Consider the following 113503-nt stretch of genomic DNA (forward strand, 5'->3'; position numbering starts at 1 on the left):
ATAGATGTACTACGCTGTCTCAGGGTGGGTCAGATTTAGATGAAATCGGTGGGTTAAGACTCGGTGGAAATCAACAGTTTCACGAGCCGGGTAGCGAGTCAGCAGCACGCTACCAGCGTTCTTGAAATTGACATGTACCACTGCACTTTGCCGAAGTGACGGAAAGTCAGGTTCCTGGGCGGGCGCTACGCTCGCAGTCATATCTTGCTGATTGCGCAGGTGCTTGAGCGTACTGTCGACGGAGTCGATAAACTCGATTGGAATCGCCCTCATATCGGGCTCCATGATGCGCAAGACATCATCCGCCCCAGACTCGAGCATCGTGACCATCCAGCCGATTTGTAAAGTCTCGCCGGCGCGGAATCGTTCGCCTCCCGCAACACTTTGCTCGAGGAATCGCAGCAGCCAGCCGATGTCCACTGCGGGAATCGTTCGATCGGAAACCCGAATCTGAAACTCTGGATGATCGAACCGTTTGCAATGGATGGTTCTATGCACCGGATCGTTTGACTGCTCCGTTGCTTGCATCGAACTCGGCGATCGAAATAATGAGCGAAATATCATGGTTCGCACTATTTTAATGAGAGGCGATCGGCGACGGTCCATCCGGCTATGTCGAATGCCCGCTCCTGACCGTCGCTAGTTCCGGTTGTCCATGCGCGGTCTCCCGATCATGAAGCGTAGCCTCACCGGGGAGTCTCTTTCTGTTTGGACCTGTGGGCTTAGAAAGTCAGCGGAGAAGCTATCCGAAAACCCGAGCCCACACCGCCCGAATGCGTCGCGCGCGATCCTCGAAGAGATATGACGCCGCAAGCGTAAAGACACCTGAAATTGCACCCGTCACGATGTGCTCGACATAGGGGACACGGTAGTGACTCGCGTGCGAGTAGGCGTCGCCCAACGTTGTCAGGACACCAACGACCAGCGCATTGCCGTATCGATGCGCGTAGAGTTTTGCCACAGGCGTGAAAGTCAAAAGTACAGCCAGGAGTCCAGTAAGCAGACCCGTATGAAATGCGATAGTCCAGTGGGCAAGGCTCATGATATTTCCCCAGCTCCCCGGCATGCATGTCATGCACGCACTGGTCGGCTGCCAGAAACGCTGGACAAACAGTCTGACGCGGTGATTCCATTCGGTTGACATGATGCATTCCCATCAATGCCGTCGCCACGGCCGGCGCCGCTACACGTATCGTTGAAACAGTTTCCGAACGCTTTAACGAGCGCGCCGCCGTCGTCACGGATGGGTCGACGGTGCGCCGTAGAGGCTTGGCAATAGCCTGGACATGGGGGAATACTACTCCACGATCAGACGGCCGCTGTTTCGACCGAGACCGAAATTCAACTCTTATGTCTATCGGTGCAGCCCCGTCCGTGACGCGCATCGGACGAGGCGCTTGCGCGCGAAGTCGACGACCGGCATCGACCCGAAGCGGACAACCAGCGTTCCGCAAAAGCCGACGCTCAGTGGTTACTCGGGCGACAACCTAATGTCGGCATCGGCGTATCCGCCGCTTCGTTCGTCCCGAAGCACGCGTCGAGCGCACTCGAGCCATTCTGGAAAGACTGCGGCGTCCATAGGTGCACCCTGCCCATTCGGTTCACCCCAGAGAGCAAGGTTACCGAGAAGTGCTCCCAAGACGTCGGGCCTATCGAGACGCTCCCACTCCCGCTCGAGAAACTCAAACATCGTAAGATAGGCTTGGCGTAGCGTAACTGCACTTTCCAGTGACGGTCTTTCCATATCTCTTGAGGCTTAGGTCAAAAATTGAAGTTTAGCTTGACTAACTGCTCCTGGCCGAACGTGGTCGGTAGGCAACCTGTGATTCGCTACCGGCGCAGATCGACCCGTTGCTGCCGGTCAAGGGCTTGATTCGAAATGGCCGGTATCACTTGTCAAGCGGCCGCTCGGAAAGTCCAAGCACTTGTTCAGAACGGCAAATCGTCGTCGCCGCTGGCTTTCTGGCAAGGTGCATCCCGGCGATATTGGCGTCGATTCGCCAACAAGGATTCCTAACTAGAACGGCAGTCCGAGTCGACACAATCGGGACAGATGAAGCTTCAGCGGTTGTCTAACCTCAATGAATAACGCTTCCATTCATCCCGGCTTACTGCAACGCCCCAGATTGACCGCAGCCGCCTGATCGACATACGCGTTATAGAGTGAGTCCCTGATGTCCGGAACATTGCTATAGCTTGTATCTTCTACGTTGTCGAAGCCGACCCTTCTGCCAGAGGACGGAGGGCTGTCCCTGCCGCTGGGGTCCGGACTATCTATACCTGTGTACTTTAGAACCGCCGCGTCCTTCGTATCTTTTGTCACCGTTGCCCACATGTTCCAGCTGTCCTCAGCAGATGAATCCAACCTAACGTCGGCATCAGACGAAAGGCCCAGATGCTTCTTCCAAAGCGCAACTCTCAATGACTGCGCGAATGAGGGTTTGCCGGCAGGAGACGGAGCCTTATCGAATATCGCCGCGATTACTTCGCTATCGAAAGACAATCCTCTTTCGTTGATATTGGCTGAGCCAATCACCGCCAACTCGTCGTCAAACACCCACGTTTTTGCATGCACATAGCTACCCACTGTCGGCACCTTCATTACGGGATCGACTCTGTAGAATATCCCAACTTTTTCCTCGTATAATTTTTTATCCTTCTGCAAAATTCGAACGAATCCGGAACGAGCTGCGCGAATATTCGGAAGGTCCGAGAGGTTAGAATGCGGAATCAGGATGAGAAGGTGATCAATCTCTGCTAACCGCTTTTGCAGGAGATCCGCAATCCGCAAACTTACCAGGTATTGGTCTTCGATATAAATAAACTTAGAACTGGTCGCAATCGCATTTTTCAATGTATCGAAGACGCTGCGGTCGCTGGCACATCCTTTACCGTCGACGCGACGGTTGAACGTTCGCCCGATGGCAACAAGCTGCGATGCTCCCGTCGCTTCTTCATTCGAGCCATTTACGTCGTTGAGACCTAACAGAGCCCCCTTCCCTCCTTGCGTAAAGGGCTTATCCCATTTTGAATGGTCAGGATGCTGCGTCCAACGCTGAACGAATACATCGAGGAGGCCCCGAGCACCATCTCCTTGTATTCGACAATGTACGTCATGGTAGGGAGATCCTTTATGTTTATCGACGGCTGTTAGACGATCCTGACTGATGTCGACGCCCCCACAAAAGCCGATAATTCCCTGCGATCCCTTTACCACAATAATCTTTTGATGGTGACTTCCGAAGATGCTTAAAGGATGCACGTCAAGTAGCCCGACACCTGACGTCAACTTTTTTACATTACTCGCTGCATGGCTGTTAAAGGCACCGACGATAGTTGGAGCAAGCCTCTGAAAAAGATTGTCCCAAAGAATCACACGTATCTGTACATTACAGGCCGCCGCCTTGATTAGTAGCTGATGCAGCGTAGATCGAGGATCACCGGCTTTCAACCGAAGCGTGTCGTCAAGCCACCATCCCAATATGTAGATATAAAATCCATTTTCCTTAACATCGGTGAATGTAGTGCCGATCGCATCGTACATAGACACGTAAGTGTCTTTGCCATCAATGAGATACTCGACACGATTACCCTCCGTGACTGGCGTGGAAAGGGCGCGCTTCCATTTATCTATAACACGCTGGTCGTCGTCACTCATATAGACCACTCCCAATTTAGCCGAATTGCTTCTAGTGAGCGCCGCGGAAATTATAAACCGACGTTGTTCTAGGCAGGATCGGCCTTCGTCGTCAGCGCGGAGTTGATGACAACATCCAGAGCGCTGGTAGGTGTGTATTCGTACCAGGTCGACACAATCGATCCTTCGGCCCAACTCGTTATGTCGGCGTCCAGATCGTCGCCGCCAGGTTTCCCATCCTTACCGAAGCTTACAAGATCATAGTCTCCATGCAACCCGGGCATCGTATAAACGTAATTGTTATTCCATGGATCTTTCAAAGGCAAAGGTCCAGCGACCGTTGCCGATAGGATGGCTAGGTTGGGTGGGTAGAGTTTGACGTCTGCATCGATAACGCACGTAGTACCCGCTACATGAGAACTCGCAAATACAGCGGAGAACGTTGTTTTTGTGACGGCTGTAACCGACACTGTCTCCTGATTGGCATCCGTGTCGACGGTTAATTGAACGCCGTAATCTATTCCATTCATGGAGGAGGGAGTGACCGTCTGCGAACCGCCAGCAGCAACAGCCGTGGTGAGGGTGATATTATGCTGTTGATTATTATAATCTTCGATGAGTAGGATCAGCTTTTGCATGTCCGACCATGCCTTGCGCTGTTCAGGGTACAACAATGGTCGCACATTCTTATCTGGGTTAGCAGGTGGAATCGCTTCATAATTGGTCATGGCAAAATTCCGTATCTCGGTACCGATCGATACGTAGGGGTGGTTGATCGCCAGGGCGTCAATGAGTGAATAATTCTCCATGAACTGCGCAAAGCTTTGTTCGAATCCGGGTCGTATCGTCAGCACGACGCGCGCGCAGCCCGCCCGCAAGAATGTGCGATGTTCCGGGTCCGGGTGCAGGAGGAACAGCTTGAATGGCCAGCGGCTGGTCGCATCCCAAAAGTAGGGGTATGGAAAGAATAAAACGTTCTCCCATTCGATGGCATTGTGGATGAATTTAATGTATTCCCCGTACTGCATGATTGTCTGCCAGGCGCTGGTATCGCCGGTCTTGAATATTGCCTGCGGGTCGTTGAGGATGACATCTAGCGAACCAGGTTGTAATTGAAAGGTGGGACCGAACAGCCATTGCAGGACGCTTTTCATAATCTCTTCCCTTTCCATACGGCGGAGGGTCAACGCATCGAAGAGATTCAATTCATTTTGCAGTGTAGCTTTTCGGTCATTGAGTAGTCGCAAATTCGCGTCAAAGGCAGCCTGGTCCGCTTCGCGAAGCTGACCCCATACCTTCGCCTGCCAGGCAGAGATTTCTTCAGCAGTGGGTGAAGCTTGTATTTTGAGGACATAAGCCCCGCTTTCCACGTTGTAGTAGTCGTACATCAGCGAGACATGGCCGGTGCGTCCAACGATGGTACTTGGCGTCAGGTCGACCTCCAGCACGCCGTCCTTTGCGGTGAACTCACCGCCGGCATTCCTCGCCGAGGTACCAGGGCCAGGGTTCTCCCCGGTCAGGTTGATCTGCGCGCGATGACCGCTGTTGAAGTCCCCGTCACCCAGATGAACCTGCGCGTGAAAATGACCACCGGTGACTACATATCCATCGGGTATGTCGATATCAACGGGCTCGAAATTGAACTTGTCTATAGAGGTCTGCAGCGATCCTCCCTCCATGGTCTGGAAAGGATCGGTTGGCGGCGGGTCGATGGTCACACCATATGCTTGTTCATAATCGGCCCAGTTGCTGGTGTTGATATCGGATAAATGGACGGCGAACGAATATCCTTGCGCGATCTGCTGGTTCAACACATACAATTCGGTGACCTTGGCCGCGAGGCTGCTGCCGGGATTCGGCACTACAATGTCATAGGTCATCCGCAGGCCGTAGCGGATAAGGTCTACCTTCCACTTGCGCATAAGTTGATAATAATCGACGCGAATGGCGCTGCTGGTGGGATTGGTGAGCACCTGTACGGCCAGGTTCTCCGCTCCCGCGACCGACGACACCTGGAAACTCGTGCGATGATCCTTTCGTGTCCGCGACGACGCTGCACGGGTTACCGCGACGGAATGGGCCAAACTGTCCTTTACCGATTTAAAGTCGTCCGATTTGGTGTTGTAGTCGACGCCGGTACTGGCAGTCACGGAGAACCCGCCCCCGGAGTAGCTAGCGGACACATTGCCATTTACGTCCATGCTGGACTGTTGGCGCGATTCATTAGTGGTGGCCTGTGAGATATCCGTTTTATCCACGACCCCGGTCTCGCTATACCCGGTTAGGGAATCTGAAACGATATTCTCAAAAGTCTGCGTCGTAGTGCTCCATTCCCGGTGCGTAATATTGACCGTCTCCTGCGGTGTCAGGGGAACGGAATGGACCAGTTCCCCGTGCTCAATGCCCACAGGCGTCATTTCGATCCGTTCAAGGTGAAGACGGCCGACTGGCTCCGCTTTAAAGCTATCCAGGAAGCCGTTCAAAATATTTAGCGTGTCGGAAGAGGATTGCGCGGCTTTGGCGACGTGAGTGACGATGGCAGTGCCAGTATCGGTCTTCCCGAGGTCGACACCCGTTGCCACCGTCTTGTCTATTGCCACGCGGAGAAGATGCAACGCGTTGCCATCCTTTTGCGCTAGGCCCCAGTTCAACGCGTCGGCCGGTCTACCATGGACGTTGGGTTTAGCCTTCTGAAAGGCAGCGACCACGCTCTGAACGTGAGCGTTCAGAGTTTTTGCACGCGCCCGCCGCGCGTCCGACACGGCTTGCGCCAGTTTTGCGAGGTCGCTCGGCGAAACCTCCGCCATCAAAGGTCCAAATTTGGACGTCACACCAGACGAGATTTGAGTCGTTAGGCTTTCTACTACCTTGAGCAGTGGCACGGCGCCTCCGCCTGCGCCATAGGGATTGGCCTTACCGGCCAAACCGATGGACATACCGTTTACATTCTGGTCTCCGGCCAAGTCTTTGAAGTCCTCTGCCTGCAGATTCAGCAGGCGCACCATCGCTACTTTTTCAACGGCTCGGCTGGTGGGAACCGGGTTACCTCCGGGCACGCTTGTGGGGACGTACGTCGCCTTTAATATCGAACGCTGCGAATTAGTCAAGTTAGCCATTGCAAGCCTCGAAGAGATCTGGACGTAGGAGAACGTTCACTGCACAGCTTGCTCCCGAGAGGCTCGCACGCCGACAACACCGCACCGGAGCTTCTAAAAGGATAGAAAAACGGGAAGAAATGTGAAATAGAACTATGAGGTGCCGTAAACGTATGGCTGGGTTGACCTTTCCCCTCTGACGTATTCAAGCTAAGTTATCAGTTCCTTCTCATCGTCGTCATCGGTGGCGTCGTATCGCTAGTGCTGAAGGCTTTTTTGGATAACGTCGCAGAAGCCAAGCGGGAGCGAGAGGACGCCGAAGCCGTCGTGAGAAATATATTGGCCGAGCTCAAAAGAGTTTATGACCGAGTGGCACGTGCGAGGGTCTTGATTCACGCCGCCAGTTGCGACACGCAGCGACGCCGTGCACGTCGGGGCTGACGAGCTGACGGCCGAACAGCAATACGTCCGGCAACTCTAGGCGGAGATCCAAAAACTGCGCGACGAGAACGCACTGCTGAAAAAAGACTCTGCCGGATGAGCTGTCAACCCGATGCCGAACCATCGACCGGTTGAATCCGCACCCCTTGTCTGCGGCTCCGGGCGCCGATAGCGTCCGGAGGGCGGTCCTTGGTAAGCCTCTTCACCTATCAATTAACTGGGGCGTGGGGCGCGCCAAATCCCTCACAACTCGGCACTACCGGCTTGCCAGAGGTCATCGAGAGATGATCTTCATGAAGTGAATGAGGTAGGGATTGCGTCGCCGGTTGAGTCTGCGGCAGCTTATGGCGCCGAGCAGACGTCAAGCAAATTTGGCAGCGAACGTCTCCAGTCGAGGATAGACCCGCCGTTCGAATGGCAGCGCTGCCGCACCGATCGATGGCTGTTAATGGCCGGTAACCGTCACTCGCCATCAGCGACAACTGGCCGGATGGCGAACATCGATCTGCCCCATTGGGCTGCTGACAAACTCGGGCTACATCTAGCCGATCCAAACTTCCGCACCGATCGGAACCTCTGCCTTGGATCGCACTTCAAGCGCGCACGACCCGCGTCGCTCCATGGATGGTGGAGACTGAAAATGGTAAGTCACGGTTAGCTGCACTTGACTCACCGAGCCGTCTGGCCGACGAAGCTCGACTTCCATGTTTCTTGGGCCCGAGAAATCCTCTTCAAGAGGGCCAGGCACCACAACTAGACCGCGTCCCAAGATGAAAAATGTGTCTGCGATGGTCAAGAGCCGCCCCACTGTCGCCCCTTTGGGTTCACGACGGTGATTGATTGTCGCGAATCCAAGGACGAAGCCGCCCCATAGAGTCATCGACTCCCGTCGGACAATACTGGTCTTCTCGCCGCTTTCCTCTACCTCGCCAAAGTGCCGCAGGCGGCTCCAGCCAAATTCAACGTATTCACGCGGCAGATCGAGCGCACGCTACTCGAACTGAACCGCGAGCCGCTGCCGGCGGAAGTCACGCCCGGCAAGGCCTATCGGCTCAGTTGACGCGCAGGCCGCCGCTCACGCGTCCCTCCCGCCGTCAATCCTGGCGATCGCGCAGGAAGCCGTCGTGCGCGCCCGCCGTCTCCGCGATCGTTCTCAGCAACACCGCACCGCGCAGCAGCGCGCGGCCGTCGTCGCTGTCGACCTCGGTCACGCGCCGCAGCAGCACGCGGGCCGCCGCGTTGCAGGCGCGCTCGAGCCGGACGAAATCCGCTTGCCCGACCCGCCCTCGCACCAACGCGACCGCACGCCGCGCCGCCGGCTCGCGCGTCGCCACTTCGGCCAGCGCAAGCAGGTTGTCGCCGATCGTCCAGGCCGCGAGCAGATCGCGCAGGTCGCGTTCGATGAGGCTGGGCGGTAGATGCCCCGCGAACCCGAGTTCACGCCCGAGACGGTCGGCCGTGCGGCTCAGCCACGCGCTCGCCCGCCACGCCCGCGGATTGCGCGCGATGCGCGCCAGGTCGTCGCGCACCGCGCGATGCAGGCGCCGCCGGCTCGTGCCGGGATCACCGGGAAACACGAGCGCGAACACCAGCGCCCCGAACGCAATGCCAAGCAGCGTGGCGAGCGCCGAATTGAGAAACGCGGCGTCGCCGATACGCGCCGTATTGTCCGGCGACGTGAAATTCCAGAAGAAGATCGAGAAGCCGCTGCCGATGCCGGCCGTACGCGGATTGCGCATTGCGATGCCCGTGCCGATCAAGAACACGCCGAGGATGTACGCGAGCATCTCGAAGCCCGACACCGCCGGCAGCAGCACGAAATTGCAGAGCGCGCCCGCGACCGCCGCGCAGGCCGCCCCTTTCAGGAAGCCGACGGTGGCGCCCACCGAGTTCGGGCGCGTCGAGAACAGCGCGCAGACCACGCCCGTGATCGCGACGAACCCGGCGCCCGACGGCCACGCGGTGACGATCCAGAGCGCCGAGGCGACCAGCACCGCGATAAATGCGCGAATCCCGTTGTGCCACGCGAGCACCGGATCGTGGTGAAACGCATAGCGCACGCGTGACGCCGGCGGATTCGGCCGGTCCAGCTGTGCCTTGCCCGCATAGGCGGCGTCGAACCCGGCCAGCAGCGCCGCCAGCCGGTCGAGCGTGAGCAGGCGCGACGGGTCCGAGCCGGTCGGGTCCGCGGCCTCGGCGCGCACTGCATCGTCCACGCGCGCCCGCAGTTCGGTCAACTCGGATCCCGCTTCGCCCGCCGCCGCCACGCCATCGAGCACCTGCGCGGCATCGGCGACCAGCGGATCCGGCGTGCCGCCGCTGCGCGCCGCGTGCTCGTGCAGCGCCTGCCCGGCAGCCTGCGCGGACAGCACGCCCAGCACCGCCGTACGCAGATGGCCGATCGCGTTGCGCACCGGCGGAGCGCCAGCGGCAGCATATTCGGCCGCCGTGTCGAGTTCGAGGGCGTCCGCGAACAGCCGGTGCACGGCCGCCCCGTTCGCCTCGCGGCGCAGCGCGCCCGCGCCGACGGCCACCGCGCGGTCGAGATAGCGCGCAAGCCGCGTGCGGACGTCAGCCAGCGGCGAACCCGGCGCGAACACCGTCTCGAACGCCGCGCCGCACAGGATGCCGACCACCACGTACAGGAATCGCGCGGTCGCGATGTCGAATGCGTGCAGCGGCGCGGAAACGGCATCCATCGCAATGATCGCCGCCGTATAACCCGCAAGCACGGCCGCATATGCGCGGAAATTGCGCAGGAAGGTCGCGACACCCGCGCACAGGCCGATCCACGCGGCGAGCGCCGGCAGGAACAGCTCGGGCGTCTGCGCGAACGCACCGGTCAGCATGAGCGCGACGGCCGCGCCGATCGCGGTGCCGAGAATCCGGTACTGGCTCTTCGACAAACCCATCCCGCGACTGCCCTGCGCGACGATCCATACGGTCGACGCGGCCCATTTCGGGTCGTCGAGATTCATCCGGAAGGCGATGTAGAGCGCGAGGAGCGACGCGGCCGTGTTGCGCAACGCGAAGCCGAGGGCGCCGGGCGGCAGCGTGGGCCGGGCGTCGCGCAGCGCGGTGCGCACGGCCGCGAGCGGCGGGAGATGGGGCAAGGCGAATTTCATGCGGCGAGCATACGGGGGCGCACGGCCGCCACTAAGAGGCGCGGACAGGATGCGTTATTGCGCCGGGCAGGATAATCGCCGCCGCACGAAGCGATTCGGCCGGCGCAGGTAAGATGCGCGCAGGTCGAACACTGAAGCACCCCGTATGGACTTCGAAAGCATCCGGATATTCCTGCGTGTAGTTGAACGCGGCAACTTCACCGCCGCCGCCACGCACCTCGACATGCCGCTCAGCCGCGTGAGCCGCAAGATCAAGCAGCTCGAGGACGATCTCGGCGTCCAGCTGCTGTACCGCACCACGCGCCGCGTTTCCGTCACCGAGGCCGGGCGCGACTACTACGAGCGCTGCCTGCGCGCCGAGGACATCCTGCTCGACGCGGACCGCCAGGCCCGCGCGCTGCGCACGGCGCCGGAGGGCATGCTGCGCGTGCTGGTGCCCTACTCGATCGGCCTGTTCGAGCTGGAGCCGGCGCTCGCCGAGTTTCGCCGGCGCTACCCGCTCGTCCAGCTCGTGCTGATCTACGACAACAACCCGCTCGACCTCGTCGAGCACGGCTTCGACGTGGCGCTGCGCGCGGGCGTGCTGACCGACTCCAGCTACATCGCGCGCTCGCTCGGCTGGTCGCAGGCGAAGCTCGCCGCGAGCCCCGCCTATCTCGACCGCGCCGGCCGGCCCGCCGCGCCGCAGGATCTCGCGCAGCACGACCTGCTGCTCGTCGGCCGTGACGCGCCCGGCCTGACGCTGCGGCTCACCAATGCGGCCGGTGAAGTGGCCGACGTACCGGTGCGGCCGGTGCTGATCACCAACGAATCGGTGACGGTGCTGCGCCAGGCCGCGAGCGGCGGCGGCATCGCACTGGTCTCGACGCACTACACGGCCCGCCGGCTCGAACGAAACGAGCTCGAAATCGTGCTGCCCGACTGGCACCGGACCGACGACGTCGAGCTGCACGTGCTGTATCCGCGGCGCGCGACCCTCGACAGCAAGGTGCGCGCGTTCGTCGAATTCCTCGCGGAAGTATTCGACGATTGGCGAACCGCACCATAACCGGCACGGTTCGCACACCGATTATTGCAGCAAGCGAAATCGATTAATGAGCCGGCCCGTGTTGATGGCGGCTCGCCACATCGTTAGCCTGTCGCGATGCAAAACCATTCCACACGCGACGGCAGCCGCCTGAGCGCTGCCCGCAGGCGCGTCACGCGCGTCCCGCCTTCCTGACCGGCCGCATCCCGCCTTGCGAAGCCCGCCACGGCTTCGTGCATCCGATCGAGCAGCACGTCGCACGCGTCGACCCCACGTAGCGGGCCGCGTCGCGCGCGCCGTGTGCCCCCTTCCATTCAGCAGCCGCGCCGTGCGTGCGTCGCGTTCGCGCGCGCGGCCGCGTGCGGCAGCGCGTGCCCGCCGCAACGGGCCGCATCCGTTCCGCACCTTTCGCCCCTTACGCAGGAAGCCCATGTCCTCTCCGTCATCTTCAGCCCCGCTATCGGGCGGCCGCCTCGCGATCGGCACGATCGCGGTATCGCTCGCGATGTTCATGAACGTGCTCGACTCGTCGATCGCGAACGTCGCCATTCCGACGATCTCGGGCGACCTCGGCGTGTCGGTCGACGAAGGCACGTGGGTCATCACGATCTTCGCGGCCGCGAACGCGGTATCGATTCCGTTGACCGGCTGGCTCACGCAACGCTTCGGTCAGGTGCGCCTGTTCGTCACGTCGATCCTGCTGTTCGTGTTCGCGTCGTGGCTGTGCGGGATCGCGCCGAACCTGCCGACGCTGCTCGCCGCGCGGATCCTGCAGGGCGCGGTCGCCGGGCCGCTCGCGCCGCTGTCGCAGGCGCTGCTGCTCGGTGCGTGGCCGCGGCAGAAATCGTCGAGCGCGCTGGCGCTGTGGTCGATGACGGCGCTCGTCGGCCCGATCGCGGGGCCGTCGCTCGGCGGCTGGATCACGTACGACTACAACTGGTCGTGGATCTTCTACATCAACATCCCGGTCGGCTTCTTCGCGGCCGCCGTCACGTGGATCGTGTTCCGCGACCGCGAATCAGCCACGAAACGCATGCCGATCGATACAGTCGGCTTGCTGCTGCTCGTGCTGTGGGTCGCATCGCTGCAAATCATGCTCGACAAGGGCAAGGATCTCGACTGGTTCAACTCCCCCGTGGTCGTCGCGCTCGGCATCGTCGCACTGATCGGCTTCGCGTTCTTTCTCGTGTGGGAGCTTTACGAAGCCAACCCGATCGTCGACCTGCGCCTGTTCACTCAGCGCAATTTCGCGGGCGGTACGATCGCGATCTCGGTCGCGTACGGGATGTTCTTCGGCACGCTGGTGCTGCTGCCGCAGTGGATGCAGGGCTATCTCGGCTACCGCGCGGTCGATTCGGGGCTCGCCACCGCGCCGCTCGGGCTGTTCGCGATCCTGCTTACGCCGGTCATGGGGCGCCTGCTGCCGCGCACAGACCCGCGCTACATCGCGACGCTCGCGTTCGTCGGCTTCGCGGTCGTGTTCATGATGCGCACGACCTTCTACACCGACGTGTCGCGCTGGGATCTCGTGCTGCCGACGCTGCTGCAGGGCATCCCGATGGCGATGTTCTTCGTGCCGCTGACGTCGATCATCCTGTCCGGGCTGCCGCCGGAAAAGATCCCCGCCGCCGCCGGCCTGTCGAATTTTGGCCGCACGTTCTGCGGCGCGGTGGGCACGTCGCTGATCAGCAACGCGTGGAACGACCGCACGATCCTGCATCACGCGCGGCTCACCGAACAGGCGAGCGTCACCAACCCGACTTTTGCGCAGCACGTCGACACGACGCGTTCGCTGCTGCACCTGGGCCCCGATTCGGCGCTCGCGTTCTTCAACGCATCGGTCGATTCGCAGGCAGCCGTGATGGGGTTGAACGACATCTTCTACGTGTCGGCGATCATCTTCATCGCGATCATTCCGCTGATCTGGATCACGAAACCGGCGCGCTCGGGCGGCGGCGATGCCGATGCGGCGGCGGCCGGCGCGCATTGATCCGCATGCGTGACGGCCGGGCCCCGTGCCGCACACGCCGGGGCCCGCGCCGCAACCCGCAGACGTAATAAAGACTTGCAATCGATACAGGCAGAAACGTCAACAGCTGGTGCCCCCTCCGCGTTTTTTGGACAAGCGCCCACGATCCGGGCGCGCAACGACAGGAGAAAACACCATGCGAGCCCTTACCCGCCATCTCGCGATTGCCGCCACCCTGATGTCGGTGCTGACCGGCACCGCGTTCGCCGAGACGCCGTGGCAACAAGCGCATCCGCGCCGCGAAGAGGTCAACCAGCGCCTCGCAAACCAGAATCGCCGGATCCATCACGAAGTGAAGGAAGGCGAGATGTCGCACGCCCAGGCCGCGCGCCTGCATCGTGACGACCGCAAGATCCGCCAGGAAGAGCGGGACATGGCTGCGCAGGATCACAGCCACATCACGAAGAGCGAAAAGCACGTGCTGAACCAGCAGGAAAACGCGGTCAGCCACCAGATCGGCCAATAAGATCGACAACACCGGCAAGTGCCCATTCGCCATTACCTGAAACGCCCGCTGCCGCCGCCCGGCAGCGGGTGCTTGTTGTGTATCGAATCGTTTCAACGCGCCAACGGCTTCAAATGCTGCGGGTATACTCCACCGTCAGCCGCCTGTCGCATCGTCGTCCGTCAAAAACGGCCCGATTCCGGGCGGTTTCGTCGCGAAGCTTCGCGATTCGCCTACCCCGCGCCCCAGCCTCGATACGAGACACCCGACGCCCCATCATGAAACGATTCCTGCTGCTCCTTCCCGCCGCCCTGCTCGCCGCCTGCGGTTCCGCTCCCTCGTCCGACTCGGCCAGTTCGTCCGGCGCAGCGCCGATGATCTACGTGTCGTCGCAACGTCCGGCCCATGCGATCGCCAACTGCCTCGACAGCCGCCTGTCGGGCACCGAGCAATCGCAGCACAACGGCGTGACCGACATCGCCGTCGGTTCGAACTCGTACTTCGTCACGCTGACGCCGTCGGGCAACGGTTCGGTCATCAAGGTCGTACGCGGCTCGGGCAACGAGCCGGCCGAGGAAGCGATGCGCTTCGCGATCGCGCGCTGCGCGATCTGATCCGAACCTGCCGATGCCGGGCGCCCGCCCGGCTCGCTCCCGCGCGCCGCCCCGCCGGCGCACGAGCCGAATATTTTCATCCGGATGGCCCTCGATGAGAGAATCGCACCCACGATTCCCTTTCAACGGAGCCCGCATGAAGCACCTGCTGTCCCGCCTGTTCGTCAGCGCCGCGCTCGTCGCGCTTGTTCCGGCGCTGCCGGCGCAGGCGGCCACGCCGCCCGGCATCTTCGTCGTCGCCACGCAGCTCGGCGAATTCACGACCCTCGACCCGAGCGGGATTTACGAGCTGGTGCCGTCCGAATACGTCGCGAACACCTACGAACGTCTGGTGCGCGTCGACCTGAAGGACCCGACGCGCTTCGACGGGCAGATCGCGCAATCGTGGACGGTCGGCGCCGACGGCGTGACCTACACGTTCAAGCTGCGCCCCGGCCTCACGTTCCATTCCGGAAACCCGGTGACCGCCGACGACGTCGCGTGGTCGCTGCAGCGCACCATCCTGCTCGACAAGGGGCCGGCCGGCGTGCTCGCCGATCTCGGCCTCACGAAGGCGAACGTGACGCAGAAGGTGCGCGTGGTCGATCCGCAGACCGTCGTACTCGAAACCGACCGCAAGTACGCGCCGAGCTTCGTGCTCAACGTGCTGAGCGCGTGCCCGGCATCGGTCTTCGACAAGAAGCTGCTGCTGTCGCACCAGCAGGGCAACGATTTCGGCAGCGGCTGGCTCCGCACCAACGATGCGGGCTCTGGCCCGTACCAGCTCGTCAAGTGGACGCCGAACGAGAACATCGTGCTGCAGCGTTTCGACAAGTACCGCACGCCGTACCCGATGAAGCGCATCGTGCTGCGTCACGTGCCCGAAGCGTCCGCGCAACGGCTGCTGCTGGAGAACGGCGACGCCGACGCCGCGCGCAACCTGAGCCCCGACAGCCTCGCCGCGCTGACGAAGGCCGGCAAGATCAAGGTCGCGTCGTGGCCGGTGTCCGCGCTGCTGTACCTGAGCCTGAACACGAAGAACCCGAATCTCGCGAAACCCGAGGTGCAGCAGGCGATGAAATGGCTCGTCGACTATGACGGCATCCAGCGCAACATCGTCAGCACGACCTACAAGGTGCATCAGACCTTCCTGCCCGAAGGCTTCCTCGGCACGTCGAACGCGCGGCCGTACAAGCAGGACGTCGCGAAGGCGAAGGCGCTGCTCGCCAAGGCCGGCTTCCCGAACGGCTTCGACGTGACGATGGACATGCCGAACGACTATCCGTACCTCGAGATCGCGCAGGCGCTGCAGGCAAACTTCGCGCAGGGCGGCATCCGCGTGAAGCTGATTCCGGGCGATGCGAAGCAGGCGATCGGCAAGTATCGCGCGCGCCAGCACGACATCTTCATCGGCGAATGGTCGCCCGACTACATGGACCCGAACAGCAATGCGCGCGGCTTCGCGTGGAATCCGGACAACTCCGACCAGTCGCCGACGAAGATGCTCGCGTGGCGCAACAGCTGGGACATTCCGCAACTGACGAAGGACACCGAGGCCGCGCTCGTCGAGCCGTCGCCCGCGAAGCGCGCGCAGCGTTACGAAGCGCTGCAGAAGGCCGTGCTCGCGAACTCGCCGTTCATCATCATGTTCGAGAAGGTCGTGCAGGTCGCGACGCGCCCCGGCGTGACCGGGCCGGAAATCGGGCCGATCAACGATCTCGTGTCATACCGCACGCTCGCGAAGTAATCGCGGCTGCCCGCGCGGCCGGCCATGCCGGCGCGCGGGTAATCGCCGCTACCGTTGCGCCGGCGCTGTGCCGTGCGGCGGCCGGCGATCTACAATGGCCGGCACCGCGAGGGCCGGCTGGTCCCGGCGACGGCACCCACCACCGAATTCGCTTCGAGAAGGAAAACAGGATGCGCACGCTCCAACAACTGAGAATGGAATTCCTGCAGTACAAGATCGAACCGATCGGCTGGCTCGGCGACAGCCCTTCCCGCTTCGACTTTTATACGGAAACGGCGATCGGCTGCGACTCCATCCTCGAGCTCGGCGTGTTTACCGGGCTGACCACGACGGCCTTCATGCTCGCGCAACCGAAGCGCCTCGTGTCGGTCGACATCTCCGACGAGCACTTCCACATCCGGCGCGAACTGGAGCAGGCCGCGAAAGACCTGTCGGTCGACTTCGAATTCAGGATCGCCGACGATCTTGCGATGGAGCCGCTGGCATCCGATCTGCTGTTCATCGACACCACGCATACGTACGATCAGACGCTCGCCGAACTGAACCGCTTCGGCCCGCTGGCACGCAAGAAGATCGTGCTGCACGACATGACCACGGCCGGCGTGTACCAGGCGGTGTTCCAATGGCTGTGGGACAACAAGCAGTTTCATATTACGTATCACGACAGCCGCGGCTGCGGCGCGGTCGTCTGCGAGCGCCACGTCGGCTACTGAGCCGGGCTCACACACCGGGGAAAGAACATGCATTCGAGCGAGCACGCAGTCTGCGTGGCGATCAACGACAACAACCGCGCCTGGTATGAAATGCTCGTGCCGTTCCTGTTGTCGCTGCGGCACACCGGCTACAACGGCCGGATCGCGGTGATCGGCTACGGGCTCTCCGAACGCAAGCGGCAGATCCTCGCGAGCCAGTCGGTCGACGTGATCGAAGCGTCGGGCGAGTATGCGCTGCCGGTCGGCCGCTTCATCGAGGCCGCCGAGTATTGCGCACGCAACCCGCAGATCCGCAAGCTCGCGCTGTACGACGCCGACATCTGGTTCTGCGCACCGGGGTTCGACCTGTTCTCGCAGATCACCGACGACCGGATCCACGCCTGCCCCGACCCGCTGTTCTGCACGTTCGTCGTCACGCCGCTGATCGGCGAACGGCGCGACCATCACTGGCGCCTCGTCGTCGACGAAGTCTCCGCACGCCACGGCGGCGCGTTGCAGGCCGGGCTCGTTGCCGGGACCACCGACGCGTGGGCACGCTACGCCGGCCACCTGCGCGACTGCATCGCCCGCATCGGCACCGATTTCCAGGAATGCTTCGGGATCGATACGACGTTCCTGCACCTGTGGAGCGCACAGGGCGAAACGGCGCTGCTCGATCCGGCCCAGAACTTCGTCAGCAAGTACGGCATTCACGAAGCGTTCGACGCGAGCAACGGCACGACGACGCTCCGGTATCACGACGAGCCGATCCGCGCGCTGCACATGACCGGCGATATCCGCTTCCTCGACCGGTGGCGCTACTACGCGAACCACGTCGACGCCGCGCTGCGCGACGGCGTGCCGTTCGCGCTGTCTGACGGCACGCCGTCCCGATCCGACGCAGTCGCCGCGCGCGTCGCGGCGACCGGCTACGTGCAATCGGCCGGGCTGACCGTTTCGTCCGCCGCGATCGAGGCGAACGCGGGCGCCTACCTGCAGGCGATCGACGAACCGGGCGGCACGATGCTCGTCGGCAGCGGCAACCACGAAGTCGTGTTCACCGCGACCCGCGACATCGCGCGGCTGAACGTCTATGTCACGCATCCCTCCGGCTCGCCGTCGCCGCTGCTGTGCGAAGTGCTGGTCGACGGGCAGGCGCAGCGCAAAGGCACCGAACTGATGGCGCATTTCTGGTATCAGGTCGCGGCCGGCGCCGTCATCACGCTGCGCTCGACGAGCCTCGGCGGCCAGCAGTGCAATGCGATCTGGCGGCTGCGCGAGGCGCCGGACATGCAGCAGTAGGCTGCCGGCCCGCTGCCGTTCAATTGAAGGCCGCCCACACCAGGTACGCATTCAACCCGACGATCACGACCGTCGCCGCCCCGGCGACGATCCGCAGCGGCAGCCGCATCGCATAGGCGCCCATCACGTCCGCGCGCGCCGACAGCATCAGCAGCGCGATCATCGGCAGCGGCAGCACGAAGCTCAGCACGACCTGGCTCGCGACCATCGCACGCGTGACGTCGCAGCCGAGCGCGACCACCGCGAACGCGGGCACGACCGTCACCGCACGCCGCACCCAGACCGGCATGCGGCGATGGATGAAGCCCTGCATCACGACCTGCCCGGCCATCGTGCCGACCACCGAACTCGACACGCCCGACGTCAGCAGCGCGACGAGAAACAGTGCGCCGGCCGCCGGCCCGAGCACGGGGATCAGCGTGTGATACGCGTCGCCGATGTCGGTCATGCCCGGCGCGCTCGCGTGAAACGCCGACGACGCCATCATCACCATCGCGAGATTCACGAACCCGGCCAGCCCGAGCGCGACGACGACCTCGCGGTTCGAGAAGCGCACGAGCCGCCGCCGCTGCGCGTCGTCATGCGGCGCGGTGCGATCCTGCGTGAGACCCGAATGCAGATACAGCGTGTGCGGCATGATCGTCGCACCGATGATCCCGACCGCGATCGTCAGCGCCGCGTGATCCGGAATCTGCGGGACGACCAGGTGGAACGCGGCCGCTTGCCAGTCCTGCGGCGCGATCAGCAGTTCGCCGAGATAGCACGCGCCGATCACGCCGACCAGCGCCGCGATCGCGGCTTCCAGCGGCCGGAAGCCGCGCTTTTCGAGCGCGAGGATCGCGCAGGTGGCGAACGCCGTTGCGATCATCCCCGCGAACAGCGACAGGTGGCACAACAGCCCGAATGCGAGCGCGCCGCCGAGGAATTCGGCGAGGTCGGTCGCCATCGCGGCAATCTCGGACGCGATCCACATGCCCCACACGACCGGCGCGGGGAAACGGTCGCGGCACAGCTCGGCAAGATTGCGGCCGGTCACGATGCCGAGCTTCGCGGACATCGCCTGGAACAGCATCGCGATCGCGTTCGCGGCCAGCACGACCCACAGCAGCCGGTAGCCGTACGCGGCGCCGGCCTGGATGTTGGTCGCGAAGTTGCCGGGATCCATATAGCCGATCGACGCGATCACGGCCGGGCCGACGAACGGCAGCATCGCGGCGACGCCGGTGCGGCGCCCTTCCAGCGCGGCGCGCGCCGCGCCGTCGGTGGACTCGGAGGACAGGCCCGGCAGCGCGAAGCCGCCGGCAGGTTTGCTCGTGACGGGAATCATGGTGAGGTTCCGTTCGAATGAGGAAGGCTTCCTGCAGTTCGGGCGCCGCGGCCGGCATGCCGCCTGCCGGCTGCTGCGACGGCGTTACAGCGGCACGACGTCGGGACGGTTGCGCGGAAACTGCGCGATCACGTCCGGCGCGACGTTCAGGTGTGCTTCGACGAGCTGCGGCGGCGTATGCGCGAGCCAGTCGGACAGCGACACTTCCGCATAGCGGTCGGTCTTGAAGATCTCGAGGAACACCAGATCGGTGCTGCCGGTGTTCTGCACGTAGTGACCGAGGCTCTTCTTTACGTACCCGACGTCGCCCGCGCGGAAGTCGGCCGTCTGCGCCTTCGGTCCCGTGTCGAACACCGTCATCCGTGCCTCGCCCTGCAGGTAGTACTGCCATTCGTCCGCGTTCGGGTGCCAGTGCAGCTCGCGCATGCCGCCCGGATGCACGGTGACGAGCGCCGCCGCGACGGTGGTCGACACGTTGAAGTTCGTGCTGTCCGCGATCCGCACTTCGCCGCCGCGGGTCTTCCTGACCGGCTTCATGTCACCGAGCGAAAAGATGAACGGATGCGGCGGCGCCCCGGCCGACGACTCCGACGCGCGCTGCGCCTCCGCGAGCGGGCCCGGTTCGTCGCCCTGGAAGATCCACAGGTTGTCGAGCGGAATGTTCTTGAACGTATCGGCCGGTACGCCGAAGTTGAGCGCGAGCACGTCGGGCGGCGTATGCGCGACCCAGTCTGTCAGCAGCAGCGTATTGAATTCGGAGGCGCGGCCGTTATCGAACGCGAGCAGGAATTCGGCGCCGTCGGTGCCGAGGCCCTGCAGCGAATGCGGCAGGCCGGGCGGGAAATACCAGAGATCGCCGGTTTTCACGTCCTGTACCGACGGCCGTCCCAGCTCGTCGAGCACCGTGATCCGGCAGCGGCCGTCGAGCATGATGGCCCACTCGGCCTGCTGGTGCCAGTGCATCTCGCGAATGCCGCCGCGCGTGAGGCGCATGTTGACGCCGGAAATGGTTTCGGAAATCGCAAAATCGTCCTGCGTGACTTCACGCGCCCATCCGCCATTTTGAATGCGTTTATGCGCATTATTGAATGACGCCCAGAATAACGGCATGCCGTTGATATCGGTGGCCGGCGGATCCTGAAAGGACGGGAATTGATTTGCGATGGCCGGATTTTTGGGCCCCGGGTCGGTCAGGCTCTGGCGGTTGTGCGCATTCACCGCGCCTTCCGGCGGGCGGTCCGGATTGCCGAACGAGGCAGCCTTGGCCGATACCGCGATACCCGCCGCAGCAATGGCGCCGGCCGTTCCCGCCAGCATCTTGCGTCGAGAAAGATTCGTCATGATGTCCTCTTCATGCCTGCAATTGAGCGAATTTTCATTACGGAACATTTATCGATTTCCTGATTATCGAAAATCGAACATCCCGTGACGCAAGTTAAATCCAATTTTCATTAAAACTTAAATGAATTATTGACCTGAATTAATGATTTAATCTGATTCGCTTTAATTTTGTAATGATTGAGGCGCTGTGGGGTGCAGGACGCAGGTGACCGATGCAGGTGAGTCGGTCGAGTCAAGTGAAGATGGAAATGCGATCGGGCGCGGTCGTCATGTCAACCATTCGATTTGGATAACTGATCGAATGGAGCAGAAACGGACTTGTGCCGAAACGTCGAACGTCATCCAACCGTGCCGGTCGGGTACAACTCGCTCCCGCAGCATTTCGTCGAACCGGCGTGAGGCGAACATTGAGTCGAAAGCCTCCTGAGGCAAGCGACACGCCCCCTCCCCGCCGCCACCCCCGCTTTCGACCCTATCACCTATCCTCACACCATAGTTTTTATCCGCTGGCGTGAATGATTTTGGCTTTGTTAGATGGATGACATTCGATCATCAGACGACAACGATCTAACAGCCGATGACCTGCGCGTTCGCCCGTACCGTCGAATCCCGCTATGCCGAGCTGACGCCGACGGCCAAGCGCATCGCGAGCTACATGCTCGCGAACCTCGACCGGCTCGGACTCGAGACCGCCGACCAGATCGCGCAGCAGGCCGGCACCAGCGGCATCTCGGTCGGGCGCTTCCTGCGCAGCGTCGGCTACCGCAACCTCGACGACCTGAAGCGCGAATTGCGCGGCGGCGCCGATCGCCCGTGGATGATCACCGACCGGCTCGACGAATACCGCCGCGTCGCGGGCACGCAACCGGCCGAACCCGACGGCAACGACAGCGACAGCCCGCTCGTGTCGTCGCTCGAGCGCGAGCTCGATGCGATCCGCCACGTGTACCGGCTCGCCGAAGGCCCGGTGTTCGCGCAGGTGGCCGACCGGATCGCCCATGCGGATGCGGTGTTCATCCTCGGCATCCAGTCGACGCGCGGGATCAGCAACGCATTCAGCAGCTACCTCGAATACCTGCGCCCGCGCGTGTTCTATTCGGACGGCCAGTCGGGCTCGTACGTCGACTCGCTGAACTCCGAATTCGAGCGGCCGTACTGCATCGTCACCGATACGCGCGCGTATTCGCGCGGCGCGCGTCGCTATTGCCAGGCGGCCGCCGAGCGCGGGCAGCCATTCGCGCTGGTCACCGACCTCTCGTGCCCGTGGGCGCGCGACTGGCCGGCCGACCTGCTGCAGGTGAAGACCGACGTCGGCCAGTTCTGGGATTCGCTCGCGCCGCTCACGTGCCTGTTCAACCTGCTGATCACGGCCGTGGTCGACCGCCTCGGCCCCGCGATCGACCGGCGCGTCGCGCGCAACCGCGAGCTGCAGCACACGTTCGATCAATTCGAATCCTGAATGCGAGTGCCTTCCGAACCACCGATGAACACTCACCGCCTCGTTGAAATCACGCCCGCCACGCATCGCGTCGACATCGATCTCGTCTACGCGACCGATCGCAACCTCACCGGCAAGCCGATCTACCGCCGCGCGCATTGCCTGCTGCTGGAGCCGGCCGAAGCGGCGCTGCGCCGCGCGGTGGACATCGCGGCCCAAGCCGGCTTCACGCTGCGCCTCTACGACGCGTACCGGCCGCCGCAAGCGCAGCAGGTGCTGTGGGATTTCCTGCCCGATCCGAACTTCATCGCCGACCTCGGCCGCGGCTCGAATCACAGCCGCGGCACCGCGCTCGACCTGACGCTCGTCGGCGCGGACGGCGAGCCGCTCGACATGGGCACCGGTTTCGACGAGATGGTCGCCGCGTCGGGCCACTTCCACGCTGGGCTGCCCGAAACCGTGCAGCGCAACCGCCTGCTGCTGCTTGGCGTGATGCATGCGGCCGGCTTCGCGCACATCGACAGCGAATGGTGGCACTACGAATTGCCGGGCTCGCGCGCGCTGCCGCAGATCGACAATGCCGACAGCGGCCCGTGGCACCTGATGTGATGGCCATACGCATTCTGTTCACCGTTCACGTTCGACGACTTCAACGATCCCAACGACAGATGGAGCGCACATGAAATTGCTGACATCCCGGCTCGTCGCGGCGCTGGCCGCCGCGTCCGTACTCGCCGCCGTTCCGCTTTCCGCCGCACGCGCGGAAACGCCTAAGGACCTGTTCGTGATGGCCACGCTGCTCGACGAATTCACGACGCTGGACCCGGGCGAGATCTACGAGCTGGTGCCGGAGGAATACGTCGCGAACACGTATGACCGGCTCGTGCGCGTCGACCTGCGCGATCCGTCGAAATTCAACGGCGACGTCGCGCAGTCGTGGACTGTGAGCACCGACGGGCTGACCTATACGTTCAAGCTGCGCCCCGGCCTCAAGTTCCACTCGGGCAACCCGCTGACGGCCGACGATGTCGCGTGGTCGATCCAGCGCGCGGTGCTGCTCGACAAGGGCCCGGCCGCCGTGCTGACCGGCATCGGGCTCACGAAGGCAAACGTCGTCGCCAACGTGAAGAAGCTCGACGACCTGACGGTGTCGGTCACGACCGACCAGAAGTACGCACCGACCTTCGTGCTGAACGTGCTCGGCTCGTGGCCGGCGTCGGTGGTCGACAAGAAGCTGCTGCTGTCGCACCAGCAGGGCAACGACTTCGGCAACGCATGGCTGAAGACCAACGAGGCCGGCTCCGGCGGCTACAAGCTCGTGAAATGGACCGCCGGCGACAGCGTCGTGCTGCAACGTTTCGACGGCTACCGGCTGCCGCTCGCGATGAAGCGCATCGTGCTGCGCCACGTGCCCGAAGCCGCGAGCCAGCGCCTGCTGCTGGAAAACGGCGATGTCGATGCGGCGCGCGACCTGAGCCCCGACGATCTGGCGTCGGTCGTGAAGTCCGGCAAGGCGAAGGTGTCGGCCTCGCCGCAGGCGACGCTGCTGTATCTCGGCCTGAACACGAAGAACCCGATGCTCGCGAAACCCGACGTGCAGGAAGCGCTGAAGTGGCTGGTCGACTATGCGGGCATCCAGGGCAACGTGGTGAAAACGACCTACAAGGTGCACCAGACCTTCCTGCCTGAAGGCTTCCTCGGCACGCTGAACACGAACCCGTACAAGCTCGACGTCGCGAAGGCGAAGGCGCTGCTCGCGAAGGCCGGTGTGCCGAACGGCTTCTCGGTGACGATGGACGTGCGCAACGACTATCCGTACACCGAAATCGCGCAGGCCGTGCAGGCAAACTTCGCGCAAGCGGGCATCAAGGTGCAGCTGATCCCCGGCGACAACAAGCAGACGCTCTCGAAATACCGCGCACGCCAGCACGACATCTACATCGGCGAATGGTCGGCCGACTACATCGATCCGCACAGCAACGCGCAGGGTTTTGCGTGGAATCCGGACAACTCCGACAAGTCGAGCTATAAAATGCTGGCCTGGCGCAACAGCTGGGACATCCCGCAACTGACGAAGGAAACCGACACCGCGCTCGCCGAACCGACCGCCGCGAAACGCGCGCAGCGGTACCAGGCGATGCAGAAGGAGATGCTCGCGCGCTCGCCGTTCGTGATCATGTTCGAGAAAGTCGCGCAGGTCGCGACGCGGCCCGGCGTGAGCGGGCTCGAAGTCGGGCCGATCAACGATCTCGTGTCGTACCGCAACCTGAAGAAGCAATAAGATTCGCCGCATGTCGACACCCGCCTCCTCCCTCGAAGCACTGCGCACGCTGCCCGCGCGGCGCCCGGCCGTACGCTGGGCACTGCGCGTGCTGCGCTGGGCGCTCACGCTCGCCGTCACGTTCGCGGGGCTGCTCGCGCTGACGTTCGTGATCGGCCGCAAGGTGCCGATCGATCCCGTGCTCGCGATCCTCGGCGATCGCGCGTCGGCCGAGGCCTACGCGGCCGAACGCATCGCGCTCGGGCTCGACAAGCCGCTCGTCACGCAATTCCTGATCTATGCGCGCGACGTGCTGCATGGCAATCTCGGCATGTCGCTGCTGACCGCGAACCCCGTGCTCGACGACATCAAGCGCGTCTTCCCGGCCACCCTCGAACTGGCGACGATCGCGACGCTGATCGGCATCGCGATCGGCGTGCCGCTCGGCGTCGCGGCCGCCGTGAAGCACAACCGGCCGATCGACCACATCGCGCGCTTCGTCGGGCTGATCGGTAATTCGGTGCCGGTGTTCTGGCTCGGGCTGATGGGGCTGCTGCTGTTCTACGCGCGGCTGCACTGGGTCGGCGGGCCCGGCCGACTCGATCCCGTGTACGACGGGATGGTCGATCCACGCACGGGCAGCCTGCTGATCGACGCGGCGCTCGCGGGCGAGTGGGACGTGTTCCGCAACGCGGTGTCGCACATCGCTCTGCCGGCCGCGATCCTCGGCTACTACTCCGTCGCGTACCTGAGCCGGATGACGCGCTCGTTCATGCTCGACCAGTTGAGCCAGGAATACATCGTCACCGCACGCGCGAAGGGGTTGTCGGAACGGCGCGTGATCTGGCGGCATGCGTTCGGCAACATCATGGTGCCGCTGCTCACCGTGATCGCACTCACGTACAGCAACCTGCTCGAAGGCTCGGTGCTGACCGAGATCGTGTTCGCGTGGCCAGGGCTCGGCTCGTACCTGACCGGCGCGCTGCTGAACGCCGACATGAACGCGGTGCTCGGCGCGACGCTCGTGCTCGGCGCGATGTTCATCACCGTCAACCTGCTGACCGACGCGCTGTACCGCGTGTTCGATCCGCGTGCACGCTGAGGGCCGCCACGACATGACCGCCTACACCCTGCTTCTTTCATCGCCCATGCCGAAGGTCCTCCGATCATGAACGCCGAGCGCCTCACGCTGCGCGCGTGGCTGCTGTCCGACGCGCCCGCGTCGCGCTCGCAGGCCGCATTCGGCCTCGCGTACCGACGCTGGCGTCGTTTCGCCACGAATCCACTCAACCTGTTCGGGCTCGCGATTCTCGTCGCGCTGATCGTCGTCGCGATCGTCGGCCCGCTGATCATGCCGCACGATCCGCTGCGCCAGGTGCTGTCCGACCGTCTGCTGCCGCCCGGCTCGCCGTCGCACTGGCTCGGCACCGACCAGCTCGGCCGCGACATCCTTTCGCGGCTGATCGCCGGTTCGCGCCTCACGCTCGGCATCGCCATCCTCGTTGTCGTGATCGTCGTACCGATCGGCCTGCTGATCGGCACGACGGCCGGCTACTGCGGCGGCTTCGTCGACAGCGTGCTGATGCGCATCACCGACATCGCGCTCGCGTTCCCGAAGATCGTGCTCGCGCTCGCGTTCGCCGCCGCGCTCGGGCCCGGCGTGATCAACGCGGTCGTCGCGATCTCGATCACCGCGTGGCCCGCATATGCGCGGCTCGCGCGCGCGGAGACGATCCGCATCGCGCAGGCCGACTTCATCCACGCCGCACGCCTGCAGGGCGCGTCGGGCCCGCGCATCCTGCTGCGCTACATCGTGCCGCTTTGCATGTCGTCGGTGATCGTGCGCGCGACGCTCGACATGGCCGGCATCATCCTGACCGTCGCGGGCCTCGGCTTCCTCGGCCTCGGCGCACAGCCGCCGAGCCCCGAATGGGGCTTCATGGTCGCGTCCGGCCGCAACGTACTGCTCGACGCATGGTGGGTCGCGACGCTGCCCGGCTGCGCGATCCTGCTCGTGAGCCTCGCGTTCAACCTGCTCGGCGACGGGCTGCGCGACGTCTTCGATCCCCGCCATGGAGCGTGACATGCCGATGAATCCCGCCCCCTCGCCCGCGCTGCTCTGCGAGATCGACGGCCTGAAGATCGGCTTTCGCGGCCATGACGGCACCGTCACCGACGCCGTGCGCGACCTGTCGCTGACGCTCGCCCCCGGCGAACGGCTCGGCATCGTCGGCGAATCGGGCTCCGGCAAATCGCTGACGGGCCGCGCGCTGCTCGGCCTGCTGCCCGACGCCGCGCGCTGGTCGGCACGCACGATGCGCTTCGCGGGCCACGACCTGCTCGCGATGCCGCCGGGCGAACGCCGGCGGCTGTGCGGCAGCCAGATGGGCATGATCCTGCAGGATCCGAAGTACTCGCTGAACCCGGTGATGACTGTCGCGAAGCAGATGGGCGAAGCGTTCCGGCTGCACGAGCCGGGCCTGCGCGGCCGCGCGCTGCGCGAGCGGATCGTCGACGCGCTCGCGGCCGTGCAGATCCGCGACCCGGCGCGCGTCGCCGATGCGTATCCGCACGAGCTGTCGGGCGGCATGGGCCAGCGCGTGATGATCGCGATGATGGTGTCGACCGGCCCGCGCCTGCTGATCGCCGACGAGCCGACCTCCGCTCTCGACGTCGCCGTGTCGATGCAGGTGCTCGCGGTGCTCGACGCGATGATCGCGCGGCACGACACGGGCCTGATGTTCATCAGCCACGACCTGCCGCTCGTGATGTCGTTCTGCGATCGCGTCGCGGTGATGTACGCGGGCCGCGTGGTCGAAACCTGCGCCGCGCGCGACCTGCGCGACGCATCCCATCCCTATACGCGCGGGCTGCTCGCGGCGAACCCGCCGCTCGCGAACCCGCCGGACGAACTGCCCGTGCTGCGGCGCGATCCGGCGTGGCTCGATCCCGCGTCGCACGCCGGTACGCCCGCCGATCGACAGGAGGCCGCACGATGATCGACGTCGATCACGCATCGATCCGTTTCCCGACCCGCACGGGTCACGTCGACGCCGTGCGCGACGCGAGCTTCGCGGTGCGCGACGGCGAGGTGTTCGGGCTCGTCGGCGAATCGGGATCCGGCAAGTCGACGCTGCTGCGTGCGCTGACGGGCCTCGTGCCGCTCGCGTCCGGCAGCCTGTCGATCGACGGCCGGCCGGTGGGCGGCACGCCCGATCGCGCCTTTCGCCGTCACGTGCAGATGGTGTTCCAGGATCCGTACGCGTCGCTGCATCCGCGCTTCACGGTCGACCAGACGCTGCGCGAGCCGCTGTCGATCCATGGCATCGGCGACACCGATGCGCGCATCGCCCGCGCGCTGTCCGAGGTCGGACTCGGCCCCGCGTTCCGGTTCCGCTATCCGCACCAGCTGTCGGGCGGCCAGCGGCAGCGCGTCGCGATCGCGCGCGCATTGATCGTCGAGCCGCGCGTGCTGCTGCTCGACGAACCGACATCCGCGCTCGACGTGTCGGTGCAGGCCGAGATCCTGAACCTGCTGCGCCGCCTGCATCGCGAACGCAAACTGACGATGATCCTCGTGAGCCATAACCTCGCAGTGGTCGGCTTCCTGTGCCAGCGCGTCGCGGTGATGCAGCAGGGCGAGATCGTCGAGCAACTGCGGATCGAGGACGTGCGCGCCGGGCAAGTGGCGCGCGATTACACCCGCACGTTGCTGAACGCGACCGAAGGCTACCGCCGCCTGGACCCGGCGATCGACGCGCCGGCGGCCTGACGCGCCGCACTCGGCGAAAGTACGCCCCTGCGCACGCGTCGCATGACATGACCCGAACGCGACGCGATATACCGGCCGGCGTCATGCTCCGTCGGCCGGTTATTCCAATTCCACTCCGCTTCGAATAGCGCGACCGCCAACATCGGCCGCTCGACCGATTTCCGGGATCGACATGCTCGCCCACGCGAGCCCCTCATGCCGCTCCCCACGCCCCTCCGCCCGACCGCCGACTTCGGCGAAAAATAAATTAGTACGTGTCCTAGAAAAAATCCCTATCCATTAGTACCAGTCAAATTACAAAATCCTTACATAGATCGCATAATTTCATCCGAAACGCGCCATTCTGAGATTTAAATTCAACTCGCGCTTTCGAAAACCGAAGTTTATTTGGAGATTTAAATATGCGACTCATCAAGCGCAGCGCAATCCCGGTCCTGCTCCTCGCCGCCGGCGCGGCCTTTTCGTCGGCGGCCCACGCCGCGGACGGCACCGTCACCTTCCGCGGCAACGTCATCGCATCGACGTGCAGCGTCGACGGCGGATCGGATCTCACCGTCCCGCTGCCGCCGGTCAGCACCAGTTCGCTCGCCGATGTCGGCTCCGTCGCCGGCCGCAGCGGGTTCTCGCTTGCGCTGACCGGCTGCACGGTCGGAGACAACAACCCGGTGAAGGTCGGCGTCGTGTTCGAGAACGGCTCGAACGTCGATCAATCGAGCGGCCGACTGACGATCGATTCGGGCGCCAAGGCCGCCGAGGGCGTCCAGATCAACGTGCTGGATTCGCAGCAGAACCACATCCCCATCGGCGCGCAAACCGGCGCAAGCACCCAGTTGGTCGATATCGATGCCGACGGCAAGGCGAAGCTGAACTACTTCGCCGAGTACTACGCGTCGGGTGCCGTGAAGGCCGGCGACGTCGCTTCGCGTGTCGAGTACTCGCTCATCTATCAGTAAGGACACGCGTGTGGAGATCGCCGTCCCGGCGATCTCTACCCGTCACGCCGCGCGACGCGGAACCCGCCGTTTCCGCCCGCTTCCCGTCCCATCGATCCGAGTCCACACGCCCATGAAACTGTTGAAGCTCTTCCGTACGCTGACTCTCGCCGTCGCCGCATTCGCGTCGCAGGCCGACGCGAGCGTCGTGATCGCCGGCACACGCGTGATCTTCCCGTCGAGCGAGCGCGAAGTCACGATCCAGCTCACGAACGACAGCAAGCGTCCGGCGCTGGTACAGGCGTGGCTCGACGATGGCGACAGCCGCGCGTTGCCGGAGAACATCGACGTGCCGTTCACGCTGACGCCGTCGATCTTCCGGATGGAAGCCGGCAATGGCCAGACGCTGCGCCTCGTTCACACCGGCGAACCGCTTCCCGCCGACCGGGAATCGCTGTTCTGGCTGAACGTGCTCGAAGTGCCGCCCAAGGCATCCGCGACCGAGAGCCGCAACCGCATTCAGCTGGCGTTCCGCTCACGCATCAAGATCATGTATCGCCCGGCCGGACTGGCCGGCAACGTGGACGACGCCCCCACGCAGCTCGGCTGGCGCGTGGTTCGCGCCGACGGCGGCTACGCGCTCGAGGCCACCAATCCGACGCCGTTCGTCGTCAATTTCGGCAATGTGCTGCTGAAGTCCGGCGGGCGCCAGCACGACGCCGGCATGGGCTACGTGCTGCCCCGAAGCACGCAACGATTCCCGATCAAGGATCTCGCCGGTGCGCCCGCCGCCGGTGCAACCGTCGAGTTCGGCAGCATCAACGACTGGGGCCGCGCAACCGACATCGAACGTCCAGTCAGCGTCGAACCGTAACGCGACCGAGGCCGGCACCGCATCGCAACGGTGCGCGCCGAGCGCGCTCCCTCTTTTCGTCCGACGTCGCTCCGGCCGTTCCGACCGACACGGAAACCCCTGATTTGCCATCCGCCGCCGCGCGGTGTGCACGCCTGCGCGCCTGCGCCGGCGAAACGCGCCCGCACGACCCGAACCTTTCTGGAGTATTGCGCATGACCCCGACCCGACTGCCGCGCCGCGGCGCGGCCGACGTGCCGCGCGTCAAGCCAATCCATCTGCTGGTGGCCGCCTGCGTCGCCTCGTGGTCCGTCGATGGCCGCGCGACGACGCAGGCCGCCGCCGAAAGCACGCTCGCGCACGTCGAGTTCGACGGTGCGTTCCTGCAGAATCGCCTGGGCAAGCCTGTCGACGTGTCGCGCTTCGCCCAACGCAACGTGACGGCTCCCGGTGTGTACACCACCGACATCCATGTCGGTCCCGACTGGATCGGCCGCTACGATGTGCGCTTCGTGGCCGCGCCGGATTCGGGCGACGCCCGGCCGTGCTTCGACCGCGCGCTGCTCGAGCGCGTCGGCGTCGATTTCGGCAAGCTCGCGCCGGACGCCGTCGCGCGGCTGGACGACGACGGCGCCTGCCTGCGACTCGCGCAAGTCGTGCCGGGCGCCAGCGCGGCATTCGACTTCGAGCGGCAGACACTGCGACTGTCGATCCCGCAGGCGTCGCTCGTGCGCAAGGCGCGCGGCTACGTGAGCCCCGATCAATGGACCTCCGGCGAAACCGTCGGCCTGCTCGGCTACAACTTCAATCTCTACACGTCGAAGGCCAGCGGCCACACCGCGCAGACGCAAGGCTATCTCGGCCTGAACGGCGGCGTGAACCTCGGCAAGTGGCGCTTTCGCCACGAAGGCTCCTATTCGTGGTCGTCGCGCGGCGAGCGCCGCTACCAGGACATCGCAACCTATCTCCAGCGCGACTTGCCGTCGCTGTCGTCGCAACTCGTCATCGGCGAAAGCTACACGTCGGGCGAACTGTTCGACTCGACGCAGTTCCGCGGCGTGCGCCTGTCGACCGATGACCGGATGCTGCCCGACTCGCTGCGCGGCTATGCGCCCGTGGTGCGCGGCATCGCGAACAGCAACGCGAAGGTGACGATCCGCCAGAACGACGTGACGATCTACGAGACGACGGTCGCGCCCGGCAATTTCGAAATCGACGACCTCTATCCGACCGGGTACGGTGGCGACCTGCAGGTGTCGATTGCCGAAGCCGACGGCTCCATGCATTCGTTCTCGGTGCCCTACGCCGCCGTGCCGATGTCGCTGCGGCCGGGCATCGGCCGCTACAGCTTCGTCGCCGGCACGCTGCGCAATCCCCACGGATCGAGCCAGCCGCTGTTCACGCAGGCCACGTACCAGCGCGGCCTGACCAACCTGCTGACGGCCTATGGCGGCGTCACGCTCGCCGGCGGTTATGCGTCGGCGATGCTGGGCGGCGCGTTCAACACGTCGTTCGGCGCGTTCGGCGCGGACGTCACGCATGCGCTGACCGCGATCCCCGGCGCGAAGCGCTACAGCGGTTCGAGCGTGCGCGTCAGCTATGCGAAGTCGGTCGACGCGACCGGCACCGATATCGCACTCGCCGCTTATCGCTATTCGACTGACGGCTATTTCGGCCTCAACGATGCGATGCAGGCGCACGACGCCGCACGCGACGGCCGCTCGGCCCAGTCGGTCTGGCGTCAGCGCCATCGCGCATCGCTGGCGCTCACGCAGCGCCTCGGCACGACCGGCGGGCGCATCAATGCGACGGCATCGGCCGTCAACTACTGGAATCGTCCGGGCTCGGACGTCAACTACTCGGTGGGCTACACGAACCAGTTCCGCAACCTGTCCTACAGCCTGACGGCCACGCGGCAGCGCAGTGCCGGTGGCGACATGGGCACGCTCTACTACGCCAGCGTCACGATCCCGTTCGGCCGCGAGCGCCCGATGACCGTCTCGGGCAACGTGTCGCGCGACACGCTCGGCCGCACCCGGTTGCAGTCGACGTTGTCCGGATCGCTCGGCGACGACCACGCGCTGTCGTACAGCGTCAGCGCGAACCACGCGTCCGGATCGAATTCGGCCACGGACGGCAGCGCCAACGTCACGTACCGCACGCGCCTGGCGGAAGTCAACGCCAGCGCGGGCGCGAGCACCAACTTCCAGCAGGGCTCGCTCGGCGTGCGCGGCGCGCTGGTCGCGCATCGCGGCGGCATCACGTTCTCGCAGCCGGTATCCGAGACGTTCGCGATCGTCGAGGCGCCCGGCGCGGCCGGCGCGCGCGTCACGAACGCGGCTGGCGTCAAGGTCGACGGCAACGGCTACGCGGTCGTGCCGTACCTGACGCCATACAGCCTCAACACGGTCGCACTCGATCCGAAGGGCATCCCGATGGACGTCGAGCTGAAGGAAACCAGCCGGCAGATCGCGCCGCGTGCCGGTGCGGTGCAGCTCATCCGGTTTGCGACCGACACCGGCCGCGCGGCGCTCGTTCAGGCGCGCCAGGCCGACGGCACGCCACTGCCGTTCGGCGCCGTCGTGCACGACGACACCGGCAAGGAAGTCGGCGTCGTCGGCCAGGCGAGCAAGATCTTCGCGCGCGGGCTCGCCGACAGCGGCTCGCTGACGGTTCAGTGGGGCGCCGATGCCCGCTCCGTCTGCCGGATCGCCTACACGCTGCCGGTTGCGGAGCGTCGCCGGCCGTTGCCCGGCATACAGACCGTCAAGAGCACTTGCCAGTCCGATTCGACGACCGCCGGCATTCAGTAAGGAATCCATATGTCTCACTTTCGCCAATCGTCCGCATTGACCCGAACCACGACTCCGGCCGCCGCGGTGCGCGTCGCTCGCCGCCCGTTCCGCATGCTCGCGGGCGCCTCCGCGCTTGTGCTCGCATCCGTCGCCTTCGCGACCGACGCGATCGCCGCCTCCCTCTATGCGTTCGGGCAGGCCACCGTTTCCAGCCCCGGAAACGCCACGCCGGGCATGGTCGTCGCGCGTCACTACTTCACGCCGCAGGACGTATGCGGCGCGAGCACCTGCCAGATCACGGGCATCAGGATGTACTCCAAGGGCGGGGTGTGGGTGTCCGACGGCCCCGATCTGGAAACCAATGTGTCCGGCCTGTCGACGCGCATGCTCGTCGACGGTAACGTGGCCGTCTCGTCGACGAAGGCAACGCTGCGCAATACGCTCGAAGTCACGCTGTTCCGCGATAGCCGGCAGCCGCAAGATGGATCGCTCAATTCGGGTGCGCTCAGCGCCTATTACTCGATCGAATACAAGTCCGGCATCTTCGGTACCTCGTCCCCGGTCTTCCTCGCCGCGAAGGTCAGCTTCATCAACGGAACGTGCTCGATTCCCGACCAGACCGTCACGCTGCCGCCCGTGCAGCACCATGTGTTCAAGGGCGTCGGTTCGACCGCCGGTGCGACGGACTTTCAGGTGCAATTGAATAATTGCCCGGCCGGCTACAACCGGATCGGCTATCAACTGGCGCCGCTGGACGACATGGTCACGGGGTCCCCCGGCGGGATGCAGTTGCGCCCGGATGCCACGGCCAGCGGCATCGGCATCCAGATCGCCGACGCCGCGACGGGCCAGCCGCTGCCGTTGAGGAAGTCGCACACCGTGACGAGCTACAACCCGGCCACCGGCGGATCGCCGTCGATTCGGCTCCGTGCGTCCTACCTGCAGACAGGCGCGAAGGTCGGTGGCGGTTCGGTTCATGCCGCGACGCAGGTTCTGCTCGACTATCAATGAATGACGCGCCGCCGGGCCGGCCCTGACATCCGCATGACGCGGCAGCGTGCGATACTCGGCCCGTCGCGAACCTGTTCGGCTCCACCGGGAACCCCGGTGCGCCGGACGAGTCCATCTCCTTTCGTCAACAGCTCAACCGCATTAGGGAGGCGTTCATGCTGCAATTCATCGAAACCCTGGTCGTCGGGCTCATCGTCGGCCTCCTCGCCCGCGCACTCAAGCCCGGCGACGACAAGATGGGGATCCTGATGACCACCGTGCTCGGCATCGTCGGCTCGCTGGTCGCCGGCTACGTCGGCCGCGCCGCCGGCTGGTACGCACCGGGTCAGGGCGCGGGCTGGATCGCGTCGATCATCGGCGCGATCGTGCTGCTCGTGGTCGTCGGCGCGGCACGCAAGCGCATGAACTGAACGGCGCAGCTCCGGCTCCAACGCAAAACGGCCGCTCGATACGAGCGGCCGTTTTGCTTTCCGGGCGGCGCAAGGCCGTTGCCCACACAACGGTCGCGACGACCGCTCGTCCTTCGATCTTATGCCACCCGGCATTTCCCTGACTTGCGGTTGCGCAAATCCGGCCTACATTGGTTTTAGCAATACGCAATCGTTTGCCGATTGCCATTATTTCGATTTTTTCATTCAAGAGGTCCGATGGTTTTGCCGTTTACGCATACAGCATCGCAGCGTTGACGGACTGCCACCCGAGCGGCCCGCTGCGACGCGCTTCCTCTCTGGAGCCTGTCATGAAGCATCGCCCTATCGCCGCCTCGTTCGTCCTGGCTGCCTCGCTTCTGGCCACTTCCTCGTCCTTTGCCGCCGGCGCGTCCGGCATCATCCACTTCTCCGGCATGATCGTCGAGCCGCCCTGCTCGTTCGCGCTCGATACGGCCGATCTCGCCCGTGGGCACGTGCGGCCCGACTGTCCGCGCCCGGCAAGCGGCCAGATTGCGTTCGTCGACGCCGCGAGCCAGCAGGCCATCAAGACCACGACCTTTACTCAGGCCTCGCGCGCAATCGTTTTACCGAACCGTCCAGGCAACAATCAGGCGCCGATGATCGCCGTCGTGACGTACCAGTAAAGCCGTTAGCCGGCCCGGCACCCGACGGGTTCCGCGCGCCGTTTCGGCGCACGTGCGCGCTTCGCCCGTCAATCGCGATGGTGCGCGATCCAGTCGCTGAACGCGCGGATCTTCTGCTGGTTGCCGATGTTCTCGGGATAGACGAAGAAGTAGCGCGCGCCCGTCTCGAGCACGATGTCGAACGGCCGTTCGAGCCGGCGTGCGCTGACGTCGTCGTCGACGAGCGTCACGTCGCCGATCGCGACGCCGAAGCCCTGCATCGCCGCGTTCGTCGCGAGATCGAGCGTGTCGAAGGTCGGCCCGCGCGCGGGATCGACGTTGCGCTCGCCCGCGTGATCGAGCCACGCGCGCCAGTCGCGATGGTCGCGCGTCGGATGCAGCAACGTATGACGCGCCAAATCGCCGACCGCGTCGAGCGGCGACGTTTGCCGCAATTCGGGCGCGCACACCGGCGTCAGCCGCTCGTCGAACAGCGGCAGCGCGAACACGCCCGCTCCCGGCGACGTGCCGTAGACGACCGCCGCGTCGAACGGCTCGGTCGAGAAATCGACGACGTGCTGCCACGCGGTCGTGATCTGCACATGGAGATCGGGATGCTCGCCCTGGAAGCGCATGATGCGCGGCAGCATCCAGCGCATCACGCAGGTCGGCACCTTCAACGCGAGATCGGTGCGCTGCCGCGTGAGCTTCATCGAAATATCTTCGATCCGCGCGAAGCTCTCGTTGACCACCGGCAGCAACTGCTCGCCCTCCGCCGTCAGCGTGAGGCCCTTTGCATGCCGCTTGAACAGCGGGAAACCGTAATGCGCCTCGAGCGTCTGGATCTGCCGGCTCACCGCGCCCTGCGTGATGCACAGCTGCTCGGCCGCGCGCGTGAAGCTGCGGTGGCGAGCCACCGTCGAGAAGATCTGCAGCGCGTGCAGGGGCGGAAGTCGGCGCATGAAGAAGGCAATCGGAAAAACGGCGCGAAAGGACCACGCGCCGATACCGGCGCGCGTTGTCCGACACGATAAGCCAAACGCCGGCTTTGCGCGAGGCGCGCGACGCTCAGGCCGTCGCGGTGAGCGCGCCCGCCACGATGCGCGCCGCCGACGCAACGACGTCCGCACGGGCCGCGGCGGCGGCCTGCGGCTGCGTGAACGACACGGCCATCACGATCGGCGCGCGCGACGGCGGCCACAGCACCGCGACATCGGTCGTCGTGCCGTAACCGCCCGTGCCGGCCTTGTCCGCGATGCGCCAGCCGGGCGGCACACCCGCCGCGATGCCGGTCGCACCGCGCGCGCCGCCGACCATCCACTCCGTCAGTTGCGCGCGCTGCGGTTCCTGCAGCGTGTTGCCGAGCAGCAGCCGCTGCAGCGTGTCGACCATCTCGACCGGCGTCGACGTGTCGCGTTCGTCACCGGGCGCCGCGTTGTTCAGTTCGGGTTCCCAGTGATCGAGTCGGAAGAACGTATCACCGCTCGCGCGTGCGAACGATGTGACGGCCTGCGGGCCGCCGAGCACGCCCATCAGCAGGTTGCCGGCGCCCTTGTCGCCCGACTGCAGCATCGCCACGCACAGCTGCTCGATCGTCATGCCCGTGTCGACGTGGCTTTCCGTGATCGGCGAGCCCGACACGATTTCATAGCGGCGGTACAGGATGCGGCGCGGCAGCAGCGACGCGTCGAGCGAGCCGCGCGCGAGCATCGCGGCGGCGGCAACCACCGCATACGTACCGCACAGCGGGAAGCGCTCGCGCGCATGGTGAGCGATGCGCACGCCGTTCGACGTATCGAGCGCGGCGATGCCGAGCCGGCCATTCGAGGCCTTCTCGAGCGCGGTCAATTCGGCCTGGGCGGCGTGGGCGCGCCCCTGGTCGGCGACCGGCGCGGATGTGCACGCGGCGACGAACGGCGCGGCAACGGCGGCAAGCAACAGCGAGCGGCGTGTCGGAGAGTGTTCCATGGATGAGGTGTGTTCTGTCGGAAACGGTGGCACGAAGCAGCGCGGGCACGCGTCGAAGCAGCGCGCCCGTTCACGCCGGCGGCCGGCCCGCGACGGCATTCGCCGCGCATCCCCGAAAGACGGCCGCCGGCCCCGCGAAGCGCGGGACTCGCATGAACAGACCCTAGCGTAGCAGCGACCGCCGCCACGTTCCAGCGAAACGGCCCTGCTTCACCCTTGCGACGACGGCAGATACGGCATCGGATTGACCGGCTTGCCATCGCGTCGCACTTCGAACAGCAGCGCGACACGCGAGTTGTCGAGGTCGCCCATCTCCGCGATCTCGTCGCCCTGGCGCACGATGTCACCCGTCTTCACGAGCAGCTTGCGGTTGTGCGCATACGCGGTCAGGAAATCCGCGTTGTGCTGGACGATGATCAGGCTGCCGTAATCGTTCAGGCCGGTGCCCGCATACATCACGCGGCCGTCGGCCGCCGCGCGGACCGGGTCGCCCGGCCGGCCGGCGATCTGGATGCCGCGGTTCTGCCCCGGCCGGAACCCGTCGACGATCTTGCCGTTCGCGGGCCACTTGAGCGCGACGCCACCCGCATGCCGCTTCATTTCCTTGACGACCTGACGGTCGCTCGCGCTCGACGCTGTGGTCTGCGCGGTTGACGGGTTGCCCGCTGCGCCATTGCTCGATGCCGACGATGCGGCCACCTGCGTGCCGGCCGCGCCCGGCACCGGCAACGGCTGCTGCTTGACGATGCGCAGCACCTGCCCCATGCGCAGCCGGCCGTTCGCGCCCAGCTTGTTCCAGGTGCGCAGGTCGGCAATGCTGCAGCCGTTCGCGGACGCGATGCCCGTCAACGAGTCGCCGCGCTTCACGACGTACTTCTGCGCGACGAAAATCGGCGCCGGCGGCGCGGTGGCGGCCGACGGCGCAGCGGCGGGCTGGCCCGACGGCGACGACTGTCCCGCCTGCGTATCGCTCGGCGGAACGGACTGCGTGCTTGCACAACCGGCCATGACGAGCACGGCGGCCAGGCCTGGCAGCCACGCCGCGTGACGGTGAATCTCGCGCGATTTCATGGACGATCCGACTCCGGTTTGACAATCTTTCAAGCATCTCAAAAACGGAACGGCCGACGTGTAACCGGATGCAAACAATGATGACAAACGATCACGAACCGGATGCCGGCCGGCATTCGCTACCGGTAATACGGTCCGATCCGGAAAAACTTGATGGTCTTTTTGCGCGAAAACGGAAGAATTTTCGTTTTAGAAAACTATGGTGAACTCGTTTCAATAGGCGCGAAGCGGCGGCCGCCGCCCGCTGCGGCGCACGGCAGCCGCGACGTTCAACGCAACCACGTGGCGAGTTCCGAACAGGCCCACGCGATGCCGATGCACAGGAACAGCACGTGCAGCGCGATCTTGAACGACACGCCCCACGACGGATCGATTCGCATGGCTGGCTCCCCGGTTGATGTGCGGCCATGATCCGCCATCGATCGCGCCCCGAAAATGCGGAACCGGCGAATCGGGCCTCAGGCTGAGCCTGAGACCGCGGCTGCGGTTCCCTGCTAACTTATCGGCCATTCCAACACGATCGCCCCCACCCACCATGCGCTTCGACCTGACCGACCTGCGGCTCTTCCTGAACATCTGCGAGGCCGGCACGATCACGAGCGGCGCCGAGCGGACCCACATTACGCTGCAGGCCGCGAGCGAGCGCATCCGCGGCATGGAAGACGAACTCGGCGTGCCGCTGCTGCACCGGACCAAGTCGGGCGCGCAGGCAACCGACGCGGGCCGCGCGCTCGAACACCATGCGCGCACCGTGCTGCAGCAGATCGACCACATGCGCGGCGAGCTGCAGCAATACGGCCAGGGGCTGCGCGGGCATATCCGGCTGCTGTGCAACACGGCGTCGCTGAGCGAATACCTGCCCGACGCGCTGGCCGACTACCTGCCGCATCATCCGAAGCTGTCGATCAGCGTCGAGGAGCGCTCTAGTCAGGAGATCGTGCATGCGATCCGCAACAAGACGGCCGAGGTCGGCATCGTCGCCGATTCGGTCGGGCTCGGCGGGCTCGAACAGAAACCGTTCCGCGAAGACTGGCTGATCGTCGTCGTGCCGGCCGCGCATCCGCTCGCGTCGCAAGACAAGGTCGCGTTCGACTCGATCGCCGATGCCGACTTCATCGGCCTCACCGACGGCAGCGCACTACAGGTGCATCTCGCCGACCAGGCGCGCGCGCTCGGCAAGCGGATCCGCTATCGCGTGCAACTGAAGAGCTTCGATGCGATCTGCCGCGTGATCGCCAGCGGCGTGGGCATCGGCATCGTGTCGCGCCATGCGGCCGAGCGCGCGATGCAGACGATGGACGTGCGGCTCGTCGAGCTGTCCGATCCGTGGAGCCACCGCCGGCTGAAGCTGTGCGCGCGGTCGTTCGATGCGCTGCCGAAGTACACGCGGGAGTTCGTTGCGTTCTTGTCGGGGGAAGCAGCGACGCGGTAACCTGCCGTACCGATGCATCCACCCGCTCCGACACGATGCCCGCCACCCGCGATTCTCCCGCCCTTCCTGCCCGCCGGCTGGTGATCGTCGAGGGCATGATGGGTTCCGGCAAGTCGACCGCAATGCGCTTCATCTCCCGGCACTTGCAGGCAGCCGGGCTCGACGCCGTGGCGATTCACGAACGGACCGAGCCTCATCCCGTGCGGGCCACCGACGAACTCGAACACTGGTTCGAGCCGTGGCGCGATGCGACGGCCACGCAACTTGCCGGGCGCGCGCTCGCGCGATGGGCTACGTTCGTCGCCGACGTGCAACGCGGCAACACGATCACCGTGCTGGACGGGCAACTCTTTCACGGCGACCTGACCCACCTGCTCCTGATGGAAGGCGAACCGGCACTGATCGAAACGTACGTGCGCGAACTCGCCCGCACGATCGCTCCGCTCGCGCCGCTCGTCATCTACTTCTGGCAACGCGACATCGACGCAGCCATCCGCACTGTCTGCGCCGAGCGCGGCGACGACTGGGTCGCCTATCAGATTCGCTGGAAACTGGCCGCGCCCTACTGCGTGCGGCGCGGATTCACCGGTCTCGACGGGCTGATCGCGCTATACCGCGACTACCGTCGACTGACCGACGCACTGTTCGATCAATTGCCGCTCGACAAGCTGTCGATCGAAAACGGCGACCGCGACTGGTCGACCGTCGAATCCCGGATACTCGACGCGCTGAAGCTGTCTCGCACGACTGACCGGGAAGACCGCCATGGGCAAACCCTCTAGAACATCGCTGTTCGCAGCGGCGCGCATATGGGACTGGCACGCCGTTGCGTCCCTGCTGGCCGATACGCCGGCACTCGTCGACGCCAGCGATCCGCAGGGACGCACGGCGCTGCACCTCGCCTGCGCCGTCAGACCCGGCAGCGCCGCCGGGCTCGGCGAACCAAGCGGCATCAAAACGGTATCCGTACTGCTCGACGCCGGCGCGCCGCTCGAACGCGCCGTGCCGATGGACGAGGACGAAGGAGACTTTCGCGCGACGCCGCTGTGGTATGCCGTCGCGCGCGGTGAAAACGTTCTGCTGGTCGAGCATCTGTTGCGGCGCGGCGCGAACGCCAGCCATCCGCTTTGGGCCACCGTGTGGCGCGACGACGCGCGCGTCTGCCGTGCGCTGCTCGCCACCCGCCCCGAACTGAATCTGCGCGCGCATGGCGAAACCCCAATGTTCTACGCGGCCAGGCTGAAGCGGCTCGACACGCTCGCGCTATTGATCGACGCCGGCGCCGATCCGTCCATTCCCGATCCGAAAGGCCGCGATTGCGTCGCGATCGCGCGGGAGCGCAGACTGCCGGCGGATATCATCGAGCGACTGGTGTCGCTGCAGCAGCGCATGCAACGCCGCGGCGCATAACGCGGCGGCGCGATACGTCGCACCGCCCGTCGAAACTTCGGGAGAAGCAACGATGACCGAAACCGATCTCGCGACTCGCTACCGCGCGTACGTCGACTGCCTGAACCAGCAAGACTGGCCGGCGCTCGGCGCATACGTCTCCGATAACGTGATCCACAATGACCGGCCGCTCGGCCTCGCCGGTTATCGTGCAATGCTGGAACAGGACTTCCGCGACATTCCCGATCTCCGTTTCGACATCCGGCTGCTCGTGTGCGAGCCGCCGCGCATCGCATGCCGGCTTCGCTTCGCATGCTCGCCGAAAGGCACGTTCATGGGGCTCGCCATCGACGGCCGGAAGGTCACGTTCTGCGAGAACGTGTTCTACGAATTTCATGGCGGCAAGATCCGCCAGGTCTGGTCGGTGATCGACAAGGCGACGATCGAGGCACAGCTCTAGTCTAGCCGGAGCGGCCTGGCTGCCCGTCCGCCTCGCACCCCGATGTCCGTCGAGTTCACTTCGATCCTTATGGATAACGTTTTCTCTTAAAGTCTCGCGAGCGTGCATCGTCGGAAATTCCGTCTGGCCGTCGCTTCCGAATCGGAGTCCTTCGCCGCATCCTGTCAAATCCAGAATAAATCCCGGTAAATCTCACAACATTCCGATCTCACGCCCCCCCCCGATTTCCTACTATCCGGGTTTCTCCGGGCGCGTCCGGCGTGAAAGTTCATTGACATCACGCCGATCGCCGCCTAAATTTGGAAAACGTTTTCCAATGTATCCGCGCGACGCCGGTCACGGCCCGCGCAGGGAGAACGCTTGCCCGCTCGATTGGTAGTTCAGGCCGTTTGCCTTCAGGGATCAGGGTTGCATGGCGGCGGCAGGTACGGGCATCGAGCGCGGCAACGGCCACACCCGCCCGTCCTTCATCACTATTCAAAACTGGAGACACAATGCATCCGCGCAGCAGATTCGCGCTCGGCGCCGCGCTCAGCGCCCTTTCCGTCCTGTTCGTCAGCGCATGCGGCGGCAACGACGTGACCGACACGCCGCCGTCCTCGCCGCCCCCGTCCACGACACCGTCGCTCGCGTCGAACTCGCTGCAGGCGCTCGTCTATGGCGCGCCCGACACCAGCGTGCCGGCCGGCACGAACGTTCCGGTCTCGATGATGGGCCAGATGCGCGCGCTGTTCGACCTGATCCGGAAATCGCCCGACTTCACGCAGGTCGTGATGGATCTCGGCGACGGCACGCCGGTCCACGTGCTCGACACGAACACCGGCGACAAATTCCTGCCGGGCAAGCTCGCGCTCGGCCTGTCGTACATCCTGATCGACATGAAGTCGAAGAACGATCCGCAGTACGCGAGCTACCTCGCGACGTACCAGACGATCACGACCGCGATGATGGCGCAGTCGGGCAGCAACTACACGTATGCGAATACGTCGTGGGGCGAGTACTACTACCTCGTCACGCTGAACAACCTGAAGGCGCGCGGGATGCTCAACGAAGTCTTCAGCGACGCGATGCTCGCGACGCTGCAGCAGCGCCTCACCTTCTGCGACATGTTCGGCCCCGATGCGAGCGGCAAGACCAATACGTGCCCCGCGGCCGGCACGCCGATCGACATCGCGTCGCTCAACACCGCGCAGAACTACTATGCGGTGTCCTACGGAATTGCCGGACTGCGCCAGAAGCTCGGCTGGAGCAGCCCGTCGTTTGCATCGAAGACCGATCCGTCGGTCGCGACGATGGGCGCGCGCGACGCGCTGCTGTACACGCTCACGAACCATATCCGCAACGACTCGTCGGGCGGGTTCTCGGACGAAGCGTCGAACACGCACACGACCTACTACGACCAGGCGCGCTTCGACCGCTACAGCACGCTGCTGATCGGCGAAGTGACCGAGCGTACGTTCGAGATGGGCAACGAGGCGAACCTCACGCCCGAGCTGAAGGGCTATCTGCGCAAGTCGGTCGACCTGATCCTGCCGCAACTGAACGCCAACGGCCAGGGCTTCAACTACGGCCGCTCGATCGGCCCGTACGGCGATTCCGCGTTCATGGAAGTGCTGACGGCCGCGGCCAACGCCGGCGTACTGACCGATCAGGAGAAGCAGATTGCCTATGCGTTCATCTACCAGGCCGCGCATCGGTTCGACACGTACTGGTACGACCCGTCGCTGCCGACACCGTCGGTGAACATGTGGGTCAAGGGCCGCGGCACGGACGCGTATCGCGGCAAGCCGCGCGTGATGGGCGAGAACTTCAGCCTGCTGCACCAGTACCTGTACGTGAACGCGTGGTGGAACAAGCTCGGCTTCGGCGGCAAGGCGCCGATGGCGGATGCGGACTACAACGCGTGGCTCGACGCGCTGCCGCGTTACACGCTCACCTGGTACAACCAGCCGGGCGACACCGCGCATCCGTACAGTGCGGCGCTCGTCACCGTGCGCGACGGCCGGCGCGTGATCAACCTGAACCTCAACCAGGCGCCCGACTACAACTCGTACACGCCGTACTACCCGGTGCCGTTCTCCGACAAGCTGATCTACGGCACGACGGATCTCGGCTACGCACTGCTGGTGCCGCAGGTGTCGTACAACGGGAAGACCTACATTCCCGTCACGTACTACAAGAACCTGAACGTCCAGCAAAGCAACGGGCAGGTGGTCGTGTCGTTCGATACCACGAAGTTCCGGCTCGCGTCGAAGAACGCGGCATACACGACGGATCTCGACCTGCAGGTGCATACGGTGCTGACGTTCGCGCACGGCTCGGTCGCACGCAGCGACACGCTGAGCACGGGCACGCTCACCGGCAACCTGTCGGTCGAAACGGACTTCACGTCGTTCGCGGATTTCGCGTCGACGCAGGCGAACGGCGACGGCGTGTCGGTGACCTACGCGAACAGTGCCGCGACCGGCTATGCGGCGTCCGGATTCGACAACTGCGCGCTGTCCGCCTTCGACACGGCGAACGGCACGACGAATCCGCTGTCGACGACGCCGATTGGCCAGTTGCATTCGAACTTCGCGTGCACGACGAAGCCGTTCGCACTCGGCACGGGCGCGACCCGCACCTTCGGGTGGACGCTGAAGTACGCCGACCCGGCCTGAGCGGTGTGACCCACGTCCGGTGAACGCTCCCGGAGCCGGTTGTCGTCGAAACCGGCTTCGGGAGCGTCACGTGCCGCGGAGGGCGGGCATCACGCTCGTCGGCGATACCCGCTCACAGCCACCCCGAAGCCGCCATATACGCGCCGAGCGCAATCAGCCCGACGAAGAAGCAGCGCTTGAACGCCTTCTCGCTCATCACACGCCGCGCATATTGCCCGCCGGCCATGCCCGCCAGCGCCGGCACGAGCGCGAGCGCCGACACGCCGAGATCGACTGTCTCCAGCGCACCCGTCACGCGCAACTGCAGGCCGAGCACGATCGTCGATGCGGTGAACGACAGCCCGAGCGCCTGGATCAGGTCGTCCTTCGACAGCCGCAGCGCCTGCAGGTACGGCACGGCCGGCACGACGAACACGCCGGTCGCGGCCGTCACGACACCCGTCAGGTAGCCGACCACCGCCGACAGCCATTTTTCATGGCGGCCCGGCGCGGGCAGCCGCGCGGCGGCCAGCCCCCACAGCCCGTAGAGAATCAGCACCACGCCGAGCGCCGCATGCGTCCAGGTGCTGCCGGCCGCGAGCGCGGGCAGCCCACCCGTCAGCGTGCCGATCGTCAGGCCGACGAGCAGCGGCCACAGCCGGCGCAGCAGCGGCCCGAACGACGGGCCGAGCCACAACTGCCACACGTTGGTGATGAATGACGGCACGAGCAGCAGGCTCGCGGCGGCCGACGGCGGCATCGCGAGCGTCAGCAGCCCCATCGCAATCGTCGGTAGCCCGAGCCCGATCATCCCCTTGACCGCGCCTGCCAACAGGAAAACCACCGCGATGATCGTCAGCGTATGAATGTGCATGAAAGGCATTCCGTCCGGTTGAGTACGGCGCCGATGGTGAACCCCGATCGCGCCGCCTACCATCTGGCTTTGCCTGAGGCTGGCTAGGGCTTGCCGGACGGAGCCGGCGGTGCCGTTGTGCCGTTGTGCCGCGAGCCGGCGAAACACGCGCCGCCGGCGTCAAGTCGGGCGGGGTCGGCCATGCACCGCCATCCGGGTTGCCGCACCCCACCCAGCTCCCCGGATTCGAGCCGAATAAGGGGGCTGTTCCGAAACCGATGCCGATCCGTGCCAATCAGTCCCCGTGAGATGCCCCCTGCCCCTGCCCCTGCTCGCTGTCGAGGTGCGCCATCTGTGCGGCTGGATAACGCTCACCGGCAGCCGCCCCGGCGGGAACCGCCGCTTCGATGCGAGCGATGTCATTGACCGTTAGTTGCATTTCCGAGGCTTGCAACGCGTCCTGAAGCTGCGTGCGCTTGCGCGCGCCGATCAGCGGCACGATATCGCCGCCGCGCGACAGCGCCCACGCGATCGCGACCTGCGCCGGATTGCTGCCCTTCTCGTCGGCGATCGCGCGCAGCGCGTCGACGAGCGCGAGGTTGTGCGCGAGGTTCTCGCCCTGGAAGCGCGGGCTCGCCCCGCGAAAATCGCGCTCGCCTTCCCGCGCCGTGCTCCAGCGTCCGCCCAGCAGCCCGCGCGACAGCACGCCGTAGGCCGTGACGCCGATCCCGAGTTCGCGGCATGCGGGCAGGATCCCGGCCTCGATGCCGCGCGACAGCAGCGAATATTCGATCTGCAGGTCGGAGATCGGCGCGACGGCGGCCGCGCGGCGGATCGTGTCGACGCCGGCTTCCGACAGGCCGATATGGCGCACGTACCCGGCCTTTACAAGATCGGCGATCGCGCCGATCGTCTCCTCGATCGGCACCGCCGGATCGACGCGCGCCGGCCGGTAGATGTCGATGTAGTCGGTGCCGAGCCGCTTCAGCGAGTACGCGACGAAGTTGCGGATCGCCACCGGCCGCGCGTCGTAGCCGGCAAACCCGCCGGCCGGATCGCGCAGCGCGCCGAATTTCACGCTGATCAGCACCTGGTCGCGTGCCCGGCCGCGCAGCGCATCGCGGATCAGCATCTCGTTGTCGCCCATCCCGTAGAAATCGCCGGTGTCGAGCATCGTGATGCCGTGGTCGAGGGCCGCGTGCAGCGTCGCGATGCTTTCGTCACGGTCGGCCGGCCCGTAGAAGTCCGACATTCCCATGCAGCCGAGCGCGAGCGCCGACACCCGCGGGCCCGTACGGCCCAGTTCACGCGTTTCCATGTCCGCTTCCTTGAGTAATGAATGAACAGGCCGGATTCTGGACGCATCGCGACACGCGATAAACGCGAAACACTCAACCAAACCATTCGACGCTGATTAACAATGGAGCCTGCTCCCTCCACCCACGCACTCGCCCCGCATGGATCATCTGCAAGCAATGCGCATCTTCGCGCGCGTCGCCCATCTCGGCAGCTTCACGAAAGCGGCCGAGCAGCTCCAGCTGCCGCGCCCGACGGTCAGCAACGCCGTCCAGTATCTTGAAAAGCACCTGAAGATCCGCCTGCTGCAGCGCACGACGCGGCGCGTCGCACTGACGGCCGAAGGCGCGACCTATTACGAGCGCTGCGTGCGGTTGCTGGCCGATCTGGACGATGCGGAAACGCTGTTCGAGGACGCCGGCACGACGCCGCGCGGCGCGATCCGCGTCGACCTGCCCGAGCGCTTCGCGCTGAACCAGGTGATTCCGGCGCTACCGGGTTTCCATGCGCGCTACCCCGACCTGCGCGTGGTGATCGGCACGACCGACCGCTTCGTCGACCTCGTCGCCGACGGCATCGACTGCGCGGTGCGGGTCGGCGCGATGTCCGACACGTCGCTCGTCGCGCGGCGCATCGGCGAACTGGCGCAGATCAACTGCGCGGCGCCCGCGTATCTCGAGCGGCACGGCACGCCGCGCTCGCCGGACGAGCTGCCGGACCACGTCGCGGTCGGCTATTTCTCGAGCCGCACGGGCCGCGAGCTGGACTGGGAATATGCGGATATGGATTCGGGCGAGCTGCACGCGGTCAAGATGCGCAGCGTCGTGGCGGTCAACAGCTCGCAGGCGTATCTCGCGTGCTGTCTCGCGGGCCTCGGGCTGATCCAGGCACCGCGCGACGGGCTCGGGCCGCTGCTCGACGACGGCTCGCTGGTCGAGGTGTTGCCGGAATGGAATGCCGAGCCGCTACCCGTGTCGGTGGTGTTTCCGACCGGCCGGCATCTCGCGCCGCGCGTGCGGATCTTCGTCGACTGGCTCGCGGAAACGCTCGGCGCCACGCCCCTGGCGGATTGACAGCAGGCGCCGGAGCATTCGCCCCGGCGCCGCCCGATCAGAACTTGTGGCGGATCGCGGCGCGCACCGCGAACTGGTTCGACGACGCCGACGGGCCGTCCGTGCCGACCACGTAACCGCCGTCGGCCGCCGTGCCGGTCTTGTCGCCGGCAACTTTCTGCCATGCACCCTGCAGGTACACGTCGGTGCGCTTCGACAGGCTGTAGTCGGCCATCAGGCCGACCGTGTGGTATTTCGGCTTGAACGACCCGGCCGCGGCATCGTACTTGCCGTCCGTGTACACGTACTGCGCGCCGAGATAGAAGTCGGGCGTGAGCTGGTACTTGCCGTTGATCTCGAAGTTCTGGAACTTCGTCGCGGTCAGCCCGAGGCCGGCGAACGTCGAAGCCGGCAGGTAGACGGTCGACACCGGGTTCTTCACGTCCGTCTTCGTGTAGACGAAGCCGACCGTGGCCGGGCCGAACGTGTAGTTGACGCCGCCGCCGAAGATCCGCAGGCGGTCGGCGACGAAGTTCGCGTCATCCGCCGAGATCGCGCCCGCGCTGCCGACGCCCGGGTTGTTCGCCTGCAGGTACGCAGCCGCGACCTGCAGCCCGGCCAGCGAGTATTGCGCGCCGAGGCTGTATTGACGGTTGTTCGAGAAGCCGGTGCTGTTGCTGAAGCTGTACGTGCCGCCGAACGTCAGGCCGTTCCAGTCGGCACTCGCATACTTGACCGTGTTGTTGACGCGGAACGAGTTGTCCGTGTTGTCGTTGTCGAACGGGTGCGAGAACAGCGTGCCGCCCCAGTTGCCGTTGGCGGTGAGCGGTGCGAGATAGTCGACCACCGAGTCGTACTGGCGGCCGAAGGTCAGCGTGCCGAAGCGCGGCGCGCTCAGCCCGACGAACGCCTGGCGGCCGAACATGCGGCCGCCCTGGCCGAGCCGGCCGTTGTTCACGTCAAAACCGTTTTCCAGCGTGAAGATCGCCTTCAGCCCGCCGCCGAGATCCTCGCTGCCCTTCAGGCCCCAGCGGCTACCCTGCGCATAGCCGCTCGCGAGCTGGTAATTCGATTTTCCGACCCCATTGACGTTCACGTTGTTCGTGTAATTGAAGCCTTCGTCGATCACACCGTACAGCGTCACGCTGTTCTGGGCGAAGACCGGCGCGGCAAAAGCGGCCAGCGCGGCGGTAAAAATGACGTGCTTCTTCATGACGGATCTCCGGAGCCGGGCCGGGCGGGTCGAGCGCCCGGCGAATGTTTGGTCTGTTGTATGTGTGGCCCGCAGGGCGGACGACGCGGTGTGCGGCCGCGTGAGGTCAAAATGGTGTCACGTCGCAAACCGTCCGTCCATCGGGGTATGTGAACCCGGCGCAAACCGTTGCGCTCGTCCAACTGCCCCGTTGCGCAGACTGCCTGACCCGGCTTATCGGCAGCGGCAGGACGGACGGCCATCCGCGTAAACCCGGTGTACGCCGCATCGGTGGCACAATGCGCATCCGTTCGTCATTTCTTCACGAAGTCATGCTTCACCCCGATTCATGCGCGGCGCGTGCCGGCCGCGCCCGCGGCCCGCGCCGGGAGGCGGTCCGATGACCGCGCCGGCCCGGGCCGGCCGCTACGCCGAGCTCGATTTCTTCCGCGGCCTCGTGCTGCTCGTCATCGTCGTCGACCACATCGGCGGCAGCATCCTGTCGCGCGTGACGCTGCACGCGTACGCGCTGTGCGACGCGGCCGAGGTCTTCGTGTTCCTCGGCGGCTTCGCCACCGCGATCGCCTACAACTCGCTCGCCGAGCGGCACGACGAAGCCGCCGCGCGCCAGCGCTTCATCAAGCGCGCGTTCGAGATCTACCGCGCGTTCCTCGTGACGGCCGGCCTGATGCTGCTGATCACGGCCGCGCTGAACGCATTCGCGATCGACGGCCCGAACATGCCGACCAACGACCTCGACGGCCTGCTCCACAAGCCGCTCGCCGCGCTGCGCGACATCCTGCTGTTCCGCCGCCAGCCGTACCTCGCGTCGGTGCTGCCGATGTACGCGTTCTTCGCGCTGCTCGTCCCGCTCGCGCTGCCGCTCGCTCGCACGCAGCCGTGGCTGCTGCTCGCGTTCAGCGGGTCGCTGTGGGTCGCCGCGCCGCACGTCGCGCGCTTCCTGCCGACCGTCGAAGGCGCGCCGTGGGACTTCAATCCGTTCGCGTGGCAGTTCCTGTTCGTGTTCGGCGTGATCGCCCGCTGCCAGCCCGTCTACCAGACGCTCGCGCCGAAGCCGCAGGGCTGGCTGCTGACCGCCGCGGCGCTCGCGATCGTCGCGGCCGGCGCGTACTACCGGCTGCGCATCGAGCCGTTCCCGACCGATCCGTCGATCAAGCAGAACCTCGGCGCGCTGCGGCTCGCGAACTTCCTCGCGATCGCGTGGCTCGCGGCGAAGCTCGTGCACCTCGGCTGGATGAAGAAGGTCGCGCACGCGATGCCGTGGATCGGCACGATCGGCCGACAGGGGCTGCTGTGCTTCGTCGCAGGCACCGGCATCTCGCTCGCGGTCGATTCGCTGCTTTACCAGGCGACCGAAGGCTATCTCGACGTGAAGCTCGGCCTGATTGCCGACATCGTCGCGATGGGCCTGCTGTATCTTGTCGCCAAACTCTACGGGCCGCTCGTCGCGCGGCTGCCGTTCCGTTCGCGGCGGTGACGCGCCGCGCCGTCATGCGCCGCTGCTACGATAGCCGGCGCCTCTCCTGAAACGATTCGACATGCGCCGACTCGCCCTTCCGTTCGCCATCGCCCTGATCGCCGGCTCCATCGCCACGGCCCGTGCCACGCCGCCCGCGCCGGCGGTATCGCCCGCGCCGCCGCCAGCCGTCCAGACCGCGACGACCCCGTCGGCCGCCCAGGAGCCCGCGCTCAATCCGGGCAGCAGCGTCGTGCTGCGCACGTTCCGCTCGGCGTCGCTGAAGCGCGACTGGTCGTACACGGTCTACCTGCCGCCCGGCTATAACCCGGAAGGCGCGCGCTACCCGGTGATGTACCTGCTGCACGGCAATGCCGGCAACGCGAACGACTGGGTCACGCAGGGCCGCCTGCAGGCCACCGCCGACACGCTGATCGAGCGCCGCGAGATCCCGCCCGTCGTGATCGTGATGCCGCAGGGCGGCACCGACTGGTACGTCGACCGCAAGGAGAAGATGCAGAGCGCGTTCCTCAACGACCTGCTGCCCGAAGTCGAAGCGCACTTCGCGGTGTCGAACCAGCGCGCGGGCCGTGCGATCGGCGGCGTGTCGATGGGCGGCTTCGGCGCGCTGCGCTTCTCGCTGCTCGAACCCGGGCTGTTCTGCGGCGCGATGCTGCTGAGCCCCGCGATCTATGCGAACGAGCCGCCGCTCAATTCCGCCGCACGCTACGTCGGCGTGTTCGGCGACCGGCAGTTCGACCCGCGCGTATGGCACGAGCTCAACTACCCGGCGCTGATGCGCGGCTATTTCGCGCGCAGCTGGCGGATCCCGATGTTCATCGCGGCCGGCGACGACGACCTGACGATCCAGGCCGAATCGAGCGTGCTGTACACGCACCTGCGCCGCGCGCAGAACCCGGCCGAACTGCGCATCGTCGACGGCGGGCATACCTGGGACGTATGGCGCGGGCTGCTCGGGCAGGGGTTGAAGTACGCGCTCGAATGCGTGAAATGACGGCGGGCGGGCATTGCCTCGCCCGTTTTCGTCAGGCCGGCCGGTGACTGGCGGGCCGCCGGCCGTCGACCCATGTCATGCCCGGCGAGTGCGATCCCGGCGCGCCAGCCGCGCCTGATGGCGCGCTCAAGATTGCGTGCTCAAAGCCACGTGCCGCCCTGCCGTTCGCTCGGCTCCCCGGCCAGCGCGTCGAAATCGTGAATCCAGTCCAGGTGATGCTGCACGCTGTCGCGCTCGGCCAGGCGCGCATTGCGCGCCTGCGCGGCCGGCCCGTCGGGCAGGTGCAGCACATCGGCCACGGAGATCGACGCGTACTGCACCTTGCGCGTGCGGCCGCGACGCAGCCGCTCGTACGCTTCCTGCGCTTCGCGCCAGTTTCCCGGCCCGGCCTGCGCCAGTTGCGCCGCCAGCACCACCGCATCCTCGATCGACTGATTCGCGCCCTGCCCGTGGTGCGGCACCAGCGCATGCGCGGCGTCGCCGATCAGTGTCACGCGCCCGCGGCTCCAGCGGCCGAGCGGCGGCCGATGGAACAGCCCCCAGCGCTGGCTGATCGGCACGGCGGTAATCATCTGCACCACTGCTGGATGCCAGTCCCTGAACACGCGCAGTTGCTCGCCCTCTTCCGACGGCATCACCCAGTCGCGCGACGGCCACGGTGACGGATGGCGCTCGACCAGCAGGAAATTCTGGTCGCCGTCGTCGCCGATCGGATAGTGCAGCAGGTGCCCGTGCGGCCCGATCCAGTACTGAAGCGTTTCGGGATCGGGCAACAGGCTCAGCCGCGCGGCCGGCACCACGCCGCGAAACCCTGAACAACCCGAATACAGCGCATCGTCGTAGCCGAGCATCCAGCGCCGCGTGATCGAGCGCGCGCCGTCCGCGCCGATCACGAGATCGGCATCGACACGCGCACCGTTGTCGAACGTCAGCGTGACGCGATCGGCGTGCTGCGCGAGATCGGTCAGCCGATGGCCGAGATGGATGGATTCGAGGCCGACCGCCTTCGACAGCACGGCCTGCAGGTCCGCGCGATGCACGCCCCAGTACGCGCCGCCGAATTGCCGGCGATAGTCGGGGGCGCCGCGATGATGGCCGATCACCGCGCCGCTGCGGCCGTCGCGATAGACGAGGCCCGGGATGTCGGCGCACACCGCGTCGAAGGCCGCACGCAATCCCATGCGTTCGTAGAAGCGCGTCGCATTGGCCGATAGCGCGACGGCCGCGCCGACTTCGCGCAACACCTCCGTCTGTTCGTAGAGCTGCGCGTCGATGCCGTGCTCGCGCAGCGCAAGCGCGAGCGTCAGGCCGCCGATCCCGGCGCCGACGATCGCAATCCTCAGGTTCGTCTGCATGATGAAGGTGTCTCCGATGTTCCGATGTGGGGTCTGCGGCGTGCGCAGCGGTCATGTCGATTGCATGTGCCGTATCGGTATTTTCAGGAGCGGACTTTCATCCCGCAATAAAATGAAAAGAATCTACTTCATCACTGGATGCAATGAACCTGCCAAGGTGAAACCCATGGAACTGAGCGATATCGATCTCAACCTGCTGCTGCTTTTCCAGCGGCTGATGCAGGAACGGCGCGTGTCGAGCGTCGCCGAGCAGATGAACATGAGCCAGCCAGGCGTGAGCAACGCGCTCGCGAAGCTGCGCCGCCGGCTCGGCGATCCGCTGTTCGTGCGCGGGCCGGGCGGCGTAGTGCCGACGCCGTTCGCGCTGCGTCTGGCGGAACCCGTGTCGCACGCGCTCGCGACGCTGCATGCCGCGCTCAACCCCGAGACCGGTTTCGATCCGCTGCGCGCCACGCGCACGCTGACGATCGGCATGACCGACATCGGCGAAGTCGTGTTCCTGCCCGCGCTGCTCGAACACCTGTCGCAGGCGGCGCCGGGCATCGCGCTCAATACCGTGCGCGACACGAGCGTCAACCTCGGCGACGAAATGGCCGATGGCCGCGTCGATCTCGCGATCGGCCTGCTGCCGCAGCTCAAGGGCGGCTTCTATCAGCGCCGGCTGTTCGATCAGCGTTATGTGTGCCTGTTCCGGCGCGGGCATCCGCTCGAGGACGCGCCGCTGACGGTCGACGCGTGGCGCAATGCCGAGCATCTGGTCGTCGTGTCGGCCGGCACCGGTCACGGGCAGGTGGACGAATGGCTGAAGCGCCGCCGCGTGGCGCGCCAGGTGCGGCTTACGGTGCCGCACTTCATGAGTGTGGGCTACATCCTGCAACGCACCGACCTGATCGCGACGGTGCCCGAGCATCTCGCGCAGCAACTCGCCGCCCCGTTCTCGCTGGGCTGGCGCGCATTGCCCGTCACGCTGCCGGGCGCGCCGATTCACATGCTCTGGCATACGCGGGTCAATCAGGACGAGGGGAACCGGTGGCTGCGCGACGTGGTGGTCGATCTGTTTGCGGAGACGGGCACGCCGGCACGGAAGGCTGCACCCGGCCGGAAGAAGTAGTCGAAGTCATCGCGACATCGAGCGTGCTTTACGATGTCGCTTGAACCTGTGCGCCGCGCATTTCGACTACATTGCCGAAGGAGCGACGTCATCGTCCATCCGCAGCCTCACCTGTCATTCAACCAGCAGGAAATCAAGCCATGTCTGTCTCGAAGAAGTCCGCAGCCGTCACGGGCGCCGGATCCGGCATCGGTCGCGCAGCGGCCATCGCGCTCGCCCAGGCGGGATACACCGTCGCGCTGCTCGGACGCACGGAGGGGGCGTTGCGCGAAACGCAGGACGCGATCCGCGCCGCTGGCGGCGACGCGCACGTATTCACTGCAGACGTCACCGACGAAGCATCGGTCGACCACGCGTTCGCGCAGATCGCGCAGCAGTTCGGCCGGCTCGACGTGCTGTTCAACAATGCCGGCCGCAACGCGCCGCCGGTTTCCCTCGACGAATACGAATTCGACGTGTGGAACAGCGTCGTCGCGACGAACCTGACCGGCGTCTTTCTGTGTGCGCGGGCCGCATGGCGCCTGATGAAAGCGCAAACGCCTCAGGGCGGCCGGATCATCAACAACGGCTCGATCTCCGCCCATGCGCCGCGCCCCGATACGATCGCGTACACGGCCACCAAGCATGCGGTGACCGGGATCACCAAGTCGCTGGCGCTCGACGGCCGCCGCTACAACATTGCGTGTGGCCAGATCGACATCGGCAACGCGGCGACGTCGCTCACGGAGCGGATGACGCAAGGCGTCCCGCAGGCCGACGGCAGCCTCGCGCCCGAGGCGCGCATGGACGTCACGCATGTCGCGAACGCGATCGTCCAGATGGCGAACCTGCCGCTGGACACGAACATCCTGAACATGACGATCATGGCGACGGCCATGCCGTTCGTCGGCCGCGGATAAGCACGCGCCGCGCGGGAGACATCACCCGCGCCATGACGGCGGACGATGTCTCCCCGAGGTCGATGCGCGCCGTCGCGCGGCTTACGCCAATGCCGGCCTGAGCTGCCTCACCGCGCGCTGGTCGATGCCCAGCCGCGCCGCCAGCCAGTCGCAGATGAATTCCTGGCCGAGCGTCGGATTGTCGACCTGGCAGTGCGCGGCGCCCGTTTCGTCCGGATCGAACAGCCTGAGCGTCGCGTCGACGCCATGCGCCTTCGCGTAGTCGTAGGTATCGGTCGCCGTCTTCAGCCCGAGCCAGTCTTCCGTGCCCTGCAGCACCAGGTACGGCACCGGAATCCGGTCGATCACACCCTGGAGGCGGAAATCCCGCGCCTTGTCGACGACTTCCTGCGGTGTCGCGCAGCCGAACACCCATTTCAGGTGGCGCCAGATGAGCCGTTCCGGCGTATCGAGCCAGCTCGCGAACAGCGACGCCATGTCGAACATCACCGAATCCGAGACCACCGCGACGATGCGCTTTTCGAACGACGCCGCGCGCGCCGCATAGACGCCGCCGACGCTTGCGCCATACAGCGCAATCCGGCCGGGATCGACGTCACGGCGCGTGAGCAGGTAGTCGACACACGCGCCGACCGGCACTTCGGTATCCGGGCGGTTGACGATCCCCTGCCGGCGCAGCGTCCCGCCCTGCCCCGGCAGATCGACCAGCAGCAGCGACATGCCGCGCGTGAGCGCATGCTTGGGCATTTCGTGCAGCAGTTCGTCCTTGTACTCGTCGAGCCCGCCGAATGCGATCACCGCCGGCGAACGCACGTCGCCGCCCGCGCACGGGATGAAATACGCGTCGAGGTGCGCGCCGCCCTCGTACGGGATGCGCACGACCTCGCCGGCCGGCGTCAGCCCTTCGAGATAACGATGCGAGCAGCGTTCGACGCTGTCGAAGCTGTCGCGCCGCCGCGCGTCGTCATGCGCGAGGTAGAACTCCGACGACCGGTAGTAGTTGGCCGCGCGCAGCCAGTTGCTGCTCGCGGTGCGCAGGAAGCCGCGCGCGTAAGCGTCGAGCGCACGCTGTTCGCTGGCTTTCGCGAGCACCTGCCACTCGCGATACCAGCTCTCGGTATCGCCGGGCGTCATGCGTGATGCCGCGCGAAAGCACTCGCTGATCAGGCTCGCACCTTCCTGCGCGCCGCCGAGCGTGCGCGCGAACTGGAAACTCAACTCCGGCTCGCCGGGCCATTGCACCCAGCCTTCCGCGCGATAGGCGCCGTTCATCCGATCGTCTTGCAGACTCATGGTCATTCTCTCCGAAATTACCGATACGTAAATTTCTGACCGTGAAAGCGCGCTGTCGACCTTGCGTTTCTCCATCGCCTGCGGGGCAGGCGCTTCCCGACGGCCGGGACGAGACGCGTCGCACATCCCCATTGAATTTACATATCCGCAAATTCAGGGGCCGAAAAAACGAGACATCGTGGATGCCCCGTTCTCGCCGTGTCGACGCCGGGGAAGTGTACGCCTCGACATCCGCCGCCGACAAGCGTCATGCAATCGATCGCCCGGGTTCGCACCGATGCGGTATATTTTCATTACGTATCGGTAAAAACATTCTCCCCGGCGGACGATCATGAGCAAGAAAACCCGCGTCGCATCGATCCTTTCGGCGCTGCCGCTCAAACCGCGGCGCCGCGAGCACCTGCAGGTGCCTGCCGACCAGATCGGGCAGCGGCTGCGCGCGCTGCGCCAGTCGCGCGACCTCACGCTGAACGAGGCCAGCCAGCTGACCGGCGTGCCCGCGGCGACGTTCTCGCGCATCGAGACGAACAAGATGTCGCCGACCTTCGGCGTGCTGCACCGGATCATCGAAGGCATGGGTTTCGACTGGCGCGACGTGCTGACCAACCAGCCGCGCCATCGCAACTCGCTGAGCGTGTGCCACGCGGACGACATCGTCACGACGCCCATCGCGAACATCCCGTACGAATACGCGCTGCTGCATCGCGACAGTTCGGCCGGGATGATCACGCTGCGCATGCAGGTCGACGCGCGCACGGTGGACGAAGCCGGCGGGCTCGCCGGCCACGAGGGCGACGAGTTCTGCTACGTGCTGTCGGGCGAACTGGAGCTGCACTTCGAGCACGGCGAGCCGACGCGGTTGCGCGCCGGTGAAAGCGCGCTCTTCTCGTCGCATCGGCCGCATGCGTACGTGGCGCCGTCGCCTGAAGGCGCGACGCTGCTCGTGGTGCTGACGCCGCCGGCGCAGGCACCGGCGAAGCCGCTGGCGCCGTAGCCCGGCGCCGTCCGTCAACGGGTTCTGGTTTTCTTGCCGGTGGACGGCGGCTTGACGATGACGAACTGACGACGATCCTTGCCCCTGATCCACCGCGGCGCATTGCCGCGCCCGCTCCACTCCTTCCCGCTCGCCGGATCGCGATAGCGCGCCGGCAGCACTTTCACGATGTACGAACCCCGGCTGCCGTTGCGGCCGACCAGGTCGCGATGCTTGATCGCGTAGGTATCCATCAGCGAGTGAACCTCCGCGATCGCATCGACGCGTTCGCGTGCGCGTGCACGCTCGATTTCCTCGTCCAGTTCGGCCAGCTCGACTACGAGCTGCGCATAGGTCTTGCTCGCGTTCATCTTCTGCTTCCTGCCCCGCATCCGCATCCGCATGCGAACCGGCATGATTCGCATGACTAACTGACTGTTTCACGACGCCCCGTGACGGCCGCATTGACTCGATCGGCAAGCGGCTCGCGTCGGCGCATCGAAGCACGCGACACGAGAGCAACGACACGCCGCCACGCACCGGCACACAGTGCGCGCCCCCGCGTCGACACGAACGCCCTCCCGGGGATCCCCGTTACCGACATTCGGCGACACAATCGCGCCCTGCGTTTCAAATATCGAGTGATATTTGAAACGCGATCGTAATGGTATCTATCTCAAATATCAACTGATATCCTTCCGGCCATGAACATGGCCTCCCGTCCCCCGCGGCTGACCCGCGAAGAAAGCCGCTTGCAGACCCGCGCCCATTTGCTCGCCGCGGCCAAGCGGCTGTTCGTCGACCGCGGGTTCGGCGCCACGTCGCTCAGGGATATCGCTGCGGAGGCCGGCTATACGCAGGGTGCGTTCTATTCGAACTTCGCGAGCAAGGAGGCGTTGTTCGTCGAACTGATGCGGGAGCGTTCAAAGACGCAAGTGGCCGACATTGCCCGGGCGCTGAGCAATCCCTCCGCGTCCGGGGAGGACATATTGAATGCGCTGGATGTCTGGTCGCGGACCGTCGATGCCGAGCCCGAGTGGTCGGTGCTGGGCGTCGAGTTCAAGCTTCAGGGGCGGCGCAACCCCGCCTTCGCGATGGCGTCGCAGGCGTTGCTGGACACGCACCGCGATGGCCTCGCCTATTGCATCGAACAGATTTTCGCGCGGCTGAAGAAAGTGCCGCCCGAATCGCCGACCGTCCTGGCCATTGCGTTCATGGGGCTCTCGCAAGGCCTGTCGCTGCAGCAGTCGATCCTGTCCGAGGTGCCGATCGGGCACATGGTCATGGTGTTCCTGCGCAGCCTGCTGGCGACGGCCGCGCCGGTGCGTTGACCGGAAGGGCCGCGGACGAAAGGAAAATGGCCGGCTCCGCGATGGAGCCGGATCGCGCGTGATGCCGTTCGGCCAGTTGCGGCCGTGCGACATGCGCGATGGCGCCCGTATCCGGGCAGTGCCGCGGCACCGCTCACGAACGCCGCGATGTCACGGCGGTTTGCCGCCGGCGGACGTGCGGCATCACGCCCGCAGGATCTCCTCCGCGACCTGTTCGAACGGCACGCGTCCTTGTCGAAGCTCGACCGTGTCGTCGCTCCCGAAGTCGATGTGGCCGCTGTTCAGCCCGCGATTCAGTTCGATGAATCCATTGATCGCCACGCTCGAGAACGGATTCATCGCGAGTACCCCGGCCCACTCCGCAGGCTCGAGCGCCACCGGCCGCACCGGTCGATTCAGCGCGCGCGCAAAGATTGCCGCGATGTCGGCGGGCGAATATGCAACCGGCCCTTCCAGCCCGATCTTCCGGATGCCCGCCCAGTCTTCACGCAGGAGGTCCGCCGCGATGCGGCCGATATCCTCGGTCGCGACCATCGGAATGGCGCGCTCGACCGGCACCAGCAGGCTCGGCAGGATGCCTTGTGCGCGCGCCGGATCGACGACGCGCGCCCAGTTCTCCATGAAATACGCCGCGCGCAGGAACACGACGGGAATACCCAGTTCAGCCAGTCGTTGCTCGGCCGTGCGGTTGGTCCCGATCACGCCGGTGCCGCTCGATCGATCGGCGCCGACCGACGACAGCAGCACGAGTTTCGGCAAGCCCGCCGCGCGCACCGCTTCGGCGACAGCGCACGCCGTCACGTCCGCGTGTTCGAACAGATTCTCCAGTGCATAGTTGGGCGGCTTGACCAGATACGCGCCGCGCGCACCGGCGAATGCACGCGTCAGCGCGGCAGCGTCGGCCAGATCGGCAACCGCCACTTCCGCGCCCTGCGCAGCCCAGCGCGCCGCCTTCGCGCGATCGCGCACGACCACGCGCACCGTGACGCCCGCATCGATCAGCGCCTGGGCCGCGACGGCTCCCGTGCGCCCGGTGACACCCGTAACAACGAACATGTGTTCTCCCGACAGCCGCTCCACCCGTTGGAGCGATGGCTTCGATGATGTACGCTGGCCTCACATAACTCAAATGCATACCGATCATGTCCAGCATGCACGAAGTGGATTTGCGCGCCGTCGATCTCAACCTGCTCAAGCTGCTCGACGCGTTGCTCAAGGAACGCAGCGTCACGCGCGCCGGCGTGCGGCTCGGCCTGACCCAGCCGGCGGCAAGCCGCGCGCTGGGCCGGCTGCGCACGCTGCTCGGCGATCGCGTCGTCGTGCGTACGCCAAAGGGGCTGGAGTTCACGCCGCGCGCGGCGTCGCTCGCCTTGCGCGTGTCGCGCGTGCTGACGGAAGCGGCCAGCATCGTCGCGCCGGCCGAATTCGATCCAGCCACTGCGCGCGGGCAGTTCTCGATCGCGAGCCTCGATCACATGGCGCTGACGCTGTTGCCTGACGTAAATGCGCGGCTGGAACGGCACGCGCCTGGAATGGATCTCGACGTGCCGCCGTCACGCGGCAACAACGTCGAACTCGTGGTGGACGGCACGGCCGGTATCGCGCTCGGCGCGTTCGACGACGACACCCTGCCCGCCGGCATCTACCGTCGCAAGCTTTACGACGACAGCCTGGTCTGCATCATGCGCAACGGGCATCCTGCGCTGTCCGCGCGGCTGACGCCGAAGCGATTCGCGGCGCTGTCGCACGTGCTGGTGACGATCGGCGGCCGCGGCGGCGAGATGGTCGACGCGGCCCTCGCGCGACAAGGGCTGCACCGGCGCATCGCGATGCGGCTACCGCATTTTCTGGTTGCGCCGATGGTCGTCGCGAAGAGCGACATGACGGTGGTGCTGCCGCGCCGGCTCGCGCAGCATGTCGCGCAGTCGATGCCGGTCACGCTCGCCGAACTGCCGGTCGAGGTCGCCCCTTTCGCGTTGACGATGATCTGGCATGAGCGCACGCACGACGATCCGGCGTACGGGTGGCTGCGCCGGCAGATTGCCGAGATGGTGCAGGAAATGGAGCCACGGCCTTCGCGCCGACGCAGCCGCTACATCGACTGACGATATTCCGACGGCGACATGCCCTCCCAGCGCCTGAACGCGCGCCGGAAATTCCCGAGGCTGTCGTAGCCGAGCAGAAACGCGATTTCCTGCAGGCTGAGCTTGCCGGACTTCACGCTCTCGATCGCCAGCTTGTGACGCACGCTTTCCAGTATCTCGCGGTACGACGTGCCTTCGTCCGCGAGCCGCCGATGCATCGTGCGCGGCGTGACGTTCAGCAATTGCGCGGTCGATCGCTGCGTCGGGAAATCGCCGACCTTCTCGAACATCAGCCGGCGGATCCTGGATGAAAACGCCTGCTGCCGGTTCTGGTTCGCGAGTTCGACCTGGCAGATGCGCACCGCCTCCGTCAGCGCGTGCGGGTTACTGGTGCCGAGCGGCCGGTCGAGTTCCGCCACCGGAAACGCCATGCCCGCCCAGTCGACCCCATAGCGCACGTCGCAACCGAACAGCTCGCCCGACAGCGCCGCATAGCCGGGCACGTCGAACGGGAACGCGACGAACGATGCGCGGCTCGTGCCTCGCGTGATGTAGTCGAGCAGATTCTTGATCGTCAGCACGATCGCTTCCATCACCGGCTGCCGGATGTCGCCCAGCGGATGACGTTCGACGAACGCGAGCCGCGCATGTTCGCCCACGATCTCGAGCTTCGCGGAAACGAGCGACGTGCGCACCTGCACGAACCGCTCGATCAGCTCCAGCGCCTGCCGCGCCGTCACGCTGTTGGCGACGGCATAGCCCAGTACGCCGTGGCTGCCGACGCGCAGGCGTTCACCGACCAGCAGCCCGAATGCCGGCTCGCCGGTTGCGTCGAGCGCATCGCCGACCAGCCGCATGAACGCGTCGAACGAAAAATCCCGGATCGTCAGCTCGCCGTTCGGCCCCGGATGCTGCAGTTGCACAAACCAGTCGGGCGGACGCCCGCCCATGCGCACCAGCTGATCGGCGATCTGGATCGCGTACTGCGGTTGAAGAAAAAAGTCCGTCTCGGACATGTCGGGTTTCCCGGGTGAGCGACGGACATCAATTGACAATAAATGCGCCATCGATGTCAATTCGCGCACTCCCGTAACGCCGGCCGGCTCCCTACGATGAAGCCACGTCAATCGCTACGGCCGCATGGGGAGAACATGTTCCGATTCCTGACAAAAACCAAGACTGTGAAGGCCGTCATCAACGATCGCGCCATCACGGTCGAGCCGGCGGAAACGCTGTTGCAGGCAGCGCTGCGCCACGGCATCGACTTCCCGCACAGCTGCCGTGTCGGTGGCTGCGCGACCTGCAAGTGCAAGCTCGTCGACGGGCGCGTGAAAGAGCTGACGCAGACCGGCTACATCCTGTCCAACGACGATCTCGACCAGGGTTTCATCCTCGCGTGCCAGAGCATCCCGCAAACGGACGTGACGATCGCCGTCGACACGAGCCGGCAAGCCGCGCGACGGACGATCGACGGCCGCGTGATCGGCCAGGACCGCCTGACCCACGACATCGTCCGCCTGCGCGTTCAACTCGACGAATCGCTGCCGTACAAGGCCGGACAGTACGCGCTGCTGTCGATCGCGTCGCTGCCCGGCGAGGCACGTCATTACTCGTTCGCGACCAGCGTTCGGCCGAATGCGCAGGTGAATTTCCTCGTCCGCAAGGTGCCCGGCGGCGTGTTCTCGGGCCACGTTCATGCGCACGATCTCGTCGGCCATGCCGTGAGCGTCGAAGGCCCGCTCGGCGATTTCTGGATGCGCCCCGCCGAGGCCCCGCTGATCCTGATCGCCGGCGGCAGCGGGCTCGCACCCATTCTCGCGATGCTCGAAGACGGCGTCGCGGCACGCACCATGCGTGCGGTCACGCTGCTGTTCGGCGCACGCGCGCAGCACGACCTGTATGCGCTCGACATGATTCACGACCTCGCCGCCCGCTGGCGGGGCCGCTTCGATTTTCAACCGATCCTGTCCGACGAGCCGGCCGATTCGCCATGGCGCGGCTCGCGCGGGATGGTGACCGACGCCATCGCGGCCGACCTGCCGGAGGAGACGCACGCCTACCTGTGCGGGCCGCCCCGCATGATCGATGCGGCGACCGACGTGCTGGTCGCGCGCGGCCTCTCCCGCTCGCGGATTCACGCGGACCGCTTCACCACGCAGCACGACATGCAGGCAGCCGCCTGACTTTCAAATATCGGCATGGAGGAGGAGACACCGAGATGTTCCATTACCTAAAATATTTTCTGTTCCACGTCATCGGCATCGCGTCGGTCGTCGCGTTCGTCGCGGGCGGCCCCTGGATCACCGCCTGTTTCATCGCGCTCGTCGCGTTCTACATCGTCGGCGACGCGATCTGCGGCGACGATACGTCGACACCGGTGCTGCGCCATCCCGGCATCCTGACGTTCCAGCTGTGGATGGCCCTGCCGCTGCTGGCGCTGATCGTCTTCGTGTCGGTCTGGTCGGTCAGCGCGGCCGACCCGCTCGGCTTCGGCGCGCTGATCGAACGATCGACCGGATACGATGCGCTGGCGGCCCGCGCGGCGGCCGGCTGGGGCCATCATGTATCCGGCATGCTGTTGACCGGGCTGATGATCGGCATGATCGGCACCATTCCCGCGCACGAACTGACGCATCGTACGTGGGACCCGGTGTCGATGTTCATCGGCCGCTGGCTGCTGGCGTTCAGCTTCGATACGATTTTCTCGATCGAGCACGTGTACGGTCATCACCGCTACGTGTCCACGACGGAAGATCCCGCCACCGCGCCACGCGGCCGCAACGTCTATTTTCATGTGCTCGCCTCGACGATCAAAGGCAACGTCAGCGCGTGGAAAATCGAGGGAAAGCGCCTGAAGCGCATCCGGCACGGGCTGCTCACGCCGTTCAACGCGGTCATTCGCGGCCACCTGATGAGCGTGTTGCTGATCGCATGCGCATGGGGCGCCGGCGGCTGGCGCACGGCCGCCTATTTCACGCTCTGCGCGCTATGGGGCAAGGCGCTGCTGGAGATCGTCAACTACATGGAGCATTACGGCATCGTTCGCGATCCGGCGACGCCGGTCCAGCCGCGTCACTCGTGGAATACGAACCGGCGCATCAGCTCGTGGTCGATGTTCAACCTGACGCGCCATTCGCATCATCATGCGCAGGGCGAAGTGCCGTATCACGCACTCGAACCGTTTCGCGATGCGCCGATGATGATCGGCGGCTATCTGACGACCATCGTCGTCGCGATGATTCCGCCGCTCTGGCACCGGCTGATGACGCCCAAGGTGCTCGCATGGGATCGCGTGCATGCCAGCGAGCGGGAAAGGCACCTCGCGGCCAACGCGAATGCGCGCAGCGGCATCGCCGGGTTCAAGGCCGCGACGGGGTTGCAGGATTTCCGCGTCTCGGGTGCCGACGCGCGCGGGCGGTGAGCCAGCGATCCCGTACTCGCGCCACGGAAACCGCACGCGTTCCGGCTCGCGAACGCGGCGATTTTCGTGCACCTTCGTGCGGTGCGGGAGAGCGCCCTCGGGGAGCTCTCCGTCATCACGAGATCGAGAATCCGCCGTCGATCGGGAAGATCTGCCCCGTCGTCGTCCGCGATTCGTCGGAGGCCAGGTAGAGCGCCGTCAGCGCAACCTCCTTCGGGTCGATCAGGCCCAGCAGCTGGCGCTCGCCGGTCTTGTTGATCACGTCGGGCTGCGACTTGAGCAGCCCGGCCACGCGCGCCGTGACCGTCACGGCCGGCGCGACCGCGTTCACGCGAATCCGATGCGGTGCGTACTCGACGGCCATCGAGCGCGTGATCGCCGAGATGCCGCCCTTCGCGGCCGTGTACGCATCCTTGCCGCGCGTGCCGACCAGCGCGAACACCGAGCTGCTGTTGATGACCGAGCCGCCGCCGGTCTTCAGCATCGCCGCGATCCCGTACTTGCACGTGATCCACGTACCGAACAGGTCGAGCTTGATCGCACGCCAGAACTCGTCGGCCGGACAATCCGTCACCTGCGCGTCGACCGACGTCGAGCCGCCCGCGTTGTTGTACAGCACGTCGATCCGCCCGGCGAACTCGAGCGCCGTTGCAATCGCGTCGCGCACGCTGTCCTCGCTCGTGACGTCGGTTCGCACGAACGTCGCGGAGCCGCCCGCCGCGCGAATCGCGTCGACGGTCGCCTGCCCGCTCTGCGGGTCGAATTCGGCCACGACGACCGTCGCCCCCTCGCTGGCGAACAGCTCGGCCGCCGCGCGCCCGATCCCTGCCCCGGCGCCCGTGATGAACGCGACCTTGCCGGCCACGCGTCCGTTGATGTTGCTCATGCTGCATCTCCAATCGTTTCGTTCTGCGATTCGGTTTCTCGATCATCGGCCCGTGTCAGCACGAAGCCCGCATAGCCGGCCGCCGCGACGTCGTCGCACTTCTTGCGGTAGTTGCCGTGTCCGCCCAGATACGGCAGGAACACCTGCGGCTTGCCCGGCACGTTCGCGCCGACGTACCACGAGTTCGCCTTCAGATAGAGCGTCTTCGCAACGACGTCCTGCACGTGCTGCATCCAGTCCTCTTCCGCCTGCTGGCCGGCGTCGATCCGGTCGATGCCCGCGCCGCGCAGGTCGGTCATGCAGCGCGCGATCCAGTCGATGTGCTGCTCGATGCTCATCGACATGTTCGCGAGCGGCCCCGGGCTGCCCGGCCCCGTCACGGTGAACAGGTTCGGGAAGCCGCTCGTCATCAGGCCGAGATAGGTCTTCGCGCCGTTCGCCCACTTGTCGGTCAGCGGGCGGCCGTTCACGCCGCGCACGTCGATATGCGTGAGTGCGCCCGTCAGCGCGTCGTAGCCGGTGGCGTAGATCAGCACGTCGAGTTCGTGCAGCCCTTCGCTCGTCACGATCCCTTCGGGCACCACGCGATCGATCGGCGTCTGCTTCAGGTCGACCAGCGTCACGTCGTCGCGGTTGTACACGCTGTAGTACGTGTCGCCGAGGCACGGGCGTTTCGTGCCGAACGGGAAGCCGCGCGGCATCAGTTTCTCCGCCACCGCCGGGTCCTGCACCGTCTCGCGGATCTTGCCGCGAATGAACTCGGCCACCGTATCGTTCGCGGCCTCGTTCGACAGGATGTCGCCGTAACACATGCGAAAACCGAGCAGCTGGCTGTTCTCCCACGCGTTCTCGTATTTCTTCTGGCGCTCTTCCGGCGTCGCATCCAGCGCCGATTCCACCGGGAACGGCACCGCGATGCCGAAGCGCGTGAGACGGCTCACTGCGCGCCGCTCCGGATACGTCGCCCGCACGCGGGCCCGCATCTCGGGCGTCAGCGGATGATTCTTCGCCGGCACCACGTACACGGCCGTGCGCTGGAACACCGTCAGGTGCTTGCACTTGCCGGCGAGCGCCTGGATCACCTGGATGCCCGACGAACCCGTGCCGATCACGCCGACGCGCTTGTTGCTGAAGTCGATTTCATGATGCGGCCAGCGGCCCGTGTGATGGCTTTCACCGGCGAACGTGTCGATCCCCGGGATTTCGGGCGGCTTCGGCACCGACAGCACGCCCGTTGCAGGCACGAAGAAACGTGCATGCGTGACCTTGCCGTCCGATGTCGTCACGCGCCAGATATTCCGCTGCTCGTCGAACACCGCGGATTCGACCCGCGTATTGAAGCGGACATGCCGGCGCAGGTTGAAGCGGTCGGCGACGTGGTTCAGGTAGCGCATCAGTTCCGCGGAGGTCGGATAGCGCTCCGGCCAGTCCCATTCGTCCTGCAGCTCCGGCGAAAACGAATACGAGTAGTCCCAGCACTCGAGATCCACGCGCGCGCCCGGGTAGCGATTCCAGTACCAGGTGCCGCCGACGCCGTCGCCCGATTCGAATGCCTGGATCCGGAAACCCGCGTCGGTGAGCCGCTTGATCGCATACAGCCCGCCGAAGCCGGCACCGACGACGACGGCATCCAGCACGTCGAGAGGTTGGTTCATGTTGGGTGTCTCCTTTGAAATGATTGCGTTTCGCAGGAACCCATTGAAAGACCGCATGCCCGCTTGCATCAACGGCGACGGTGCGGCCTTGCCGTACATTGAAATCGGCCGTCGCCGGCCGCCGGCCGCGCGCTGCGGCAAACCCGATGAAATTTCAAAGTACGGCAAACCCGCGCGATGCGCGTTGACGCGATACGCACCGGCTCTTCATCGTTGATGCCATCAAACGAAAGGAGACCCATGCCGTGTCCGACGCCATGCAACGACTGATCGACAAGGACCTGATCCGCGACGTGATGCTGCGCTACGCACGCGGTGTCGACCGTCGCGACTGGGCGCTCGTGCGCGCCGCCTTCTTCGAGGACGGCGAAGACGACCACGCGGATTTCAAGGGCACGCGCGACGCCTTCATCGCGTGGGTGCGCGAGCGGCACGATGCGCCCGGCCTGCTGACCTCCACGCACTTTCTCGGCAACTGCCTCGTGGAACTCGCGTCCGACAGCGTCGCCGCGGTCGAGACGTATTTCTTCGCGCGGCTGGAAATCGCGCCGCAAGCGAGCGAACACCGCTCGATGCTCGATGCAAAGCACGCCGGCAGCACGCACAACAGCCGGGTCGAGGTGTTCGGCCGCTACGTCGACCGCTTCGAGAAGCGCAACGGCGAATGGCGGATCGCACGGCGGCGCACCGTATTCGACGCCATCCAGTCGCAACTCGTCGATCCGGCCGACAGCGTACTCAACCCGGCCTGGACGCTCGGCCGCCGCGGCCCGGACGATCCGGTGTTCGCCGTACGCGCGGCAGCCGGCCTGGGCTGACACGCCGCAGCGCGGGCAGCCGGGCGGCGGCAAATACAAAATCAAAGGAGGAATACATGGAATTGCGCAGAAACGTGCTCGTGGTGGGCGGTGCCGGCGGCATCGGCGCGGCCTGCTGTGCGGCGCTCTCGGCGACGTGGAACCCGATCGTGGTCGACCGCGACGCGCAGGCCGCCGAACGCGTGGCGGCCGAAACGGGCGGCCGCGCGTACGGGCTCGACGTCGGCGACGTCAACGGCATCGAACGGTGCATCGACACCGTCGAACGCGAATGCGGCGACATCGACGCCCTTGTGTTCGCGGCCGGCGTGATCCCGCCCGCGCAAGGCCCGCTGCAGGCCGACCTGCCAGCCTGGGACCACATCATGGACATCAACGCGCGCGGCGCCTACGCGGTCTGCCGTGCAGTCGGGCTACGCATGGCGTCGCGCGGGCGCGGCAGCATCGTGATGCTGTCGTCGCTCGCCGGGATGGTCTCGACGCCCCATCTCGCCTACGGCCCGTCGAAAGCCGCGATGATCAATCTCGCGGGCTCGCTCGCCGTCTATCTCGGCCGGCAGGGCGTGCGCGTGAACGCCGTGTCGCCGGGGCCCGTCCGCACACCCGTGATCGAGGCCAGCTATGCACGCGGCGAACGCGATCCCGCCGTGATGGCGCGCCAGACCGCGCTCGGCCGCGTGATCACGCCCGACGAACTGGCCGGACCGATCGCGTTCCTGTTGTCCGACGCGGCCTCCGCGATTACCGGCACCAACCTCGTCGTCGATGCCGGCGCAACCGCCACGCTCGGCTGGAACCTGTTCGGCGGCGTGGACGCCGTGCTCGGCGCATTGCAGCCGCCGCGATAGGCCGGCTCGCCCTTCGCATCGGCGGGCCGACAGCGCGGCGGGACGCCATGCGACGCACGCCGGCGAAACCGCTCGCCTGACACGACAACATCACGGAGACACAACATGGACCACTCGACCGCCTCGCACGGCGCCCCGCTTCGCCCCGCCGCCCGGAGGTCGCCATCATGAGTCTCGACGCCGCCACCCGGGCGTTCATGGACAAGCTCGCCGCGACGCCATCGAAGCCGCGCCACCTGGTGACGCCGGACGAGGCGCGCGCGGCGTTTGCCCGCATCGGCACGATCCTGTCTCCCGGCGCCGACGTGCGCACCACCACCGCGCTCGACATCCCGGTCGACGGCGGCACGCTCCGTGCGCGGCTGTTCGTGCCGGACGAGCGCCCGCAGGCATTGCTCGTGTACTTCCACGGCGGCGGCTGGGTCGTCGGCGGGATCGACGCCTTCACGCCACTGTGCCGGGAAATCGCCGCCGGCGCGGGTGTCGCGGTGGCGCTCGTCGAATACCGGAAGGCGCCGGAACATCCGTTCCCGGGGCCGGTACACGACGCGTGGCAGGCCACGCAATGGCTCGCCGCGCAGGTCGCGCTGCTCGGTGCGGAACTGCCGGTATTCGTCGGAGGAGACAGTGCGGGCGCCAACCTCGCGATCGCGGTGACGCTGCTCGCCCGCCGCGAGGGCACGATGTCGTTCGCCGGCCAGCTGCTCGTCTATCCGGTGACCGACTGCGTGTTCGACCGGCCCTCGTATGTCGCCGCCGAGAACCAGCTGCTGACCACGCGCGACGCGATGATGTGGTACTGGAATCACTACGCGCCGGGCGACGCGGCCCGGCATTCGAGCCTCGCGTCGCCGCTGCGGGAAGCCGACCTGTCCGGCCTGCCGGAAGCGATCGTCGTGACCGCCGAGCACGACGTGTTGCGCGATGAAGGAGAGGCGTATGCGCAGCGCCTCGAACAGGCCGGCGTACCGGTTCATCATCGCCGTGCGCAGGGGCAGATGCACGGCTTTCTGATGATGATTGGCGTGCTGCCCGGCAGCCGCGACGGCCTCGAATTCGTGTGCGAACGACTCCGCGATCTCGTCGCGCGATCGTCGCGCTGACGCGCCGGGCATGCCTCCGGGCTCGCCCCAGCGTCACGATCGGCGCGATGGTAGTACGATTCGACCAGCAACGCGCAACGGGCCCGCACGCGGCCCGCGATCGAACGAACCGACGGAGACACTCATGCAACCCGGCAGATCCATGCCGACGCACGTCGATGCGAGGTCCGGCAACGGCCCGCACGGCGTCGACACCGTGTGGCCGAAACCGCCGCGCGGCGAGCGTGCGCCGAGCAGCACGATGGTGACGCCCCTCGCGCGCGGGCTGTCGATCCTGTCGGTGTTCGGCCCGGGACATGCGTGGCTCGGCAACCTGGAGATCGCGCACGCCACCGGCATTCCGGCGCCGACCGTGCTGCGGCTGCTGCGCTCGCTCGTCGCGCTCGGCTACCTGCATCACGACAAGGCGAGCCGGAAATATTCGCTGGCCGCCGCATCACTGGCGCTCGGCTACGCGGCCGTCTCCGATCCCGATCTTCAGCGGGTCGCCGGCATCGAGATGCGCAAGTTCGCCGAGGCGACCGATACCTGCGTGCTGCTCGGCACGCGCGACCGGTCCGACATCCTGATCCTCGACGTCCAGATCGGCAGCCGCGTCGTGCTCAACCTGCAGCTGCAGCCCGGCATGCGCATGCATATCGCCTATTCGCTGATGGGATGGTCGCTGCTTGCCGTGCTGCCGGAATCGGAGCGCAGCTATCTGCTGAGCGAACTCGAGCGGCGGCCCGACGACAACTGGCCGACCATCGGGCGCCGGATGCACGAAAAAATCGCGCAGGTGCGCGAACTCGGCTTCGGCATGCTGCACGGCGAATGGGAAGAGGAACTCGCGTGCGTCGCGACACCGCTGGTGCTACCCGATCGCCCGCCGCTGGTGCTCGGCTGTGTCGGCCGCACCGCGCGCCTCGCCCAGGCGCGGATCGAACGGGAGCTCGGGCCGCGGCTCGTCGCGATTGCGCAGACGCTGCGCGATCGCGTGCCGCGCCAAAGCTGAAGGCGCAGGAGCACGATGACAGATCCGTCGAATCATGCCGAAGCCGCGCCGCCCGAGCCCGCGCAGGTCACGCTCACGCTCGACCGCGGCCTTCAGTTACTGCGCGCGTTTCATGCCGAACGCGCGCCGCTGACCAATGGCGAACTGGCGCAGCGCACCGGGATGTCCCGGTCGGCGGTGTCCCGCCTCACGTCGACGCTGATCCAGCTCGGGTATATCCGCCGTGTCGCGGGCGGCACGCGCTTCGAGCTGGCGACGGGCGTCTTCGGCATCGGGCATGCGTACCTCGAAACCAATCCCGTCACGCGGCTCGCGCATCCGCTGATGCAGCAATGTGTCCGTCGCGCTCGCCACGGGCGATGGCCTCGACATGCTGTACATCGCGCATCGCACGAGTTCGGGCATCGCGACACTGCGGCTCGGCGTCGGCTCGTTGCTGCCGATGGGCCTGACGGCGATCGGGCGTGCGTGGCTATGGGGGCTGCCCGACCATCTGCGGCAGGAATATGTCGCGCGGCTGCTGGATGCCGCGGGGGCACAGCGCGACGCGATGCGCTCCGGCATCGACCACGCGTTCGGGGATCTTCGCGAGAACGGCGTGTGCATGTCGTACGGCGAATACCAGCGCAACGCGTACGGCATCGCATTGCCGATGAGCGTCGGCGCCGCAGCCACGCCGATGTCGCTGAGCTGCGGCGCGATCAAGGCCCATGCCGACATCGACGCCATCCGGCGGCGCATCGTGCCGGCGCTCAAGCAGGCCGCGCTCGATCTCGAGGAAGTGTTGCGCGACGTTCGCTACGAACCGTGATCGCACACGCGGAGCACCGGCGCGGTTCGCCGTGCGTCACCCCGGCACGCCGCCCCGCACGCGCGTGCCGCCCTGCTCCGCGACGAACGTCAGGATCGACGTGAAGTCGTCCTTGCCGCGCCCTGCTTCGTAGGCCGCGTGCCACACGTCGCGCGCCCGCTCGATCGTCGGCGCCGCGATGTCCAGCAACCGCGCCGCGTCGAATCCGAGCGACATGTCCTTGTCGATGATCGCGAGCGCCGCACCGTAGTCGAAGCGCCCCGCCACTGCCCGGCTCAGCATCTTCGAGCACGCAAAGCTCTGCGCCGTGCCGGCGTCGAGCAGCCGCATCATCATGTCGGGGTCGAGGCCGGCCTTCGCGCCCATCGCCAGCCCTTCCGAGCACACGACGAGATTGGTCGCCATGATGATGTTGTTCACGATCTTCATGACCTGCGCCATGCCGGCGCGCTCGCCCATCACGAACACGTCCTTGCCGATCAGCGACAGCAGCGGCGACACCTGCTCGACGAGCGCCGGTGCGCCGGCCGCGAGCATCGCGAGCGTACCGGCGCGTGCGGCCGGCGCGCCGCCGGAAATCGGCGCATCGACGATGCCGATCCCCTTCTGCGCGAGCCCGTCGCCAATCCGCTCGATCAGGTCCTGACCGATCGTCGACATCTCCACGTAGGTGCGGATCGCCGATCCGTGCACGACGCCGTCAGGCCCCAGGCCGACCGCCAGCGACACGTCCCGGTTCGGCAGGCACGCGAACACGATGCCGGCCGCATCGGCAACCGCGCGCGGCGAATCGTGGACGACGGCGCCGCCGGCGACGAAAGGCCCGAGCGCCGCCGGCGACGGATCGTACACATGCAGTCGGAACGCGTGCCCGAGCAGGCGCTCCGCCATCGAGCCGCCCATCTGACCGAGGCCCAGAAAGCCGATATGTTGTTCTGTTTCCATTCGCACTCCGAATCCGTTCATCCGTCAAGCCATGACGCGCCCGCGCCACGACGCTTCATCTTTCGTCAACGCGCCATCACGTCGCGTATCCACGCCGCCGCGCGCAGCAATCCCTGCTGGGCCGCCGCACAGGCCGGCCCCATCCGGAAGAAGCCGTGAATCATGTCGTCGTGGCGCCAGAACGTGACCGGCACGCCGGCATCGAACAGGCGATTCGCATAGGCTTCTCCTTCGTCGCGCAGCGGATCGAACCCGGCCGTGATCACCAGCGCGCGCGGCAGGCCCGCCAGCGATTTCGCGCGCAACGGGCACGCATGCGGATGCAGCGCCTCCCGTTCGTTCGCGACGTAGTCGTTCCAGAACCGGATCATCGCCGCGCGCGTCAGCGAATAGCCGGACTGGTTGTCGATGTACGAACGGGTCGGCGGCGTGTGATAGTCGGTCACCGGATAGACGAGCACCTGCGCGCGCAACGGCGGGCCGCCTTCGTCGCGGCTCCTCAGCGCGGTCACGGCGGCCAGGTTGCCGCCCGCGCTGTCACCGGCCACGACGATGCGCGACGGGTCGAACGACAGCGTGTCGGCTTGTTGCGCGATCCGGCACACGGCATCGAAGCAATCGTCGACGGCGGCCGGAAACCGGTGTTCCGGCGCCAGCCGATAATCGACGGCGATCACGGCGGCACCGCTTTCCGCGCAGAGATCGCGACACACGTGATCGTGCGTGTCGAGATTGCCGATCACGAAGCCGCCGCCATGAAAGAACACGGTGACGCCATCGCTGTGCGCAACCAGCGGCCGGTACAGGCGCGCCGCGAGCATGCGCCCTTCGAGCGGCAGGTCGAAATCGACGACCTCGCCGACAACGGTGCGCCGGTCGAGCGGCGGGTACGCGAGGCTGTTCCTGAGCGCGTCGACGGACAGACTCTCCATCGGCGGTGCGGCTTCGAGCGTCTTCAGAATCGCGGCAATTTGCGGATCGAGCGGCATCGGCATTACTCGTCGGCGTGTCGGGAAACGTCGCGATGCAATCCGGCGCGATCGTCGGCATGCACATGGAAATCGACACGACGAGTCGGCCGTGCGCGAAGGGAACGGGGCATCACTTGTCTCCATATTGGCGATGGTTTCGCTGCGTGCGTCCGCCCGGCACGCCGATGCGAGTCGGCACGATCGGGGGCGCTTCATCAGTTCACGTGCAGCGTGCGGCCATGCCGTCGGGTGGTCAATTCCGGAGCGCGGCGGTTTCCGTACAACGGAATCGGCGATCGCGGCCGATGCGCTTCCGGCGCGCGGGACGTGCCAACAGGAGACGATGCGCCGGTTCCGGACGCACCGCTACATCGCCGGCACGCGCCCGGACCCCGCCCCGACAAACCGGGCCGGATCGTGATCGCACCACTCCGACCACTCGATCACCGGCACATGGCCCGCCCGCACCGCCCGCACCGCCCTGCACGGCCTGCACGGCCTGCACGGCGACGAACCCTATCCGCGGTAGCGCAGCGCGTCGACCACCAGCGAAAACGCGGGGGACGCATGGCGGCGGCTCGGGTAGTAGAGGTAGTACGGCTCGTAGGTCTTGCGCCAGCCCGACAGCGCTTCGACCAGTTGCCCCGAGGCCAGCTGTTCGGCGACGTACGCATGCGGCAGGTACGCCAGGCCGAGCCCGCTCAGCGCGGCATCGCGCGCCGACCCGATGCTGTTGCCGACCAGTTGACCGTCGACCTTCACGCGCTGCTCCTTGCCCGCTTTCGCGAACACCCACGGGAAATACTCGCCGTGCGTCGGCAGGCGAAGGTTGATGCAGAGATGGTCGGTCAGGTCGCGCGGGTGCTTCGGCGCCGGCCGGCTGGCGAAATACGCCGGCGCCCCGACGACCGACATCGGATGCGGCGGGCTGATCTGCACGGCGATCATGTCCTTGGCCACGAGCCCGCCGCGCCGCACGCCCGCGTCGTAGCGCCCGCTGACGATGTCGGTCAGCCCGTAATCGATATTGAGTTCGACGCGTATGTCGGGGTACGCGGGCAGGAGCCGCGTCACGGCCGGCTGCAGCACATGCTGCACCGCATATTCGTCGGCATTGAGGCGGATCGTCCCGGCGGGCTTGTCGCGCAGGTGGGTAATCTCATCGAGGCCCGAGTCGATTTCGCCCATCGCCGGGCCGATCAGCTCCAGCAGCCGGCTGCCCGCGGCGGTCAGCGAAACGCTGCGCGTGGTGCGCGCGAACAGCTGCAGGCCCAGCCGCGTCTCGAGCGCGCGAATGACCTGGCTGAGCGCCGACTGCGAGATGCCCAGGCGCGCGGCCGCGCGCGTGAAGCTGCCTTCTTCGGCGACCAGCAGGAATGCCGTCAGGTCCTTGAGGTTGTTGCCGTTCATTCAGAAGCTCCACTTATAACTGCATCAAAATTTTTCTGGATTATCACCGAGCCTGTCAAGGTCTAAAGTGTTCCTTACCGCGAGCACCAACGGCGCGCCCTCCCAGACGGCATGCCGGCGTTCGACTCGCTCACCGGGAAACATTCCCCGATCCATTCATCGCGCGCAGGGCCCGACCGTCGACACGACCGGCCACGCGCACACGACAGGACCTCACCATGAAAACCGTGACCTTCAAGAACCGCATGTGGGACGTGGCTGCCGACCTTCGCTTTCCGAAGGACTTCGACGAAACGAAGACCTACCCGGCGATCGTCTGCGCCCACCCGATCAGCAGCTGCAAGGAGCAGACCTCGGGCCGCATCTACGGCGAACAGCTCGCCGAGCAGGGTTTCATCACGCTGGCCTTCGACGCATCGACGCAGGGCGCGAGCGGCGGCGAGCCGCGTTTCAGCGAAGACCCCACGCTGCGCGTGGAAGACTTCCGCTGCGCGGTGGACTACCTGGTCACGCTTCCCTTCGTGGACGAGAAGCGCATCGGCGTGCTGGGCGTGTGCGGCGGCGGCGGTTATGCGGTCAATGCAGCCATGACCGAGCGCCGTTTCAAGGCGGTGGCCACGGTGGTCGGCGCCAACTACGGCCGCATCATGCGTGAGGGCGACCTGACGCCCGACTCGGCGCTGAAGGCGCTGGACGCGATCGCCAGCCAGCGTACGGCGGAAGCACGCGGCGCCGAACCGCTGCTGACTACCTACATCCCGACCTCCAGGGCGGCGCTCGAGCAGGCCGGCCTGACCAACGTGGACATCGTCGAGGCGGTCGACTACTACACGACGCCGCGCGGCCAGCAGCCCGGTTCGCCCAACCAGCTGCGTTTCTCGAGCCTCGCGCCGGCGGTCGGCTGGGATGCGTTCCACCTGGCCGAGCACCTGCTGACGCAGCCGCTGCATATCGTCATCGGCGGCGGCGAGCCGGGCGCGTTCGGCTCTTACCGCGACGGCTTCGACCTGTACAACCGCGCGCGTTCGAGCGAAAAGACGCTGCAGATCGTGCCCGGCGCGACCCACTACGACCTGTACGACCAGCCCGCGCCGACCGGCCAGGCGCTGGAGCAACTGGTGCCGTTCTTCCGGAAGCATCTGGGGGCGTAACGCGACGCGTCGTCCGGTAGCGCATTCGCAGGCCACCCTCGCCCGCATCGGCGCGCAGACGATCGGCATCACGCACGACGAAAGCAAGGCCGTCGACGGGCGAATCCTGTACGAAGTCAGCGGCAAGTACCAGGCGTTCTTCAACGAGCAACGCGCGAAGGCCATCATCGTGCGACCCGACTATTACGTGTTCGGCGCGGTCGGCTCGCTCGCGGAATTGCCGTCGCTCGTCGCCATGCTCGCGTCGCAGATCGCGCTCGCCGCCTGACCGGGAACGTCGGGCACCGTACCGGAACCCGCGGAGGCAGCACTGCTCCGCGAACCGGCCGCTCCGTGGCCGAAGCGGCCGCGACGTTCATCCGGTCGCATCGCCTCTCGCTGCATTGACGAGCATGCGCGACAGCAGATTGCCCAGCATTCGAAGCTCGTCGTCGCTCGCGAAGGTATGCATCTCCTGCCGGATCTCGTATTGCACATCGCGCCTCGCAGCCGCGATCCGGTGCCCGTCATGCGTGAGCGACACGTAGACGATACGGCGGTCATCCTCCTTTTGCGTCCGCATCACGAGATACAGCGACTCCAGCCGGTCCACCAGGCGCGTCACCGCGCTGCCGGCAATCCCGCAGGCATCGGCCAGTTCGCCGGCCGTCAATGATTCCCTGCAATCGAGTGCGTGCAGGATCGACGCCTGTGACTTCGTAATACCGAGCGCCTGCTCGACACGCCGGTCGACGCACCTGGACTGCAATGATTCAGCAGCCGACAGCAGTTGCACGATGGACATGCCGCGGCGGGCTCTTGCCAGTAGTACGGAATCCGAACCAGATATTCCCGGTGCGATTTCGCGGGATCTTTCTTTCGCGATTTCAAGCTCTTTCGGTACGGGATTCATGACAACACTCATGGATACGGCTCAACGCCGTTCGTCGGGCGCCTGACGCATTCATCCTTGAATCAGGGTGCGGACGATTTCGGTAATTTCAGCCATGTCCGGATTGCTGCGCCCTGGCCGCGTCAACTCCCGGTGCAGCAATCCGCTCAACGTCGCGTGAACCACGCTGGCGATCACCGCCGGCTCATGTTCGCTCGCCAGCTGTCCTGCCGCTATCGCACGCCGCACGCTGGCTTCGATGCACTGTTCGGCATGACATGCGGCCTGACGAACCCGCTCGCAGAAGGCGGCCGTTTCACCCGCGCTCTCGCATCGCGTGTACGACAGCGTGTACAGGCGACGTGGCAGCTTCGAACGCGTCGCCACCCGCCAGCGCGCGCAGAGTGCGTCGATCAGCGCATCGAGCGCAGGCTCGGCACCCTGATGCGGGGCAATCAGGAAGGGATCCAGCGGAATCGCCGCATCGGCGAAAATTGCATCGAACACATCAAGCTTGCTCTCGAAGTGCCAGTACACGGCCCCGCGCGTGACGCCGGCCCGACGGGCGATTTCCTCGAGCGACGCATGCGCGAAGCCGTGATCGAAGAACACCCCCTGTGCCGACTCGACGATGATGGCCCGTGTTGCCTGTGCCTGTTCGCGGGTTCGTTTCACCATAAGCTTTCCGAACGTCCATCCGGGTCGGGATGGCTCGCCTGTCACATCGCAGCGGCCCGGCAAGGGCATGCGATCGCGTGCCCCGGGCGTCGGGGCACGCATCCTGAATCACCGAACGGGCCGGGCCCGTTGCGGTGTCCTGCTTCGCGTCGCCGGTCAACCCGGCGGATGCGTGGCCCGATCGGTCGACACGTCGGCTTTCACCGTCCGGTCCTGCCAGCCGCCGCCCAATGCGCGGTAGAGGTCGACCGTGTTCGACATCCTCGCCAGCCGGACCTTCACGAGATTCTGCTGCGCGTCGTACAGCGAGCGCTGGTTGACGAGCACGTTCACGTACCCGTCGACACCCTCGCGATAGCGTACGTCGGACAACCGGTACGCCGACTGGCTCGCGTCCACCAGCAGGCGCTGGGCCGTTTCCTGCTGCCCCCAGGTCGCACGCCCGTCGAGCGCGTCGGAGACTTCGCGAAACGCCGTCTGGACCGCCTTCTGGTACGTCGCGACTTCGATGTCGCGATTGACCTTCGATACCTCCAGGTTCGCGCTGTTGCGCCCGTAGTCGAAGATCGGCACGCTGATCGTCGGCCCGAACGACCACGCGGCGCTGCCGGGATCGAACAGGTTGCGCAACGACGCACTGGCCGTGCCGCCGCTCGCCGTCAGCGAAATGCTCGGGAAGAACGCGGCGCGGGCGGCGCCGATGTTCGCGTTGGCCGCCATCAGCTGATGCTCGGCCGCCATGATGTCCGGCCGCCGCGCAAGCAGATCCGAAGGGAGCCCGGCCGGCAGATCCTCGTCGAGCCGAACCGTCGCCAACGACTCGCGCGACAGCAGTGCGTCGTCGAGCGGCGCACCTACCAGCAGCGTCAGCGCGTTGATGTCGGTCCGCACCTGCCGGTCGTATTGCGCGAGATTCGCTTCCGCGGCACGCACGGTCGTCTCCGCCTGACGCAGGTCGAGCAACGACGACGTGCCGTTCCGGTACCCCGAATCGACGATCTTCAGCGACGCCCGCTGGCTGGCGAGCGTGTCGGCCGTCAGCGCCTTGATGTCCTGGTCGGCCTGCAGCGTCAGCCACGCCGTGGCCACCTCGGCGATCAGGCTGATCCGGGTCGCCTGGCGCGTGGCCTCGGTCGCCAGATACGTCTGCATCGCCTGCTCCGTCAGGCTGCGGATCTTGCCGAACAGGTCCAGCTCGTACGACGCGACGCCCCCGACGTTGTAGGACCGCGTGACACCGGCCTGCCCCGTCGTCGACAGGTCCGACGGCAGCCGCTGGATCGACCCGGACGCGCTGGCCGACAGCGTCGGCAGCAGGTCCGCCCGCTGGATCCGGTACTGCGCGCGCGCCGCTTCGATGTTCAGCACGGCCACGCGCAGGTCGCGGTTGTTTTCCAGCGCCATGCCGATCAGCGTCTGCAGGTGCGGGTCGGTGTAGAAGTCGCGCCAGCCGACTTCCGCGGCCGACGGCTTGCCGGCGTTGTCCTGCGCGGCCGTCGCGTACTGCGCGGCGACCGACGGGTCGGGACGATGATAGGTTGGGATCATCGTGCAGCTCGCCATCAGCAACGCTGCGGGCAATACCGCAAGTTTCACGATCTTCATGCGGTCACCTCGTCAACCTTGTCGATGTCGTCGGCCTTGTCGGCCTTGCCTGTCTTGCCGCGCGAGAACAGGCCCGTCACCAGCACATAGAACAACGGCACGTAGAAAATGGCCAGGAACGTCGCGGTCATCATCCCGCCGACCACGCCCGTACCGACCGAGTGCTGGCTGCCCGAGCCGGCGCCGTTCGAGATCGCGAGCGGCAGCACGCCGAGCACGAACGCCATCGACGTCATGATGATCGGGCGCAGCCGCAGCCGTGCCGCCTGAACGGCCGCCTGCATCAGCGACATCCCTTCTTTTTCGTACAGCTCCTTCGCGAATTCGACGATCAGGATCGCGTTCTTCGCGGACAGGCCGACCGTCGTCAGCAGGCCCACCTGGAAGAACACGTCGTTCGTCAGGCCGCGCGCCAGCGTCGCAACCACGGCACCGATCACGCCGAGCGGCACGACCATCAGCACCGAGAACGGCACCGACCAGCTCTCGTACAGCGCGGCAAGACAGAGGAACACGATCAGGATCGACAGCGCATAGAGCGCCGGTGCCTGCGAGCCCGACAACTGTTCCTCATAGGACAGCCCCGTGACCGCCAGCCCGAATCCGTTCGGCAACTGCGCCGCGATCTTCTCGATCTCCTGCATCGCTTCGCCCGAGCTGTGGCCGGCTTTCGGCTGGCCCTGCAGTTCGACGGCCGGAATGCCGTTGTATCGCTCGAGCTTCGGCGAACCGTATTCCCAGTGCCCCGAGGCCACTGCCGAGAACGGCACCATCTGGCCGCTGCCGTTGCGCAGATACCATTTGTAGAGATCCTCCGGACCCACGCGCGCATCCGGCACGCCCTGGACGTACACCTTCTTCACGCGGCCGCGATCGACGAAGTCGTTAACGTACTGGGAACCCCAGGCGGCAGTCATCGTATCGTTGACGTCGGCGATGCTGACCTGCAGCGCACGCGCCTTCTCATCGTCGATATCGATGTGGAACTGCGGCTCGTCGTTCATGCCGTTCGGGCGAACGTTTGCCAGCAGCGGGTTTTCATGCGCGAGCTTCAGGAACTGGTCGCGTGCCGCCATCAGCGCGCCGTGGCCCTGACCGTTACGATCCTGGAGATACACGTCGAAGCCCTGCGAGTTACCCATTTCCATGATCGCCGGCGGCACGATCGGAATCACGATGCCGTCCTTGATCTTTGCAAAGGCCGCGCCAGCGCGCTGCGCCAGGCCGAACACGCTCGTATCGCTACCCTTGCGCTTCTCCCACGGCTTGAGCGAGACGAATGCCAGCGCCGAGTTCTGCCCGCGTCCCGCGAAGTTGAAGCCGTTCACGGTGTAGACCGACTCGATGACATCCGCCTCGTCCTTCAGCAGGTAGTCGCGCACCTTGGTCAACGCGTCTTCGGTCCGTTCCGCCGATGCGTTGCCCGGCATCTGGATCTGGACGAACAGCGTCCCCTGGTCTTCGTCCGGCAGGAAAGCCGTCGGAATGCGCGTGAACAGGAAGCCCATGCCGACCACGATCAGCAGGTAGATGACAATGTAGCGGCCCTTCTTGCGCAGGATCGCTGCGACTGCACCTTCGTAGCGGTCGGTCCCGCGGTCGAACGTCCGGTTGAACCACCCGAAGAAGCCCTTCTTCACGTGATGATCGGCATCGCCCGGCTTGAGCATCGTCGCGCACAACGCCGGCGTGAACACCAGTGCAACCAGCACCGACAGCGCCATCGCCGACACGATCGTGATCGAGAACTGGCGATAGATCACACCCGTCGACCCGCCGAAGAACGCCATCGGCAGGAACACGGCCGACAGCACCATCGCGATGCCGACCAGCGCGCCCTGGATCTGTCCCATCGACTTGCTGGTCGCTTCCCGCGCGCTCAGCCCTTCCTCGGTCATCACGCGCTCGACGTTCTCCACCACGACGATCGCATCGTCGACCAGCAGGCCGATCGCCAGCACCATGCCGAACATGGTGAGCGTGTTGATCGTGAAGCCGAACGCGGCGAGCACGCCGAACGTGCCCAGCAGCACGACCGGAACCGCCAGCGTCGGAATCAGCGTCGCGCGGATGTTCTGCAGGAACAGGTACATCACCAGGAACACGAGGATGATGCCTTCGATCAGCGTCTTGACCACTTCGTGAATCGACGCGTGAACGACCGGCGACGTGTCGTACGGAATGACGATCTTCACGCCCGGCGGCAGCAGCGCTTCCTGTTCCTTGAGCAGCTTCTTGACGGATTCCACCGTCTCGAGCAGGTTCGCGCCGGTCGCCAGACGCAGTGCGATACCGGCCGACGGCTTGCCGTTGTACATGCTCGAGATCGAGTAGTTCTCCGGCCCGAGGCTCACGGTCGCGACGTCGCCGAGCTTGACCTGCGACCCGTCGGCATTCACCTTGAGCAGGATCTGCTTGAACTCGTCGGCGGTACGCAGGCGCACCTTCCCGATCACGGTCGCGCTCAGTTCCACGCCGCGCCGCGTCGGCAAACCGCCGAGCTGGCCCGACGACACCTGGACGTTCTGCGACCGGATCGCATTCGTGACATCGAGCGGCGTGAGCGAATAGCTGTCGAGCTTCGCCGGGTCGAGCCAGACCCGCATCCCGTACTGCGAACCCATCAGCAGGTAGTCGCCCACCCCTTTCGTTCGCAGGATCGGATCCTGGAGGTTCGACGCCAGATAGTTGCCGAGGTCGCCGCTCGACATTTTCCCGTCTTCGGAAACGAGCGCCGCGACCATCATGAAGTTGATCTGGTACTTGACGACGCGAATCCCCTGCTGCTGCACTTCCTGAGGCAGAAGCGGCGTCGCGAGCGACAGCTTGTTCTGCACCTGGACCTGCGCGATATCGGGGTTGGTGCCCTGGTCGAACGTCGCGACGATCGTCATGCTGCCGTCGGCATTGCTTTCCGACGACATGTAACGCAGCCCGTCGAGGCCGTTGAGCTGCTGCTCGATCGGCTGGACGACCGTGTCCTGAACCGTCTGCGCGGACGCGCCCGGGTAGCTGACCGTGATCGACACCGCGGGCGCCGCGATGTTCGGATACTGGTTGATCGGTAACGACCGGATCGCCAGATAACCGGCCAGCATGATGACGATGGCGATCACCCACGCAAAGATGGGCCGCCTGATGAAGAACTGTGACATGCGCGCTCCGACTAGCTGCCGTTTGCCGTGGACGGCGCGGCGATGCGCGCGTCACCCAGGTCGACATGGACGTTCGTCGCGGGTGCCACGACGACCTTCATGCCGGGCTGCAGTTTCTGCACGCCTTCGGTCACCACGCGTTCGCCCGCATTCAGCCCGGAGCGAACGAGCCACGTATTGCCGACCGTCCGGTCCACCGCGAGCTGCTTCAGTTGCACCTTGCCGTCGGCACCGACGACCCAGGCCACCGGCGTGCCCGTCGTATCGCGCGTGATGCCCTGCTGCGGCACCAGGATCGCGTCCCGCTTGATGCCCTCGTCGAGCTTCGTGCGCACGAACATGCCCGGCAGGATCTGGTGATCCGGATTCGGGAACTGGGCACGCAACGTCACCGAGCCTGTGCCTTCGTCGACGCTGACTTCGGAGAACTTCAGCGTGCCGCCATGCGCATACGACGTGCCGTCCTCGAGCAACAGCCCGACACTGGCGGCCCCTGCGCTGACGGTCTGCAACTGGCCGTCGGCAAGTTCCTTGCGCAGTCGCAGCATGTCGGACGACGACTGCGTCACGTCGACATAAATGGGATCGAGCTGCGTGATGACGGCCATCGACTGCGCCTGGCCGTTCGTGACCAATGCGCCTTCGGTCACGAGCGAGCGGCCGATGCGCCCGGCGATCGGCGCGTAGACCTTCGTGTAGTCGAGGTTGACCTTCGCGGTATCGAGATCAGCCTGCGCCTGGCGGTACGACGACACCGAGTCGTCGTACTGCTGACGGCTCACCGCGTTGTCGGCAAGCAGCTTTTCATTGCGCTCGGCGAGATGCTGCGCCGACACCAGCGCGGCACGCGCCTTCTCGTACGCGGCCTTGTACGGCGCATCGTCAATCTGGTAAAGCTGCTGCCCCTGCTTGACATCCTCGCCTTCGACGAAGAGCCGCCGCTTGATCACGCCGTTGACCTGCGGGCGCACTTCGGCGACACGCCACGAATTCGCGCGACCCGGCAACAACGACTTGAGCGTGATCTCCTGCGGCTGCAGCGTGACCACGCCGACCTCGGGGACGGCCGCCACCGCGGCTTCCTTCTTCTGGCATCCGGCGACGGCCATCGACCCGACCACGACACACGTCGCAAGCAAGGCGCTTCTCTTGGGAATGATCATCCGGTACATACAACATCCCTCACTGTTCGTTTCATGTTTCTCACTCTCAACGTTGCGAATCCGGCCGCCACGGGGGAAGCCCCTCCGTGCGCCGGGCTGAACGACAAGTCCGGTTCGTCTATCGATATGGGCGCCTGCCCGCCGCATCCGCCATCGCGACATGCATACGATCTGCCGCGCGCAACCTCGAATCGGCAAGCTGCACCGGATTCGACGATTTCTGCGCGCAGCATGAATCCCACCCATTCAGTAGGTGTACTGATCTATAAGAAAGGACGTGAGCGGTCCCGGACATCCCGCCCGCTCACGCACCACCCTTCGCAACGATTCACCCGTGCAAATGACGCGTGCGATGCGACGGGGCATCCACCCGACGTGGCGGGCATGCAACCCGGGTTGACGGGCGCCTGTCGTGCCGGGGGCGGAAACACAGCGCGCCGCGCGCTATCCGTCCCCGATGGCCGGAATCCTCATGGTCGAATTTTATTCATCACTTGTTGATTTAATGCGATGGTAGGGCATCCGTCGTGACGCTGTCAACCGTTCGATCGTCAACCATGCGATCGACGGTACGCTCGTGGCGGCGTCAGGCCAGGCACCAGGCGGCTCTTACGAGGAGGAACAGGCCGCAGCTAGAAGTGCCGCTCAGATCGAGGTAACGAAACACCAGATGCTCGTGCAGATGGGGAATTTCAGCGATTGAACCGCCCGGATGAACGGTCGACATCGAATCCGGCACGCGTGTCGACAGGATTACCGCCCGCCCATGACGCCGGCTCGATCGACGCGATAACACGCAGTGGATGGCATGACGATGTGAAGCGGTCGCGGGCATGCTTCACGCAGGATCATTTTTGCGATATCATTTTATTCAACACATGTTGAATATTGTTGGCAGACGATGCCGACGACCGTTCCCATGCACAAGCCGCGCCCATCGATTGAAAGGTGCGACATGCCCGGGACGGAAACGGCGCCTGAACCCGGAAAGCGAAATGGACAAACTTCAATCGATGCGGTCGTTCGTACAGGTCGTGAACGACGGGAGCTTTATCCGTGCGGCCACCCGCCTCGGCATCTCTCAAATGATGATCAGCCGTCGCGTCAACTGGCTCGAGGAACAACTGGAAAGGCGCCTGCTCGTCCGCAGAACGCGGAGTGTGTCGCTTACGGATTTCGGGAAGACGTACTACACGCGTGTCAGCGGCATTCTCGCGAAGCTCGACGAAGTCGAGCACGCGGTATCGGTGCCGACGCAAACGCCGTCCGGAACCCTGCGCGTAGCGGTCTCCGTCGGCCTGTCGCTGCGGCACCTGTCGTCGTGCCTGCGTGACTATTGCGATTCGTATCCGGAGGTACTTCCGGTCCCCGTGCTGGTCGATCGCCCCGTCGATCTGGTCGCCGACGGATACGATGCCGGCATCGTCAACCTGTCGTCGTTGTCATGCACGAGCCTCGTCGCACGCGCAGTCTTCAGCGCGCCGCTCATCGCCGTTGCATCACCCGGCTATCTTCAGCGGCGCGGTGACCCGACGCGCCCGGAGGAGCTGGCCGAGCACGCGTATCTCGCGATCTCGGGCCCCCACCGCGGAAAATCCGAGCTTCAACTGGACAGTGCCGACGGCACCGTGACGGTCACCTGCAACCCGGCCTTCGTGGCCAACAATATCGATTTCCTGATGCAGATGGTCCTGTCGGGCGCAGGAATCGCGTTGATTCAGCCCGCACTGGTTCAACGGGAACTCGAGCAAGGCACGCTGAAGCGCGTCCTTCCGGATCACTGGGCGCCCGCGCCGACGTTCGGTATCGTCTACCCCAGCCGTCGCCACTTGCCCGCCAAGGTACGAACCTTCATCGACCATCTGCTGGCGACGTTCGACGAATCGGCAACCGCACCGCACTGCCCCACACCGGCGCAATACCAGGCCACCGCGGCTGTTGCGTGACAGCCGCTGCCCGCCCGGCATCCTGACGCGCCAGGCTATCGCAGCAGCCCCATTGCGATATCCAGCACACCTTGCTTGAATTTTTCCGGTTGCTCCGGCAGCGTTGAAAACTTCTCGAGCACGTGCCCGTAAGAGATCGTATTGCTGATCGAATTCACGATCATCGCGTGCAACAACTCGGGATCGTGAGGCTTCATCTTGCCGGCTTCGATTGCATCCTCGAGAAGCGGAATGAGTGCGTCGCGATAGGGGCTGATCAATCTTTCCACGAGTACGTTCAAGCGCTCGCCGTGCTCGGTCGTGGCAGTCGAAAGAAACATGCCGATATCCGGATTTTCGAACACGCTGTCGGTAAGGAGTGTCAATGCCTGCCTGATCCGTTCGATCGGCGACATCCGGCTGTTGCGCAACTGGTTCGTGGTCTCGATCAACTGCGCCAGCTGCGCGGCCAACTGGTCGACGACCGCGGTCCACAGCCCTTCTTTCGATCCGAAATGATGTGCCATCAATGCAGGATCGACGCCCGCGAGACCCGCAATCTCCCGCACGCTGGTGGCAGCGTAGCCCTGCTTGGCAAACCGCTGTCGCGCACATCGCAGCAGCGAATCGAAACCCACATGCGCAGTGCCGGACGGGCGCCCCCTGGTACGTTTGGCAGTGGGCTGGCGCTTGGCCGAAGTATCGGAGCTGGGCATGCTGGAATAGCGTCGAGGGCGGGAAGATGTCGAAGTATACCAAGCGCATGTTGAGCGCCCAAGGCGATGATCGCTCGAACGCGCCGCGATCGCTCACCCGGACATCCCCGCCACGCCGCCCCCACCGTTCAGAAGAAATGCCGGATACCGATATCCGCACCCACGGTCGTCCCCTGGACCCCGTACAGCGCCCCGTCGGCCGAAATACCGGTATTCATCGTGCCGTGGTTGTTCACGACAGCGACTTGCGCGTAGAGCGCGGTGCTTTTCGAGAGGTTGTAGGTGGCCCCGGCGGCCCCCATGATGGAATGATTCGCCGTGTGGTTCCGGTCACTGGTGAAATAGATTCCGCCGTTGAGATTCAGCTGCGGCGTGACATAACTGTCGAGCCCCGCACTGTAGACGTTGGAATCGTACGATTGCGCCACCTTGTAGTTGACGAACTGCGCCTTCGCCGTGACGGCGCCGAAATTGTAGATTGCGCCGATCGCGCGCCCCCAGAATGCGACCGTTGTCGGGACCGGCGTCGACACGGTACCGCCACTGTTGCCGGAATAGACTCCCGCACTGATCAGGAGATTGCCGACCGTGTATTTCAGGCTCGCCGAATACTGACGGTCGGCCTGGAAATTGCCGGCTGCTCCACCCAGTGCCAGCATCGCCTTGCCCTGCAAGCCGGCGATGGTCGGGCTGGTGGCCTTTCCCGGCAGCGGCCTGTACAACGCGTCCAAGTTTGCGCTGGAAGGTTTCACCGAGGCGCTGCACCACGAGGTCAAGCCGTTCGGTATCCGCGTGACGCTGGTCGAGCCGGGCGCGTTCCGCACCGGCTTCGCGGGCAGCGCGGCGATGAAGGCCGAACACCGGATCGCCGCCTACGCGCCGCTGGATGCCGGGATGGACGAGTACTACACCACGCAGAACGGCCAGCAGATGGGCGACCCGGTCAAGGGCATGCAGGTGGTCGTCGACATGGTGGCTGACGACACCGCGCCGGTTCGCCTGATGCTGGGCGAGGACGCCTACCAGCTGTGGGACGGCGCCGTCGCGTCGCGTAACCGCGATCTCGGCGCATGGCGCGCACGTGGCGAGGACACGGCTATTCCGGGCGCAGTGAAGAACACCGCTCAGGCTCTCTGAGAGATTTGAATCCTGCCCGGCCGATTCGCGAATGCGGGTGCCGGCAGGGTCGACTCGCCATGCCGATCGCCTCGGGGCGGCGTCCCGGCGGGTTGTGCGATCCGGCGCACGACGTCAAAGCGATCATCGACGGCTACACCGCGTTTTCATTCGCGTCGCGAAAAACCGGTGCGCTGCCTCCCGTCGTCAAGGCGCTGCCGTATGTCGCAGTCGACATATCGACGACGCACCTGATCGAGCCGGGCGTGCGCATTCAGACGCGCAATCCCCTTCGCTATCGCGCAACGCTGGCGCAAGTGCCGCAGGTCATGCAACGCGTGCGCTGCGTCGACATGCAGCGCTCTTTGCCGGATGTCCGTCACTTGCAATCCGCTACGCCTGCGTCGGTTTGACCGGCGGAATTCCTGCCGGTCATCCTGACTGAAGAGGGGCCGGTCGACCACATCGACCGGCCCCTCTTCCTTCGCACTGCGAGCGCGTTACAGCCGGATTTCCTCCAGTTCGGCGCCGTCGAATGCGGTGTCCTCGCCACTTGCACGCCAGCTGTCGATATCCTGAATACGCTTCGCGATGGTCGCATCCCAGATCGAGAACGCATCCCGGCCCAGCATCAGGCGCACGGGCGGTGCGTCGCTTGCGACGACTTCCAGCATGCGCCGCGCGGCCTTGGCGGGATCGCCCATCTGCTTGCCGGCGGAGTGCGCGAGATAGGCTTCGAACGGCTCGACCATGGGCCGGTAAGCATCGATACGCTGCACGGGCCGCATGTTGACGTCGCCCGCGAACTCGGTGCGGAACGCGCCGGGTTCGACCAGCGTGACGTGAATGCCGAGCGGCCTGGCCTCGATCGCCAGCGCTTCGGTCCAGCCCTCGATCGCGAATTTCGCTGCACAGTACGGGCCCGCGGCGTTCATCGACACCAGCCCCGCAATGCTGCTCACGGTGAGCACGTGACCGGAGCCCTGCGTGCGCATCTGCGGCAGCACCGCGCGGGTCATCTCAGCAGCGGCGAAGAAATTCAGCTCCATCTGCTCGCGCAACTGATCGAGGCTGAACTCCTCGCAGGCACCGGCCACCCCTCGACCGGCGACGTTGGCCAGCACGTCGATGCGACCGAAGCGCGCCAGCGTATCGGCCACGGCCTTGTCTCGTGCTGCGGCGTCGGTCACGTCCACGGCCAGCGGCAGCACGCGATCTTCATGCCCCTGCGCGATGGCTTGCAGTCGATCCAGACGACGGGCGGTGACGGCAATGCTGTCGCCGTTGGCGATGACGGCCTCGGCCAGTGCCTTGCCGAAGCCCGACGATGCACCCGTGACCAGCCAGACTTTTGGCTTCTTGCTCATATCGATTCCTTTGCAATCCTGATTCAATGAACGTGAACGTATGCGCTCAAGCGCCGCCGATCGGCGTCAATTGCGCGTCGTCGTAGGCCGTGGCCTCGCCCTTCTCGCGCCACGCGGAAATATCGGTATCGCGCGCGGCCGCCGTCTTTTCCCAGAGCTGATACGCGTCGGCGCCGAGCATCAATCTCAGCGGCGGCGTATCGCTGTCGACCGCTTCGATCATCAGTCGCGCGGCCTTGTCCGGGTCTCCCGGCTGCCGGCCGCTCTCGCTCTCGAGGAACTGCAGAATCGGCTCGACCGTCGGCCGGTATGCGTCAATGGTCTGGTCCGGCCGCATGATCGCCGCGCCATTGAATTCCGTACGGAAACCACCCGGCTCGACGATCGTCACCCGGATGCCCAGCGGCCCGACCTCCTGATGCAGTGTCTCGCTCCATCCTTCGAGCGCGAATTTCGCGGCGCAATAGAGTGCGCAGGCCGGAATGGGCGCGAGACCCGCGATGCTGGTCAGGTTGAGGATGTGCCCGGCGCCCCGTGCGCGCATATGGGGCAACACTTCCCGCGTCAGCTCGACCGGCGCGATGAAGTTGAGCTCCAGTTGTTCGCGAAGCTGCTCGCCCGAAAACTCTTCCGCCGCACCGCACGATCCCCTGCCCGCGATGTTCGCGAGCACGTCGACCCGCCCGAAGCGCTCCAGCGCCACGCGAACGGCCCGCTGCCGCGCGTCGGCGTTCGTCACATCCATCGTTACCGCCAGTGCACGATCGCCATGCCGGCCGACGATCGCGTCGAGTGCATCGCCCCTGCGCGCCGCCAGCACGGCGCTGTCGCCGACGGCCAGCACCGCTTCCGCCAGCGCCCGCCCGAATCCCGACGACGCGCCGGTAATGAACCACACCATGCTCATGAACCTGCTCCTTGCCGTGTCCGCCCACCATCGGGCTGAAGGAGCGTGCAACGACTGCCGCATGACAATCCGGGCCCAGGCCCGGCGCTCCAGGGACAAAAGGAGATCGGCACGCCGCCTCCTTCGATGCCCCAAGATTAGCGGTTGAGCCTTGGACACTCCATACGATAAAGTCTTTCATTCTTTGTAGATCGTCCAGGAAGCCGCGATGGATCCCCTTTCAGACGTACTCACGCTCCTGAAGCCGCGCAGCCAGTTCTACGCGTCGCTCGATGCGGCGGGAGACTGGTCCTTTTCGTTTCCGGCCAATCCGGGCATCAAGTTCACCGCCGTGGTACGCGGCAGCTGCTGGGGCATCGTCGACGACCTTGCCGAACCCGTACGGTTCAACCCGGGCGACTGCTTCCTGTTGAACAGCGGCCGTCGTTTCGTGCTCTCGTCCGATCCCGCACTGCCGCCTGCCGACAGCCAGCCGGTCATGGACGCCGCGGCCCGCGATGGCGTGGCGGTCTGGAACGGCGGCGGCGAAGTGCTGCTGATCAGCGGGCGCTTCGACGTTTCCGCGAGCCACGCCGCGCCGTTGTTCGACACGCTGCCGGCGATCGTCAATGTCCCGAGCGCGACGGGTCATGCGGAAGTGCTGCGCTGGTCGCTGGAGCAGCTTGCCGAGGAAGTCCGCCAAGAACGACCGGGTTCGGCGCTGATGGCCACGCACCTCGTCCACTGCATGCTGGTGCAGGTACTGCGGCTTCACCTGGAAACCTCGACCAACCTGTCTCCCGGCTGGTTCCTGGCGCTGTCCGACCGGCAGATCGGTGCGGCCATTCGTGCGATCCATGCCGATCCGGCCCATCCGTGGACGCTCGCGGAACTGGCGAAGATCGCCGGGATGTCGCGTTCGGGCTTCGCGCAACGGTTCAAGGAGCTGGAAGGCGGGACGGCCATCGGCTATGTGACACGCTGGCGCATGCTGACGGCCGCGAATCTCCTGCGCGACGGCGACCAGAGCGTCTCGTCGATCGCCTTCTCGCTCGGCTACGAATCCGAAAGCGCGTTCAGCACGGCGTTCAAGAGGACGATGTCCTGTTCGCCGCTGCAGTACCGGCGCCAGTCCACGCCGTCCGAAGAACGTCGGGACGTAGCCGGCGCGCAGTCGTCCCAGCCGTCCGATATGTAACTCAGCTGCCCGATGACGTGCGGCGACTCGTCATCCTCTTCTGCGCCCCGCGCCGACATCAACCACCACCGAGCGATGGCGATTCGGCAACCCGATTCCATCTCTCGGAACAAATCGACTGAGACACGCTGCGATTCGGGCCCGTCGAAGCGACAATTCCAAAAATGCGAATTTACGGGGCAACTCGATGCGGATACGCTGCACAAGCACTCGAATGCCCCGGACGTAACGCGATATCCGTGTTCGCTACCTGAGCGGCCGCCATCCAGTCGACTGCACGACTGACATCGCGCGGCTGACCCGCTCACCGGTTCACGGCGCACCCCGGAGGTTACCTGCGGCAGCTGCCTCGAGTCGCCCTGCTTTCTCGATAAGTAGTCCTGCATGAAAAGCTGATTCAAGAACAACATTTCCAGGAGACTTGAATGAATCGAATGCTCGGAAAAACCGTGATCATCACCGGCGCTGCCAGCGGCATGGGCGCCGCCAGCGCACGACGCCTCGCGCTCGAAGGTGCGAATGTCCTGGTCACGGATATCCGCGACGATGGCGCCGCGCAGGTTGCGGCGGAGATTCGGGAACAAGGCTTGACCGCGGATCACGCCCGGCTGGACGTCACCCGGGAAGACGATTGGCAGGCCGCCGTCGACAAGGCGCTGGCGCAATGGGGGCAAGTGAACGTTCTCGTGAACAACGCGGGATTGCCCGGCACGCCGGAAACCTGGGACCAGGCCACCCTCGACGGGCTGAGCCAGCTGATCGCGCTGAACCTCAACGGCCAGTTCCTGGGCATCAAGGCGGTCCTGCCTCACATGAAGAAGGCGGGCGGTGGATCGATCGTGAACATGTCGTCGATCGCCGGGATGATCTGTTTCCCCAACCTGCATCCCGGCTACGGTGCATCGAAAGGGGCGAACCGTCTCCTGTCGAAAGGTGCCGCGGTGGATCTGGCAGCGTTCGGCATTCGTGTGAATTCCGTGCATCCGGGCCTGATCCATACCCCGCAGAGCGCGTATCTGTTCGAGGATCCCGAGATCGTGAAGGCCGTCCTTTCCAAGATCCCGCTGTCCCGCCCGGGCAAGCCCGAGGAAGTCGCGAACGTCGTGCTCTTTCTTGCAAGCGACGAGTCGTCCTACGTGACGGGCGCGGAACTGGTAGTCGACGGCGGTTATACGACGCTCTGATGTCGCCGGCGGCCGACATCGGCTGGTAAGCATGCCGGCCGCCCTTTCCGCGCCGAATCGCCGGAGTCACACGCACAAGAAGGCTTCCATGAAGGCAAAGCGGCAATGGCCGCCGGCCGACACATCCATTCCGCTCGCCCCTCCGCTGCGCCCCAGCCTAACGGAAGGTAGATTAAAATCGCCCCCGCGGTACGAAGCTCCGCACCGGTCGCGATATCTATCCATCAACATAGCTTCGCCCCCCGCCACGTCGCGGTCGCACATGCACCGCGATCGCCGTTCCCCAAACCATCGATGCCCGTTCAACGCAACGCACACCCGCCTTGCTCCGAAGGAAATGACGAAATGAAGCTGCCCCCTCCCCAACCACGACAGATGTTGCACGAGCGGCGCGTCATTACCCGGGGTTTTCTACGCGACGATGGCCTGTGGGACATCGAAGGAGAGATCGTCGACGAAAAGGGCTACGACAGTGTGGATCGTGAACGCGGCACGCTGCCCGCCGGCACGCCGTACCACAACATGTGTGCAAGACTGACCGTCGACAACGAACTGAAGATTCACGAAGTGGCCACGTCGATGCCCGCGACGCCGTTCGCGTATTGCCCGGGCGCGAACGATCCCACGCAGTTGCTCGTCGGAAAATCGCTGACGCGCGGTTTCAGGCGTGCAGTTGACGACACCCTCGGCGGCGTGCGGAGTTGCACGCACCTGAGAGACCTGATCCTGTCGATGGCGACGACCGCCTACCAGACGATCTTCTCGTATCAGTCGCAGTTCATGCCCGACCAGGTCGACACGACGTTCGGCAACGACACGCTGCCTTTCTTCATCAACCGTTGCCGGACGTGGGCGGAATCGACGCCGGTCGTCGCCAAGTATTATCCGAAGTACTACCACAAGCCCTGACCGATACCTGCGCCGTGGCGAATCCGTTCGGCGTTCCCGCGCCGATCGGTTCGCCGTTTAGAGGCACGGCCATATGACCCGCCGTAAAAGAGCGGGATGACTAGTTCGGCTCCAGGTAATGCCCCACCGTGCCATACAGATCCATGTACCAGATCACCAGGTCGCGAAAACCACCGATCCCGAAACGCTGATAGAAGCGGCGTCGATAGCAGACGACCGTATCCGCACTGATTCCCAGGTCCAGTGCGATGCCTTCCGTCGACAGGCCGTAGAGCATGCGCGCGGCCACCTGGCCTTCGCGCTTCGGGAAATTCTCGCGGCACAGCGACAGACACCTTTCGATGATGGGCAGTGACGTCAGTGCCCTGGACATCGCCTGCTTTTCCAGTTGCAACGCGTAATGCCGCGCCACCATCGGAAAGGCCACCTCGCCGAGCAGGCGCAATCGATGCTCCTCGTCCGCCGTAAAGCGTCCGCGTACCCGTGACCGGATGCCGGCCAGATAGAGCCGCCCGGACGGACTGTCGCCAATGGCGATGACCCGCTCGCCCACGTCGACGAACTCGTAAAAATCCCGCATTTCCTGGCTCTTGGTACGTACGGTATCGAAGCGAAAGACGGCCGGACCGTGCTCGATGTCATGGTCGTAGCGGGAAAACTCGGAATCGAAGCGCCACACTTTCTGATCGATATAGCGTTCGCTCTGCTGCTCGGCTCTTCCGGTTCCGCTCGCGCAAATGGATGCAACGATCTGCGGTTCGTCGACCGTGCCGCGAAAGATATGCACCTGGTCGACACCAAGCGCCTCGACCAGCAGCCGCGTCACCTCGACTTCGAATGTCGGACGCCCGAAAGAAGCCAGCAGGCTGTTCCACTGGAAGCCGGTACTCCATCGCAAGTCCTTCGCCATCGCTGAAGAAGCGGACCTTTCTACCTTGGTACCCACGTCTGTCTCCATGATTCGTTCGAGTCATGTCTTTCCGAAAAGAATAGCATTCCAGCGCGCCGACATAGACATCACATCACTCTCCGTTTCGCTGTAATCGCGTGTTTCCCGGGACACCGGGCAGGCAAGTTGCCTCGTATCCGGCTCGACGAAACCGGTCACGCAGAGGCAATACGAACGACGACCCAGGGTATTTGCGCCCCCTCGGCAGGTAGCAGACATGCGCTGCCTCACCCGATAGCCTTCTCCCATCCGTTCCGGATTTCCAGAACCGATCGATCGCCGATCGGAAATTTTCGCTGCGTATCAGGAGAAAACAATGGCATTCACCCATCGCCGCATCGTCACGGGCCTCGACAACGAAGGCAAATCCTGCGTGGTATCCGACAACACGTTGAACCGGATTCCCGCGTGCCAGGGCGTGCCGGCCGTGATCTGGAAAACGGACGGCTATCCGGTCAGCAACGCCGGCAACGACGAGGCGGCGGCGCCGTTCGGGACCGACACCTTTTCCAGCTCGACCTTCTTCCTGCTGTTTTCTCCGTCCGCATCCGATGCGCCGTCGGCCTGGCATACGACCGACACGATCGATTATGTCGTTGTCCTGAGCGGCAAGGTGCTCCTCGAACTCGAAACGGGCAGCGTGGAACTCAAGGCAGGCGACCTGATCGTCGATCGCGGGGTCAAGCACAGCTGGCGCGAAACCGGCGGCGAGCCGGCCACGCTGCTGGCCGCGGTCGTCCGCGCCGAACCGCTCGGCACGGGCGCGAGTTTCGGCGACAACTTCGACCAGTACATCAAGGGCTGAGCGCGACGGGCGGAGAACAATCATGATCTGGGAAGGCCGACACGACCGGCTGTACATCGATGGAGCGTGGGTCAACCCGGACTCCACGCACTTCGTCGATCTCGTTTCACCGCTGACCGAGGAGAAGATGGCCAGCGTCATCTCCGCGTCGATAGTGGACGCGGATGCCGCCGTCGCCGCTGCGCGTCGTGCATTCGACCACGGCCCGTGGCCACGCATGTCGCTGCACGAGCGCATGGACGTGATGGCCCGGTTGCGCGAGCTGCTGATCGAGCATGAAAGCCTGATCGCGCACCTCGTCACCGAGGAGATGGGCTGCCCGATCTCGATCTCGCGATGGATGCAGGCGGGCGGGCCCATCAGCATGCTGGGCATGTTCCTCGAGGTGGCGCCGCACTATCCGTTTTCGCAGGTGCGCACCACGGCGACAGGCACTGGCCTCGTGTTACGCGAACCCCTCGGCGTCGTAGCGGCTGTCGTGCCATGGAACGCACCGCTGCAGATCGCGGTCATGAAGCTCGCCCCGGCGCTGCTGGCCGGGAACACCGTCATCCTCAAGCCCGCGCCCGAAACGCCGCTCGATGCCTATCTGCTGGCCGAACTCGCGCAGAAGGCCGGTTTGCCGAAGGGCGTGCTGAACCTGCTCCCTGCCGACCGCGAGGTCAGCGAGTACCTCTGCATGCATCCGGAGGTGGACAAGGTGTCGTTCACGGGTTCCAGCGCCGCCGGCCAGCGCCTCGGGGCGTTGTGCGGAAACGAGATCAAGCGCGTCACGCTGGAACTGGGCGGCAAATCGCCCGCCGTCGTGCTCGACGATGCCGATATCGGCAAGGCGGTGGAGTCACTGCGGATGGGCTCGCTACGCAATTCCGGCCAGGTGTGCAGCAACAAGACGCGGCTGCTCGTCTCGAAACACCGCAAGGACGAACTGATCGACGCGTTCGTCGAGATGGTTCGCTCGATGCCGGTCGGCGATCCGTTCGATCCGCAGACCCAGATCGGGCCGCTCGTCAGTGCCCGTCAACGCGACCGGGTCGAAGGCTATATCGCGAAAGGCAAACAGGAAGCCCGGCTCGTGCTCGGCGGCGGCCGGCCGAAGGGGCTCACGTGCGGCTGGTTCGTGGAGCCCACGATCTTCGCCGACGTCGACCAGGATGCGGTGATCGCGCAGGAAGAAATCTTCGGCCCCGTGATCTCGATCCTGTCCTTCGACACCGACGACGAAGCCGTGGCAATCGCCAACAACTCGGCCTATGGACTGCACGGTGCCGTGTTCTCCGCCGACACCGAACGGGCGGTGAATGTCGCCAGACGTATCCGGACCGGTGCAATCGATATCAACGGTGCCAGCGCGGGCTATCACTCGCCGCTCGGCGGCAGGAAGAAATCCGGGATCGGCCGCGAGGCCGGCATCGAAGGCTTCGATGGCTATGTCGAAATCAAATCGATCGGCTTACCGGTCAGTCATGCAGATCAACTGTCGAGCTGAAGCCGCCCCGGCGAGATGACGCCCTTCCCGGGCACAAGGAAAACGCGCATGGAAATTTATGACTACATCGTCGTGGGTGCCGGCTCGGCGGGCTGTCCTGTTGCCAGCCGCCTGTCGGAAGATCCGCAGAACCGGGTGTTGCTGATCGAGGCAGGCGGGCCGGCCGACAATTTCTGGATTCGCTCGCCGGCGGGCATGGGGCGGCTGTTCCTGGAAAAGCGCTACAACTGGTCGTATTTCACCGAAGCCGGCCCGCAGATTCACGACCGCAAGATCTACTGGCCGCGCGGGCGCACGATGGGCGGCACCAGCGCCGTCAACGGCATGGTCTATATCCGCGGCAATCCGCTGGATTACGAACGCTGGAAAAGCCTCGGCAACGACGGCTGGGGGTGGGAAGACGTGCTGCCCTACTTCAAGCGTTCCGAGTCCAATGCCCGGGGCGCCAGCGCATATCACGGCGCAGACGGCCCGCTGCGGGTTTCCGATCCCGTTACCCGCAGCCCCGCGATCGAGGATTTCATTCGCGCCGCCGACAGTATCGGCATTCCGCATATCGAGGATCTCAACGCGCCGCCTTACGAGGGCGTCGACTTTCAGCAGCATACGATCCGCGACGGACGCCGCGAGACATCCTTCAACGCCTTCATCGAGCCTCACCTGCAGCGCCGCAACCTGACGGTCCTCGGCAATGCGCGCGTCCTGCGCGTGGTGATGCAAGGCAGCGTGGCGACCGGCATCGAGATCCTGCAGAACGGCGAGCGGCGCATCATCGAGGCTGCGCGGGAAATCGTGATCTCGGCAGGCTCGCTCAATTCGCCTCACCTGCTGATGCTGTCGGGCATCGGCGACGGCGCGAAACTGCAGGCCAGGGGCATCGACACGCGCGTGGACCTGCCGGGCGTGGGACAAAACCTCCAGGACCACTGGTTTGCGCCGATGATCCGGAAAGTCACGCCGGGCAGCTCGTATAACCAGCGTCTTTCCGGGTTGCGCAAATATGTCGAAGGTGCGCGCTATCTGCTGACGCGCACCGGCGTCCTGGCGATCTCCGCGTCGCAAGGCGCGGCCTTCGTGCGCAGCTCCGCGGAGATCGGGCAGCCCGATCTGCAACTGGTGCTGCGGCCCCTGTCCTACACCTTCCATCCGAAGGGCGCCGTCATCGTCGACAGCTTCCCCGGTCTCAGCGCCGGCGTGGTGCTGCTCAATCCGGCTTCGCGCGGCTGGGTCGACCTCGCCTCTCCCGATCCGCTCGAAGCGCCTGTCTTCCAGCCCAACTATCTGGCGGCGCCGGACGACGCGATCCGCACGCTGCGCGGCGTGCGCCGGATGCGCGAAATCATGGCTGCCCGGCCGATGGCCGAGCGCGTCGTCGAAGAAATTTCGCCGGGCCCCGGCGCCACCACCGATGAACGCTTGCTCGAGCATCTCAAGACCATCGGCAATTGCGGCTGGCATCAGGTCGGAACCTGCAAGATGGGCATGGATGCGATGGCTGTCGTCGACGCGCGGCTCCGGGTTCATGGCGTGCAGCGCTTGCGCGTCGCCGACGGCGCAATCATGCCGACGATCAACGCCGGCAACACCAACGCGCCCTGCATCATGATCGGCGAGAAAGCGGCCGCCATGATCCGCGAAGACGCATTGCCGCGCCGCGAAACGAGCGGGATGCCCACGCGTTGACCCCATCGCCACGTCGCCCCGCGAACCCCGAAACCAGGAAAACCGCTCACTGCATGCGAGATTGCGAAATGCCTGACATGACTCTCTCCGAACAACTCATCCAGTTCTCCCGTCAGCTCGATTTCTCCGACATCCCCGCCGACGCATTGACCAACGCCAAGCTGCATGTGCTCGATACGATCGGCATCTGCCTCGCCGCATCGCAAGACGACACCGCGCAGGCGGTCAAACGAGCCATGGCGCGCATCGGCACGCACCCGGAATCGTCCATCATCGGCGGCACGGGCAAGTTTTCCGCTGCCGCTGCCGCGCTGATCAATTCCAGCGCAGCCCACGGGCCCGACTTCGACGATACGCATCAAGGTTCGGTGATCCATATCAGTTCGGTGGTCGTGCCCGCGAGCCTCGCCGTCGCGGAATCGGTCGGCGCTAGCGGAAGGGATTTCCTCACTGCAGTCGTCTCCGGTTACGAAACGACGACGAGGCTCGGCATGGCCGCGCCCGGCATCTTCCACATGAGGGGCTACCACGCCACGTCGCTGGTCGGGATCTTCGGCGCGGTCCTGATCGCCGGCAAGCTGAGCGACCTGGACGCCGGCGTGCAATGCAATGCGCTGGGCATCGCGGGGAGCCAGGCGTCGGGCATCCTCGAATGCCTGAATGCGAAGTCCTCGCTCAAGCAGATTCAGCCCGGGTGGGCGGCGTACAGCGGGATCATCGCGAGCATCCTGGCGCAGGAAGGCGTCACGGGCCCGAACACCGTGTTCGAGGGGCGATACGGCTTCTTCAATTCCTTTCTGCCGGAAGGCAACTACGATCTGGAAAAGGCCGCGGCCAATCTCGGGACCACGTGGGAAGTGAACGACATCGCGTACAAGCTGTACCCCTGCTGCCATCACACGCAGGCGTTTCTCGATTGCGTGAAGGAGATCCGCGAAGCGAATCCGTTTTCGCTGGATGACATCGACGAAATCGAATGCGTCATTTCACCGATGCAGGCGGAGCTTCTTTGCCACCCGCGGGAAGATCGCTACGAGCCGAAAACGGCGTACACGGCGAAGTTCAGCCTGCCTTATGTCGTGTCGGTGATGTTGCACCGGGGCAAGGTCGGACTCCGGGAGTTCAGCGACGAAACCATCAAGGACGACAGCATCCTGAAGCTGGCCCGAAGGCTGAAATTCACGGAGTCCGACGATACCGGCTATCCCGGTTCATTCCCCGGGTGGGTCAGGATCAAGCTGAAGGATGCCCGGACCTTCGAGCATCGGATGGCGGCCAATCGCGGCGCGCAGGCCAATCCGGCGAGCGAGGCAGAAATCGTCGGCAAGTTTGAAGACAACGCGTCGATCGCGTTGCCGCGCGAGAAGGTTCATCAGCTCAGAGCGCTGGTGATGGATATCGAGCACGTTCCCGACGTGCGGGCGCTCGCCGCGTGCACATCGATCTGAGCGTGCTCAGATATCCGGATCAGGAATCCGCGCCGACTGGATCACGACCAGCGTATCCCCCGCCTCGATCCGGCACGGCGGGTCCTCGTAGAACGAAAAGATCTTCCCGCATCGATCGAGCCCGACGACGATCGCGCCCGGCACGACGTTCGTCATGCAGCCGACCTCCTGCGGCATCGCCTCGCGCTCCAGCAGCGTCGCGCGGCCGCGGGTCGACAGCATGTCGTTCACGAACGGCACGATATAGCGGCTGTGCACGGCATCCGCGAGCAGCAGCGCGCCGATCTTCGTCGACGACACGATCACGTCGGCGCCCGCCTGCCGCAGTTGCCGCTGGTACAGGTTCTCCTGGATCCGCACGACGATCTTCGTATCGGGCGCGATGCTGCGCACCGACAACGTCAGCAGGATCGCGGTCGGATCGTCGGTCACCGAAATGATCACGGCCTTCGCTTCACGCACCTGTGCCTGCTGCAGCAGATCTTCGTGTGCAGGATCGCCGAGCAAGCCCGCCACGCCGAGCGACGTCGCGGCCTCGATCGCCTGCTGCTGCGAATCGATCACGATGAGCGTCGCCGGATCGACGCCGCTCTCCAGCAGTTCGCGCACCGCGATCGAGCCGGACAGGCCATAACCGCAGACGACGATGTGATCGGACAATTGCTTCTGCAGGCGTTTCATGCGGAATTCCTCGATGACGCGCTGGATCACGAACTGATACGCCGTGCCCAGGAAAATGAACCAGATGACGATGCGGATCGGCACGATGAAGAACGCATCGATCAGGCGCGCCCGCGCGGTGACGGGCACGATGTCGCCGTAGCCGACCGTCGCGACCGTGACCATCGTGAAGTAGACGAGATCGGCGACGGTCATCGGCGTGCTCTTGGTCGAATCGCGCAAGCCGTCGCGATCGAGATACAGCACGAGGAACGCGAGCGTGCACAGCAGCACGACCGCGCCGATACGGAACAGCAGCGTGCGCCGCGGCGACGTCGCGGGGCGCGTGAACAGCGTGCGCGCACGCGGCGCCTGCCACGGATTGCGGGCGCGACGCAGGCGTGAGCGCAACGAGCGGCGCTGGGCGGAGGGCGAAGCCAACGGGGAATCTCCTGAAGGATGCGGGCTCGATTCTACGATGGGTCGGCCGCGACCGGCCGACGTCATCGCGTCGATTCGTCCGTTACAGCATGCTGCGCGGCCGCACCATCGTTCCATCGACGAAGCGCTGCGCGCGAAACGCCGACAGGTCGAGCGACGGCGCGCCCGTGTCGATCCATTCGGCAAGCAGCCGCCCGACGATCGGCCCCATCGCGAAACCGTGGCCGCAGAACCCCGTCGCAATCGCGAGCCCGGACGGCGTACCCGGCGCATCGATCACCGGAATGCCGTCGGGCAGCACGTCGATCAGGCCGGCCCAGGCCTCGACGATCTGCACGTCCTTCAGCGCGGGGAAGATCGTCTTGAGCTTCGCGAGCGCGCGCGGCGCATGCGCGCGATTCGGCTGCGGCTGCGGATCGCGCGGCTCGATCGGCCCGGTCGCGCCGTTGATGCGGGCAAGTGCATCGCGCCACGCAGCCCCGTTCACGTGCAGCCGGAATTTGTCGCGCTGCGACCAGAATTCCGGCCAGAACAGGCTCAAGCCGCGCAGGTGGCCGAGCGTCAGGTCGACGTCGACCTGCATGTCGTCGGCAAGATTGATCGCGCCGTTCTTGCGCTGCCGGATGCCGAGGCCGTGGCCCCACACCGTCGACGCCGACACCGGCGGCACCACATTGGTGCGCATGCAGGTGCCGCGTACGGCTTGCTGCGGCAGCCGGATGCCGACGCCGTCGAGCAGCCGGAAGCTGGTCGCGCCGGCCGCGCAGATCACGCGCCGCGTGCGGATCGTGCCGCGCTCGGTCACGACGCCGGCCACCGCGCCGCCGGCCATCTCGATCGCGGTCACGCCGCAGCCTTCGAAGAAGCGCGCGCCCGCCTCGGCGGCACGCGCGGCGAACGCGGCAGCCACGCGGCGCGGCTCGGCCTGCCCGTCGGTCGCGGTGTACAGCCCGCCGAGCGTGAGTGCCTGCGGCGAAAGGCCGCTGACGCGTTCATCGATCTCCGTGCGCGTCAGCGTGCGCGTGTCGAGCCCGTACTCGCGCGCAACGGCGAGCCACGCATTGAACGACGCCCAGTCCGTTTCGTTGTCCGCAATATAAAGACAGCCGCCCTGCCGCCATTCGAGATCGAAACCGAGGGTTTCCTCTAACCCCTCCCAGATCCGCATGCCGGCCATCATCAGCGGCACCTCGGCCGCTTCGCGCCCCTGCTGCCGAACGAAGCCCCACGCACGTGTCGACTGCTGCCCGGCGATGCGCGACTTGTCGAGCACGACGGCCTTCAGGCCGCGCAGGCCCAGGTAATACGCGGCTGCGCAGCCCATGATGCCGGCGCCGGCGATCACGACGTCGGCTTCGGCCGGGAATGCTGTGTCAGCGAGGGTCAGGGCATCGTGCAGCGGATAGGTTGTCGTCATTGTTTCCTGTCAGGCGTTAATACGTCAGGATACGGGCGGCGGTGGTAACGTCGTGACACACCTTTCACACAAACGCACCTTTCACCGCGCTGAATAACGACCATTTTGCGGTAAAGTTATCTTTTCCGCGCGTGGCCGGTCGGCTCGCCCCTGGACGTCATGAAGACTGTCCGTCGAGACTGCCGCAAGGCGTCGTTCTGAACGTCACGATCCGTTCCCGTAGCATGACCACTGAAGCAATCACCACGGATTCCCTCGCGGTTGCCGAGCGCGTGCGCGAGCTGATGACCCGCAACGGCATCGGCAAGCGCCAGCAGACCACCGAGCTGTGCCGCATCCTCGACCTGAGTTTCTCGCAAGGCCACCGCAAACTGCGCGGCAGCAGCCCCTGGACGCTCGCGCAGATCAAGAAAGTCGCCGAAGCGTACGGCGAACCCGCCGCGCAGCTGTTCGGCGCGCAAACGCTCGACCCCGGCATGGTCGGCGCCTATTCGCAGGAAGCCGTGCTTTACGCAGGCGTCGCCGAGATTCCGTGCACCGCATGGATCGGCGCGCCGCTCGAAGCCGGCGCGCGCCCCGAATTCGTCGCGTATGAACAAAACGGCCGCTGGCGCGTGCTGCGCCACACCGGCGTGCTGTACCAGAACGCGTACGACGTGCACAAGATCGAGATCTATCCGCGCCGCGCGGAGAGCGACAAGCTCGTCGTCGCGGTGATCGACCCCGATCGCGTCAGCGCGACCGAGCTGTGCCGCTATCTCGAACGCCAGGGTTTCGCGACGGCCGCATTCGACGGCCTTGCGCCGTTCGTCGACGCGCTGCAGGGCCAGGCATTCGACGCGGTCCTGACCGAGTGGCTGTTCGACGACAGCACCGCTGCCACCGCGATCAAGGCCGTGCGCACGTCCGACAACCCGGGCGCGCCGATCTTCGTGCTGACGGGCGACCTGCTCACCGGCCGCGCGAGCGAAGCCGACATCAGCGAAGTGATCCGCGCGTTCGACGTGGTTTGCTACGAAAAGCCCGCGCGCATGGCGATCCTCAGCGCCGATCTCGCGAAACGGCTCGCACGCGGGTAACGCCTCCGGGCCGCATCTCCCCCGGACGGTCGACGTCCGCGCGGCACGGCGGTCGTGAACAGGTTCATAGCTCAGTACAATAGCCGCACCTGTTCACGCCCACGCCGGCATCCGCCGCACGACGCCATGGCCCGCCTCATCCCCGACGACTGGAAAAGCCTCGCCGCGATCGGCGCGGCCGAACGCGAGCGCGAAACGCTCGCTGCGCTCGAACGCACGCTGCCCGACAGCTACACCGTGTATCACGGCGTGCACTGGACCCGCGCCGACCAGGGGTTCTCGGTGTTCGGCGAAGCGGCGTTCGTCGTCGTGAGCCCGGCCGGCCGCGTGCTGCTGATCGAGCAGAAAGCCGGCTTCCTGCGCGAAACGCCGAAAGGGCTCGTGAAGGTCTATCTGCAGAAGGAACGCAATGTCCCGATCCAGCTTGCACGCACGCAGGAAACGCTGCACCGGCGCCTGACGGCTGCGCTCGGCGCGGGCGTCTACGGCGTCGAGGCGCTGCTGTACTGCCCGGACTACTCGATCCGCGACGCGTCGATCGCCGGCGTCGCGGCCGACCGCATCGTCGATGCGTCGCGCAAGGCGCAGCTCGCGCAGGTGATCCTGCAGATCCTGCCCGAAGACGACGAGCACTTTCCGAACGCACCGAAACTCCACCATTTCCTCGCGGACGAGCTTGCACTCACGCCCGACACGAGCGCGCTCGTCGGCCAGGCCGGCACGCTCGTCACGCGGCTGTCGGGCGGGCTCGCCGCGTGGGCGCGCCAGCTCGAATTCGCGCCGTTCCGGCTGCGGGTCACCGGCACGGCCGGCTCGGGCAAGACGCAGCTCGCGGTGCAGGCGATGCGCGATGCCGTCGCGGCCGGCAAGCGCGTGCTCTACGTGTGCTTCAACCGGCCGCTCGCCGACTACATCGCGCGCATCGCGCCGCCCGGCGCGAAGATCGCGAACTACCACCAGCTGTGTGACTGGGTCGCGCGCGACGGCGGCTATACGCCCGACTTCCAGGTACCCGGCGAATTCGAGCGGCTCGAAGCGCGCTTCGCGCAAACGCCGATTCCCGAGCATTGGCGCTTCGATGTGCTGGTGGTCGACGAAGGGCAGGATTTCCACGCGCCGTGGGTGGCCGCCCTGGAGCGCTTGCTGGCGCCGGATGGCGCATGGTGGTGGCTGGAAGATCCGCTGCAGAATTTGTACATGCGCGAACCGGTCGCGCTGCCGGGCTGGGTCACGCTGAAGGCGCTCACGAACTACCGCAGCCCGCGCGACCTGCTCGAATTCGTGCGCGACATCGTCGGCCGGGTCGAACCGCTTGCGGCCGAGTTGCGCTCGGGCAGCCCGTTCGACGGTTCGGATCCGTCGGTGTCGGCGTACGGGGAAGAAGGCGCGTCGGGAGACGCACTGGCCGAAGCCTGCATCGACGCGACCAAGCGGGCGATCACGCACGCGCTGTCGCTCGGCTTTCGCAAGCAGGACATCGCGGTGCTCTCGTATCGCGGCCGCGAAGGCTCGGTGCTCGCGCCGCTCGACCAGCTCGGCCCGCACCGGCTCAAGAGCTTCACCGGCAAGTACGACCTGTTCGGCAACCCGGAGTATCGCGAAGGCGACGTGCTGCTCGATTCGATCTATCGCTTCAAGGGCCAGTCGGCGCCGTGCGTGATCCTCACCGAGGTCGACTTCGACGCGCTCGACGCGCGCGCCGCGCGCAAGCTGTTCGTCGGTGCGACACGTGCGACGATGAAGCTGCTGATCGTCGCGTCGTCACGCGCGGCCGCGCAGCTTGGGGCGGGTTGACGCCGGAGAGCGGCTCGTCCGGCACGGGGACGATCTCCGGATCCCCGGCATTACGCGCCGACACAATCGGGCACATTTCGTTTCGCCCCAAACCCTGAACGGGTCGCCCTCTTCGCGATTCCGGCGACCCCTGATGGTTTATCCCCGTGCGGCACGTCGTTACGATGCCTGGCCATTCGCTGCGCACGGGATATTCGATGGCCGACGTAAAGAAGGTGCCGTACTACAAGCCGCGGAAAGGGCTGTTTGGATCAGAGCTGAGGGAATATCAGGGCTCCAGAGGGTGCATTCCCCTTGAGACTCAGAAAGGCGTTTCACTCGACAGACTGGCGCCGGGGGAAAAGCCGCCGCACCCTCTTCCCAAGACGACGCCCGAAGCACCTAGTGTTACCAGGCAGAGTTCTGCATCTGACCCATTGCCGGAAACCGACCAGGCGATGGTCAAGGAACCACCGAAGCCACCAGACGCCGAAGTCTGCGAAAACCCGCCGCCCTTCGACCTTCAAGACGTACCGATTGCGATGGACAATCTGGGCTGGAAGGTCTCAGCCAAACTTGCGCGAATCTGGTTCGCGAGCCCTGCGCATACTTACAATGACAACGCAACTTCAATTCAACCATTGAATGATAGAGCCGTCACTCTTGATTGGGCGTTGAAATTCGGAAACGTCAAAAGGAAGTACGAAAAGCTTCTTAAAAGCGACGTTTTCCGAGACGCAGCTATCGATCTGGCCAAAATTAAGATTTTCAACCGAATCAACAAACGGTTTCTGGAGGAAAGAGGAACAAACCTCAGCCTCAACACCGGCCAATCAACAAAAGATATTCTTCAATTTCATATCGATTGGCAATTTCAGTTTGCCGCAATAAGTGACTGGGATACCCTGGAAAATCTGGCGCCGACCGACCTCACGGGCGCACTGGCAAATTTCAACATCTATGCCGCCATAGGCAACGTTGAGATTTCTGGCGAAAAATATTTCAGATATGAAAAAACGACCAACATTTATTGCACCGACGCAGTCGGGAAAATTACGCACGTGTACATCTACATAAAAGACAACTACTCGTTCAACGGCGGACAATATTTGGGACACTGGAACAAGCACGGCGTAATCATTGCACCTGGCTCACTGCTTACAGGATCAAGCTCACCAAAGCGAGACTCCGATATCGACATCTGGGCAAAGAGCATCAACAGGCCCGTTGACACACGAAAAGGTCTTTTTGGAAAATTCAAGGAACCGGACGTCTATTTTCCCATTTACAACGTAGACTACAGCCGCTGGCGAGAAAAGCATCATCGCGGCGGAGATCTCATGATATATTCAAAACCGGCCTACGTGAAGCTGAAGAAGCCAATTGAACTTAAACTTGGTGAGATATGCAGATTAGAGCCGTCAGATACATTGGCTTAGCCATTATTATTTACCTTGGTATCGGCTTGTTTTTTCACCTCAATCGACCGAACTACGGGCGTTGCGATTTTTATACGAAAGAATTACATGGCGGAAGCAAAGAATTTCATGGCACCACGTATTTTGCGAAGCTGTGCGGAGCCGACATCAAGAACGGAACCGAGATAAAATTTCAAGTTTTGGATGTCAGCGGGAAATTACTTGCGCAGAGATATTTTTCGTATTACGTAAATTCGGCATCCGAGCGAGATTTGATCGATGCCATGGATTCGATCATTTACTACGACAATTCGAAGAGTGATGTGATGAGGTCGATTTCAATTCCGCCAACCAAGTGGGACTGGCTTCGCGCCAGACTGCCCCTCTTTTGAGCACACATGATGAGGCCCGACAGCATCCCGACCTTCCATGATGCGGAGCTCGTCACGATCGACCATCGTCCGGCCGATCAGGAGTTGCGGCTTCGATTCCGTCGAGTCGGCGGCGAAATCCATTCCTTTCGCTTCACCGGCGTCATTTCCCTGCGAATCATCGATTTTACGCAACAGAATGTCGTGTCACGCCTTCTGCTGTCTCCCGTCTATCCGTTTTCGCAGACAGAGGTGCGCCAGTGGCTGAAATGGATAGGCAGCAGGGAGGATTTCGACGCAGCGAATGTCGACGATTCTCGGCTCAATCAGTATCTGGCCGATTTCGACGCCGGTCGAAAGGCGTTGTTCGTACTCGAGCCGTCATGTGGCGCAGAGGTTGCGGTGCTGTGCGAGACGATCCGGCTCGACTCGGGTCCTGACGTCTGACCATCCCGCTAGCGGCGTCGGCACAATCACGACGCCACAATCGCGAATGAATTGAAGCGGGGGCGAAAACAGACGCAGTCGGCGGTCGCACTGCTCTCAACCACCCCCACCATCGATCAAGCCACCCGGAACGCCCCCACCGCGCGGCGCAGCCCGTCGGCCTGCTCTTCCAGTGACGCGGCAGCAGCCGCGGCCTGCTCGACGAGCGCCGCGTTCTGCTGCGACACCTGGTCCATCTGCGACACCGCGCGGTTCACCTGCTCGATCCCGTCGCGCTGCTCGCTCGACGCGGCCGCGATCTCGGTCATGATGCCCGTCACGCGTCCGATCGCCTGCTGGATGTCCTGCATCGTCGTGCCGGCCATGCCGACGAGCCGCGAGCCAGTCGCGACGCGCTCGACCGATTCGCCGATCAGCGTGCGGATTTCCTTCGCCGCCGACGCCGAACGTTGCGCAAGCGTGCGCACCTCGCCCGCGACCACCGCGAAGCCGCGGCCCTGCTCGCCGGCGCGCGCGGCTTCGACCGCCGCATTCAGCGCGAGGATGTTGGTCTGGAACGCGATGCCCTCGATCGTGCCGATGATGTCGGCAACCTTCTGCGAGCTCTGGTCGATCTCGGTCATCGTACCGATCACTTCACCGACGACTGTCGCGCCGCGCATCGCGATCTCGCTCGCGGTATCCGCGCAGGCCTGCGCCTCCATCGCATTGTCCGCGTTCTGCTTCACGGTCGCGGTGAGCTGCTCCATGCTCGCGGCCGTCTCCTGCAGCGCGGACGCCTGCTCCTCGGTGCGCTGCGACAAGTCGGTGTTGCCGGCCGCGATCTGGTGCGTCGCCGTCGAGATCGCCTCGGAACCCTGGCTGACCTGGCGCACGGTGTCCGCAAGGCTGCGCTGCATGCCGGTCACGCCCTTGACCAGCTCGGCCATCTCGTCGCGCGACGACCAGCGCACTTCCGAGGTCAGGTCGCCGTCCGACAGGCGGCGGAAGTGCGACAGCAGCCGGTTCACCGGCTGCGTGATCGCGTAATGCAGGCCGATCGCGCAGCCGAGGCACGCGGCCAAGCCGAATGCGATACCGGCAATCGCGCCCGCGCGCATCCAGCCGTAATAGGTCTGCGCGGTGTCGTACACATCCTTGCCGCGGGCCACCTGGTACGCATCGAGCGCATCGGTCGCCTGCGTGAGCGCGACCGACAGCGGCGGCGCAACCGACATCAGCAGCCGGTCTGCCTCGTCGCGGCGACCTTCGCGGACCGCGTCGATCATCGGCTTCAGTGCCTGCCCGATCAGCGCCTGGCGCGCGGCGTCGAGGCCGCTCGCGAGCGGGCCTTCGTCGCCGTCGTGCGGCATCGACGCGTAGCCGCGCCATGCGGTGTCGGCCTTCGCGAGATAGCTCTCGGCTTTCTTGACGAGATCGGGCACTTCCGGCGCTTCCGGATGCAGCATGGCGCGATCGAGCGTGGTACGCACGATCGTCAGGTTCAGACTGGCCGCCGACAGCGCGGTCTTCGCAGCCAGTTGCTGCGTATAGGCCTCGTCGAGCGCACGGTTCGAGCTCTGCATGCCGGCGAGGCCGATCAGCCCCGATACGACGAGCAGCACGGCGACGAGGCCGAGCGTGGAGAAGATCCGCGTACGGATCGAGAAACGGGAAAACAGGGCGTTCAGGTTCATGACGGGACGTGAGCGGTGAAAAGTGCCGCGGCAATCAGTCCGCAGCACTCTGTATTACGGTTTGCCTGCAAAAAACTTGAGTCCGGCCCCGCTTTCCCCTGATCCCGGTCAATTTTTCGGGCCGGCAATCTCCTGTTACGGTTGCAACATATCGAGGCTGGGCAGAAATTGACCAGTCAACTATTCATGGCTATAGTTCGACACAATTCCCTGCCATGGCAGATATATCAATGACAACCGACATCCTCCTCACTCCGCCGGCCGCCGAAACGGCCCGCCGCGACGCGCCGACCGGGCTGATCGTCGCCGCGCTGCTGCTCGTCATGCTGCTGTCCGCACTCGACCAGACGATCGTGTCGACCGCGCTGCCGACGATCGTCGGCGAGCTCGGCGGGCTCGACCAGTTGTCGTGGGTCGTCACCGCGTACCTGCTGTCGTCCACCGTCGTGCTGCCCCTGTACGGCAAGCTCGGCGACCTGTACGGCCGCAAGATCGTGCTGCAGGCCGCGATCGTGCTGTTCCTCGCGGGCTCCGCGCTATGCGGCGTCGCGCAAGACATGACGCAGCTGATCGTGCTGCGCGCGCTGCAGGGGCTGGGTGGCGGCGGCCTGATGGTCGTCACGATGGCGGCGATCGGCGATCTGGTGCCACCCGATCGGCGCGCACGCTACCAGGGGATGTTCGGCGGCGTGTACGGCCTCGCGACGATCATCGGCCCGTTGCTCGGCGGCTTCCTGGTCGAGCACCTGTCGTGGCGCTGGATCTTCACGATCAACCTGCCGCTCGGCTTTCTCGCGCTCGCGGTGATCGGCGTCGCATTCCGGCCGCACACCGCGCACGTGAAGCACCGGATCGACTACATGGGCGCCGCGTTCCTCGCCACGGCCCTCACCTGCGTGATCCTGTTCACGAGCGAAGGCGGCTCGCTGCTGCCGTGGACGTCGCCGCAACTGTGGATGACACTCGTGCTCGGCGTCGTCGCGATCGGCGGCTTCATTTATGAAGAGCGGCTCGCGGCCGAGCCGATCATGCCGCTCGAACTGTTCCGCCATCGCACCTTCGTGCTGGTCAGCCTGATCGGCTTCGTCGTCGGCATCGCGCTGTTCGGCTCGGTCACGTTCATCCCGCTCTACCTGCAGGTCGTGAAGGGATCGACGCCGTCGCAAGCTGGGATGCAGCTGCTGCCGATGATGGGCGGGATGCTCGTGACGTCGATCGTCAGCGGCCGGCTGATCTCGCGGCTCGGTTCGTACCGGATGTTCCCGATCCTGGGCACGCTGACCGGCGGCATCGCGATGGCGCTGCTGTCGACGCTGACACTCGATACGCCGCTGCACACGATGTATGCGTACATGGCGCTGCTCGGGATCGGGCTCGGCATGGTGATGCCCGTGCTCACGCTCGCCGTGCAGAACACGGTCGAATTCCGGCACATGGGCGTCGCGACGTCGGGCGCGACGCTGTTCCGTTCGATCGGCGGCTCACTCGGCGTCGCGGCGTTCGGCGCGCTGTTCTCGCACGGGCTGCAGTCGCGGGTGATGGATGCGCTGCCGGCCGGCACGGAGCTGCCGCCCGCGCTCGGCCCGGCCGCCGTGCACCAGTTGCCGGATGCCGTGCGCGACGCGTACCTGCATGCGTTCGCCGGTTCGCTGCACGTCGTGTATCTCGCGGCGGCGACGGTCATCGCGATCGCGTTCGTGCTCGCGTGGTTCGTCGAGGATGCGCCGCTGCGCAAACACCACTGAACCTCCCGTGGATCGCGACGCGAGCGTCGAGCCGCACCGCGATCCGCCTCCGCCCGCCGTCAAGGCACCAGCACGACCCCGCCCGTCGTCGCGCGCGACTCCAGCAATCGGTGTGCATCGCCCGCCTGTTCGAGTGGCACCCGCGCGCCGATCTCCACGTGCATCCCGCCCGCCAGCCGTTCGAGCGTCGCGCGCGCAGCCTCCCGATATCCGTCGACGTCGCGCGCGATGAAGCCGAGCACGCTCGGCCGCGCCAGCGCGATCGAGCGCGCCGGCCCCAGTTCGTCGAGATCAAACGTCTGCCGCGCGCCGATCGCGGCCACCTGCCCGATGCTCGCGACCATCCCGAACGGACGGACCGCGCCGAGCGTGCGCGTCAGCACGTCGCCGCCGATTCCGTCGATCGCGTAATCGACCCCGGCGCCGCCACCGAATGCACGAGCCGCCGCGACAAAATCCTCCTCGCGGTAATCGACGACCGCCTCGGCGCCATGCGTACGCACGAGCGCGGCTTTCGCAGCCGACCCGACCGTGCCGATCACCCGCGCGCCAAGCGCACGCGCCCATTGCGTCGCCAGCAGCCCGACGCCGCCGGCCGCCGCATGCACGAGCACCGTGTCGCCGGCGCCGACCTGCCGGACGCGGTGCAGCAGCATATATACGGTGATCCCTTTCAGCAGCCCGGCCGCCGCCGCGTCGTCGCTCAGGCCGTCGGGGATCGGCAGCACGCGCTCGGCCGGCATCGTGCGCAGGCTCGCATAGCTGCCGGTCGGCATGCCTGCATACGCGACGCGCTGACCGGGGACGAGATCCGTCACGCCTGGCCCGACCGCGTCGATCACGCCGGCCGCCTCGACGCCGAGCGCGTCCGGCAGCGCGGGCAACGCGTGCGCGCCCGTCCTGAAATAGATGTCGACGAAATTCACGCCGATCGCGGTCTGGCGAATCCGCACTTCGCCGGCGCCGGGCGGCGCGACGGCTGCATCGACGCGGCGCAGCACGCCCGCGTCGCCGTAATGGTCGATCCCGATCCGGATGGCGGTGGCAGTCTGGGTCATGGCGTTCCTCACGATTGAATTGAAGTGACACGATCATCCCATCGTGCATAATCGATCGGAATTCCCGCTAATCGCCCATCTACTGTGCAAAATTCGACCGATCCGGATCCCGTTCCCGCGTCCGCGCTGCCGATGAGCTGGGACGACATCCGCTATTTCCTCGCGGTGATGCGCGGCGGCAGCCTGTCGGCCACCGCGCGGGCGCTGCAGGTTCAGCATTCGACGGTCGCGCGGCGCATCGACGCGCTGGAGTCCTCGCTCGGCATCCGGCTGTTCGACCGGCTGCCGCGCGGCTGGCCGCCGACCGACGAAGGGCTGCATCTTGCCGAGCACGCGGCACGCCTCGAAACCGACGCGCATGCGTTCGCGCGCGCCGCCCAGGGCGCGGCGGCGCTCGACGGCGTGGTGCGCGTATCGGCGTCGCCGGTGTTCGCCAGCCATTTCCTCGCGCCGCGGCTCGCCCGCGCGCAGCGCGCATGGCCGGCGCTGCGGATCGACCTGCTGGGCGAGATGCACGCGGCGAACCTGTACGCGCGCGAAGCCGATCTCGCGGTGCGGCTGTCGCGACCGACCGAGCCGGGGCTCGCCGCGCGCCGGCTCGGCACGATGCGCTTCGCGCTGTGCGCAGCGCCGGAATGGGCGGACGCACCGCCCGACACCTGGCCGTTCGTCGGCTACGACGACGCGCTCGCGCAAACGCCGCAGCATCAGTGGCTCGCCCGCTTCGCGGCCGGGCGCCGTTTCGCGTTCGTCACCAACGACCTGGCCGCGCAGCATCGCGCGTGCGCGGCCGGCGCCGGCGTCGCGCTGCTGCCGCGGTTTCTCGTCGACGATCCGGCCGCGCACGCCGGTGCGCCGCTCGTCGAACTGACGGCCGCGCCGCGTTGCGACATCGAGCGCGAAATCTGGCTCGTGGTCCACCCGGACGTGCGCCGGTCGCCGCGCGTTCAGCGTGTCGCGGACGCGATTGCCGATGCGGTCCACGCGGCGGACGGCCGGCTGTAGTAGCCAGCGGCTTTGCCATGCGCTCCAACGGCCGGCATAGTAGCGGTTTGCGTTCTGAATTCGCCGGACCCGCCGCCATGCCCACCGCCCCCGCCTGTGTCGTTCGCGATTCAACCGACGCCGACCTCGATGCGATCCACGCGATCTATGCGCACCACGTGCACCACAGCGTCGCGTCGTTCGAGGAAACACCGCCCGACGTCGCCGAACTGCGCGCGCGCCGCGACGCGGTGCTGCGCCACGGGCTGCCGTACCTCGTCGCCGAATGCGACGGCCGCGTGGCCGGCTACGCGTACGCGACGCCGTACCGCACGCGCAGCGCGTACCGCTTCACGATCGAGGATTCGATCTACATCGACGATGCGCAGCGCGGGCGCGGGATCGGCCGCGCGCTGCTCGCCGCGCTGATCGAACGCTGCGAGGCCGGCCCCTGGCGGCAGATGATCGCGGTGATCGCCGACGGCGGCACCGGCGGCTCGACGTCGCTGCACCGCGCGTTCGGCTTCGAGCCGGCCGGCATGCTGAAGGCCGTCGGTTTCAAGCACGGCCGCTGGATCGATACGGCACTGCTGCAGCGTCCGCTCGGCGACGGCGCGAACACGCTCCCCGTCTCGCCCGAGCCTCCCGCGTCGCGCTAGAATGGCCGCATGTCAAAACAGACTCATTCCACACCCGACGAGGCGGCGCCGGACTCCCGCAACGAGTACACGGTCGACGAACTTGCACGCGTGTCCGACACGACCGTGCGCAACGTCCGCGCCTACCAGGATCGCGGTTTGCTCGCGCCGCCGGAAAAGCGCGGCCGCGTCGGCATCTACGACGACACGCACGTCGCGCGCCTCAAGCTGATCAACCACCTGCTCGCGCGCGGCTATACGCTGTCGAACATCCAGGACCTGATCAAGGCGATCGACGAAGGCCATGACCTGCGTTCGATCCTCGGCCTCGAAAACGCGATCGGCGGCCGCTGGTCGCACGAACTGCCGAAGACCTATTCCGTCGCCGCGCTCGCGCAGATGTTCGGCCCGCAAGCGACCACGCAGCTGTCGCGCGTGACCGAACTCGGCCTGCTCGAACGGCGCGGCCTGTCGTTCGTCGCGAAGAGCCCCGCGCTGCTCGAGGCAGCGGCCGCGATGACGAAGGAAGGCATCCCGCCGCGCGAGCTGCTCGACGTGATCAGCCTCGCACGGCCGCATTTCGACGCGATCGCACGACTGCTCGTCGATCTCGTCGTGAAGCGGCTCGACCGCTACGACGCGGGCACGCTGCCGCCCGCTACCGACGTGCCCGAACTGGTCGACGCGATCTGGCGCCTGCGCCCGCTCGCGGCCGTGTTCGTCGAAGGCGAGACGAACCGTGCGCTGGAAACCGCAGCGAGCGCGTATCTCGGCGGCCGCGTCGCGACGATCCTCGACAAGAAACTCAGCGACGAGGCCGCGCGGCAGTCCGGCACATCGGCATCGAAAGAAGACGGCGACGAAGCATAGGCCCGCCGCCGTCATATTGATATCGGCAATGCTTCGTTTGCGGGCGTGATCGCCCATGCGACGATTCTTCCAACCGAGCGTCACCACCGCTCGCCCGAAGACGTTTTGCATGGAGTCCGTTCGATGATTCGTTTCACCCGCTGGATCGCCCGCACCGCGGCCGTCACGCTCGTCGCGCTGTCCGCCGCGTCGGCCTTCGCGCAAGGCGGCGCCGGCCAGGTCGTGCGCATCGGCTACCAGAAAGCCGGCCTGCTGTCGGTCATCAAGGCACAAGGTTCGCTCGAAGCGCGGCTCAAGCCGCTCGGCTATGGCGTCCAGTGGTTCGAATTCCCGGCCGGCCCGCAACTGCTCGAAGCGCTGAACGCGAACAGCATCGACTTCGGCTATACGGGCGCGCCGCCGCCCGTGTTCGCGCAGGCGGCCGGCGTGCACTTCGTCTATGTCGGCGCGGAACCGCCGGCGCCGCACAACGAAGCCGTGGTCGTGAAGGCCGATTCGCCGATCCGCTCGGTCGCCGGCCTGCGCGGCAAGAAGATCGCGCTGCAGAAGGGCTCGAGCGCGAACTACCTGCTACTCGAAGCGCTGAAGAAGGCCGGCGTGCGCTACGACGAAATCCGCCCCGTGTACCTTGCACCGGCCGATGCACGCGCTGCGTTCGAGAGCGGCAACGTCGATGCGTGGGTCGTCTGGGATCCGTACTATGCGGCCGCGCAAAATGCGTTGAAGGTGCGCACGCTGTCCGACTACACGGGCCTCTCGGCGACCAACAATTTCTACGAAGCGACGCGGGACTTCGCGCAGCAGCATCCCGACGTGGTCGGCGCGATCCTGAAGCAGGCGCGCGAGACGGGCCAGTGGGTCAACGCGCATCCGGCCGACACGGCCGCGCTGATCGCACCGAAGGTCGGCCTGCCGCAATCGCTCGTCGAGACGTGGATCAAGCGCGTCCCGTTTGGCGCA

99 protein-coding genes and 2 pseudogenes (1 of these 101 cut by a window edge) are annotated in these 113503 nt (G+C 65.4%); 63 read left to right on the plus strand and 38 right to left on the minus strand.

Annotation, left to right across the window (positions count from 1 at the left end):
* Positions 1–9: 9 nt before the first annotated feature.
* From BCO18175_RS31025 to BCO18175_RS31045, 5 genes are all read right to left on the minus strand, one after another.
* The gene (locus BCO18175_RS31025; protein ID WP_174986540.1) at positions 10–528 is read right to left on the minus strand and encodes a hypothetical protein; all 519 of its coding nucleotides are present in this window, start codon (positions 526–528) and stop codon (positions 10–12) included.
* 214 nt (positions 529–742) lie between these two features.
* Positions 743–1144: a hypothetical protein gene (locus BCO18175_RS31030; protein WP_174986549.1), complete on the minus strand. Its 402-nt coding sequence runs from the start codon at positions 1142–1144 to the stop codon at positions 743–745.
* A gap of 954 nt (positions 1145–2098) precedes the next feature.
* On the minus strand, positions 2099–3658 hold the full coding sequence (locus tag BCO18175_RS31035) for a phospholipase D-like domain-containing protein (RefSeq protein ID WP_174986552.1): 1560 nt from the start codon (positions 3656–3658) through the stop codon (positions 2099–2101).
* Positions 3659–3726: 68 nt separating this feature from the next.
* Positions 3727–6753, minus strand: coding sequence for a type II secretion system protein GspG (locus BCO18175_RS40690; RefSeq protein ID WP_254608191.1), 3027 nt, complete (start codon positions 6751–6753; stop codon positions 3727–3729).
* 1514 nt (positions 6754–8267) lie between these two features.
* The gene (locus BCO18175_RS31045; protein ID WP_174986554.1) at positions 8268–10298 is read right to left on the minus strand and encodes an FUSC family protein; all 2031 of its coding nucleotides are present in this window, start codon (positions 10296–10298) and stop codon (positions 8268–8270) included.
* A gap of 145 nt (positions 10299–10443) precedes the next feature.
* Between BCO18175_RS31045 and BCO18175_RS31050 the strand changes: the two genes are divergently transcribed.
* From BCO18175_RS31050 to BCO18175_RS31080, 7 genes are all read left to right on the plus strand, one after another.
* Positions 10444–11346 carry a LysR family transcriptional regulator gene (locus tag BCO18175_RS31050; protein ID WP_174986556.1) on the plus strand — a complete coding sequence of 301 codons (903 nt, stop codon included), beginning with the start codon at positions 10444–10446 and terminating at the stop codon, positions 11344–11346.
* 409 nt (positions 11347–11755) lie between these two features.
* Positions 11756–13315, plus strand: a complete 1560-nt coding sequence (locus BCO18175_RS31055; RefSeq protein ID WP_174916525.1) for a DHA2 family efflux MFS transporter permease subunit — start codon at positions 11756–11758, stop codon at positions 13313–13315.
* Between the two features lie 175 nt (positions 13316–13490).
* A complete protein-coding gene (locus tag BCO18175_RS31060) occupies positions 13491–13820 on the plus strand; it encodes a hypothetical protein (protein WP_174986558.1) in 330 nt (109 codons plus the stop codon).
* A gap of 257 nt (positions 13821–14077) precedes the next feature.
* Complete coding sequence (locus BCO18175_RS31065) at positions 14078–14413, plus strand: sugar ABC transporter ATPase (protein ID WP_174986560.1); 336 nt, start codon at positions 14078–14080, stop codon at positions 14411–14413.
* 136 nt (positions 14414–14549) lie between these two features.
* Entirely contained in the window at positions 14550–16139 is a 1590-nt protein-coding gene (locus BCO18175_RS31070; RefSeq protein WP_174986563.1) for an ABC transporter substrate-binding protein, read from the plus strand.
* Positions 16140–16309: 170 nt separating this feature from the next.
* Positions 16310–16852 (plus strand): class I SAM-dependent methyltransferase, encoded by a 543-nt coding sequence (locus BCO18175_RS31075; protein ID WP_174968969.1) that lies wholly within the window; start codon positions 16310–16312, stop codon positions 16850–16852.
* 27 nt (positions 16853–16879) lie between these two features.
* Entirely contained in the window at positions 16880–18133 is a 1254-nt protein-coding gene (locus BCO18175_RS31080) for a hypothetical protein (protein ID WP_174986564.1), read from the plus strand.
* A 19-nt stretch (positions 18134–18152) separates the two neighbouring features.
* Here the strand turns inward: BCO18175_RS31080 and BCO18175_RS31085 are convergent, their stop codons facing one another.
* Positions 18153–19460: an Nramp family divalent metal transporter gene (locus BCO18175_RS31085; RefSeq protein WP_174986566.1), complete on the minus strand. Its 1308-nt coding sequence runs from the start codon at positions 19458–19460 to the stop codon at positions 18153–18155.
* Positions 19461–19544: 84 nt separating this feature from the next.
* Entirely contained in the window at positions 19545–20801 is a 1257-nt protein-coding gene (locus BCO18175_RS31090; protein ID WP_174986568.1) for an oxalate decarboxylase family bicupin, read from the minus strand.
* Between the two features lie 577 nt (positions 20802–21378).
* Here BCO18175_RS31090 and sapR point away from each other — a divergent pair.
* The 13 genes from sapR (at position 21379) to BCO18175_RS31155 (ending at position 34937) form a co-directional block, all read left to right on the plus strand.
* Positions 21379–22260, plus strand: a complete 882-nt coding sequence (gene sapR, locus BCO18175_RS31095; RefSeq protein WP_174986570.1) for a sap1 transcriptional regulator SapR — start codon at positions 21379–21381, stop codon at positions 22258–22260.
* 24 nt (positions 22261–22284) lie between these two features.
* Entirely contained in the window at positions 22285–22848 is a 564-nt protein-coding gene (gene ddpX, locus BCO18175_RS31100) for a D-alanyl-D-alanine dipeptidase (RefSeq protein WP_174986572.1), read from the plus strand.
* Positions 22849–22918: 70 nt separating this feature from the next.
* Positions 22919–24520, plus strand: a complete 1602-nt coding sequence (locus tag BCO18175_RS31105; RefSeq protein WP_174986574.1) for an ABC transporter substrate-binding protein — start codon at positions 22919–22921, stop codon at positions 24518–24520.
* A gap of 10 nt (positions 24521–24530) precedes the next feature.
* Entirely contained in the window at positions 24531–25601 is a 1071-nt protein-coding gene (locus BCO18175_RS31110; protein ID WP_174986576.1) for an ABC transporter permease, read from the plus strand.
* 66 nt (positions 25602–25667) lie between these two features.
* Complete coding sequence (gene nikC, locus BCO18175_RS31115) at positions 25668–26582, plus strand: nickel transporter permease (protein ID WP_174986579.1); 915 nt, start codon at positions 25668–25670, stop codon at positions 26580–26582.
* A 1-nt stretch (position 26583) separates the two neighbouring features.
* Positions 26584–27498 (plus strand): ABC transporter ATP-binding protein, encoded by a 915-nt coding sequence (locus tag BCO18175_RS31120; RefSeq protein WP_174986581.1) that lies wholly within the window; start codon positions 26584–26586, stop codon positions 27496–27498.
* Positions 27495–28271, plus strand: a complete 777-nt coding sequence (locus BCO18175_RS31125; RefSeq protein ID WP_174986583.1) for an ABC transporter ATP-binding protein — start codon at positions 27495–27497, stop codon at positions 28269–28271. Before BCO18175_RS31120 ends, BCO18175_RS31125 begins: the two co-directional genes overlap by 4 nt.
* A 401-nt stretch (positions 28272–28672) precedes the next feature.
* Positions 28673–29224, plus strand: a complete 552-nt coding sequence (locus tag BCO18175_RS31130) for a fimbrial protein (RefSeq protein WP_174986585.1) — start codon at positions 28673–28675, stop codon at positions 29222–29224.
* 112 nt (positions 29225–29336) lie between these two features.
* On the plus strand, positions 29337–30077 hold the full coding sequence (locus tag BCO18175_RS31135; protein WP_174986587.1) for a fimbrial biogenesis chaperone: 741 nt from the start codon (positions 29337–29339) through the stop codon (positions 30075–30077).
* A 194-nt stretch (positions 30078–30271) separates the two neighbouring features.
* A complete protein-coding gene (locus tag BCO18175_RS31140) occupies positions 30272–32869 on the plus strand; it encodes a fimbria/pilus outer membrane usher protein (RefSeq protein WP_174986589.1) in 2598 nt (865 codons plus the stop codon).
* Positions 32870–32878: 9 nt separating this feature from the next.
* Positions 32879–33862, plus strand: a complete 984-nt coding sequence (locus BCO18175_RS31145) for a fimbrial protein (RefSeq protein ID WP_174986591.1) — start codon at positions 32879–32881, stop codon at positions 33860–33862.
* A gap of 155 nt (positions 33863–34017) precedes the next feature.
* Complete coding sequence (locus BCO18175_RS31150) at positions 34018–34272, plus strand: GlsB/YeaQ/YmgE family stress response membrane protein (RefSeq protein WP_174986594.1); 255 nt, start codon at positions 34018–34020, stop codon at positions 34270–34272.
* Between the two features lie 329 nt (positions 34273–34601).
* Positions 34602–34937 carry a type 1 fimbrial protein gene (locus tag BCO18175_RS31155; protein ID WP_174916546.1) on the plus strand — a complete coding sequence of 112 codons (336 nt, stop codon included), beginning with the start codon at positions 34602–34604 and terminating at the stop codon, positions 34935–34937.
* Between the two features lie 68 nt (positions 34938–35005).
* Here BCO18175_RS31155 and BCO18175_RS31160 read toward each other — a convergent pair whose 3' ends face one another.
* The 3 genes from BCO18175_RS31160 to BCO18175_RS31170 form a co-directional block, all read right to left on the minus strand.
* Positions 35006–35878 (minus strand): LysR substrate-binding domain-containing protein, encoded by an 873-nt coding sequence (locus BCO18175_RS31160; RefSeq protein ID WP_174986595.1) that lies wholly within the window; start codon positions 35876–35878, stop codon positions 35006–35008.
* Between the two features lie 106 nt (positions 35879–35984).
* The gene (gene bla, locus BCO18175_RS31165; protein WP_174986597.1) at positions 35985–36884 is read right to left on the minus strand and encodes a class A beta-lactamase; all 900 of its coding nucleotides are present in this window, start codon (positions 36882–36884) and stop codon (positions 35985–35987) included.
* Positions 36885–37094: 210 nt separating this feature from the next.
* On the minus strand, positions 37095–37955 hold the full coding sequence (locus BCO18175_RS31170) for a peptidoglycan DD-metalloendopeptidase family protein (protein WP_174986599.1): 861 nt from the start codon (positions 37953–37955) through the stop codon (positions 37095–37097).
* 535 nt (positions 37956–38490) lie between these two features.
* Between BCO18175_RS31170 and BCO18175_RS31175 the strand changes: the two genes are divergently transcribed.
* From BCO18175_RS31175 to BCO18175_RS31195, 5 genes are all read left to right on the plus strand, one after another.
* Positions 38491–39387, plus strand: coding sequence for a LysR family transcriptional regulator (locus BCO18175_RS31175; RefSeq protein ID WP_174986601.1), 897 nt, complete (start codon positions 38491–38493; stop codon positions 39385–39387).
* A gap of 35 nt (positions 39388–39422) precedes the next feature.
* Positions 39423–40169 (plus strand): hypothetical protein, encoded by a 747-nt coding sequence (locus BCO18175_RS31180; protein ID WP_254608192.1) that lies wholly within the window; start codon positions 39423–39425, stop codon positions 40167–40169.
* A complete protein-coding gene (locus BCO18175_RS31185; protein ID WP_174986604.1) occupies positions 40153–40797 on the plus strand; it encodes an ankyrin repeat domain-containing protein in 645 nt (214 codons plus the stop codon). The genes BCO18175_RS31180 and BCO18175_RS31185 overlap by 17 nt, the downstream gene beginning before the upstream one ends.
* Before the next feature lie 52 nt (positions 40798–40849).
* Positions 40850–41236 carry an ester cyclase gene (locus BCO18175_RS31190; protein ID WP_174986606.1) on the plus strand — a complete coding sequence of 129 codons (387 nt, stop codon included), beginning with the start codon at positions 40850–40852 and terminating at the stop codon, positions 41234–41236.
* A gap of 494 nt (positions 41237–41730) precedes the next feature.
* Positions 41731–43896: a hypothetical protein gene (locus BCO18175_RS31195; RefSeq protein WP_174986608.1), complete on the plus strand. Its 2166-nt coding sequence runs from the start codon at positions 41731–41733 to the stop codon at positions 43894–43896.
* A 112-nt stretch (positions 43897–44008) separates the two neighbouring features.
* Here BCO18175_RS31195 and BCO18175_RS31200 read toward each other — a convergent pair whose 3' ends face one another.
* Both BCO18175_RS31200 and BCO18175_RS31205 read right to left on the minus strand, forming a co-directional pair.
* A complete protein-coding gene (locus BCO18175_RS31200) occupies positions 44009–44749 on the minus strand; it encodes a sulfite exporter TauE/SafE family protein (RefSeq protein WP_174937535.1) in 741 nt (246 codons plus the stop codon).
* Between the two features lie 274 nt (positions 44750–45023).
* Positions 45024–46046 carry an aldo/keto reductase gene (locus tag BCO18175_RS31205; protein WP_174986610.1) on the minus strand — a complete coding sequence of 341 codons (1023 nt, stop codon included), beginning with the start codon at positions 46044–46046 and terminating at the stop codon, positions 45024–45026.
* A gap of 139 nt (positions 46047–46185) precedes the next feature.
* Here BCO18175_RS31205 and BCO18175_RS31210 point away from each other — a divergent pair, with 139 nt between their 5' ends.
* Positions 46186–47097, plus strand: a complete 912-nt coding sequence (locus BCO18175_RS31210; protein ID WP_174986613.1) for a LysR family transcriptional regulator — start codon at positions 46186–46188, stop codon at positions 47095–47097.
* A 37-nt stretch (positions 47098–47134) separates the two neighbouring features.
* Here the strand turns inward: BCO18175_RS31210 and BCO18175_RS31215 are convergent, their stop codons facing one another.
* On the minus strand, positions 47135–48289 hold the full coding sequence (locus BCO18175_RS31215) for a porin (protein WP_174968944.1): 1155 nt from the start codon (positions 48287–48289) through the stop codon (positions 47135–47137).
* 379 nt (positions 48290–48668) lie between these two features.
* Here BCO18175_RS31215 and BCO18175_RS31220 point away from each other — a divergent pair, with 379 nt between their 5' ends.
* Positions 48669–49766, plus strand: a complete 1098-nt coding sequence (locus BCO18175_RS31220; protein ID WP_174986614.1) for an OpgC domain-containing protein — start codon at positions 48669–48671, stop codon at positions 49764–49766.
* Positions 49767–49827: 61 nt separating this feature from the next.
* Positions 49828–50760, plus strand: a complete 933-nt coding sequence (locus BCO18175_RS31225) for an alpha/beta hydrolase (RefSeq protein WP_174986616.1) — start codon at positions 49828–49830, stop codon at positions 50758–50760.
* 140 nt (positions 50761–50900) lie between these two features.
* Here BCO18175_RS31225 and BCO18175_RS31230 read toward each other — a convergent pair whose 3' ends face one another.
* Positions 50901–52115: an FAD-dependent monooxygenase gene (locus BCO18175_RS31230; protein WP_174986618.1), complete on the minus strand. Its 1215-nt coding sequence runs from the start codon at positions 52113–52115 to the stop codon at positions 50901–50903.
* Positions 52116–52281: 166 nt separating this feature from the next.
* Here BCO18175_RS31230 and BCO18175_RS31235 point away from each other — a divergent pair, with 166 nt between their 5' ends.
* Both BCO18175_RS31235 and BCO18175_RS31240 read left to right on the plus strand, forming a co-directional pair.
* On the plus strand, positions 52282–53226 hold the full coding sequence (locus BCO18175_RS31235; protein WP_174986619.1) for a LysR family transcriptional regulator: 945 nt from the start codon (positions 52282–52284) through the stop codon (positions 53224–53226).
* Positions 53227–53366: 140 nt separating this feature from the next.
* Positions 53367–54125, plus strand: coding sequence for an SDR family oxidoreductase (locus BCO18175_RS31240; protein WP_174986621.1), 759 nt, complete (start codon positions 53367–53369; stop codon positions 54123–54125).
* Positions 54126–54206: 81 nt separating this feature from the next.
* On the opposite strand, the gene BCO18175_RS31245 is transcribed toward BCO18175_RS31240, so the two are convergent.
* Positions 54207–55418, minus strand: a complete 1212-nt coding sequence (locus tag BCO18175_RS31245) for an alpha/beta hydrolase family protein (protein WP_174968938.1) — start codon at positions 55416–55418, stop codon at positions 54207–54209.
* 331 nt (positions 55419–55749) lie between these two features.
* On the opposite strand from BCO18175_RS31245, the gene BCO18175_RS31250 reads away from it, so the two are divergent.
* Positions 55750–56412: a helix-turn-helix domain-containing protein gene (locus BCO18175_RS31250; RefSeq protein WP_174986623.1), complete on the plus strand. Its 663-nt coding sequence runs from the start codon at positions 55750–55752 to the stop codon at positions 56410–56412.
* A 14-nt stretch (positions 56413–56426) separates the two neighbouring features.
* Here BCO18175_RS31250 and BCO18175_RS31255 read toward each other — a convergent pair whose 3' ends face one another.
* A complete protein-coding gene (locus BCO18175_RS31255) occupies positions 56427–56762 on the minus strand; it encodes an H-NS histone family protein (RefSeq protein ID WP_174986625.1) in 336 nt (111 codons plus the stop codon).
* Positions 56763–57095: 333 nt separating this feature from the next.
* Here BCO18175_RS31255 and BCO18175_RS31260 point away from each other — a divergent pair, with 333 nt between their 5' ends.
* Positions 57096–57722 carry a TetR/AcrR family transcriptional regulator gene (locus BCO18175_RS31260; protein ID WP_174986627.1) on the plus strand — a complete coding sequence of 209 codons (627 nt, stop codon included), beginning with the start codon at positions 57096–57098 and terminating at the stop codon, positions 57720–57722.
* Between the two features lie 183 nt (positions 57723–57905).
* Here the strand turns inward: BCO18175_RS31260 and BCO18175_RS31265 are convergent, their stop codons facing one another.
* Complete coding sequence (locus tag BCO18175_RS31265) at positions 57906–58778, minus strand: NmrA family NAD(P)-binding protein (protein ID WP_174986629.1); 873 nt, start codon at positions 58776–58778, stop codon at positions 57906–57908.
* Between the two features lie 86 nt (positions 58779–58864).
* Between BCO18175_RS31265 and BCO18175_RS31270 the strand changes: the two genes are divergently transcribed.
* Positions 58865–59827 carry a LysR family transcriptional regulator gene (locus BCO18175_RS31270; protein ID WP_254608193.1) on the plus strand — a complete coding sequence of 321 codons (963 nt, stop codon included), beginning with the start codon at positions 58865–58867 and terminating at the stop codon, positions 59825–59827.
* Here the strand turns inward: BCO18175_RS31270 and BCO18175_RS31275 are convergent.
* Positions 59815–60822, minus strand: a complete 1008-nt coding sequence (locus BCO18175_RS31275; RefSeq protein ID WP_174986631.1) for an AraC family transcriptional regulator — start codon at positions 60820–60822, stop codon at positions 59815–59817. The two genes, BCO18175_RS31270 and BCO18175_RS31275, sit on opposite strands and share 13 nt — an antisense overlap.
* A gap of 135 nt (positions 60823–60957) precedes the next feature.
* On the opposite strand from BCO18175_RS31275, the gene BCO18175_RS31280 reads away from it, so the two are divergent.
* Positions 60958–61989 carry a 2Fe-2S iron-sulfur cluster-binding protein gene (locus BCO18175_RS31280; RefSeq protein WP_174986634.1) on the plus strand — a complete coding sequence of 344 codons (1032 nt, stop codon included), beginning with the start codon at positions 60958–60960 and terminating at the stop codon, positions 61987–61989.
* 35 nt (positions 61990–62024) lie between these two features.
* Entirely contained in the window at positions 62025–63227 is a 1203-nt protein-coding gene (locus tag BCO18175_RS31285; protein WP_174986635.1) for an alkane 1-monooxygenase, read from the plus strand.
* A gap of 115 nt (positions 63228–63342) precedes the next feature.
* Here the strand turns inward: BCO18175_RS31285 and BCO18175_RS31290 are convergent, their stop codons facing one another.
* Both BCO18175_RS31290 and BCO18175_RS31295 read right to left on the minus strand, forming a co-directional pair.
* A complete protein-coding gene (locus BCO18175_RS31290) occupies positions 63343–64113 on the minus strand; it encodes an SDR family NAD(P)-dependent oxidoreductase (RefSeq protein WP_174986637.1) in 771 nt (256 codons plus the stop codon).
* Complete coding sequence (locus tag BCO18175_RS31295; RefSeq protein WP_174986639.1) at positions 64110–65768, minus strand: flavin-containing monooxygenase; 1659 nt, start codon at positions 65766–65768, stop codon at positions 64110–64112. Before BCO18175_RS31295 ends, BCO18175_RS31290 begins: the two co-directional genes overlap by 4 nt.
* Here BCO18175_RS31295 and BCO18175_RS31300 point away from each other — a divergent pair.
* The 6 genes and pseudogenes from BCO18175_RS31300 to BCO18175_RS41030 form a co-directional block, all read left to right on the plus strand.
* Positions 65767–65985, plus strand: a complete 219-nt coding sequence (locus tag BCO18175_RS31300; RefSeq protein ID WP_174968930.1) for a hypothetical protein — start codon at positions 65767–65769, stop codon at positions 65983–65985. The genes BCO18175_RS31295 and BCO18175_RS31300 overlap by 2 nt on opposite strands.
* A gap of 28 nt (positions 65986–66013) precedes the next feature.
* Positions 66014–66586 (plus strand): nuclear transport factor 2 family protein, encoded by a 573-nt coding sequence (locus BCO18175_RS31305; RefSeq protein WP_174986641.1) that lies wholly within the window; start codon positions 66014–66016, stop codon positions 66584–66586.
* Positions 66587–66642: 56 nt separating this feature from the next.
* Complete coding sequence (locus BCO18175_RS31310; RefSeq protein ID WP_174986643.1) at positions 66643–67434, plus strand: SDR family oxidoreductase; 792 nt, start codon at positions 66643–66645, stop codon at positions 67432–67434.
* 167 nt (positions 67435–67601) lie between these two features.
* On the plus strand, positions 67602–68537 hold the full coding sequence (locus tag BCO18175_RS31315) for an alpha/beta hydrolase (RefSeq protein ID WP_174986645.1): 936 nt from the start codon (positions 67602–67604) through the stop codon (positions 68535–68537).
* 124 nt (positions 68538–68661) lie between these two features.
* Entirely contained in the window at positions 68662–69531 is an 870-nt protein-coding gene (locus BCO18175_RS31320; protein ID WP_174986647.1) for an IclR family transcriptional regulator, read from the plus strand.
* Between the two features lie 15 nt (positions 69532–69546).
* Positions 69547–69705 (plus strand): annotated as a pseudogene (locus BCO18175_RS41030) (helix-turn-helix domain-containing protein); the annotation flags it as partial.
* Here BCO18175_RS41030 and BCO18175_RS41035 read toward each other — a convergent pair.
* Positions 69628–69810, minus strand: coding sequence for a hypothetical protein (locus BCO18175_RS41035; RefSeq protein WP_368040723.1), 183 nt, complete (start codon positions 69808–69810; stop codon positions 69628–69630). The pseudogene BCO18175_RS41030 and the gene BCO18175_RS41035 overlap by 78 nt on opposite strands.
* Positions 69811–69865: 55 nt before the next feature.
* On the opposite strand from BCO18175_RS41035, the gene BCO18175_RS41040 reads away from it, so the two are divergent.
* Positions 69866–70342 (plus strand): IclR family transcriptional regulator domain-containing protein, encoded by a 477-nt coding sequence (locus BCO18175_RS41040; RefSeq protein WP_368040724.1) that lies wholly within the window; start codon positions 69866–69868, stop codon positions 70340–70342.
* A gap of 36 nt (positions 70343–70378) precedes the next feature.
* Here BCO18175_RS41040 and BCO18175_RS31330 read toward each other — a convergent pair whose 3' ends face one another.
* The 3 genes from BCO18175_RS31330 to BCO18175_RS31340 form a co-directional block, all read right to left on the minus strand.
* Positions 70379–71287 carry an NAD(P)-dependent oxidoreductase gene (locus BCO18175_RS31330; protein ID WP_174986649.1) on the minus strand — a complete coding sequence of 303 codons (909 nt, stop codon included), beginning with the start codon at positions 71285–71287 and terminating at the stop codon, positions 70379–70381.
* Positions 71288–71352: 65 nt separating this feature from the next.
* Complete coding sequence (locus BCO18175_RS31335; RefSeq protein ID WP_254608194.1) at positions 71353–72276, minus strand: alpha/beta hydrolase; 924 nt, start codon at positions 72274–72276, stop codon at positions 71353–71355.
* 498 nt (positions 72277–72774) lie between these two features.
* The gene (locus BCO18175_RS31340; RefSeq protein WP_174986652.1) at positions 72775–73668 is read right to left on the minus strand and encodes a LysR family transcriptional regulator; all 894 of its coding nucleotides are present in this window, start codon (positions 73666–73668) and stop codon (positions 72775–72777) included.
* Between the two features lie 158 nt (positions 73669–73826).
* Here BCO18175_RS31340 and BCO18175_RS31345 point away from each other — a divergent pair, with 158 nt between their 5' ends.
* A complete protein-coding gene (locus tag BCO18175_RS31345; protein WP_302480662.1) occupies positions 73827–74819 on the plus strand; it encodes an alpha/beta hydrolase in 993 nt (330 codons plus the stop codon).
* 355 nt (positions 74820–75174) lie between these two features.
* On the opposite strand, the gene BCO18175_RS31350 is transcribed toward BCO18175_RS31345, so the two are convergent.
* The 5 genes from BCO18175_RS31350 to BCO18175_RS31370 all read right to left on the minus strand — a co-directional run bounded on the left by BCO18175_RS31350 (position 75175) and on the right by BCO18175_RS31370 (position 82300).
* Positions 75175–75711 (minus strand): MarR family winged helix-turn-helix transcriptional regulator, encoded by a 537-nt coding sequence (locus BCO18175_RS31350; RefSeq protein ID WP_174986656.1) that lies wholly within the window; start codon positions 75709–75711, stop codon positions 75175–75177.
* 51 nt (positions 75712–75762) lie between these two features.
* Complete coding sequence (locus BCO18175_RS31355; RefSeq protein WP_174986658.1) at positions 75763–76368, minus strand: TetR family transcriptional regulator; 606 nt, start codon at positions 76366–76368, stop codon at positions 75763–75765.
* A 156-nt stretch (positions 76369–76524) separates the two neighbouring features.
* Entirely contained in the window at positions 76525–77973 is a 1449-nt protein-coding gene (locus BCO18175_RS31360) for an efflux transporter outer membrane subunit (RefSeq protein WP_174986660.1), read from the minus strand.
* Positions 77970–81128 carry an efflux RND transporter permease subunit gene (locus BCO18175_RS31365; protein WP_174986662.1) on the minus strand — a complete coding sequence of 1053 codons (3159 nt, stop codon included), beginning with the start codon at positions 81126–81128 and terminating at the stop codon, positions 77970–77972. The genes BCO18175_RS31360 and BCO18175_RS31365 overlap by 4 nt, the downstream gene beginning before the upstream one ends.
* A gap of 11 nt (positions 81129–81139) precedes the next feature.
* Positions 81140–82300: an efflux RND transporter periplasmic adaptor subunit gene (locus BCO18175_RS31370; protein WP_438820519.1), complete on the minus strand. Its 1161-nt coding sequence runs from the start codon at positions 82298–82300 to the stop codon at positions 81140–81142.
* 869 nt (positions 82301–83169) lie between these two features.
* Here BCO18175_RS31370 and BCO18175_RS31375 point away from each other — a divergent pair.
* Positions 83170–84237: a LysR family transcriptional regulator gene (locus BCO18175_RS31375; protein WP_254608195.1), complete on the plus strand. Its 1068-nt coding sequence runs from the start codon at positions 83170–83172 to the stop codon at positions 84235–84237.
* Positions 84238–84272: 35 nt separating this feature from the next.
* On the opposite strand, the gene BCO18175_RS31380 is transcribed toward BCO18175_RS31375, so the two are convergent.
* Both BCO18175_RS31380 and BCO18175_RS31385 read right to left on the minus strand, forming a co-directional pair.
* Positions 84273–84932, minus strand: coding sequence for a TetR/AcrR family transcriptional regulator (locus BCO18175_RS31380; protein WP_174986664.1), 660 nt, complete (start codon positions 84930–84932; stop codon positions 84273–84275).
* A 128-nt stretch (positions 84933–85060) separates the two neighbouring features.
* Positions 85061–85627 (minus strand): annotated as a pseudogene (locus tag BCO18175_RS31385) (porin); the annotation flags it as partial.
* On the opposite strand from BCO18175_RS31385, the gene BCO18175_RS31390 reads away from it, so the two are divergent.
* The gene (locus BCO18175_RS31390) at positions 85614–86069 is read left to right on the plus strand and encodes an SDR family NAD(P)-dependent oxidoreductase (RefSeq protein WP_254608196.1); all 456 of its coding nucleotides are present in this window, start codon (positions 85614–85616) and stop codon (positions 86067–86069) included. The pseudogene BCO18175_RS31385 and the gene BCO18175_RS31390 overlap by 14 nt on opposite strands.
* Positions 86003–86461, plus strand: a complete 459-nt coding sequence (locus tag BCO18175_RS31395; protein ID WP_174986666.1) for a hypothetical protein — start codon at positions 86003–86005, stop codon at positions 86459–86461. The genes BCO18175_RS31390 and BCO18175_RS31395 overlap by 67 nt, the downstream gene beginning before the upstream one ends.
* 87 nt (positions 86462–86548) lie before the next feature.
* Here the strand turns inward: BCO18175_RS31395 and BCO18175_RS31400 are convergent, their stop codons facing one another.
* Positions 86549–87415, minus strand: a complete 867-nt coding sequence (locus BCO18175_RS31400; RefSeq protein WP_174986668.1) for an oxidoreductase — start codon at positions 87413–87415, stop codon at positions 86549–86551.
* Between the two features lie 46 nt (positions 87416–87461).
* Positions 87462–88421, minus strand: a complete 960-nt coding sequence (locus BCO18175_RS31405; RefSeq protein WP_254608197.1) for an oxidoreductase — start codon at positions 88419–88421, stop codon at positions 87462–87464.
* A 109-nt stretch (positions 88422–88530) separates the two neighbouring features.
* On the opposite strand from BCO18175_RS31405, the gene BCO18175_RS31410 reads away from it, so the two are divergent.
* The 3 genes from BCO18175_RS31410 to BCO18175_RS31420 all read left to right on the plus strand — a co-directional run bounded on the left by BCO18175_RS31410 (position 88531) and on the right by BCO18175_RS31420 (position 91592).
* On the plus strand, positions 88531–89499 hold the full coding sequence (locus BCO18175_RS31410; RefSeq protein WP_174986670.1) for an AraC family transcriptional regulator: 969 nt from the start codon (positions 88531–88533) through the stop codon (positions 89497–89499).
* Positions 89500–89924: 425 nt separating this feature from the next.
* A complete protein-coding gene (locus BCO18175_RS31415; protein WP_174986672.1) occupies positions 89925–90683 on the plus strand; it encodes an SDR family NAD(P)-dependent oxidoreductase in 759 nt (252 codons plus the stop codon).
* A gap of 345 nt (positions 90684–91028) precedes the next feature.
* Complete coding sequence (locus BCO18175_RS31420) at positions 91029–91592, plus strand: DUF2889 domain-containing protein (protein ID WP_174986674.1); 564 nt, start codon at positions 91029–91031, stop codon at positions 91590–91592.
* Between the two features lie 100 nt (positions 91593–91692).
* Here BCO18175_RS31420 and BCO18175_RS31425 read toward each other — a convergent pair whose 3' ends face one another.
* Positions 91693–92538: a helix-turn-helix transcriptional regulator gene (locus tag BCO18175_RS31425; RefSeq protein WP_174986676.1), complete on the minus strand. Its 846-nt coding sequence runs from the start codon at positions 92536–92538 to the stop codon at positions 91693–91695.
* A 319-nt stretch (positions 92539–92857) separates the two neighbouring features.
* Here BCO18175_RS31425 and BCO18175_RS31430 point away from each other — a divergent pair, with 319 nt between their 5' ends.
* The 4 genes from BCO18175_RS31430 to BCO18175_RS31445 all read left to right on the plus strand — a co-directional run bounded on the left by BCO18175_RS31430 (position 92858) and on the right by BCO18175_RS31445 (position 97966).
* A complete protein-coding gene (locus BCO18175_RS31430) occupies positions 92858–93346 on the plus strand; it encodes a cupin domain-containing protein (protein WP_174986678.1) in 489 nt (162 codons plus the stop codon).
* Positions 93347–93368: 22 nt separating this feature from the next.
* Positions 93369–94835 carry an aldehyde dehydrogenase gene (locus tag BCO18175_RS31435; protein ID WP_174986681.1) on the plus strand — a complete coding sequence of 489 codons (1467 nt, stop codon included), beginning with the start codon at positions 93369–93371 and terminating at the stop codon, positions 94833–94835.
* A 48-nt stretch (positions 94836–94883) separates the two neighbouring features.
* Entirely contained in the window at positions 94884–96518 is a 1635-nt protein-coding gene (locus tag BCO18175_RS31440) for a GMC family oxidoreductase (RefSeq protein WP_174986683.1), read from the plus strand.
* Between the two features lie 77 nt (positions 96519–96595).
* Positions 96596–97966 carry an MmgE/PrpD family protein gene (locus BCO18175_RS31445; RefSeq protein ID WP_174986685.1) on the plus strand — a complete coding sequence of 457 codons (1371 nt, stop codon included), beginning with the start codon at positions 96596–96598 and terminating at the stop codon, positions 97964–97966.
* 6 nt (positions 97967–97972) lie between these two features.
* Here BCO18175_RS31445 and BCO18175_RS31450 read toward each other — a convergent pair whose 3' ends face one another.
* Positions 97973–99067: a potassium channel family protein gene (locus BCO18175_RS31450; RefSeq protein ID WP_174986687.1), complete on the minus strand. Its 1095-nt coding sequence runs from the start codon at positions 99065–99067 to the stop codon at positions 97973–97975.
* 82 nt (positions 99068–99149) lie between these two features.
* The gene (locus tag BCO18175_RS31455; protein WP_174986689.1) at positions 99150–100484 is read right to left on the minus strand and encodes an NAD(P)/FAD-dependent oxidoreductase; all 1335 of its coding nucleotides are present in this window, start codon (positions 100482–100484) and stop codon (positions 99150–99152) included.
* 224 nt (positions 100485–100708) lie between these two features.
* On the opposite strand from BCO18175_RS31455, the gene BCO18175_RS31460 reads away from it, so the two are divergent.
* The 5 genes from BCO18175_RS31460 to BCO18175_RS31480 all read left to right on the plus strand — a co-directional run bounded on the left by BCO18175_RS31460 (position 100709) and on the right by BCO18175_RS31480 (position 105572).
* Positions 100709–101563, plus strand: coding sequence for a helix-turn-helix domain-containing protein (locus BCO18175_RS31460; RefSeq protein ID WP_006485970.1), 855 nt, complete (start codon positions 100709–100711; stop codon positions 101561–101563).
* Between the two features lie 126 nt (positions 101564–101689).
* Positions 101690–103357: an ATP-binding domain-containing protein gene (locus tag BCO18175_RS31465; protein ID WP_174986692.1), complete on the plus strand. Its 1668-nt coding sequence runs from the start codon at positions 101690–101692 to the stop codon at positions 103355–103357.
* 197 nt (positions 103358–103554) lie between these two features.
* Complete coding sequence (locus BCO18175_RS31470) at positions 103555–104775, plus strand: DUF6402 family protein (protein WP_174986694.1); 1221 nt, start codon at positions 103555–103557, stop codon at positions 104773–104775.
* Positions 104742–105146: a hypothetical protein gene (locus tag BCO18175_RS31475; protein WP_174986696.1), complete on the plus strand. Its 405-nt coding sequence runs from the start codon at positions 104742–104744 to the stop codon at positions 105144–105146. The genes BCO18175_RS31470 and BCO18175_RS31475 overlap by 34 nt, the downstream gene beginning before the upstream one ends.
* Before the next feature lie 6 nt (positions 105147–105152).
* Positions 105153–105572 carry a hypothetical protein gene (locus BCO18175_RS31480; RefSeq protein ID WP_174986698.1) on the plus strand — a complete coding sequence of 140 codons (420 nt, stop codon included), beginning with the start codon at positions 105153–105155 and terminating at the stop codon, positions 105570–105572.
* A 116-nt stretch (positions 105573–105688) separates the two neighbouring features.
* Here BCO18175_RS31480 and BCO18175_RS31485 read toward each other — a convergent pair whose 3' ends face one another.
* On the minus strand, positions 105689–107248 hold the full coding sequence (locus BCO18175_RS31485; RefSeq protein WP_174986700.1) for a methyl-accepting chemotaxis protein: 1560 nt from the start codon (positions 107246–107248) through the stop codon (positions 105689–105691).
* A 230-nt stretch (positions 107249–107478) separates the two neighbouring features.
* Here BCO18175_RS31485 and BCO18175_RS31490 point away from each other — a divergent pair, with 230 nt between their 5' ends.
* On the plus strand, positions 107479–108993 hold the full coding sequence (locus BCO18175_RS31490) for an MDR family MFS transporter (protein WP_174986702.1): 1515 nt from the start codon (positions 107479–107481) through the stop codon (positions 108991–108993).
* A gap of 59 nt (positions 108994–109052) precedes the next feature.
* Here BCO18175_RS31490 and BCO18175_RS31495 read toward each other — a convergent pair whose 3' ends face one another.
* The gene (locus tag BCO18175_RS31495) at positions 109053–110051 is read right to left on the minus strand and encodes a quinone oxidoreductase family protein (protein ID WP_174986704.1); all 999 of its coding nucleotides are present in this window, start codon (positions 110049–110051) and stop codon (positions 109053–109055) included.
* A gap of 132 nt (positions 110052–110183) precedes the next feature.
* Here BCO18175_RS31495 and BCO18175_RS31500 point away from each other — a divergent pair, with 132 nt between their 5' ends.
* From BCO18175_RS31500 to BCO18175_RS31515, 4 genes are all read left to right on the plus strand, one after another.
* Positions 110184–111056 (plus strand): LysR family transcriptional regulator, encoded by an 873-nt coding sequence (locus BCO18175_RS31500; protein WP_174986867.1) that lies wholly within the window; start codon positions 110184–110186, stop codon positions 111054–111056.
* A 77-nt stretch (positions 111057–111133) separates the two neighbouring features.
* Positions 111134–111694, plus strand: a complete 561-nt coding sequence (locus tag BCO18175_RS31505; protein ID WP_174986706.1) for a GNAT family N-acetyltransferase — start codon at positions 111134–111136, stop codon at positions 111692–111694.
* Positions 111695–111703: 9 nt separating this feature from the next.
* Positions 111704–112543 carry a MerR family transcriptional regulator gene (locus tag BCO18175_RS31510; RefSeq protein ID WP_174986708.1) on the plus strand — a complete coding sequence of 280 codons (840 nt, stop codon included), beginning with the start codon at positions 111704–111706 and terminating at the stop codon, positions 112541–112543.
* A gap of 123 nt (positions 112544–112666) precedes the next feature.
* A protein-coding gene (locus tag BCO18175_RS31515) for a sulfonate ABC transporter substrate-binding protein (protein ID WP_174986710.1) crosses the window boundary here: on the plus strand, positions 112667–113503 show its 5' portion. 144 nt of this gene lie beyond the right edge of the window; only the first 837 of its 981 coding nucleotides appear in the window; its start codon is at positions 112667–112669; the stop codon falls past the right edge of the window.

The organism is Burkholderia lata, from assembly GCF_902499335.1.
Taxonomy (GTDB): Bacteria; Pseudomonadota; Gammaproteobacteria; order Burkholderiales; family Burkholderiaceae; genus Burkholderia; species Burkholderia lata_B.

What these genes read in the sequence shown, in the direction of transcription:
- BCO18175_RS31295 (WP_174986639.1), bottom strand. Translation starts at nt 65,768, where the DNA reads ATGAACCAACCTCTCGACGTGCTGGATGCCGTCGTCGTCGGTGCCGGC.
- BCO18175_RS31455 (WP_174986689.1), bottom strand. Translation starts at nt 100,484, where the DNA reads ATGACGACAACCTATCCGCTGCACGATGCCCTGACCCTCGCTGACACA.
- BCO18175_RS31430 (WP_174986678.1), top strand. Translation starts at nt 92,858, where the DNA reads ATGGCATTCACCCATCGCCGCATCGTCACGGGCCTCGACAACGAAGGC.
- BCO18175_RS31190 (WP_174986606.1), top strand. Translation starts at nt 40,850, where the DNA reads ATGACCGAAACCGATCTCGCGACTCGCTACCGCGCGTACGTCGACTGC.
- BCO18175_RS31290 (WP_174986637.1), bottom strand. Translation starts at nt 64,113, where the DNA reads ATGAGCAACATCAACGGACGCGTGGCCGGCAAGGTCGCGTTCATCACG.
- BCO18175_RS31130 (WP_174986585.1), top strand. Translation starts at nt 28,673, where the DNA reads ATGCGACTCATCAAGCGCAGCGCAATCCCGGTCCTGCTCCTCGCCGCC.
- BCO18175_RS31445 (WP_174986685.1), top strand. Translation starts at nt 96,596, where the DNA reads ATGACTCTCTCCGAACAACTCATCCAGTTCTCCCGTCAGCTCGATTTC.
- BCO18175_RS31230 (WP_174986618.1), bottom strand. Translation starts at nt 52,115, where the DNA reads ATGCAGACGAACCTGAGGATTGCGATCGTCGGCGCCGGGATCGGCGGC.
- BCO18175_RS31330 (WP_174986649.1), bottom strand. Translation starts at nt 71,287, where the DNA reads ATGGAAACAGAACAACATATCGGCTTTCTGGGCCTCGGTCAGATGGGC.
- BCO18175_RS31085 (WP_174986566.1), bottom strand. Translation starts at nt 19,460, where the DNA reads ATGATTCCCGTCACGAGCAAACCTGCCGGCGGCTTCGCGCTGCCGGGC.
- BCO18175_RS31285 (WP_174986635.1), top strand. Translation starts at nt 62,025, where the DNA reads ATGTTCCATTACCTAAAATATTTTCTGTTCCACGTCATCGGCATCGCG.
- BCO18175_RS31045 (WP_174986554.1), bottom strand. Translation starts at nt 10,298, where the DNA reads ATGAAATTCGCCTTGCCCCATCTCCCGCCGCTCGCGGCCGTGCGCACC.
- nikC (WP_174986579.1), top strand. Translation starts at nt 25,668, where the DNA reads ATGAACGCCGAGCGCCTCACGCTGCGCGCGTGGCTGCTGTCCGACGCG.
- BCO18175_RS31080 (WP_174986564.1), top strand. Translation starts at nt 16,880, where the DNA reads ATGCATTCGAGCGAGCACGCAGTCTGCGTGGCGATCAACGACAACAAC.
- BCO18175_RS31205 (WP_174986610.1), bottom strand. Translation starts at nt 46,046, where the DNA reads ATGGAAACGCGTGAACTGGGCCGTACGGGCCCGCGGGTGTCGGCGCTC.
- BCO18175_RS40690 (WP_254608191.1), bottom strand. Translation starts at nt 6,753, where the DNA reads ATGGCTAACTTGACTAATTCGCAGCGTTCGATATTAAAGGCGACGTAC.
- BCO18175_RS31160 (WP_174986595.1), bottom strand. Translation starts at nt 35,878, where the DNA reads ATGCGCCGACTTCCGCCCCTGCACGCGCTGCAGATCTTCTCGACGGTG.
- BCO18175_RS31355 (WP_174986658.1), bottom strand. Translation starts at nt 76,368, where the DNA reads ATGGTGAAACGAACCCGCGAACAGGCACAGGCAACACGGGCCATCATC.
- BCO18175_RS41035 (WP_368040723.1), bottom strand. Translation starts at nt 69,810, where the DNA reads ATGCCCGATGCCGAAGACGCCCGTCGCCAGCTCGAAGCGCGTGCCGCC.
- BCO18175_RS31110 (WP_174986576.1), top strand. Translation starts at nt 24,531, where the DNA reads ATGTCGACACCCGCCTCCTCCCTCGAAGCACTGCGCACGCTGCCCGCG.
- BCO18175_RS31215 (WP_174968944.1), bottom strand. Translation starts at nt 48,289, where the DNA reads ATGAAGAAGCACGTCATTTTTACCGCCGCGCTGGCCGCTTTTGCCGCG.
- BCO18175_RS31360 (WP_174986660.1), bottom strand. Translation starts at nt 77,973, where the DNA reads ATGAAGATCGTGAAACTTGCGGTATTGCCCGCAGCGTTGCTGATGGCG.
- BCO18175_RS31315 (WP_174986645.1), top strand. Translation starts at nt 67,602, where the DNA reads ATGAGTCTCGACGCCGCCACCCGGGCGTTCATGGACAAGCTCGCCGCG.
- BCO18175_RS31210 (WP_174986613.1), top strand. Translation starts at nt 46,186, where the DNA reads ATGGATCATCTGCAAGCAATGCGCATCTTCGCGCGCGTCGCCCATCTC.
- BCO18175_RS31420 (WP_174986674.1), top strand. Translation starts at nt 91,029, where the DNA reads ATGAAGCTGCCCCCTCCCCAACCACGACAGATGTTGCACGAGCGGCGC.
- BCO18175_RS31260 (WP_174986627.1), top strand. Translation starts at nt 57,096, where the DNA reads ATGAACATGGCCTCCCGTCCCCCGCGGCTGACCCGCGAAGAAAGCCGC.
- ddpX (WP_174986572.1), top strand. Translation starts at nt 22,285, where the DNA reads ATGAACACTCACCGCCTCGTTGAAATCACGCCCGCCACGCATCGCGTC.
- BCO18175_RS31125 (WP_174986583.1), top strand. Translation starts at nt 27,495, where the DNA reads ATGATCGACGTCGATCACGCATCGATCCGTTTCCCGACCCGCACGGGT.
- BCO18175_RS31480 (WP_174986698.1), top strand. Translation starts at nt 105,153, where the DNA reads ATGATGAGGCCCGACAGCATCCCGACCTTCCATGATGCGGAGCTCGTC.
- BCO18175_RS31180 (WP_254608192.1), top strand. Translation starts at nt 39,423, where the DNA reads ATGCCCGCCACCCGCGATTCTCCCGCCCTTCCTGCCCGCCGGCTGGTG.
- BCO18175_RS31270 (WP_254608193.1), top strand. Translation starts at nt 58,865, where the DNA reads ATGTCCAGCATGCACGAAGTGGATTTGCGCGCCGTCGATCTCAACCTG.
- BCO18175_RS31070 (WP_174986563.1), top strand. Translation starts at nt 14,550, where the DNA reads ATGAAGCACCTGCTGTCCCGCCTGTTCGTCAGCGCCGCGCTCGTCGCG.
- BCO18175_RS31460 (WP_006485970.1), top strand. Translation starts at nt 100,709, where the DNA reads ATGACCACTGAAGCAATCACCACGGATTCCCTCGCGGTTGCCGAGCGC.
- BCO18175_RS31440 (WP_174986683.1), top strand. Translation starts at nt 94,884, where the DNA reads ATGGAAATTTATGACTACATCGTCGTGGGTGCCGGCTCGGCGGGCTGT.
- BCO18175_RS31025 (WP_174986540.1), bottom strand. Translation starts at nt 528, where the DNA reads ATGCAAGCAACGGAGCAGTCAAACGATCCGGTGCATAGAACCATCCAT.
- BCO18175_RS31390 (WP_254608196.1), top strand. Translation starts at nt 85,614, where the DNA reads ATGGTCGGGCTGGTGGCCTTTCCCGGCAGCGGCCTGTACAACGCGTCC.
- BCO18175_RS31470 (WP_174986694.1), top strand. Translation starts at nt 103,555, where the DNA reads ATGGCCGACGTAAAGAAGGTGCCGTACTACAAGCCGCGGAAAGGGCTG.
- BCO18175_RS31035 (WP_174986552.1), bottom strand. Translation starts at nt 3,658, where the DNA reads ATGAGTGACGACGACCAGCGTGTTATAGATAAATGGAAGCGCGCCCTT.
- BCO18175_RS31350 (WP_174986656.1), bottom strand. Translation starts at nt 75,711, where the DNA reads ATGAATCCCGTACCGAAAGAGCTTGAAATCGCGAAAGAAAGATCCCGC.
- BCO18175_RS31485 (WP_174986700.1), bottom strand. Translation starts at nt 107,248, where the DNA reads ATGAACCTGAACGCCCTGTTTTCCCGTTTCTCGATCCGTACGCGGATC.
- BCO18175_RS31415 (WP_174986672.1), top strand. Translation starts at nt 89,925, where the DNA reads ATGAATCGAATGCTCGGAAAAACCGTGATCATCACCGGCGCTGCCAGC.
- BCO18175_RS31220 (WP_174986614.1), top strand. Translation starts at nt 48,669, where the DNA reads ATGACCGCGCCGGCCCGGGCCGGCCGCTACGCCGAGCTCGATTTCTTC.
- BCO18175_RS31155 (WP_174916546.1), top strand. Translation starts at nt 34,602, where the DNA reads ATGAAGCATCGCCCTATCGCCGCCTCGTTCGTCCTGGCTGCCTCGCTT.
- BCO18175_RS31395 (WP_174986666.1), top strand. Translation starts at nt 86,003, where the DNA reads ATGGCGCGCACGTGGCGAGGACACGGCTATTCCGGGCGCAGTGAAGAA.
- BCO18175_RS31235 (WP_174986619.1), top strand. Translation starts at nt 52,282, where the DNA reads ATGGAACTGAGCGATATCGATCTCAACCTGCTGCTGCTTTTCCAGCGG.
- BCO18175_RS31170 (WP_174986599.1), bottom strand. Translation starts at nt 37,955, where the DNA reads ATGAAATCGCGCGAGATTCACCGTCACGCGGCGTGGCTGCCAGGCCTG.
- BCO18175_RS31365 (WP_174986662.1), bottom strand. Translation starts at nt 81,128, where the DNA reads ATGTCACAGTTCTTCATCAGGCGGCCCATCTTTGCGTGGGTGATCGCC.
- bla (WP_174986597.1), bottom strand. Translation starts at nt 36,884, where the DNA reads ATGGAACACTCTCCGACACGCCGCTCGCTGTTGCTTGCCGCCGTTGCC.
- BCO18175_RS31195 (WP_174986608.1), top strand. Translation starts at nt 41,731, where the DNA reads ATGCATCCGCGCAGCAGATTCGCGCTCGGCGCCGCGCTCAGCGCCCTT.
- BCO18175_RS31200 (WP_174937535.1), bottom strand. Translation starts at nt 44,749, where the DNA reads ATGCACATTCATACGCTGACGATCATCGCGGTGGTTTTCCTGTTGGCA.
- BCO18175_RS31320 (WP_174986647.1), top strand. Translation starts at nt 68,662, where the DNA reads ATGCAACCCGGCAGATCCATGCCGACGCACGTCGATGCGAGGTCCGGC.
- BCO18175_RS31030 (WP_174986549.1), bottom strand. Translation starts at nt 1,144, where the DNA reads ATGTCAACCGAATGGAATCACCGCGTCAGACTGTTTGTCCAGCGTTTC.
- BCO18175_RS31225 (WP_174986616.1), top strand. Translation starts at nt 49,828, where the DNA reads ATGCGCCGACTCGCCCTTCCGTTCGCCATCGCCCTGATCGCCGGCTCC.
- BCO18175_RS31410 (WP_174986670.1), top strand. Translation starts at nt 88,531, where the DNA reads ATGGATCCCCTTTCAGACGTACTCACGCTCCTGAAGCCGCGCAGCCAG.
- BCO18175_RS31105 (WP_174986574.1), top strand. Translation starts at nt 22,919, where the DNA reads ATGAAATTGCTGACATCCCGGCTCGTCGCGGCGCTGGCCGCCGCGTCC.
- BCO18175_RS31250 (WP_174986623.1), top strand. Translation starts at nt 55,750, where the DNA reads ATGAGCAAGAAAACCCGCGTCGCATCGATCCTTTCGGCGCTGCCGCTC.
- BCO18175_RS31090 (WP_174986568.1), bottom strand. Translation starts at nt 20,801, where the DNA reads ATGACGAATCTTTCTCGACGCAAGATGCTGGCGGGAACGGCCGGCGCC.
- BCO18175_RS31120 (WP_174986581.1), top strand. Translation starts at nt 26,584, where the DNA reads ATGCCGATGAATCCCGCCCCCTCGCCCGCGCTGCTCTGCGAGATCGAC.
- BCO18175_RS31435 (WP_174986681.1), top strand. Translation starts at nt 93,369, where the DNA reads ATGATCTGGGAAGGCCGACACGACCGGCTGTACATCGATGGAGCGTGG.
- BCO18175_RS31055 (WP_174916525.1), top strand. Translation starts at nt 11,756, where the DNA reads ATGTCCTCTCCGTCATCTTCAGCCCCGCTATCGGGCGGCCGCCTCGCG.
- BCO18175_RS31050 (WP_174986556.1), top strand. Translation starts at nt 10,444, where the DNA reads ATGGACTTCGAAAGCATCCGGATATTCCTGCGTGTAGTTGAACGCGGC.
- BCO18175_RS31245 (WP_174968938.1), bottom strand. Translation starts at nt 55,418, where the DNA reads ATGAGTCTGCAAGACGATCGGATGAACGGCGCCTATCGCGCGGAAGGC.
- BCO18175_RS31340 (WP_174986652.1), bottom strand. Translation starts at nt 73,668, where the DNA reads ATGAACGGCAACAACCTCAAGGACCTGACGGCATTCCTGCTGGTCGCC.
- BCO18175_RS31265 (WP_174986629.1), bottom strand. Translation starts at nt 58,778, where the DNA reads ATGTTCGTTGTTACGGGTGTCACCGGGCGCACGGGAGCCGTCGCGGCC.
- BCO18175_RS31370 (WP_438820519.1), bottom strand. Translation starts at nt 82,300, where the DNA reads ATGTACCGGATGATCATTCCCAAGAGAAGCGCCTTGCTTGCGACGTGT.
- BCO18175_RS31380 (WP_174986664.1), bottom strand. Translation starts at nt 84,932, where the DNA reads ATGCCCAGCTCCGATACTTCGGCCAAGCGCCAGCCCACTGCCAAACGT.
- BCO18175_RS31465 (WP_174986692.1), top strand. Translation starts at nt 101,690, where the DNA reads ATGGCCCGCCTCATCCCCGACGACTGGAAAAGCCTCGCCGCGATCGGC.
- BCO18175_RS31140 (WP_174986589.1), top strand. Translation starts at nt 30,272, where the DNA reads ATGACCCCGACCCGACTGCCGCGCCGCGGCGCGGCCGACGTGCCGCGC.
- BCO18175_RS31065 (WP_174986560.1), top strand. Translation starts at nt 14,078, where the DNA reads ATGAAACGATTCCTGCTGCTCCTTCCCGCCGCCCTGCTCGCCGCCTGC.
- BCO18175_RS31500 (WP_174986867.1), top strand. Translation starts at nt 110,184, where the DNA reads ATGAGCTGGGACGACATCCGCTATTTCCTCGCGGTGATGCGCGGCGGC.
- BCO18175_RS31510 (WP_174986708.1), top strand. Translation starts at nt 111,704, where the DNA reads ATGTCAAAACAGACTCATTCCACACCCGACGAGGCGGCGCCGGACTCC.
- BCO18175_RS31335 (WP_254608194.1), bottom strand. Translation starts at nt 72,276, where the DNA reads ATGCCGCTCGATCCGCAAATTGCCGCGATTCTGAAGACGCTCGAAGCC.
- BCO18175_RS31255 (WP_174986625.1), bottom strand. Translation starts at nt 56,762, where the DNA reads ATGAACGCGAGCAAGACCTATGCGCAGCTCGTAGTCGAGCTGGCCGAA.
- BCO18175_RS31375 (WP_254608195.1), top strand. Translation starts at nt 83,170, where the DNA reads ATGTTGAATATTGTTGGCAGACGATGCCGACGACCGTTCCCATGCACA.
- BCO18175_RS31310 (WP_174986643.1), top strand. Translation starts at nt 66,643, where the DNA reads ATGGAATTGCGCAGAAACGTGCTCGTGGTGGGCGGTGCCGGCGGCATC.
- BCO18175_RS31300 (WP_174968930.1), top strand. Translation starts at nt 65,767, where the DNA reads ATGTTGGGTGTCTCCTTTGAAATGATTGCGTTTCGCAGGAACCCATTG.
- BCO18175_RS31280 (WP_174986634.1), top strand. Translation starts at nt 60,958, where the DNA reads ATGTTCCGATTCCTGACAAAAACCAAGACTGTGAAGGCCGTCATCAAC.
- BCO18175_RS31145 (WP_174986591.1), top strand. Translation starts at nt 32,879, where the DNA reads ATGTCTCACTTTCGCCAATCGTCCGCATTGACCCGAACCACGACTCCG.
- BCO18175_RS31505 (WP_174986706.1), top strand. Translation starts at nt 111,134, where the DNA reads ATGCCCACCGCCCCCGCCTGTGTCGTTCGCGATTCAACCGACGCCGAC.
- BCO18175_RS31060 (WP_174986558.1), top strand. Translation starts at nt 13,491, where the DNA reads ATGCGAGCCCTTACCCGCCATCTCGCGATTGCCGCCACCCTGATGTCG.
- BCO18175_RS31490 (WP_174986702.1), top strand. Translation starts at nt 107,479, where the DNA reads ATGACAACCGACATCCTCCTCACTCCGCCGGCCGCCGAAACGGCCCGC.
- BCO18175_RS31150 (WP_174986594.1), top strand. Translation starts at nt 34,018, where the DNA reads ATGCTGCAATTCATCGAAACCCTGGTCGTCGGGCTCATCGTCGGCCTC.
- sapR (WP_174986570.1), top strand. Translation starts at nt 21,379, where the DNA reads ATGACCTGCGCGTTCGCCCGTACCGTCGAATCCCGCTATGCCGAGCTG.
- BCO18175_RS31275 (WP_174986631.1), bottom strand. Translation starts at nt 60,822, where the DNA reads ATGTCCGAGACGGACTTTTTTCTTCAACCGCAGTACGCGATCCAGATC.
- BCO18175_RS31185 (WP_174986604.1), top strand. Translation starts at nt 40,153, where the DNA reads ATGGGCAAACCCTCTAGAACATCGCTGTTCGCAGCGGCGCGCATATGG.
- BCO18175_RS31075 (WP_174968969.1), top strand. Translation starts at nt 16,310, where the DNA reads ATGCGCACGCTCCAACAACTGAGAATGGAATTCCTGCAGTACAAGATC.
- BCO18175_RS31475 (WP_174986696.1), top strand. Translation starts at nt 104,742, where the DNA reads ATGCAGATTAGAGCCGTCAGATACATTGGCTTAGCCATTATTATTTAC.
- BCO18175_RS31400 (WP_174986668.1), bottom strand. Translation starts at nt 87,415, where the DNA reads ATGAGCAAGAAGCCAAAAGTCTGGCTGGTCACGGGTGCATCGTCGGGC.
- BCO18175_RS31240 (WP_174986621.1), top strand. Translation starts at nt 53,367, where the DNA reads ATGTCTGTCTCGAAGAAGTCCGCAGCCGTCACGGGCGCCGGATCCGGC.
- BCO18175_RS31135 (WP_174986587.1), top strand. Translation starts at nt 29,337, where the DNA reads ATGAAACTGTTGAAGCTCTTCCGTACGCTGACTCTCGCCGTCGCCGCA.
- BCO18175_RS31175 (WP_174986601.1), top strand. Translation starts at nt 38,491, where the DNA reads ATGCGCTTCGACCTGACCGACCTGCGGCTCTTCCTGAACATCTGCGAG.
- BCO18175_RS31495 (WP_174986704.1), bottom strand. Translation starts at nt 110,051, where the DNA reads ATGACCCAGACTGCCACCGCCATCCGGATCGGGATCGACCATTACGGC.